106 protein-coding genes, 7 pseudogenes and 1 riboswitch (2 of these 114 only partly in view) are annotated in these 112298 nt (G+C 61.2%); of the genes and pseudogenes, 51 read left to right on the forward strand and 62 right to left on the reverse strand.

The features are described 5' to 3' along the window. Positions 1-590: the 3' portion of an FAD binding domain-containing protein gene (locus tag ACNJYB_RS27355; RefSeq protein WP_439369619.1), read on the forward strand. It extends 235 nt beyond the left edge of the window; the window shows 590 of its 825 coding nt (coding positions 236-825); the start codon falls outside the window, past its left edge; it ends in the stop codon at positions 588-590. Next, entirely contained in the window at positions 587-3313 is a 2727-nt protein-coding gene (locus ACNJYB_RS27360) for a molybdopterin-dependent oxidoreductase (protein WP_439369620.1), read from the forward strand. The genes ACNJYB_RS27355 and ACNJYB_RS27360 overlap by 4 nt, the downstream gene beginning before the upstream one ends. A gap of 80 nt (positions 3314-3393) precedes the next feature. Here the strand turns inward: ACNJYB_RS27360 and uraD are convergent, their stop codons facing one another. The 4 genes from uraD to ACNJYB_RS27380 all read right to left on the reverse strand — a co-directional run bounded on the left by uraD (position 3394) and on the right by ACNJYB_RS27380 (position 6013). Then, on the reverse strand, positions 3394-4281 hold the full coding sequence (gene uraD, locus ACNJYB_RS27365; protein WP_439369621.1) for a 2-oxo-4-hydroxy-4-carboxy-5-ureidoimidazoline decarboxylase: 888 nt from the start codon (positions 4279-4281) through the stop codon (positions 3394-3396). A gap of 5 nt (positions 4282-4286) precedes the next feature. Further along, positions 4287-5222 carry an allantoinase PuuE gene (gene puuE / locus ACNJYB_RS27370; RefSeq protein WP_439369622.1) on the reverse strand — a complete coding sequence of 312 codons (936 nt, stop codon included), beginning with the start codon at positions 5220-5222 and terminating at the stop codon, positions 4287-4289. Next, positions 5223-5636 (reverse strand): DUF3830 family protein, encoded by a 414-nt coding sequence (locus ACNJYB_RS27375; protein WP_008134648.1) that lies wholly within the window; start codon positions 5634-5636, stop codon positions 5223-5225. An 89-nt stretch (positions 5637-5725) separates the two neighbouring features. Next, on the reverse strand, positions 5726-6013 hold the full coding sequence (locus tag ACNJYB_RS27380) for a hypothetical protein (protein ID WP_439369624.1): 288 nt from the start codon (positions 6011-6013) through the stop codon (positions 5726-5728). Between the two features lie 222 nt (positions 6014-6235). Here ACNJYB_RS27380 and ACNJYB_RS27385 point away from each other — a divergent pair, with 222 nt between their 5' ends. From ACNJYB_RS27385 to ACNJYB_RS27400, 4 genes are all read left to right on the forward strand, one after another. Further along, the gene (locus ACNJYB_RS27385) at positions 6236-6454 is read left to right on the forward strand and encodes a hypothetical protein (RefSeq protein ID WP_439369625.1); all 219 of its coding nucleotides are present in this window, start codon (positions 6236-6238) and stop codon (positions 6452-6454) included. Positions 6455-7224: 770 nt separating this feature from the next. After that, complete coding sequence (locus ACNJYB_RS27390; RefSeq protein ID WP_439369626.1) at positions 7225-8628, forward strand: tyrosine-type recombinase/integrase; 1404 nt, start codon at positions 7225-7227, stop codon at positions 8626-8628. A gap of 188 nt (positions 8629-8816) precedes the next feature. After that, positions 8817-9362: a hypothetical protein gene (locus ACNJYB_RS27395; protein WP_439369627.1), complete on the forward strand. Its 546-nt coding sequence runs from the start codon at positions 8817-8819 to the stop codon at positions 9360-9362. Between the two features lie 232 nt (positions 9363-9594). After that, positions 9595-9825, forward strand: coding sequence for a hypothetical protein (locus ACNJYB_RS27400; RefSeq protein ID WP_439369629.1), 231 nt, complete (start codon positions 9595-9597; stop codon positions 9823-9825). A gap of 470 nt (positions 9826-10295) precedes the next feature. On the opposite strand, the gene ACNJYB_RS27405 is transcribed toward ACNJYB_RS27400, so the two are convergent. From ACNJYB_RS27405 to ACNJYB_RS27415, 3 genes are all read right to left on the reverse strand, one after another. Beyond that, positions 10296-11501, reverse strand: coding sequence for an NAD(P)-binding domain-containing protein (locus tag ACNJYB_RS27405; protein WP_439369630.1), 1206 nt, complete (start codon positions 11499-11501; stop codon positions 10296-10298). A gap of 94 nt (positions 11502-11595) precedes the next feature. Further along, on the reverse strand, positions 11596-12156 hold the full coding sequence (locus tag ACNJYB_RS27410) for an OsmC family protein (RefSeq protein ID WP_439369631.1): 561 nt from the start codon (positions 12154-12156) through the stop codon (positions 11596-11598). 271 nt (positions 12157-12427) lie between these two features. Beyond that, positions 12428-15544: an AAA family ATPase gene (locus tag ACNJYB_RS27415; RefSeq protein ID WP_439369632.1), complete on the reverse strand. Its 3117-nt coding sequence runs from the start codon at positions 15542-15544 to the stop codon at positions 12428-12430. 944 nt (positions 15545-16488) lie between these two features. Between ACNJYB_RS27415 and ACNJYB_RS27420 the strand changes: the two genes are divergently transcribed. After that, complete coding sequence (locus ACNJYB_RS27420; RefSeq protein ID WP_439369633.1) at positions 16489-16752, forward strand: hypothetical protein; 264 nt, start codon at positions 16489-16491, stop codon at positions 16750-16752. An 8-nt stretch (positions 16753-16760) separates the two neighbouring features. Here ACNJYB_RS27420 and ACNJYB_RS27425 read toward each other — a convergent pair whose 3' ends face one another. The 3 genes from ACNJYB_RS27425 to ACNJYB_RS27435 form a co-directional block, all read right to left on the reverse strand. Further along, the gene (locus ACNJYB_RS27425) at positions 16761-16934 is read right to left on the reverse strand and encodes a hypothetical protein (protein ID WP_439369635.1); all 174 of its coding nucleotides are present in this window, start codon (positions 16932-16934) and stop codon (positions 16761-16763) included. Between the two features lie 199 nt (positions 16935-17133). Continuing rightward, positions 17134-17340 (reverse strand): hypothetical protein, encoded by a 207-nt coding sequence (locus tag ACNJYB_RS27430; protein WP_439369636.1) that lies wholly within the window; start codon positions 17338-17340, stop codon positions 17134-17136. Between the two features lie 2318 nt (positions 17341-19658). Beyond that, complete coding sequence (locus ACNJYB_RS27435) at positions 19659-19886, reverse strand: hypothetical protein (protein ID WP_439369637.1); 228 nt, start codon at positions 19884-19886, stop codon at positions 19659-19661. A 1435-nt stretch (positions 19887-21321) separates the two neighbouring features. Between ACNJYB_RS27435 and ACNJYB_RS27440 the strand changes: the two genes are divergently transcribed. Together ACNJYB_RS27440 and ACNJYB_RS27445 are read left to right on the forward strand one after the other, a co-directional pair. Next, positions 21322-21765, forward strand: coding sequence for a hypothetical protein (locus tag ACNJYB_RS27440; protein WP_439369638.1), 444 nt, complete (start codon positions 21322-21324; stop codon positions 21763-21765). A 119-nt stretch (positions 21766-21884) separates the two neighbouring features. After that, positions 21885-22205, forward strand: a complete 321-nt coding sequence (locus ACNJYB_RS27445; protein ID WP_439375659.1) for an ATP-dependent DNA ligase — start codon at positions 21885-21887, stop codon at positions 22203-22205. Here the strand turns inward: ACNJYB_RS27445 and ACNJYB_RS27450 are convergent. The 3 genes and pseudogenes from ACNJYB_RS27450 to ACNJYB_RS27460 form a co-directional block, all read right to left on the reverse strand. Beyond that, positions 22202-22948: a Crp/Fnr family transcriptional regulator gene (locus tag ACNJYB_RS27450; protein WP_439369639.1), complete on the reverse strand. Its 747-nt coding sequence runs from the start codon at positions 22946-22948 to the stop codon at positions 22202-22204. The two genes, ACNJYB_RS27445 and ACNJYB_RS27450, sit on opposite strands and share 4 nt — an antisense overlap. A gap of 389 nt (positions 22949-23337) precedes the next feature. Then, positions 23338-23448 (reverse strand): annotated as a pseudogene (locus tag ACNJYB_RS27455) (helix-turn-helix domain-containing protein); the annotation flags it as partial. Between the two features lie 191 nt (positions 23449-23639). Then, the gene (locus ACNJYB_RS27460; RefSeq protein ID WP_439369641.1) at positions 23640-23957 is read right to left on the reverse strand and encodes a hypothetical protein; all 318 of its coding nucleotides are present in this window, start codon (positions 23955-23957) and stop codon (positions 23640-23642) included. Positions 23958-24315: 358 nt separating this feature from the next. Between ACNJYB_RS27460 and ACNJYB_RS27465 the strand changes: the two genes are divergently transcribed. Continuing rightward, on the forward strand, positions 24316-24573 hold the full coding sequence (locus ACNJYB_RS27465) for a hypothetical protein (RefSeq protein WP_439369642.1): 258 nt from the start codon (positions 24316-24318) through the stop codon (positions 24571-24573). 665 nt (positions 24574-25238) lie between these two features. Here the strand turns inward: ACNJYB_RS27465 and ACNJYB_RS27470 are convergent. Next, positions 25239-25475: a DUF6894 family protein gene (locus ACNJYB_RS27470; protein WP_439369643.1), complete on the reverse strand. Its 237-nt coding sequence runs from the start codon at positions 25473-25475 to the stop codon at positions 25239-25241. A gap of 1904 nt (positions 25476-27379) precedes the next feature. Next, on the reverse strand, positions 27380-27577 hold the full coding sequence (locus ACNJYB_RS27475) for a hypothetical protein (protein WP_439369644.1): 198 nt from the start codon (positions 27575-27577) through the stop codon (positions 27380-27382). A gap of 188 nt (positions 27578-27765) precedes the next feature. On the opposite strand from ACNJYB_RS27475, the gene ACNJYB_RS27480 reads away from it, so the two are divergent. Beyond that, positions 27766-28943 (forward strand): IS3 family transposase gene (locus ACNJYB_RS27480; RefSeq protein WP_439368046.1). Its coding sequence is split into 2 segments (ribosomal slippage): positions 27766-28063 and positions 28063-28943, totalling 1179 coding nucleotides; the frame shifts between segments, so codons are not numbered across the junction. 291 nt (positions 28944-29234) lie between these two features. Here the strand turns inward: ACNJYB_RS27480 and ACNJYB_RS27485 are convergent. Then, on the reverse strand, positions 29235-30074 hold the full coding sequence (locus ACNJYB_RS27485) for a Crp/Fnr family transcriptional regulator (protein WP_439369645.1): 840 nt from the start codon (positions 30072-30074) through the stop codon (positions 29235-29237). Between the two features lie 647 nt (positions 30075-30721). Then, on the reverse strand, positions 30722-31015 hold the full coding sequence (locus ACNJYB_RS27490; RefSeq protein WP_439369647.1) for a DUF1127 domain-containing protein: 294 nt from the start codon (positions 31013-31015) through the stop codon (positions 30722-30724). Positions 31016-31159: 144 nt separating this feature from the next. Between ACNJYB_RS27490 and ACNJYB_RS27495 the strand changes: the two genes are divergently transcribed. Then, positions 31160-31714 carry a winged helix-turn-helix domain-containing protein gene (locus ACNJYB_RS27495; RefSeq protein WP_439369648.1) on the forward strand — a complete coding sequence of 185 codons (555 nt, stop codon included), beginning with the start codon at positions 31160-31162 and terminating at the stop codon, positions 31712-31714. Beyond that, on the forward strand, positions 31623-32696 hold the full coding sequence (locus tag ACNJYB_RS27500) for a tetratricopeptide repeat protein (protein ID WP_439369649.1): 1074 nt from the start codon (positions 31623-31625) through the stop codon (positions 32694-32696). The genes ACNJYB_RS27495 and ACNJYB_RS27500 overlap by 92 nt, the downstream gene beginning before the upstream one ends. Before the next feature lie 385 nt (positions 32697-33081). On the opposite strand, the pseudogene ACNJYB_RS27505 reads toward ACNJYB_RS27500, so the two are convergent. Beyond that, a pseudogene (locus ACNJYB_RS27505) lies at positions 33082-33309 on the reverse strand (acyl dehydratase); the annotation flags it as partial. 392 nt (positions 33310-33701) lie between these two features. Between ACNJYB_RS27505 and ACNJYB_RS27510 the strand changes: the two are divergent. Continuing rightward, on the forward strand, positions 33702-34394 hold the full coding sequence (locus ACNJYB_RS27510) for an MgtC/SapB family protein (protein ID WP_439369650.1): 693 nt from the start codon (positions 33702-33704) through the stop codon (positions 34392-34394). A gap of 243 nt (positions 34395-34637) precedes the next feature. Here ACNJYB_RS27510 and ACNJYB_RS27515 read toward each other — a convergent pair whose 3' ends face one another. The 3 genes from ACNJYB_RS27515 to ACNJYB_RS27525 all read right to left on the reverse strand — a co-directional run bounded on the left by ACNJYB_RS27515 (position 34638) and on the right by ACNJYB_RS27525 (position 37487). Beyond that, on the reverse strand, positions 34638-35015 hold the full coding sequence (locus tag ACNJYB_RS27515) for an NUDIX hydrolase (RefSeq protein WP_439369651.1): 378 nt from the start codon (positions 35013-35015) through the stop codon (positions 34638-34640). A gap of 1412 nt (positions 35016-36427) precedes the next feature. Next, positions 36428-37132 carry a Crp/Fnr family transcriptional regulator gene (locus ACNJYB_RS27520; protein ID WP_439369653.1) on the reverse strand — a complete coding sequence of 235 codons (705 nt, stop codon included), beginning with the start codon at positions 37130-37132 and terminating at the stop codon, positions 36428-36430. 175 nt (positions 37133-37307) lie between these two features. Further along, positions 37308-37487: a hypothetical protein gene (locus ACNJYB_RS27525; protein ID WP_439369654.1), complete on the reverse strand. Its 180-nt coding sequence runs from the start codon at positions 37485-37487 to the stop codon at positions 37308-37310. Positions 37488-38377: 890 nt separating this feature from the next. Further along, positions 38378-38476, forward strand: a riboswitch (SAM-I-IV-variant riboswitch). 131 nt (positions 38477-38607) lie between these two features. On the opposite strand from ACNJYB_RS27525, the pseudogene ACNJYB_RS27530 reads away from it, so the two are divergent. Continuing rightward, positions 38608-39071: pseudogene (locus ACNJYB_RS27530) on the forward strand (IS66 family transposase); the annotation flags it as partial. A 505-nt stretch (positions 39072-39576) separates the two neighbouring features. Here ACNJYB_RS27530 and ACNJYB_RS27535 read toward each other — a convergent pair. Together ACNJYB_RS27535 and ACNJYB_RS27540 are read right to left on the reverse strand one after the other, a co-directional pair. Next, on the reverse strand, positions 39577-39810 hold the full coding sequence (locus ACNJYB_RS27535) for a DUF6894 family protein (protein ID WP_439369655.1): 234 nt from the start codon (positions 39808-39810) through the stop codon (positions 39577-39579). Continuing rightward, complete coding sequence (locus ACNJYB_RS27540) at positions 39807-40055, reverse strand: hypothetical protein (RefSeq protein ID WP_439369656.1); 249 nt, start codon at positions 40053-40055, stop codon at positions 39807-39809. The genes ACNJYB_RS27535 and ACNJYB_RS27540 overlap by 4 nt, the downstream gene beginning before the upstream one ends. Before the next feature lie 459 nt (positions 40056-40514). On the opposite strand from ACNJYB_RS27540, the gene ACNJYB_RS27545 reads away from it, so the two are divergent. After that, positions 40515-41463 (forward strand): IS630 family transposase gene (locus ACNJYB_RS27545; RefSeq protein ID WP_439368321.1). Its coding sequence is split into 2 segments (ribosomal slippage): positions 40515-40850 and positions 40852-41463, totalling 948 coding nucleotides; the frame shifts between segments, so codons are not numbered across the junction. Between the two features lie 100 nt (positions 41464-41563). Here the strand turns inward: ACNJYB_RS27545 and ACNJYB_RS27550 are convergent. The 9 genes from ACNJYB_RS27550 to ACNJYB_RS27590 form a co-directional block, all read right to left on the reverse strand. Then, entirely contained in the window at positions 41564-41842 is a 279-nt protein-coding gene (locus ACNJYB_RS27550; RefSeq protein ID WP_439369657.1) for a hypothetical protein, read from the reverse strand. Between the two features lie 374 nt (positions 41843-42216). Further along, a complete protein-coding gene (cydB, locus tag ACNJYB_RS27555) occupies positions 42217-43200 on the reverse strand; it encodes a cytochrome d ubiquinol oxidase subunit II (RefSeq protein WP_439369658.1) in 984 nt (327 codons plus the stop codon). Next, positions 43197-44600, reverse strand: coding sequence for a cytochrome ubiquinol oxidase subunit I (locus tag ACNJYB_RS27560; protein WP_439369659.1), 1404 nt, complete (start codon positions 44598-44600; stop codon positions 43197-43199). The genes cydB and ACNJYB_RS27560 overlap by 4 nt, the downstream gene beginning before the upstream one ends. Before the next feature lie 23 nt (positions 44601-44623). Then, a complete protein-coding gene (gene poxB / locus ACNJYB_RS27565; protein WP_439369660.1) occupies positions 44624-46345 on the reverse strand; it encodes a ubiquinone-dependent pyruvate dehydrogenase in 1722 nt (573 codons plus the stop codon). A 61-nt stretch (positions 46346-46406) separates the two neighbouring features. Continuing rightward, on the reverse strand, positions 46407-47744 hold the full coding sequence (locus tag ACNJYB_RS27570; RefSeq protein ID WP_439369662.1) for an NAD(P)/FAD-dependent oxidoreductase: 1338 nt from the start codon (positions 47742-47744) through the stop codon (positions 46407-46409). 2 nt (positions 47745-47746) lie between these two features. Beyond that, positions 47747-49174 carry a threonine/serine ThrE exporter family protein gene (locus ACNJYB_RS27575; protein ID WP_439369663.1) on the reverse strand — a complete coding sequence of 476 codons (1428 nt, stop codon included), beginning with the start codon at positions 49172-49174 and terminating at the stop codon, positions 47747-47749. A gap of 27 nt (positions 49175-49201) precedes the next feature. Further along, complete coding sequence (locus tag ACNJYB_RS27580) at positions 49202-49750, reverse strand: FUSC family protein (RefSeq protein ID WP_439369664.1); 549 nt, start codon at positions 49748-49750, stop codon at positions 49202-49204. Positions 49751-49764: 14 nt separating this feature from the next. Then, positions 49765-51201 (reverse strand): class II fumarate hydratase, encoded by a 1437-nt coding sequence (gene fumC, locus ACNJYB_RS27585; RefSeq protein WP_439369666.1) that lies wholly within the window; start codon positions 51199-51201, stop codon positions 49765-49767. A gap of 90 nt (positions 51202-51291) precedes the next feature. After that, the gene (locus ACNJYB_RS27590) at positions 51292-52959 is read right to left on the reverse strand and encodes an NAD-dependent malic enzyme (RefSeq protein WP_439375660.1); all 1668 of its coding nucleotides are present in this window, start codon (positions 52957-52959) and stop codon (positions 51292-51294) included. Between ACNJYB_RS27590 and ACNJYB_RS27595 the strand changes: the two genes are divergently transcribed. The 7 genes and pseudogenes from ACNJYB_RS27595 to ACNJYB_RS27625 form a co-directional block, all read left to right on the forward strand. Continuing rightward, entirely contained in the window at positions 52939-55707 is a 2769-nt protein-coding gene (locus ACNJYB_RS27595) for an ATP-binding protein (RefSeq protein WP_439369667.1), read from the forward strand. The two genes, ACNJYB_RS27590 and ACNJYB_RS27595, sit on opposite strands and share 21 nt — an antisense overlap. A gap of 307 nt (positions 55708-56014) precedes the next feature. Then, positions 56015-56455 (forward strand): Ohr family peroxiredoxin, encoded by a 441-nt coding sequence (locus tag ACNJYB_RS27600; protein ID WP_439369668.1) that lies wholly within the window; start codon positions 56015-56017, stop codon positions 56453-56455. Positions 56456-56710: 255 nt separating this feature from the next. Then, positions 56711-56944: a winged helix-turn-helix domain-containing protein gene (locus ACNJYB_RS27605; protein ID WP_439369669.1), complete on the forward strand. Its 234-nt coding sequence runs from the start codon at positions 56711-56713 to the stop codon at positions 56942-56944. Positions 56945-57024: 80 nt separating this feature from the next. Beyond that, positions 57025-58920 carry an FUSC family protein gene (locus ACNJYB_RS27610; RefSeq protein WP_439375661.1) on the forward strand — a complete coding sequence of 632 codons (1896 nt, stop codon included), beginning with the start codon at positions 57025-57027 and terminating at the stop codon, positions 58918-58920. Continuing rightward, positions 58920-59123 (forward strand): DUF1656 domain-containing protein, encoded by a 204-nt coding sequence (locus ACNJYB_RS27615; RefSeq protein ID WP_439369670.1) that lies wholly within the window; start codon positions 58920-58922, stop codon positions 59121-59123. Before ACNJYB_RS27610 ends, ACNJYB_RS27615 begins: the two co-directional genes overlap by 1 nt. Before the next feature lie 11 nt (positions 59124-59134). Then, positions 59135-60316 carry an HlyD family secretion protein gene (locus ACNJYB_RS27620; RefSeq protein ID WP_439369671.1) on the forward strand — a complete coding sequence of 394 codons (1182 nt, stop codon included), beginning with the start codon at positions 59135-59137 and terminating at the stop codon, positions 60314-60316. A gap of 127 nt (positions 60317-60443) precedes the next feature. Continuing rightward, positions 60444-61094 (forward strand): annotated as a pseudogene (locus tag ACNJYB_RS27625) (alpha/beta hydrolase); the annotation flags it as partial. 619 nt (positions 61095-61713) lie between these two features. On the opposite strand, the gene ACNJYB_RS27630 reads toward ACNJYB_RS27625, so the two are convergent. The 4 genes from ACNJYB_RS27630 to ACNJYB_RS27645 all read right to left on the reverse strand — a co-directional run bounded on the left by ACNJYB_RS27630 (position 61714) and on the right by ACNJYB_RS27645 (position 67020). Continuing rightward, complete coding sequence (locus ACNJYB_RS27630) at positions 61714-62241, reverse strand: hypothetical protein (RefSeq protein WP_439369672.1); 528 nt, start codon at positions 62239-62241, stop codon at positions 61714-61716. 423 nt (positions 62242-62664) lie between these two features. Next, the gene (locus ACNJYB_RS27635; RefSeq protein ID WP_439369673.1) at positions 62665-65865 is read right to left on the reverse strand and encodes a hypothetical protein; all 3201 of its coding nucleotides are present in this window, start codon (positions 65863-65865) and stop codon (positions 62665-62667) included. 13 nt (positions 65866-65878) lie between these two features. Next, positions 65879-66172, reverse strand: coding sequence for a hypothetical protein (locus ACNJYB_RS27640; RefSeq protein WP_439369675.1), 294 nt, complete (start codon positions 66170-66172; stop codon positions 65879-65881). A 194-nt stretch (positions 66173-66366) separates the two neighbouring features. Next, positions 66367-67020 (reverse strand): hypothetical protein, encoded by a 654-nt coding sequence (locus ACNJYB_RS27645; protein ID WP_439369676.1) that lies wholly within the window; start codon positions 67018-67020, stop codon positions 66367-66369. A gap of 307 nt (positions 67021-67327) precedes the next feature. On the opposite strand from ACNJYB_RS27645, the gene ACNJYB_RS27650 reads away from it, so the two are divergent. From ACNJYB_RS27650 to ACNJYB_RS27665, 4 genes are all read left to right on the forward strand, one after another. Next, complete coding sequence (locus ACNJYB_RS27650; RefSeq protein ID WP_439369677.1) at positions 67328-67546, forward strand: helix-turn-helix transcriptional regulator; 219 nt, start codon at positions 67328-67330, stop codon at positions 67544-67546. Positions 67547-67832: 286 nt separating this feature from the next. Next, the gene (locus tag ACNJYB_RS27655; RefSeq protein WP_439369678.1) at positions 67833-68018 is read left to right on the forward strand and encodes a hypothetical protein; all 186 of its coding nucleotides are present in this window, start codon (positions 67833-67835) and stop codon (positions 68016-68018) included. Between the two features lie 381 nt (positions 68019-68399). Continuing rightward, entirely contained in the window at positions 68400-69596 is a 1197-nt protein-coding gene (locus tag ACNJYB_RS27660; RefSeq protein WP_439369679.1) for an ImmA/IrrE family metallo-endopeptidase, read from the forward strand. Between the two features lie 29 nt (positions 69597-69625). Beyond that, positions 69626-70126, forward strand: coding sequence for a DUF4411 family protein (locus ACNJYB_RS27665; protein ID WP_439369680.1), 501 nt, complete (start codon positions 69626-69628; stop codon positions 70124-70126). 214 nt (positions 70127-70340) lie between these two features. Here the strand turns inward: ACNJYB_RS27665 and ACNJYB_RS27670 are convergent. Continuing rightward, positions 70341-70522, reverse strand: a pseudogene (locus tag ACNJYB_RS27670) (PRC-barrel domain-containing protein). Between the two features lie 177 nt (positions 70523-70699). On the opposite strand from ACNJYB_RS27670, the gene ACNJYB_RS27675 reads away from it, so the two are divergent. Further along, on the forward strand, positions 70700-70894 hold the full coding sequence (locus tag ACNJYB_RS27675) for a hypothetical protein (protein WP_439369681.1): 195 nt from the start codon (positions 70700-70702) through the stop codon (positions 70892-70894). A gap of 175 nt (positions 70895-71069) precedes the next feature. On the opposite strand, the gene ACNJYB_RS27680 is transcribed toward ACNJYB_RS27675, so the two are convergent. Then, a complete protein-coding gene (locus ACNJYB_RS27680; RefSeq protein ID WP_439369682.1) occupies positions 71070-71261 on the reverse strand; it encodes a CsbD family protein in 192 nt (63 codons plus the stop codon). A 270-nt stretch (positions 71262-71531) separates the two neighbouring features. Then, entirely contained in the window at positions 71532-71789 is a 258-nt protein-coding gene (locus ACNJYB_RS27685; RefSeq protein ID WP_439369684.1) for a hypothetical protein, read from the reverse strand. Between the two features lie 991 nt (positions 71790-72780). Between ACNJYB_RS27685 and ACNJYB_RS27690 the strand changes: the two genes are divergently transcribed. Next, positions 72781-73056: a hypothetical protein gene (locus tag ACNJYB_RS27690; protein WP_439369685.1), complete on the forward strand. Its 276-nt coding sequence runs from the start codon at positions 72781-72783 to the stop codon at positions 73054-73056. Between the two features lie 1361 nt (positions 73057-74417). Here the strand turns inward: ACNJYB_RS27690 and ACNJYB_RS27695 are convergent. Next, positions 74418-74627: a PRC-barrel domain-containing protein gene (locus ACNJYB_RS27695; protein ID WP_439369687.1), complete on the reverse strand. Its 210-nt coding sequence runs from the start codon at positions 74625-74627 to the stop codon at positions 74418-74420. A 323-nt stretch (positions 74628-74950) separates the two neighbouring features. Here ACNJYB_RS27695 and ACNJYB_RS27700 point away from each other — a divergent pair, with 323 nt between their 5' ends. Further along, positions 74951-75112: a hypothetical protein gene (locus ACNJYB_RS27700; protein WP_439369688.1), complete on the forward strand. Its 162-nt coding sequence runs from the start codon at positions 74951-74953 to the stop codon at positions 75110-75112. A gap of 262 nt (positions 75113-75374) precedes the next feature. Here ACNJYB_RS27700 and ACNJYB_RS27705 read toward each other — a convergent pair whose 3' ends face one another. The 4 genes and pseudogenes from ACNJYB_RS27705 to ACNJYB_RS27720 all read right to left on the reverse strand — a co-directional run. Further along, on the reverse strand, positions 75375-76187 hold the full coding sequence (locus tag ACNJYB_RS27705; RefSeq protein WP_439369689.1) for an alpha/beta fold hydrolase: 813 nt from the start codon (positions 76185-76187) through the stop codon (positions 75375-75377). A 714-nt stretch (positions 76188-76901) separates the two neighbouring features. Beyond that, complete coding sequence (locus ACNJYB_RS27710; protein WP_439369690.1) at positions 76902-78689, reverse strand: chloride channel protein; 1788 nt, start codon at positions 78687-78689, stop codon at positions 76902-76904. 12 nt (positions 78690-78701) lie between these two features. Then, positions 78702-79355, reverse strand: a complete 654-nt coding sequence (locus ACNJYB_RS27715; RefSeq protein ID WP_439369691.1) for an L-fuculose-phosphate aldolase — start codon at positions 79353-79355, stop codon at positions 78702-78704. 123 nt (positions 79356-79478) lie between these two features. Beyond that, a pseudogene (locus ACNJYB_RS27720) lies at positions 79479-79819 on the reverse strand (MarC family protein); the annotation flags it as partial. A gap of 80 nt (positions 79820-79899) precedes the next feature. Here ACNJYB_RS27720 and ACNJYB_RS27725 point away from each other — a divergent pair. From ACNJYB_RS27725 to ACNJYB_RS27745, 5 genes are all read left to right on the forward strand, one after another. Continuing rightward, entirely contained in the window at positions 79900-80106 is a 207-nt protein-coding gene (locus ACNJYB_RS27725) for a hypothetical protein (RefSeq protein WP_439369692.1), read from the forward strand. A 113-nt stretch (positions 80107-80219) separates the two neighbouring features. After that, positions 80220-80786: a YciE/YciF ferroxidase family protein gene (locus tag ACNJYB_RS27730; RefSeq protein ID WP_439369693.1), complete on the forward strand. Its 567-nt coding sequence runs from the start codon at positions 80220-80222 to the stop codon at positions 80784-80786. 151 nt (positions 80787-80937) lie between these two features. Next, the gene (locus ACNJYB_RS27735) at positions 80938-81321 is read left to right on the forward strand and encodes an Hsp20/alpha crystallin family protein (protein WP_439369694.1); all 384 of its coding nucleotides are present in this window, start codon (positions 80938-80940) and stop codon (positions 81319-81321) included. A gap of 8 nt (positions 81322-81329) precedes the next feature. Beyond that, the gene (gene lon / locus ACNJYB_RS27740; protein ID WP_439369695.1) at positions 81330-83735 is read left to right on the forward strand and encodes an endopeptidase La; all 2406 of its coding nucleotides are present in this window, start codon (positions 81330-81332) and stop codon (positions 83733-83735) included. Positions 83736-83739: 4 nt separating this feature from the next. Further along, a complete protein-coding gene (locus ACNJYB_RS27745) occupies positions 83740-83895 on the forward strand; it encodes a hypothetical protein (RefSeq protein ID WP_439369697.1) in 156 nt (51 codons plus the stop codon). Between the two features lie 71 nt (positions 83896-83966). Here ACNJYB_RS27745 and ACNJYB_RS27750 read toward each other — a convergent pair whose 3' ends face one another. The 10 genes from ACNJYB_RS27750 to ACNJYB_RS27795 all read right to left on the reverse strand — a co-directional run bounded on the left by ACNJYB_RS27750 (position 83967) and on the right by ACNJYB_RS27795 (position 93675). Beyond that, positions 83967-84269, reverse strand: coding sequence for an HU family DNA-binding protein (locus ACNJYB_RS27750; protein ID WP_008139488.1), 303 nt, complete (start codon positions 84267-84269; stop codon positions 83967-83969). A 443-nt stretch (positions 84270-84712) separates the two neighbouring features. Further along, the gene (locus ACNJYB_RS27755) at positions 84713-85945 is read right to left on the reverse strand and encodes an acetyl-CoA C-acetyltransferase (protein ID WP_439369698.1); all 1233 of its coding nucleotides are present in this window, start codon (positions 85943-85945) and stop codon (positions 84713-84715) included. A 231-nt stretch (positions 85946-86176) separates the two neighbouring features. Further along, on the reverse strand, positions 86177-87640 hold the full coding sequence (locus ACNJYB_RS27760) for a GH1 family beta-glucosidase (protein WP_439369700.1): 1464 nt from the start codon (positions 87638-87640) through the stop codon (positions 86177-86179). Between the two features lie 150 nt (positions 87641-87790). Next, positions 87791-88204, reverse strand: a complete 414-nt coding sequence (locus ACNJYB_RS27765) for a hypothetical protein (protein WP_439369701.1) — start codon at positions 88202-88204, stop codon at positions 87791-87793. A 61-nt stretch (positions 88205-88265) separates the two neighbouring features. Then, positions 88266-88433, reverse strand: coding sequence for a hypothetical protein (locus tag ACNJYB_RS27770; RefSeq protein ID WP_439369702.1), 168 nt, complete (start codon positions 88431-88433; stop codon positions 88266-88268). 129 nt (positions 88434-88562) lie between these two features. Next, positions 88563-88796, reverse strand: a complete 234-nt coding sequence (locus ACNJYB_RS27775) for a hypothetical protein (RefSeq protein ID WP_283025008.1) — start codon at positions 88794-88796, stop codon at positions 88563-88565. Further along, complete coding sequence (locus ACNJYB_RS27780) at positions 88793-89086, reverse strand: hypothetical protein (protein ID WP_439369704.1); 294 nt, start codon at positions 89084-89086, stop codon at positions 88793-88795. The genes ACNJYB_RS27775 and ACNJYB_RS27780 overlap by 4 nt, the downstream gene beginning before the upstream one ends. A gap of 131 nt (positions 89087-89217) precedes the next feature. Beyond that, entirely contained in the window at positions 89218-89577 is a 360-nt protein-coding gene (locus tag ACNJYB_RS27785; RefSeq protein ID WP_439369705.1) for a hypothetical protein, read from the reverse strand. Between the two features lie 109 nt (positions 89578-89686). Further along, positions 89687-92149, reverse strand: coding sequence for a TonB-dependent receptor (locus ACNJYB_RS27790; RefSeq protein WP_439369706.1), 2463 nt, complete (start codon positions 92147-92149; stop codon positions 89687-89689). A gap of 167 nt (positions 92150-92316) precedes the next feature. Continuing rightward, a complete protein-coding gene (locus ACNJYB_RS27795) occupies positions 92317-93675 on the reverse strand; it encodes a histidine kinase (RefSeq protein ID WP_439369707.1) in 1359 nt (452 codons plus the stop codon). A gap of 194 nt (positions 93676-93869) precedes the next feature. Between ACNJYB_RS27795 and ACNJYB_RS27800 the strand changes: the two genes are divergently transcribed. Then, complete coding sequence (locus ACNJYB_RS27800; RefSeq protein WP_439369708.1) at positions 93870-94490, forward strand: response regulator; 621 nt, start codon at positions 93870-93872, stop codon at positions 94488-94490. 76 nt (positions 94491-94566) lie between these two features. Continuing rightward, complete coding sequence (gene fghA / locus ACNJYB_RS27805; RefSeq protein WP_439369709.1) at positions 94567-95412, forward strand: S-formylglutathione hydrolase; 846 nt, start codon at positions 94567-94569, stop codon at positions 95410-95412. Between the two features lie 25 nt (positions 95413-95437). On the opposite strand, the gene ACNJYB_RS27810 is transcribed toward fghA, so the two are convergent. After that, positions 95438-96007 carry a DUF3280 domain-containing protein gene (locus ACNJYB_RS27810; RefSeq protein WP_439369710.1) on the reverse strand — a complete coding sequence of 190 codons (570 nt, stop codon included), beginning with the start codon at positions 96005-96007 and terminating at the stop codon, positions 95438-95440. Positions 96008-96067: 60 nt separating this feature from the next. Here ACNJYB_RS27810 and ACNJYB_RS27815 point away from each other — a divergent pair, with 60 nt between their 5' ends. The 6 genes from ACNJYB_RS27815 (at position 96068) to ACNJYB_RS27840 (ending at position 101106) form a co-directional block, all read left to right on the forward strand. Continuing rightward, a complete protein-coding gene (locus tag ACNJYB_RS27815; RefSeq protein WP_439369711.1) occupies positions 96068-97249 on the forward strand; it encodes an ABC transporter substrate-binding protein in 1182 nt (393 codons plus the stop codon). A 193-nt stretch (positions 97250-97442) separates the two neighbouring features. Then, positions 97443-98411: a YVTN family beta-propeller repeat protein gene (locus ACNJYB_RS27820; RefSeq protein ID WP_439369713.1), complete on the forward strand. Its 969-nt coding sequence runs from the start codon at positions 97443-97445 to the stop codon at positions 98409-98411. Continuing rightward, positions 98408-99214 carry an ABC transporter ATP-binding protein gene (locus ACNJYB_RS27825; RefSeq protein WP_439369714.1) on the forward strand — a complete coding sequence of 269 codons (807 nt, stop codon included), beginning with the start codon at positions 98408-98410 and terminating at the stop codon, positions 99212-99214. Before ACNJYB_RS27820 ends, ACNJYB_RS27825 begins: the two co-directional genes overlap by 4 nt. Then, a complete protein-coding gene (locus ACNJYB_RS27830) occupies positions 99211-100059 on the forward strand; it encodes an ABC transporter permease (RefSeq protein ID WP_439369715.1) in 849 nt (282 codons plus the stop codon). The genes ACNJYB_RS27825 and ACNJYB_RS27830 overlap by 4 nt, the downstream gene beginning before the upstream one ends. Next, entirely contained in the window at positions 100056-100670 is a 615-nt protein-coding gene (locus tag ACNJYB_RS27835) for a hypothetical protein (protein WP_439369716.1), read from the forward strand. The genes ACNJYB_RS27830 and ACNJYB_RS27835 overlap by 4 nt, the downstream gene beginning before the upstream one ends. Positions 100671-100806: 136 nt before the next feature. Beyond that, positions 100807-101106 carry a copper-binding protein gene (locus tag ACNJYB_RS27840; protein WP_439369718.1) on the forward strand — a complete coding sequence of 100 codons (300 nt, stop codon included), beginning with the start codon at positions 100807-100809 and terminating at the stop codon, positions 101104-101106. 247 nt (positions 101107-101353) lie between these two features. Here the strand turns inward: ACNJYB_RS27840 and ACNJYB_RS27845 are convergent, their stop codons facing one another. Then, positions 101354-101908, reverse strand: coding sequence for a PQQ-dependent catabolism-associated CXXCW motif protein (locus ACNJYB_RS27845; RefSeq protein WP_439369720.1), 555 nt, complete (start codon positions 101906-101908; stop codon positions 101354-101356). Next, positions 101905-102789: a substrate-binding domain-containing protein gene (locus ACNJYB_RS27850; protein ID WP_439369721.1), complete on the reverse strand. Its 885-nt coding sequence runs from the start codon at positions 102787-102789 to the stop codon at positions 101905-101907. The genes ACNJYB_RS27845 and ACNJYB_RS27850 overlap by 4 nt, the downstream gene beginning before the upstream one ends. 129 nt (positions 102790-102918) lie before the next feature. On the opposite strand from ACNJYB_RS27850, the gene ACNJYB_RS27855 reads away from it, so the two are divergent. After that, the gene (locus tag ACNJYB_RS27855; protein ID WP_439369722.1) at positions 102919-103842 is read left to right on the forward strand and encodes a quinoprotein relay system zinc metallohydrolase 2; all 924 of its coding nucleotides are present in this window, start codon (positions 102919-102921) and stop codon (positions 103840-103842) included. A 51-nt stretch (positions 103843-103893) separates the two neighbouring features. Beyond that, complete coding sequence (locus tag ACNJYB_RS27860) at positions 103894-104712, forward strand: quinoprotein dehydrogenase-associated SoxYZ-like carrier (protein ID WP_439369723.1); 819 nt, start codon at positions 103894-103896, stop codon at positions 104710-104712. A gap of 216 nt (positions 104713-104928) precedes the next feature. Here the strand turns inward: ACNJYB_RS27860 and ACNJYB_RS27865 are convergent, their stop codons facing one another. Next, positions 104929-105288, reverse strand: coding sequence for a hypothetical protein (locus ACNJYB_RS27865; RefSeq protein ID WP_439369724.1), 360 nt, complete (start codon positions 105286-105288; stop codon positions 104929-104931). A gap of 84 nt (positions 105289-105372) precedes the next feature. Here ACNJYB_RS27865 and ACNJYB_RS27870 point away from each other — a divergent pair, with 84 nt between their 5' ends. From ACNJYB_RS27870 to ACNJYB_RS27890, 5 genes are read left to right on the forward strand one after another with little or no spacing between them, the layout of a single operon-like run. After that, the gene (locus tag ACNJYB_RS27870) at positions 105373-106356 is read left to right on the forward strand and encodes an ABC transporter substrate-binding protein (RefSeq protein ID WP_439369725.1); all 984 of its coding nucleotides are present in this window, start codon (positions 105373-105375) and stop codon (positions 106354-106356) included. A gap of 1 nt (position 106357) precedes the next feature. Beyond that, complete coding sequence (locus tag ACNJYB_RS27875) at positions 106358-107095, forward strand: ABC transporter permease (protein WP_439369726.1); 738 nt, start codon at positions 106358-106360, stop codon at positions 107093-107095. Then, complete coding sequence (locus ACNJYB_RS27880) at positions 107085-107813, forward strand: ABC transporter ATP-binding protein (RefSeq protein WP_439369727.1); 729 nt, start codon at positions 107085-107087, stop codon at positions 107811-107813. Before ACNJYB_RS27875 ends, ACNJYB_RS27880 begins: the two co-directional genes overlap by 11 nt. Positions 107814-107860: 47 nt before the next feature. Beyond that, positions 107861-108670: a pentapeptide repeat-containing protein gene (locus ACNJYB_RS27885; protein ID WP_439369729.1), complete on the forward strand. Its 810-nt coding sequence runs from the start codon at positions 107861-107863 to the stop codon at positions 108668-108670. 26 nt (positions 108671-108696) lie between these two features. Then, the gene (locus ACNJYB_RS27890; RefSeq protein ID WP_439369730.1) at positions 108697-109044 is read left to right on the forward strand and encodes a hypothetical protein; all 348 of its coding nucleotides are present in this window, start codon (positions 108697-108699) and stop codon (positions 109042-109044) included. 136 nt (positions 109045-109180) lie between these two features. Here ACNJYB_RS27890 and ACNJYB_RS27895 read toward each other — a convergent pair whose 3' ends face one another. The 4 genes and pseudogenes from ACNJYB_RS27895 to ACNJYB_RS27910 all read right to left on the reverse strand — a co-directional run bounded on the left by ACNJYB_RS27895 (position 109181) and on the right by ACNJYB_RS27910 (position 111416). Continuing rightward, positions 109181-109390, reverse strand: a complete 210-nt coding sequence (locus ACNJYB_RS27895) for a hypothetical protein (protein ID WP_439369732.1) — start codon at positions 109388-109390, stop codon at positions 109181-109183. 464 nt (positions 109391-109854) lie between these two features. Continuing rightward, positions 109855-110762: pseudogene (locus ACNJYB_RS27900) on the reverse strand (hypothetical protein). A gap of 25 nt (positions 110763-110787) precedes the next feature. Further along, positions 110788-110868, reverse strand: a complete 81-nt coding sequence (gene pqqA / locus ACNJYB_RS27905; RefSeq protein WP_012029362.1) for a pyrroloquinoline quinone precursor peptide PqqA — start codon at positions 110866-110868, stop codon at positions 110788-110790. Between the two features lie 161 nt (positions 110869-111029). Further along, positions 111030-111416 carry an EF-hand domain-containing protein gene (locus ACNJYB_RS27910; protein ID WP_439369733.1) on the reverse strand — a complete coding sequence of 129 codons (387 nt, stop codon included), beginning with the start codon at positions 111414-111416 and terminating at the stop codon, positions 111030-111032. Positions 111417-111748: 332 nt separating this feature from the next. On the opposite strand from ACNJYB_RS27910, the gene ACNJYB_RS27915 reads away from it, so the two are divergent. Next, positions 111749-112298 carry the 5' portion of a methanol/ethanol family PQQ-dependent dehydrogenase gene (locus ACNJYB_RS27915; RefSeq protein ID WP_439369734.1) on the forward strand. 1115 nt of this gene lie beyond the right edge of the window, so only the first 550 of its 1665 coding nucleotides appear in the window; it begins with the start codon at positions 111749-111751; the stop codon falls past the right edge of the window.

Below are 112298 nucleotides of genomic sequence, written 5' to 3' on the forward strand. Positions count from 1 at the left end.
GCCCGCCCGACTGGCTCGCAGCACCGCTGATCGGCCAGTGCTGCCGTGCCTTCCTTGCGTCGTTCAAGATCTGGAAGACCGCGACCGTCGGGGGCAATCTCTGTATGTCGCTGCCGGCCGGGCCTATGATCTCGCTCACCGCGGCGCTCGACGGTGTCTGCACCATCTGGAAGGCCGGCGGTGGCGAGCAGCGGATCGCCGTCGTCGACTTCGTCACCGGCAATCAGCGCAACCGCCTGACGCCAGGCGACCTGGTCCGGCAGATCGACATCCCGATCGCGGCCTTGAGGCGCCGCACGGCGTTTCGCCAGATCTCGCTCGCGCCGGTCGGCCGCTCGGCGGTGCTGCTGATCGGCAGCCTCGATGTCGATGGCACGCTGATGCTTACGGTCACCGCATCGACCGTGCGGCCGATCCGGTTGGCGTTTCCCGAGCCGCCCGATGCGAGTGCGCTTCGCGATGCGATCTTGCAGCAGATCACCGATGATCTCTACCACACCGACATCCACGGCAAGCCGCTATGGCGCAGGCACATGACGCGGCGGCTCGCAGAGGAGATCCGCGGCGAGCTCCTGGGGGCAACATCATGAGCTTCGAGGTCAATGGAACGACGTTCGCGCAGGAGCCGCGCGCCGGGCAGTGCCTGCGCACCTTCCTGCGCGAGCTCGGCCATTTCGGCGTGAAAAAGGGCTGCGACGCCGGCGATTGCGGCGCCTGCACCGTACTGCTCGACGGCGAGCCGGTGCACAGCTGCCTGATCCCGGCGTTCCGCGCCGAGGGCCGCGCCGTGACCACGATCGAAGGCCTTGGCAGCGACCATGGCGCGCATCCGATGCAGCAGGCCTTCCTCGACGCGCAGGGATTTCAATGCGGCTTCTGCACCGCCGGCATGATCCTGACCTGCGCGTCGCTGAACCAGGCGCAACGCACCGATCTTGGCGCGGCGCTGAAGGGCAATATCTGCCGCTGCACCGGCTATCGCGCGGTCGAGGACGCACTGCTTGGCAAGTCCAATGTCGAGGAGAGTGTCGAGGCAGGCGCCGCATTCGGCCGCAGCCTGCCGGCGCCCGCAGGTCCCGACGTCGTGCGCGGCAAGGCGCGCTATACCTTCGACATCGCAATCGAGGGCCTGCTGCATATCAAGCTGCTGCGCTCGCCTCATGCCCATGCGAGGATCGTCGCGATCGACACGTCGGAGGCCGTTCGCGTTCCAGGCGTGCAGGCGGTGCTGACGCATGAGGATGCGCCGACCGTCCTGATCTCGACCGCGCGTCACGAGAAGGACTGGATGGACCCCGAGGACACCCGCGTCCTCGACGATGTCGTCCGCTTCGTCGGCCAGAGGGTCGCCGCCGTCGTCGCCGAGAGCGAGGGCGCGGCCGAGGAGGCCTGCCGGCGGATCAAGGTGGAGTACGAGATCCTGCCGGCGCTGATCGATCCCGAGCAGGCGATGGCACCGGGCGCGCCCGTCCTTCATCCTGACCGCACCATCGCGAACCGCATCGCCGATCCCCAGCGCAACCTCGCGGCGGAGACGCATGGCGAGTTCGGTGACGTAGCCGCCGCGCTCTCCACCTCCGCCGTCACCTATGAGGCCACCTTCCACAGTCACCGCGTCCAGCATGCCGCGCTGGAGACTCACGGCGGTCTCGCCTGGCTCGATGAAGCGGGCGCGCTGAACGTCCGCACTTCGACGCAGGTGCCGTACCTGACCCGGCGCGCGCTGTCGGACATCTTCCAGCTTCCGATGGACAAGGTCCGCGTATTCTGCGAGCGCGTCGGCGGTGGGTTTGGCGGCAAGCAGGAGATGTTCGTCGAGGACATCCTTGCACTCGCCGCGCTCAGGACCGGGCGACCGGTAAAGCTGGAGCTGACGCGCGAGGAGCAGTTCATCGCAACCTCGACGCGGCATCCGATGCGGGTCCACATCAAGGCCGGCGCGGATGCCAACGGCAAGCTCACCGCGCTCCAGCTCGACGTGCTCTCCAACACCGGCGCCTACGGCAATCACGCCGGGCCCGTGATGTTCCACTCCCTGTCCGAGTCCATCGCCGTTTACAATTGCCAGAACAAGCGGGTGGACGGCTACGCCGTCTACACCAACACGGTGCCATCTGGCGCGTTTCGCGGCTACGGCCTGCCGCAAACACTGATCGCGATCGAGGCCGCGATCGACGAGTTGGCGAAGCAGCTGGGCATCAGCCCTTACGAGATGCGCCGCCGCAACATCGTCAGGCTGGGCGATCCCATGCTGTCGCCGCCGCCGTCCGAATTTCACGACGTGCTCTATGGCTCCTACGGGCTCGACCAGTGCCTCGACCTCGTCGAGCGCGCGATGCAGGCAGACGGCCTGCAACCTGAGCTGTCGTCGGAATGGCTGATCGGCGACGGCGTCGCGTTGACCATGATCGACACCGTGCCGCCGGCAGGCCACATCGCGGATGCCATGATCGCGCTCAACGACGACGGCGGCTTCGACTTGACCGTCGGCACTGCCGAGTTCGGCAACGGCACCAGCACCGTCCATCGCCAGATCGCGGCGACGATCCTGGCAACCACGGTCGACAGGATTTCCCTGCGTCAGTCCGACACCGCCCATGGCGGCCACGACACCGGCGCCTATGGCAGCGCCGGCACTTTCGTGGCCGGCAAGGCGACGCAGGCCGCCGCCACGCACCTTGCGGCCGAGCTGAGGGCTGCGGCCGCAGACGCCTGGCTGTGCGACGTGGAGAGCTGCGTGCTCGAGGGCGAGACCGTGGTCAGCGGCGTGCGACGCATGTCCTTTGTTGAACTGGCCAAGCTTGCCCGCGAACGCGGCCAGCCGTTCGGAGCCAGCGGCAATTCCGGCGGCACGCCGCGCTCGGTCGGGTTCAACGTGCAGGGCTTTCGCGTGGCGGTGAACAAGGGCACCGGCGAGCTCAAGATTCTCAGGAGCGTACAGGCTGCGGATGCCGGCGTCGTCGCCAACCCCATGCAGTGCCGTGGCCAGGTCGAGGGCGGCGTCGCGCAGGCCCTTGGTGCTGCGCTCTATGAGGAGATGGTGATCGATGCGACCGGCCGAGTCACCAACCCGAAGTTCCGCGACTACCACCTGCCCTCCTTCGCCGACGTGCCGCGCACCGAAGTGTTGTTCGCGGAGACGTCGGACACCATCGGGCCGCTTGGCGCGAAGTCGATGAGCGAGAGTCCTTACAATCCGGTCGCAGCGGCGCTCGGCAACGCGATCGCGGACGCCACCGGCATCCGCTTCACCGCGCCGCCCTTCAAGCCGGACCGGCTGTTTCCGGCGCTGCTCGAGAAGTTTGGTGGCTAGAGCGGGATGGTTCACCTCTCCCGCAGGGGCCCCCTTCGAGGAGAGGTGAACCACGGACAGCGGAGCCAAACCTACATGCTCTAGCTGCCGCGATAAGTCGCGTAGCTCCAGGGCGTGACGAGCAGCGGTACGTGGTAGTGATTTTCCGGCTCGCTGATGGCGAAGCGCAACGGGATCTCGTCGAGGAACGGCGGGTCTGACAACGGCACATTGCGCTCGGCGTAATGTTTGGCGACGCTGAAGCGGAGCTCGTAGCGGCCGATCGGCAATGGACGCCCGCCGATCAGCGGCTGGTCGGTGCGACCGTCCGCATTGGTGACGGTGCGCGCAATCACGCGGCTCTCGCCGAGCGCGGCGAGCTCGACGAGTTCCACCGGAATGCCGGGCGCCGGCTTGCCGGCGTGGTTGTCCAGCACATGGGTCGAGAGCCGGCCATGTACCTTGAGCTTGTCGTCGGCGACGACGAGCTGATCAAGCCGCAACGCCGAGATACGGCCGATCTCCTCGATCGCGCGCCGCGTCTCGGTCTTGGCGATGTTGAGCAGCCGCGTCTCGAAGTCGCGCAGCACGGAATCCTTGGTGTGACGGCGCACGCAGACGATATAGGGGAAACCGAACTTGTCACGGTACGCGTTGTTGACGCGCTCGAACGCTGCGTATTCGCCGTCCGACAACCGGTCGAGCCCGGCGCTGTTCTGCTCGTCGGTCGATTCCGGCGTGAGGCCCGCAGCGCGCTGGGTCTTGTTGGCGAGATCGGGATGCGCCCGTATCAGCGCCAGCTGCACGTCGGGCTCGGCAGCCTGGATCGCGGCCATCAGCGCCGTGTGCAACTGGTTGATGCCGGTGAATGGCCGCTGCTCGGCAAGCTTCTCCGCAATCCACGGCGAGTATTCGACCACGTTGGCGAGCGTCGCGACAAAATCGGCCTTGCTTGCAGCATTGAGAGCGGCGAGTGAAATTTGCGGCATCGTCCTCACTCGATCTCGAACGCATCGGCGGCGAGATGCGCATGCTTGTCGTGCCAATGCTGCGCGATCTGGAGACGGGTCGGCACCCAGACGCGCTCGTGCTTGCCGATGTAATCCAGGAAGCGGATCAGCCCCGCGGCGCGGCCGGGCCGGCCCGCAAGACGGCAGTGCAGTCCCACCGACATCATCTTCGGCGCAGTCTCGCCTTCCGCATAGAGCACGTCGAAGGCGTCCTTCAGATAGGTGTAGAACTGCTCACCTTCGGCAAAGCCCTGCGGGTTGATGAACCGCATGTCGTTGGCATCTAACGTATAGGGAATGATGAGCTGCTTGCCCCTGGGGCCCTTGACCCAATAGGGCAGGTCGTCGGCATAGGAGTCGCAGAGATAGAGAAAGCCGCCCTCCTCCATCAGCAGACGATTGGTGTTGATCGAGGAGCGCCCCGTGTACCAGCCGAGCGGCCGCGCGCCGGTCGCCTCGGTATGGATGCGAATGGACTCGGCGATCTCGGCGCGCTCCTGCGCCTCGGTCATGTCCCTGTGCTCGATCCATTTCAGGCTGTGACTGGCCATGTCCCAGCCCGCCTCCTTCATCGCAGCTACGATTTCCGGATTGCGCTTGAGCGCGGTGGCGACGCCGAACACGGTAGCCGGCCATTTGCGCTCATTGAATATCCGCCACAGCCGCCAGAAGCCGGCGCGCGAGCCATACTCGAACATGGATTCGACGTTGGCGTGGCGCTGGCCCGGCCAGGGCTGCGCGCCGAGCACGTCCGACAGGAACGCTTCCGAAGCGCGATCACCGTGCAAAATGTTGTTCTCGCCGCCTTCCTCGAAATTGACGACGAACTGCACCGCGACCCGCGCGTCACCAGGCCACCGCGGATGCGGCGGGTTGCGGCCGTAGCCGCGGAGATCGCGCGGGTAGCGGGGATCAGCCACTCAGACTTCCTCGAAGCGGATCGGCAGGGCGCCCTTCCAGAGCACGCTCTTGCCCAGCGTCGCCAGGTTCTCCAGCCCCGAGGTCACGGTAATGAAGTGGTTGCCGGCGAGCTGGCCCATCTTGCTGGCGAAGCTCACGCCGCCATAGGCCATCAGGATCTCGGTCTCGCTGATGCCGCCGGGATAGAGGATGATCTGGCCCGGCGCGGGATAACTGGTGTGGTTCTCATAGCCGACGCCGAAATCGAGGTCGCCAAGCGGCATCCAGACGGCCTCTCCGCTCCAGCGCACATGGATGATGTGGCTTTCGAACGGCATGGCTTTGCGGAACGCGGCCACGGTCTTGGGTGCCGCCTGCTCCTCGAAGCGTGCATCGAAGGTGTAGTCGCCGGCGCGGATAACGAGTTTGCTCATCTCATCTCTCTGGGTCGGGGGCGATGCGCCCCACGGGGAACTTTCAGCAAAAAGCACTCCATCGAGCTTCGCGCAAGGGGCGCGGTCCGTCACCTGCGGTCGTAGGACCAGCCGAAAATGCCGCTCCGGCGCACCTCGGGCTCGGGCTCGGCGGCGGGCGCGGCCGAAGGTGGCGCCTCCTTCAGTTCCGCCTGCGGCGGAGGCGGAGGCGGCGCCGGCAGGTTCTCGCATTTCATGGAATAGACCAGCTTGCCGTCCGCGGTCCGCCCGATCGGCGCGCAGGGGTCGGGATGCGCCGCCGAACTCTTCGGCGGGGGCTTGACCTGCGCCGTGGCCGGTGCGGCGATCAAGAGAAGGACCAGCAGATATTTCGACATCGTTGTCGCCTGGAAAGCCAATTCACCCCATTGAACCGGATTGCGCCGGGCAAGTCCATCGGCGCCGTGGGGCGGTTGCCGAAAATTTAGCCGGGACCAAAAAATTTGCTCGCTCCAACGTGAAGACGGCACCCGCTGATATTTGGAAAGGCGCATCGCCAAGTCAGCCCAGACGACGACAACATTTCTCAGAGCCGGAACGTCGTCACGGGAGAAACAACGATGCAAAAGACTATCGCCCTTCTCGGCGCCGTGCTGATTGCCGCCGCCACCGTCCAAACCGCCGCCGCAAGCGACCGCCACCACGCCCGCAAGGCGCAACGCGCTCCCATCACTCAATCGGTCCGCGACTCCAATGCCGCGCTCTGGCCCTCGCAGCCGACCGCACCCGACTGGTCGCGCTATGCCAACGGCGCGTTGTCGGCGCCGGCGGGACGGTGATGTTGGAAGCGTAGAGCGACCGAGCACAACTGCGTCCGAACCATCATTGCGAGGAGCTCTTGCCACGAAGCAATTCAGACTGCCGCCACCGAAAGACTCTGGATTGCTTCGCTGCGCTCGCAAGGACGGAGCATGCGGCAGCAGCGCCGCTCGTTCGGCTCGCATTTCGAATCGCAGACATACCTTCGCATCCTCGCGGCGCATTTCGCCAGAGCTTTGCTTGATCGTTCCGCCCTCTCGATCCAAGAGCAACTGTGCTGAAAGTAGCCCGTTCGCGCATTCTGACAGATTTGCTGGACACAAGGGCGCAGGGAAGGCCGGGTGCTGACCTCGCACCTGCGGTCCGCTGCGCGGAAGCACACGCAGGAAACTGCACAGCGGCATACAGGTGTAGCCAATCACGCGGCCTTCCCTGCGCGACGGCTGGACGGCTTATGCCGCGCTCTCCCGGGAGCCGAATTCCTTCTGGCCTCCCTCACTCTCACGAAATTCACCAGCACCGCGCCGGTTGACGCGATCACCGCCTCCGCAAGAGCTTGACCGTAGCAACGACGGCCAGGACCACACGTCTATATTTTGACATTCGGTGAAACACGCCGAAACTACAAAAACCCTATGAAATAAAGGCTTTTGCGCTACCCTGATGCGGGCTGTTTCAGCGGACTTCACCAAAACAAGGGCCCGGCCCTAAATCTTTCAGCGTCCGCACGACAAAACTGAAAGCCCCAAAGCCGAGCCCTTTGGTCCCAAGCCTTAGGAGCCGAAACCACATGGATACTACCACTGTCCCCTCCCCCGCGGGCAAGCGGCGCCGCAACAGCAGCGTCATTCTGACCGACCGGCTGTGCGAGAAGGGCGTCGCTCAGCGCACGAAGTTCTATGACCGCAAGTGTCCTGGCCTCTACGTCAGCATCACCACGGCAGGCGTCGCGACCTTCTCGTTCAAGTACACCGACCGGCAGACCGGCAAGCAGCGCACCGGCTGGCTCGGCCTCTACAATCCGGAGACCTTCACGGTCGAGGACGCCCGCAGCAAGGTCTACGGCCTCAAGGCCAAGGGCGGCGACGCGCTTCTCGAGACCTTCCGCGACCAGAAGACCGCGAAGGTGAAACGCGGCAAGACCGTCGCCGAGGTCATCGACGAGCGCATCAAGTGGATGAAGACGCCGGTCAAGAAGCCGGACGGCGAGATGCGCCCTCGGCTGGAGAGCTGGGAAAACACCGCCAGCCACCTCGACCGCTTCATCCGGCCCCGCCTGGGCAAGAAGCTGGCGATGGAGGTCACCAAGCACGACATCGCCACGCTTTCCAACGATATCGTCGCAGGCAAGTTCGGCAAGCCTTCGGTCAGCAATGCTCGCCATATGCGCAAGGCGGCCTCGGGCCTGTTCAACTGGGCGGCTGAGGCAGGCCGTGACTACGTGACCGCCAGCCCCTGCGTCAACCTGCCGAAGCTCGACCCCGAGCATCCCCGCACCCGCGTCCTCTCCGAAGACGAGATCAGGATCTTTTGGCATGGTCTGGACCGCGACGACCTCCCCTATGATCGCCGGACGCGGCTGGCGCTGAAGTTCGAGCTGGTCACCATGCTGCGCTCACGTGAACTGCTCGGGGCGCACAGGGATGAGCTGTTCGACCTCGACGGCGAGCATCCCCGCTTCGACGTCCCGCTCAAGCGGGTCAAGAAGCGGCGCGTAATCCAGCAGCCGTTGTCGGATCTGGCCGTCGAGATCATCAAGGAGGCCCTCGCCTCAGATGATCAGCAGTTTGTGTTCGAAAGCCCGATGTACAAGGGCCAGCCGATCCACCGCAAGGCGATGGCGGATGCCCTGCGCCGCACCAAGCACGAGAAGAACAAGGACAAGTCGAAGACTGCCGGCCTTTGTGAACTGCTCGGCCTCAAGCCGTTCACGCCGCACGATCTCCGCCGAACGGCAGCGACCCTGGCCGGCGACTTGGGCTTTGATGATGCTGTGATCGCGAAATGCCTCGACCACGCCGCCAGCAAGAAGGCCGATGTCGTCGTGCCGACCGTCACCGGCAAAGTCTACAACCACAGCAAGCGGATAAAAGAGAAGCGCGCAGTGTTGGAAGGGGTCGCGGCCGAATTGCGGCGGATCATCGCGCGGCCCGTGAAGGCCGTCGAGCGGGCCGGGTTGCAGCTCGCAGCGTGATCATGCCAAACCCGGTCAGCACGCTGGCCGGGTTTTCCGTCCCCCTCGTGGAAAGAATGAGGTTCTATCTACCCCGTTGAACTACCGAAAGAAACCGCAAACTGCTTCCGTCCTACGCCCCGTGGAGCGTGTTCCGGCGAGCTTGAGAACGAATCATCTATCATCGCACCATCACAACCGTCGGGCTGATGGCGGAAGAAGACCCGTACTTCACTGGAGCGAAGCAGCCTCACGCGAGCGATCCGGGCACGTTTCTGCTCGATCTCTACCGGCTCGTTTGCATGGTTTCGGCGTCTTGCGATGTAGCACGGCTTGGCCTCACTTGCCCCGCCATTGCGGCGATGCAGGAGGCCTACTTCAGGTCCGAAGTCACTCGCATCTTGATCTCTTGTGCGACGGGCGTGCGAATCCAGCTTGATCAGTCGCACGGAACACCAGACGATACGGGGCCGAATTGCGGAAGGCTATTTCCAGACTGGGCAGCCGATAAGAGCAAGGTCGAGGTGCTCACCTTGCGCGAGGCCTGCAACAAGATCATTCACGCAACCGACATCCGGTTTGACGTCGAGGTTCCTGATGGTGCCAACAACCCTGATGAGGAGGGTGCTTACTACCAACCACGCCTCTACCTCTACGGAAGCAAGGGGCGGAACGATTGGCGCGCCGAACTGTCGTTGCTCAACTTCGCACGATGGAGCGCGGTGGCGTTCAAATGGTTTGCCTTCTTGAGATGACACATGGGCTATAGGTCCGCAGGATGGGTGACAGCAAGGAATTTAGAACGTCGACAGACAAGCCCCTAAAGACGATGCGCCGATCACTCAGCGGAAAGCAAGTCCATGCGATTGTTGCCCGACGACTTCGTAAAATCGAAAGACTTAGCTTTCTGGAAAGCTTCGCCATGTTCATGGGCAAAGCTCAACTTGCTGTGACGAAGAAAGGATCAAACGCTGGACCCTCGGGCGCGTGGTAAAAGAGTTGGGCGAGCGCGGGTTACGACAAGACTTCATCCACTTAATGGAGGAATTGAAGGGGTCTCGCAACCACATTGCGCACGAAATGCTGGCCGACGACGCGCTTATGCGAAGATTGGCAGGAACTGGCGCACATCGGATTGCTTGGAAATCGCTGCGCCGTGGCTTGTATCTGGTAGAACAGGCGATTGTGGTACACGATTTTCTTTTTGGTGGTGAATGACCACACTCTAATCATCTCAATGCTGTGAGGCCGTTTCTGGTTTCGGCAAGCGCAACTGAGATTGGAAATACATCGCGCGCGAAGGGTTGAGCAAGCAGGTCAGCAACTGAAATCGGTTCCCGAGCGGCCAATCCGCCGTGCGGGAGCGCAATGGGTCTCTCAGTCACCGGCGCGTACCGGCAGAGCCGTTGCCGATGATGTTTCAACTATGCGCCTTTCTGGCTATGGTTGCTTGGGAATTCGAACACCCCACATTGTTTGGGTACTTGGATTACACGCGCCGGAAATGTCCGTTGAGGGTGTCGGCTGTGTGAAAACGCCAGTACGCTTGACGGCGATAGAAGGAGTTATTCGCTGAAGACCGTCTTAGCGCTCAACCTCGCAAGCATAAGCGGAACTCCGCTGCTCGTGATCTGGCTCCGCTGCTCGTGATCTGGCTCAGTCTTGCCCATTTTGGGTAATCGTGAGCATTAAGCTCTTGTCAGCGCGACGCAGCTATCGAGATAAGACGCTAAATGGGCGCTTAGATCGCGGGCGTCGTCACCAGCACCATCGATCAAGGCGGATTTTCGACGGCGCATGAACTGAGCCCCCATAAGATACATCCCGGGCGATGAAACGACCCCTCCGTCGTGTTGGAGCCTGCCCTTGCGATCGAGAACAGGCACTTCAAGCCAGGAGTAATCTGGTCGGTAGCCCGTGGCCCAAATAATTGCTTTGATCTCACCAGAGGCCAGATCCATTCCGAGTCGAGGCGCCGGTTCCACACGGGTTGGCGGCAGGCGATGTGGCGGGTTCGATCTCGCGTCGAAGCCGTTTCTTTGCGCCCATTCGTCGAGACGATCTAACAATCTTCCCATCTTGAGATCGGAAAGCGCGCACATGTTGCGCAATGATCCAGAAAATTGCGCCTTACCATTTTCGGTGATACCGCCAATGCGGCCAACAAGCTTCACGCCTATTCCAGTGAGGGCGTTGATGTCGAGAGTAGATCGATCGGGCGTTCCTGCAAGTTGCAGTGAAGCAACCCGTCGTGCTCTCGCAATATCGTCGACCTCATCGTATCGCTCGTCGAGCACACCGGCGGCATCCATCCACCATTCCAAGTCTTTGCCACGGTAAACGCGCGGCGCTCGAATGTGCTCGCCTACCGACAAGATAACCGGGCGGCCCGAGCGGTGTATCTCATTCGCGATCTGAGTACCGCTCGAAGATGCACCGACAACCAAGACGCCACCGTCGGCGAGTTGACTGGGATTTCGGTAATCCTGGGCAGTCAATTGCATGACTGACCGCGGCACCCTGTCGGCAAAGCTGGGAACGTTAGCGAGGTTGCATGCCCCGGAAGCGACCACGACCGCCCGGCATAGCCAATCGCCTTGATCAGTGCGCACAAGGTATCCCGTCTCCGTGCTGCGCACCGATGTGACTGTTGTGTGGATTAGTACCGGGGCCGAGACCGCCTTTGCGTAACTCGCGATGAATTCGATTACTTCGGCTACGGTTCTGTAGCCATCCGGATCGTCACCATCGTAGCTAAACCCCGGCAGTCGGCTCTGCCAATTAGGCGTCAATAGTCGCAGCGAGTCCCAGCGTTCAGTACGCCACGTATGAGCGACTTCACCCCGCTCCAAGATCACATGATCAATGGAGCGGTCGCAGAGGCAGCGGCTCATTGCCAGCCCTGCGTGTCCAGCACCGATAACGACTGTGGTGACAGTGCGAATGGTGATCGTTCTCAATCTGACGCGGTAATGGGTCTCAGGCGGTTCAATCCACTACGACAGTGACATTCGTCGGGTTGGTCACGATGTCATAGACTGCCGACCGCTTCTGCGACTGCGCGACGAGAGCCTCGATGTCTTCGCGTTTTGCATCGGCGTCGATCTTGTAGGTCACCTTTATGCCGCCGAAGCCATTTCGCACGTCGTCGTCTATGCCGAGAATGCCTTGGAGGTCCATGTCCCCTTCTAGCGTCGCGGTGACCGAGCGCAGCTGAATGTTGCGGTATTGAGCAACTGCGGCAATGCCGGCAGTCAGACAACTTGCTAACCCGACTAACACGTACTCGACAGGCGTGGCACCTTTGTCCTCAGAGGCAAAAAGTTCCGGGTGGTCAGCATCAAAGGTGAAAGTTCTCTTGTGATGTTGTTCCTGCCCGAGGCCGTAAAACCCTTCGACCGTAGAGTGACTATGAGTGCCGTCCTTCCACTCGCAAGCGGCGCGCCATTTAAACTGGGCCGCAGCTGGAGCTTTTGTAAGCTCGTCGCGGGCGGCAACTAAAGCGGCGACGTTCACGCCGTTATTAACAATGCTACTAGCATCGGCCATGGTACCCTCCCGTACATTCGATGATGAGTAGACGCTATTATATTTCGATCATCTTCATTATAGCATCGAGGAAGCATCCAAATCAGTGAACTATATCTCAATCCTAACCTCCCGCCTTCCAAACCTGCGCGGAAAATTTCTCCTATTTTCAGTATCTTGCGAATTTGGCCCCGTCGAGCAGCGCCCCAAGTACGGCCGCAGGCGGTGCCAAAACAATTACTCGCAGTATTGACCATCCGTGCGTTCGGGACGTATTGCGACCACGCCGCGCTCATTTTTCCAATTCGTCGAGCAACGCCTTTGCCTCTTTCAGATCGAGCATGTCGAAGCCTTCGGTGAACCAGCCGTAGACCGAGGCCAGTAGTTCGTGAGCTTGATGCGGCTTCCCTTGATCGCGCCAGAGCCGCGCCATGCTCATCGCCGCGCGCAGCTCCCAAGACGTTGCTTGCTGCTGACGCGCAACCGCGAGTGCGCGACCAAAATACCGTTCTGCTTTTTCCGTATCCGGCGCGAGCGACTTGAGTACGATTTCCCCAGCAACGCGGTGCAGCTCGGCCTCGCACCATTTCTCCTTCGACCTCTCTACTTTGTCCATCGCTTCGTCGATGCAACGCAGCGCATTGTCGGACTGGCCAAGTTCGGCGTACGCAATTGCCAAATGCCACAGATACATAGGTTCATAGAGAGTTGCTCCAATTGACCGAAGTGAGGTGATCCCGGAGGTGATCGCCCGAACTGCATCTGAGGCTTTTCCGGTTACTGCACAAAGCATGCCTCGAACGGCGATTTCGGTCGCCTTCCAGAACGAGGTAGCGTCTTTTTCATTCGCCAGAGCGGCAAGTTCATCAAGGAGCAGCAGTGCTTCAGTATAAGCCCCCGAGTACAAATGTAGCCACGATGTAAGCCACAGCGCATACATCAATGTGGCGGCGTGGCCAATCTTGCGCGCCTCGCTGAGCGCGCGCTCGCCGTCATTCCGCGAAGTCGTGCGATAACCGAGTACCGAGATATTGTGCGAACGAACCAATAGCAGAGCCACCCCGACATCCCGGCCAGAGCGCGTCGTCGTAAGCGAGCCGTGCTCGGCAGGAGTGTAAATTGCGAGCGCGCGGTCGTAACTCTCTTTTCCACCTACAAAGTCGCCCGTGAGCGAAAGTGCATTCCCGAAGGCGACTTGAAGCTTGATCTCTTCGCGACGCAAAGTCGGTGTCTCCGGCAAAGTCGCAATCTGGTCAAGCGCCCTCCTGACCTGCTCTGTGCCTTCAAGAAGTGCAGATTGCGCCAGCGATCTTTGTCCGGCATTGCCCCACCATTCAATAGCAGCTTCGGTCAACCCTGCCTGCGTAAAGTGATGCGCTAGCAACTCCGGCTCGGTTGCCGCGGTGGCGGCGAACTGATCGCGCAAAATCTCACCAGTGCGGCGATGCAAGGCCTGGCGACGGCTCTTGAGCAAGTTCTCATAGGCCGCATCCTGAATGAGCGCATGCTTGAAGCGGTATTCAGATTCCGGCGGAAGACCTTGCACCAAGAGGATGTCGGCCTCAGCCAACCGTTCCAGCGCCGTCTGCAAAGCTTCGTCATCCATTTTGGCGACGGCGCGGACGAGCTGATAGGAGAAGCCGCGCCCGATTACGGCAGCGACCTGTGCCACCTCACGCGCCGGTCCGAGCCGGTCCAGCCGCGCGGTCAATGATTGCTGCAGCGTCGGCGGGATTGCCTGAATGCCGCCTTGCTCGCCGCGCTCCAGAAGAAGCCGGGTCACTTCTTCTACGAAGAGCGGTACGCCGCCGGTTCGCTCGGTCAGGCCTTCGATCACCTCCTTCGCCAGCGCATGACGGGTGGCAAGCTCTCCCACCATGTGCCGCACTTGCTGGCGATCGAGCGGCACCAGCGAAATCACGCCGTGATGAGAACGAGCGCCCCAGGGTGGCCGAAACTCCGGCCGGGCAGTCAGTAGAACGAACAACGGCGCCATCGCGCCGCGTTCAGCGATGCCACGGAATACATCGAGCGTTGTCGGATCTGCCCAATGTAGGTCTTCTAAGGTCAGCACGATTGGCTGCGCCCGGGCGCCAGCCATTAGCCAACTGGTGATCGCCGCCAATTGCCGGCGCCGCAATTCCTCGGGCGCCAAAACTGGCGTGCGTTCCGGGGGAACTGGGATGTCGAGAAGCGGAGCGAGCAAGGGAATGTTCTCGGCCGGATCGAGCTTGATGAGCGCCAGAGTGTTCTCCAAGTCCGAGAGCCGCCGCTCTGCTGGTACATCGGCGCTCCCAAAGCGCTGGCGTCCCCATTCGGCAATCGGATGCAGCGGCGTGTTCTGCAAAAGCTGCGAACAGCTCCATTCGGTCCAGGTATGCGGAGTGTCGCGCAGCCGCGCATGGAATTCTTCGATGAGGCGCGACTTGCCGATCCCAGGCTCGCCAACAATCAGCACCAGTTGGCCGTCGCCCTGCTTTGCCCGCTCCCAGCGCCGCATCAGCATGGCGATTTCTTCGTCACGACCCACCAGCGGCGTGAGATGGCGCTGTCCCGCGCGGCGCCCGCCACCGCTCGCCCGTACGAGCCGGTACAGCATCACCGACTCGGCTAGGCCTTTGAGTTGGTGCTTGCCGCGCTCCTCGGCGACAAACAAGCCGGCAATCTGACGCTGGACCCTCGCTGTGACAACGACCGTACCTGGCTCCGCCAGAGCCTGTACGCGCGCCGCAACGTTGGGAGCATCGCCATAGATCTCACCTGCCGCATCGACTACAACCTGTCCGGTTTCAATCCCGATACGCGCGTTAAGCGCTGGCTTACCGGTCTCAGTACCCTTGCGGCTCAGCGCGGCGAGCGTCCGCTGAATTGAGAGCGCGGCCCGTGCTGCTCGTTCGGCGTCGTTCTCCTGCGCCACAGGATAGCCGAACAGCGCCATCAACCCGTCGCCCAACTTCTTGGCGACATGGCCGCCCATCTCGGTCACGGCGGCGCTGGCAGCATCGAGATAAGCGCTGACGAGGTCGCGCCACTCCTCGGCATCTAGCTGCGCGGAAATGCTGGTCGAGCCCACGAGATCGCAGAACATCACCGTGACATGTCGGCGTTCGCCACTGTGCTCAGCCGCGGTGCAGATCTGCGGTGGTGTTGCGGTCGAGATTGGCTCTGACGTTACGGGTGTGCGACGCTGCGCTGCAGTTGCGGGAGCAGTTGCTGCGCCCTTCTCGATGCCGTCGATATCGGCTATGGCGCGCAACATTTTGCGGCGATCGCCGAGGACGACGCCAAGCTCTTTCAGGTCCTGATCGGTCAGTTCGCGAAGGACCGAGAAATCAATCCGGTTTTCAGCAAAACGCGGGGCATACTCGGACATGCCGAGCTTTTCGAGCCAGTCGACAATTTGCTGCATCGCGGCCCCCTACGGGGAGACTTAAGGCTATCCGGTTTGGGCTGACACGACAATTACGCAGGCATGTCCGTTGGATCAATCCGGACTTCGGGTCAGGCCGCGGCCAAGTCCGCTCCGGGGGCTTCTGACGCAGAGGCGACAGCCGGCTGCTCGTCCTCCTCTCCACGGCGCTGGGGGCAGCCAAGAGGCAGAGGGCCTTAGCTATCGAAAGTCGATAAACCGGGGGAAGCGCGAGGTCTCATTGAGCAGTACGCCGCAGACCTCCAGGAGCCTATTCAGAAGCTACGCCGCAGATGACCTGGGTTAAAACTAGGTGCGGGCAATTCTCCGTAGTTCTCCGTCCGGAGAACAAAACCCCGCTCCCTGTAGTTCTCCGGGGAGAACATCGCTCCACACGTGGCAAGGCCGCCTCAGTTCGCGGGCTTACTTCAGGTCCGGGTTTTTACGCCCAATCCTGCGCCGCATCGATCTCCAATGCGTCGGCCCGGCCGCTTGCGCCCGACCTTTGGCGAGATGCCCAAAAAGGCGAGCGGCCCAGGCGCACCTTTTAGGTGTTATCAGGGCCGCCGACGATCCGCCGCACATGCCGACGCTGAAAAGCATGACAAGGCAAGGGATCGCAACTGACACTTAAAGAACAATCGAAGGGCCAGTCTTGTGATTGCGTGCCGACAATTTGTTTCTTACACCATCTACGCGCCGCGCAGGCATTCAACTATGTTGCGTTTTGAATGAGGTGCTAGAACGGCGGGCCCACTGTCCATCAAACCGGCAGCAGCTCATTTCGCTTAACAAGCAACGGCGCAACCCCCTTTTCCGGGTTGAATGCCTGGCGGGTTCGGCCGGCCGCAGGCCAACCCCTAGCGGCTTCCCCGAGCATGCGATCGGAGCGATCATTGGCGGCATGTCCAGGTCAGCCCAACGCGACACGCCCTCGCACCCCCATGGCCGACCGCGCAAGATCACGTTTTGCCGAAATGCGCGAGATGGGTGTACGCGGCATCATCGTATTTTGCGCCGATTATCGCTGTGGCCACCGCATTGCCTTGAGCGCCGATCGATGGGCTGATGATGTACGCCTATCGGATATTGAGTCGCGGTTCATCTGCCAGTCTTGCGGCAGACGCGGTGCCGATGTCAGACCTGATTTCGAGAGCGGCAAGCCGCCGCAATTCGCGAATTCGTCAGCGAAAGATGTCGCCAACTGAAGGCGGCCTTATTTTTCTCCCAGCAGCTTGCCGGTCTTACGATTGATAAAGTGCACCCTGGTGCAGGCCGGGCAAGCGATGGATACGTAGCGACCACCTAGGGAATCGTCATCGCCGTCGTCATCCAACCACTGCTGGACCTTGAACGCCGTCGTCGGGCAGGTGAAGACGATCTGAGCCATAGCGGCGACAATGGCGAGATCGAGCGCAAGCGGGGCTGATCTGGCTCAAAGTTTCCGCGACGCAAAAACGAATTAGGCTGGGCGTCGACGAACATCGTGGAAGTTGCCGAACGCGCCGAGCGACGAGGCGCCAACGCTGGCGTATGCACCATGACTGATCCTCACTTACCCAGCAAGGAAAGGGCCGCCAGCTGATGCCTTACCTTGGGTCGAGCTGCTTACTGGCCATCTCAGCGAGTGCCAGGGCATTGGTCACGCCGCGTGAACCGATCTCGATTATCTTGCGGGCCACGAGGCTGCGGTCCACCAAGTCGAGTTTGCGTAGGGCTGCGTTGAACGCCAGTTCGTACACGTGACGTTGCTCTGGCGTGAGATCGCTACCTTCGAGCAGGCGGTTGATGGGCATGACCAGCTCCCTGGCTAGGCGGGAGCGCGATTGGTCTCTCTGTCACCGATACAAGCCACGGATCGAGCGGTGATGCTGGAACAATTCACCCATTAACGTTTGATTGCTAGCAAATTAGGACACTGCGGAATTCTACTTAGGACACTAGGGGTCAAATACGGAGGCCGCCAACTGAGCCGGCCTCATGCGAGCCCCCACGCCAGGGTATGTATCATCACGGCCGCATTACGGTCGCCCCGCTGCCATGTGGGCGAGCCTAGCCCGGACGGCCTTGGAACCCTTTTGACGCGAATCAAAGGTTAAATACGACGAGGGCCAAGGCAGTGATAGTAACGGCGCTTCCGGTCAGTATCAGCGCTAGCAACAGCCTATCGCTCATTTCAGAACGCCTTTGGTTGCAAAAGTGAACTTAGAAAACCCCGGGCCAAATACGGACAGAAGACGCTCCCCAACAGGAACATTCCGAGACACGCGAACAAGGGCCCGCCGGGCGTGACCGCTGATGTCAGACCGGATTTTGAGAGCGGTAAGCCGCCAATGGCAATGGCCCCACCTCCTGACCGGTAGTTTCCCGGGCTGTCTCGTTACGTTGGTTTTAGTAATTCCGACGAACGATAGTCCTCATGAACTCGCCCCCCGACCATCAAGCAGAAGCTCTCGCTGCAATGAGAAAAGCTCTGGCAGCGACGTGCCCCCTGGAGCGCGAACAGTGGCTGCGCATCGCATCGGCGTGGAACAACCTAGCGAACCTCCTCGATCGTAAGGGCGCGGCGTGACTAGGCGCGCCCCGAGCCGGCCTTTTGCCGATCCAGAGGCCGCCGCGCGCAAGCTGATCCAGCTCTGAAGGCCCCAGCAGCGGCCCCACCAACGCATCCGCAGCCTGGCGGGGCCGCCTCATCCTTCGGGCTTTGAAGCAGGGCGGCTGAGCCCGAAGGGAGGCGGCATTTTACGTCCGGCTGCACGGACTAACGATTGCTCGAAAGAGGCACTCCCTCTGAGTGTCTGCGGGCGCTGGATGCTGCAAGTCACATGGCCCGATCGTGTCGTGGCGGAGCGCGAAGCACCCCTCGGGAGTGTTTACCGCGCTTTTCAGTCGTGTTGGGGGAAGCGATGAAAACGAGCGCTTGCGGCGATATGATCGACGAGAAATTAGCTCGCCAGCGCGCGCACGAAACAACATCGCGCGATATCGCCGTTTGCTCCAAACACCACTCTCGGATGTCGAGCGCCACTTCATCGAGCAACGCCTTGCCGAAGAGCTGACTTCCCTATCAATTCTTATTCCGGTCTTCGGGCCGGCTTCGACAGGCGCCACTGGCACCCCCTAACTGAAATTGCAATTGCCGCGGGCATTTTCAATTTTATCATTTCGATAGTCGTGCGGATTGGCCGACGCCTCACTGGAAGCAGGGTGCAATCGGATCACGTGCGTTACTTGCGATAGATCAATGAACAATCAGGTCGCCAGCCAGCCCGCAATTAATCGGAAGGCTTCTGGTTCAGCGCACTCACGGTCGCGTGTACGAAGCCATTTTAGACGGCCGACGAAGCGAAACTGAAACAATGCAATCCGATGCTTTGATGGTAACGCCCATTGAGGGAGGGTGGAATGCGTAGCCTGATTTTCGGTGCGGCTCTCCTGGCGCTGGCAAGCATCGGATGTTCCACGTTCATTTCGGCCGCCCTTTCCGCAGCACGGGATGGAAAGGCCGCAACGTTCTCAGAACGGTTCGCGCCGGTAGTGACGGTTCTCCCGACCGGCTAGGCCCGCCATTCAAGGCGTCGAGATTCGCGAAAATTAGCGAGTCGCTTGGGGTGATGCCGCGGCGAGAAGTTCATCGCAGCTGGCGAAGTCCGGCATCCAGTTTAGCCGATCGTCGATCTGCTGATGCGCGGAGTCGCGGTTCATTTGCCGGGCCTGCGGCAGACGCGGCGCCGATGTCAGAACCCGATTTCGAGAGCGGCAAGCCGCCTTTGGCTATGGGATGATCGATGAACCTGCATGAACCTTGGCATGAGTTGTGCCGACTAATCATTACCGGGGAATTGCTGATTCCCACCCGGGGCTGGAAACCCGCCGCCCGCGCTCAATTTAAGCGGGCGGCGTTTTTGCTTTCAAAAATGCCCGAATTTGACCCTCAGTATCCTAAATAGACGTACCCAGTGTCCTAATTTCCTGGAACTATGCGTGCGAGATGACGCGGGTAGCAGCCTCACGCCTCGACAACGTGACGCTGACACAGAAGGCCTCAGCTCGCGCCAGCCCCAGCTGAGGCCTTTCTATCGCTTGTGCACCGGCACCACTGGTGGTCGGAGCACTACGGGCAGCCGTCCCCAGTTGGGAAGGGCTCTTGGGTCTTCCGGACTAACGGGTGGCCTTCCTTCTTGAATGCCAACTTCTCTTCATTGTCAGCCAGGCTCTCGAACGATTCAGCGATTTTCTCGTATTGGTTGCGCGCGGTTTCGTCCCTCATCAGTTCCGACTTGGCTCGGAACTCTTCAGCTTGATCACGGTATCGCTTTGCGACTGCTTCGTGGTCGATCACTCGCACTGCGCCTGCTCCGTTGGTCGGCGGTCAGCTCACTACAAAAGTATACATTCGTTCCGCACGTCAGCAACTTTTAGGAGGTCGTAATTCGCTTGTGCAAAAAAGGGCCCGGCGCACGTGAGTACCGGGGCCGAACTGGGCAATCATCAAAAGCCCCGCCGAGGCAGGGTCAGATTACTTTTCCAGGGATTCAGAGACATTGGCCCGTAAAAAGGGCCCCAGCTCGCGGGGTTACGGGGGGCATAGAGCTGGGGCCACTCTGGGTGCCCTTGGGGAAGGGCTGCGGGACAACTTGGTAATTGCGCGAACGTTCCTGTCCTAATTCAAAATCGCGCGCGACTCCTTCGGCTCATCACCAACCATGCCCATGAGCAACTGCGTAACGCCTCAGTCTGGCTGCCTCATGGCCAATAGGGCCGGCCGGCAATTGCAAGCACGAGACGACGAAGGAAACCCCGCGAGGACCCCGTAAATTTCCCAGTCCAATTGCCACTTTTGCCGGTTCCGAAGAGCCTTCCCCAACGGGCGACCTCACCCCCTAGTTCTCCGACGAATTACGCGCCATCGCGTCGGCGGAATGGCCGCCTCCCGGTGCCGGCTAACATTTGATATGTTAGCAGTCTTATGCCCTGCTAAAAAAGGCTCCTAATCGGGGGCTAGACATGGACCGGCTAAGAAGAGCGGTTGGGGGCCTCGAGGCTCCAGACTGCCCAAATTGCCACATCGGCATGAGATGGTTTCGCTCGGAGTTGGTGCGAGACGAGGAAGAAGCGATAGTCGCGCACCTTTTCGTTTGCCCCAACTGCAAACGCGCTCGGCGGATCGATACAGAGTTCACCCCCGTTCGCGTCGTCCCTGAAAAACTGGCGGGACCCCGCTTCCGCGTCGTGAGGGGAGGACGATCGTAGGTCGCCTCGACTGCGGATGCTCCAATTGCGTGGGCCTGCCCACTGCCGGATCGGTTTGACCCTGAGTGTCCTAAGTTGAACTCTGTCCTAAATTCGTTAGCAACCAACCGGGACCAGGAACATTGTTCTGACATCACCGGCCTATGCCCGTGAGGCGTTCGGTGACTGAGAGAGACGCGCGCTCCCGCCTTCCAAGGGAGTGCGCCGTGAGTGCGCCGCGACAGCCTCTGCCACCGCAAGAGCCGCCGAGCCATTGCCCGCTCTGCGATGGCGTCCCTCGGCTTTATCTAGCGCTTCCGGACACAACCAAAGGGACCCTGGTGAATGTCTATCGCTGCCGAGACTGCCACAACCTGATCATCTGGGAAGAAAGGCCGCCTGAATGATCTATCTCAACAGTCTCGCCGGCCCCGGACGACCGTTTCGCCGTGCCTCAAAACAAAAGCCCAGCCCGTCGGGGGGGCGAGCTGGAGCGTAGTCGCGGAACCAAGTCTTGCCAAAGGATTGCACGCAAGACTTGGTCGATGAACGGACAGCAGGGGCTCTCGTTCCTAGGAATTCGCAGCTTCCGATTCGCCTTCGGCCGGACCGTTGCCTATCTTGGACTCCGGTCACTGGAGTTCTCGCGTATGGCCTCGCCGTCCATCATTCCGAACGATCGCCTCGACAAGGACTTTTACCTGGTCCTGGAGGAGTTCCGCGACGGCGCGGCCTTCCGCGAGACCGACGAAGGCATCAACTATTCCACCCTTATAGGCGACCTGCTGACCGGGCAATATGACCGGGTGCTTCGCGTAGTCGCGTTCAACCCGGTCGAAGGCTGGTCGCGCGACGCATCGGAGGATGTAGCCCGCGAGCTGGAGCGACATATCAGATCCGAGGGCCGCGAGGTTTCGGGGGCCCTGACTGACTTTATCGAGGCCCAGCTCGGCCGCCGCGTGGGAGTTCAGATCCCGTTGCCGCTCTGATGACTCGCATTTTCGCCTTCCGCGCATAGATGCCGATTATGCGCAGCTCCTTTGAATTGTGCTTGCCTACGGCAGCTAAAGCCGTGCCAGACGGCGCCGAGCGGCTCCACGAAGTGAAGATGGACGGATACCGCGTCAGGATTGATCGTGACGGCGATCGCGTCCGGCTTTTCTCGCGCAATGGTTACGATTGGACCGCCCGCTTTCCATGGATCATTGAGGCGGCCCGCAAGATCCACCAGAAGCGCTTTGTCCTGGACGGTGAAGCCGTCGTGCTTGGCGTGGATGGCGTCCCCGATTTCAACGCCCTGCATAGCCGTCAGCATGACGAGGAGGTTCAGCTCTGCGCATTCGACCTCCTGGTCGAGAGCGGTGACGATCTCCGCAAGCTACCACTCCACCTTCGGAAGAATGCTAGGACACTGCCTGATTCAACTTAGTTTTGCGGATGCGAAACATTCGGCGAGCGCATTGTCAGCTCCTCGTCATACATCCGTTTGATCCTCTGGCGCATTACGCCGTAACACTCACAAGCAACATCCTCGAGCCGCGCTCGGTGGACCTCCAACACGCCCCGTCGCTCCGATATGATGCAGCCGATTTCCCGAAGTTTACGCATTGTTAGAGTAACGGTCGTTCGCCGCACCCCGATAAGTTGTGCGAGCGCCTCTTGCGTCAATCGAATCTCCCCGTTTGCGACACGATCATGAATCTCGAGCAACCATCGAGCCATACGGCACTCCGCCGAGTGCACAGCGTTGCAGGCGGCCACGTTCTGAAGCTGTAGCAATTGAGTGCGGAGATGGAGGCGCAGCACACGCTTAATGGCGCCGCTTTGCTCAAAAGCTTGTTGTAATCGTAAAACCGGAACCTGGAGCGCAGCTCCGGCCACATAGGCAGTTGCTGTGACGGGCGAGTGCGAGGGACTAAGAACAGAGAAAGCACCGACCGCGCCTTCCGAGCCCATGAGAGTGGACGCCACAATGTGTCCGTCCGACATCTCAACCAAGAACGCTAAGATCCCGCTGATAGGAAAATAGACTTGTTTGAGCTCATCACCGGTTCGCACCAACACAGCGTGAGACTCGAACGATATCTTCTGAACGTGAGGCTCAAGGAGGTTGAGATCCGCTGGGGGCAAAGCCGCTAAAAGTCCATTCCCGAGGCTAGTCTGCAGCGCCATCGCGGAAGTTCCTAAATCAGAAAGCCTCAAACCTGCATTCGAGGGGATGTTCCAAATTTTCTCAGCACCCCACGGCGCGCGACGCAGTCGGCCACCGCTTCCGCCGTGCAGCGGTGCCTTTGGTGTTAGTCCTCCTGAATTGGCCAACTCGGACGAGCCTTCCAGGGCGTGCACTTAAATCCGGGATGTCCGCTTACTTCCAACAGCGGCGCCCAAGCAGAAATTGCACGAAGTCTGAGAGCGGGAAGGCGAAACCGGAGAAAATCCCGTGCTGCTTGATGATACTCAAAAACTCTTCGTCGGAGAGCTTTGCTGGAGGCAATTAAACACCCCCTGGTCCAAGTCCTCTTGGCTATGTCCGATAAAGTTGGCTCGGATGACTACGGCGTCTCGATCTTCGCAACCGCGCTAATGATCGTGGAGTGGTCACGACCGCCGAAATGGCGGCCGATCACCGGATAGGAAAACTCGGTCATTTGCTTGGTCAGGTACAAGGCGACCCCAACCGTTGACGATTATCTTAAATCCGGTGGCGGAGGTTTTTCCCCAACGTCCAAAAAGTCCTGCTTCTGGTCGCCGCGGTGATCGCGACGGCCATGGTCTCGGTCGGAATAGGAGCATCTCGGTGAACAACGTGTCCGGGCTCAATGGGCCGAGGCTGAAGCAAACGCCGTTAAACAGCCGAATATGGTTAGCCACCGGCCATTAGTAGCAAGTGTTGTATAGAGGTAGGAATGTTCTCCCCTTCGTCTCTGCGCTGCTTCAGCTCAGCAGCGATCTCGGTTGTGATATTGCGCGACCATCCCTCGGCGGTGTTGAAGGCAACGATGCGCACTGGGCGGCTGTAAACTTCGTGCAAGAGGTCGCGGATCAGCATCTCGCGATACGTACCCTCATCATCATCCGTCTCGCGCCAGGCGCGGCCCACCCATATCCCGTAGGCGTCCAGAAGTACGAGGTACATGTCATGGTCCGCATCTTGCGGCACCATCGATGGCGAGCGATGCATGATCTTTCTCCGAGTCATTTACGGATGCATCGGAACCGGCTGACATTTCCTGAGTGTCTGCTCGCATCTGTTCCCAAGACCAGATGCCCCAACAAGGCCCAATCTGGGCGCCCCCTACATACGGACGCGGCAATATGCTGATCGTTCCAAAGTTGCCTCAGTTGAACTCGTTGACCGATGGGGCGCGATGAGAGACATGCTCGAACATCTCGCGACCTTGCGCGAGCAGATCGGGAAGTGCGAGCGTGAGAGATGAGGCCAGGCCGCCAACAAAACTCGCCTACAATAGGAAGTCTCCTTTCTGGATGCTTATCCGGGAGATGGGGCTGTCGGAGCTCGCGAAGCTGGAGGCGCGGCCATGAAGCGCCGCGCCATGAGCAAGTCGTTCGGTAATGGCGCCGGGCGCACGTTCTGCGCCAGCACAACAGCGCCGTCCTGCTGTTCAGCTGGCGCGGCAAGCCCGACGGATCGGCCCGCAACGAGACGCGCTGATATGCAGCTGGCGCAGTTGTTCCAAGCCATCTTCGATCAATCGGAGATCATGCTGAACGTACTTGGCTGCCGGGCTGGACATGGATTGGAGCAACTCGCGCCGAAGATCTCTCATATCTTCTAAGGCCTGCTGGTTCCTCAAGCGGACGTAAACCGAGACGATTGCTTTACACGACATGGCATTTCCACTGCGCCAAGATGGATAGTTGAACTGACCGAAGAAGCCCTGCTTCCTAACAAACGAGGGTCATCTCTGCCTCGTTCCTAATGATGCTCGCGAAGCTGCCGCTCCAACTCGATGGTTTGATCTGCGTTATAGGCTCGCTTTAGCAAGGAGGTTCGCTGATCACCGGGGGTATTCGCTCCGCGCGTTCCCGATGTCTTCAGCGAACTGCGTCAGCCGTGTTTCGAGTGAATCTGTGTGCTTAAATCGCCTCCGGTTCTTTCCCATCGCGTGTTCCTTCTGCTGATGGGAGCAATTCTAAGTTCCTATGCAGAAGGTGGCAGACACATAGGTTAAAATCTGGAGATAGAGCTTTGAACGAGAATCGCGTGAGGGACAGTGCAATCGTGCTTCGCGTCGTCGCGTTCAATCCAGTCGTAGGGCTGGTCGCGCGACGCGTCCGAGGACATCGCGGCGCGCGAGCTCGAGCGCAGGATTGCTGCTGAAGGTCACGAGATCTCGGACGGCTTGGAGGATTTCGTCGAGAGCCAACTTGGCCGCTCGATCGGCGTGCAGCTAGCGCTGCCATTCCGGATGGCCGGTCGTGGCTGAAATAGGAAAGCTCCTTACTGCCTCAACACGGTCACAAGCTCAAAGATGAATCTGACCTGCATCACCGGCCCGGCATCGTTTCGAACGTCTATAGCCAAGTCGCGCCGCCCTCTCACAAGAGGATCGCTGTGCACTGCTTCTCGGACGATATCGGCTAACGACTTAGCGGCCTCAGCGTGCACAGCGAGCAGGCCCGGAAGTTCCAAGCCCTCCTCGTCTGGCACTACCTCGTCGCTGTCTCTCAGCGGCATCGCAGATCAAAATTTAGACCGCCTCAAGTGCGTTCCCTCAAGGAATGGCCTAATTCATCTTGCGGCGCAGCTTCAGAAGCAGATCGCGAAGGTGGCGTGCTCCTCTATGATGCACCGCGCCTCCTCCCGCCGCCGGGCTTCAACTGCTTCACCTTTCAATTTTTCCGGCGAAGCGAAAGGGGAAATGGCCGCAGGACCTACTCGCCAAGTTTACCGAACGGGAAAAAGTTTGCGAGCTCCGGCCCTGCGGCCTGTCCGGGAAAATTGACTGTTTATTGAATGGGCACTTTCAGCCCGGTTGATCGGATTGATTCCAGAATTCGCTGCGCGGTTTGAGTCGAGAAATGGTGTTCCAGAAAGGAACACCGTTACTGTTGCGGGGGCGCCACGTTAAGGTCAGGAAGGCGAACCCAAGTCAAGCCGCAGCGCGCAAGCCGGAAAGCTTCCATGGAAGAGTTTACGGCCTACTTATTTGGGCGGACGGGCGCATCGTGCAAACGATAAGGCTGATTTGCGCCAACGAGGAAGCCGCTAAACAGCGTGCGCTGCAATTTGCGGAGGCCTCGCTGTTGAGCTTTGGCAGCTCACACGCAAGATCGCGAGCTTTCCGTCACGCGCGAACTGAGGCGTTACGCAGTTGCTTGGGTATTTTTCGGCTGCGGCAAGTAAGCCCGCCTCGACTGCGGACGCTCCCAATAGCGGCGACCCCGCCAACTGGCGGGTTGGCGGGGCCGCCCTCCGGGCGAAGGGCTGGATGTTGAGCCCGGAGCGGCAGCAAACCTTACGACGCTGGACCGGAAAGAGCGATCGCTCAGAAGAGGCACTCATTCCGATTCACTATTGCCGCCCTTTTGCTTTTGGGTCGTTCACCGTTGCGCCGGGATTTGCCGATCTCGGACTGCTTGACGCACCCTGGCCGGTCGTAGCTGCCGGGGAATCTCCGCCGCCCCCGCCCCCGGCACTGCTTCCACTGGCTCCGCCAGCTCCGCCGTCTCCGCTACCGCCTGCGCCGGCACCTGCGCCAGCACCCGCGCCGCCCGCACCACCTGCCCCGCCCCCAGCTCCTCCGCCTTGCGCCGACGCTGCGGCAATCGATCCGAACACCAACGCGGCAGCTAAGGCAATCTTTGCGATTTTCATGTTGTCATCTCCTTGCTGAAGTTTTCAGAAACTGAACTTCGCAACGATCGTTCCTAAGGGCAGCGCCTGACGTTCCAGAGTTCGAGCGCCACTCGCGAGCAACCCTCAATGATCGGATGAGTTACAGCACCAACAAATCCTGAGGTCGCCATGAACAAAGATCCCCACTGACATCAGACGATTTTCCAATCGAAGTGCACAGGGAAAAGCTCAAGAACCAAAGAGGCGAGCCGCTCGCCTCTGCCGAGACGGAAGAGCTTGCGGCGGAGATCGCTGAGCGGCTTAACGAGCGGGCCTATGCAAGATCGTTGGTCGGCTTAGAAAGCTGACTGCGACGAAGTGATGCAGCAACATCGCCGCCCTAAATCACGGTCGCTGGTTGGTGTGGTCTCTGAAGATGGGCTGGTACTGATGGAACGGCTTGCGCCGGCGTAGACCATCGGCCTCAGCCTGGCGGTTGAAACGAGCTGGGACCGAGGCGTCTGCCGCTGTCTGATCGGCAAACGCGGCTTCATCCCAAAGAGTTGTCCCATCGCATTCAAATTTGTGAATCGCCGACGCAAAGCGAACGCTCCAGCCCGAGGGAGAGCGGGCTGGAGCTAGTCTCGGCATAGGTCTCGCGGAAGGAGGGCGCGCAAGACTCGTCATTGAACTGGACGCAGGGTCACTCGTTCCTAACACAAGCAACGGCGTACATTCCCTCCTTATCGCCCCAGCCGCCCTGGCACTAGGGGGCGCCCTCGGAGCGGCCTTTTAGAGCGTGCTCAATCGCCGGCAAAAACAAAGGTCATGTCTTGGAACTTCTGCACCGGCAGATTCGTGATGCTTCGGTGCATCTGTTGGATATCGAGGCTAGTTCTTGAGGGGACTGCCTCGGCCGGCTGAGCGCCGAAGAAAGCGACCTTTGCAGCGACACCGATCAGGAGAATTGCGACGAGGGTCATAATGGAACGTGCACGCATGATCGCTCCTTCGTTGCAAATGTAGGGGGCTCGATTGCCTCGATTGAGGAGCGTAAACGGCCTCCGTTTCAGGCTCTTTTCCTTCCTCCCTGAAACGGTTTCATGGACCAGGATTTTCGGCTTCGTGGTTGAACCTCCTCCGAATTGATGGACACCCGTAGTAGGCTCGAAGAGCCAGGAGGTGTCGGATGGAAGGACGTCAACGTCGCTCGTTTACCGATGACTACAAGCGGCAAGCGGTTGATCTCGTAGCGTCTAGCGGTCGCTCGATCGGCTCGGTTGCCAAGGAACTTGGCTTGCGTGATTCCGTGCTACGGCGGTGGGTGGAGCAGCGAGGGGCCCGGCTGGAGCCGACGGCGGCGGCGCGGCGCCCCGCAACGCAGGCGACGCTGCCGTCGGCGGACCACGCGGCGGAGATCGCTCGTCTGCAGCGCGAGAACGACCGGCTGCGCATGGAGCGCGATATTTTAAAAAAGTCCATTGCGATCTTTGCTGGAGTTCAGAAATGAGATTTCGCTTCATCGAAGATCGCCGCGCCGACTATCCAGTGACGATCATGTGCGACGTGCTTGGCGTCTCGCCTGCTGGATATTACGCCTGGCGAGCGCGCCCTGAGAGCCAGCAGGCCATTGCCAACCGTGAGCTCGTCGACGACATCAAGCGGGTTCATCGCGACACAAACGGCCGCTACGGCAGCCCGCGCATCCATGCCGAGCTGAGAGCCCAAGGCCGTGGAGCGAGCCGTGGTCGCATCGAGCGGTTGATGCGTCGTCACGGTATCAGAGCCATCATGGCGAGGCCGCGACGGGTGCGCACCACCGACAGCCGTCACGATTTCCCGATCGCGGCGAACTTGCTCGAGCGCAACTTCGTCGCCGCCGCGCCGAACCGCATCTGGCTCGCCGACATCACCTATGTCCAGACTGATCAGGGCTGGCTCTATCTGGCCACGGTCATGGACCTCTACAGCCGCAAGATCGTCGGCTGGGCGATGGCGGATCATTTGCGCGCCGAGCTGCCTCTGGCGGCGTTGCGGATGGCAATCGCGGCGCAGCGGCCAAATGCCGGCCTGATCCACCATTCCGATCGCGGCGTTCAATATGCCTCGGCGGATTATCGCAAGCTGATGCAAGCCACCGGCCTCAGAGCCTCGATGAGCCGCAAGGGCGACTGCTATGACAATGCCCCGATGGAGAGCTTCTTTCACACGCTCAAGACGGAGCTCGTTCACCACCGGCACTATGAAACGCGGGCAGAAGCCACACGGGATCTCTTTGCCTATATCGAGGGCTTCTACAATCGAGTTCGCCGTCACTCCGCCATCGGCTTTATCAGCCCGATCGAGATGGAGCTAAAAGCAGCTTAACCCTGTCCATTTTTTCGGTGGAGGATCAGGTCGCTAGGCTACGGCCCTCGATTCCCGATCAGGTGAACGCTTACCTTCCGTCCCATGCATGGCGTACGAGCTCTGCGTGGCCGGCCAGACGGCATGTTCGTCGCGCCATTCGAGGGTGTGTACTCATACGGCTTACAAACGAGCCCAGAAGTCTCGCAGCTTAACGTTGATCGGCGGCTTTTGACCCTAGGCGGACATCGTTGCGTCGCGAGAGCCGCACTGTGCGGCGACAGTAGTGCCACCCATGGCAGTCAATGCCATTCAAGCTGTGCCTCGCGCAGCTGCCATCAATCGCGCCGCTTTCTCTTGTGCGAGAGCTGCTTCCAGCTTCGAGAGGCTTTCCTGGAGGCGCTGGTTGTTTTCGAGGAGACGCTGGCCGGTGAGGAGGAGGATATAGTCGCCGAATTGCTGATCACTCTGAAAATAGATTTCAAGCAGCCTTTCATAAGTTATCGTCAGGACTTGGCCGTCTTCTCTGCACTCGACCGTCGCGGTTCGCCGGTTATTGGGTGTGAGGAAGCCAAGTTCTCCCATGAAGCGCCCTGGCGGAAGCTCGACACCGATTTCTATGACGAGAAACTTCCCGGTGACGATGAGGAACATTTCCGCAGCGGCATCACCCTTCCTGAAGAGTATGTCGCCTCGGCGATATCTACGCTCGGTCATGAATGGTTTTAACAATTCCATCGACCTATCGCCCTGCGTCGCGCTACGTGCCTTCTTAACGAGCTTGAGCAGTTGACGGAGGCGAAAAGCGTTGACTGGCAACAGCAGCAGATAAAGCAGAAAGGTGGCGACGCTCCCGGAAAGCGCACAAGAAATTGCGAAGAATGTACAGCCGACCATATTTGCGACCCGCAGCGGCACCATTCTCTGCATCAGCAACGTAGCGACAAAGAAGAAGGCGCCAACTAAGGCGAACATGTTGGCGAGCGTGATATTGGCCAACACAATTTCAAACAGCCGATTAAACAGTGCGTCGTAGGTGATGTTGTTGGGATCAAGTCCCATTTGAACGAGGATCTTTGCGATCCTGAAATTGTCGGCCGCTGTATCAAGCATGCGATCTAGAATTGTCGAAAGATCTGCATTGGAATTCATCGGATCACCCGTATGCAAACATTCGGTTATGCGGGAATTCGCGGATACGTGACAGTCGAAGTCGGACAGCACAAGCGGTATTGATCCACGTTTAATATTTTCTGCCGCGGTCGTTTTTGGTGGTCACAGGCGCGTGGCCGGTAGCGTGTCAACGCTGAGACGGGGGGGGCTCCGGGGGCTTTGACCCGCGATGTATAAAGCCGTTCCTACCCGTAGCCGAATTGCCTTTGAGCCGCCGAAAAGACCATTCTCAGGGAAGAGCCGGACCTGACGAACTGAGCGGCCGGACCGCCGCTTCTGAGCCAGAGCAGTGACCTCCACAGAAATCAATTATCGAACCAACACCTAATCGGCTCCCTTCCTACAATTAGCTCGGACAGAGCGGATGGAAAGGAGCGTTGAAATGCAAGCTCGGTTTGGCACTTGCGTTCAAGCAAGTACGCAAAGGACATCGCTAAGATGATCGATGCAACGCCGGCAAAGTACGGCCACCGTTCGCCACTCATTGAGCACCCGTAGCAGGAGGGTTGGCAATCATTCGCCGCGGCCTGGTTCTGATAATGTACCGCTTTCATACTGCCGCCGGGCGGCCTCGTCAGATGTGAATTGGTTCACATCCCGGCAATGTTCTTGCTCGCCTTCTTCGCTCAACCTAAGCGGTTATGTGACGCCTTCTGGTTGTGAATAATCCGACCTTGCATCGTTCGACCGGATAGAATGCCTCGCGGATCGCAATCTCGGTGCGAGGCGACGTAGTCGATTTCGCCGCGCGTAATACCGATATCCATAAGCTCCCTATGACTTAAGTCGCACAAGCTGGCCAGTAATCTCCGGCGTTTGCGCCACTCCTGAAATGCATTCCAATATGCTTCGAGAGGACTGTAGACCTGCCGCCTTGCCGTTGCCGGTCCCAGCTCGGTGGTCCCGTGGATCATGCTCATTGAGGGTGTCCTGTCTGGACTGCTCACTAGGCGGAAGTTGCCGCAAGAGGTGCCGGCGCGCTTAACTGGTGGCTTACATTTCTCTTACCGGCGGCTTATTCTTCATGCGCTAATACAGAGGCGGCCCCGAGAAGGAATGGCAGCTTGCGCTATCTTTTCGAGGAATACGCATTCGACACCGACCGGCGCGAGCTGCAGCGGGGCACTGATGCGGTGTCGATCACACCGCAGGTTTTTGACCTGCTCGATTACCTTATCCGCAACAGAGAGCGAGTTGTCAGCAAGGACGACCTCATCAAGGCCATTTGGAATGGGCGCAGTGTATCTGACGCGGCGCTGACAACCCGCCTGAATGCTGCTCGGACCGCCATCGGCGATACCGGCGAGGAGCAGCGGCTTATCAAGACGCTTCCGCGCAAGGGCTTCCGTTTTGTCGGACAGGTGCAGGAGACGCGAGAAGTTGCGGGCCCTCCACTCCCGGAGAAGCCTCCCATCGCCATCGCCGTACTTCCGTTTGAGAACATGACCGCCGATCCCGAGCAGGAGTATTTTTCGGACGGAATGGTTGAGGAGATCACTACGGCGCTTTCCCGGTTTAAGGTTGTTCGTGATCGCCCGCAATTCCAGCTTCACCTACAAGGCCAAGGCGGTGAACGTGAAGCAGGTCGGGCAAGAGCTTGGCGTGCGCTATGTCCTTGAGGGGTCCGTGCGCAAGGCGTCGGGCAAAGTCCGCATCACGGGACAGTTGATCGACGCGGTGACAGGCGCACACATCTGGGCGGACAGGTTCGAGCGCGACCTGACCGACGTTTTTGCTCTGCAGGACGAGGTGACGGTCGCCGTCATCTCGGCCATTCAGCCGAAATTGCTGCAAACAGAAATCGCGATGGCGGCACGGCGGCGACCGGAGAACCTTACCGCCTATGATTATTACCTCCGTGCTCTGCCGCAGTTTTACCTGGCGACCCGCGAAGGGTTCGCCGAGGCGATAAGGCTGGCTCATCGCGCGTTAGAGCTAGACCCTCGGTTCGGCTTTGTTGCTGCTCTGGCGGGTGCCTGTCACATGAACAACGTCGTCTTAGGCTATTCGACCAATCGTCAATTCGAGCGCAAGGAAGCGGTTCGGCTCGTTCGCTTGGCATTGAGTGTCGACAATGGAGATCCAGAAACGCTAGCATTGGCTTGCGTAACCTTGGCGTTCGTTGCAGGCGATTACGAAAGTGCGATCGAAATGGCAGACCGGGCGGTCGCGCTCAACCAAAATTCATTTGAGGCATGGCACGCTAGAGGCTGGGTCTATTTTCTTGCTGGGTTGCCGGAGGAAGCGGTCCGGAGCTTTGAACGTGGCATTCGGATGAGCCCAATAGACCCGCGGCTACACGTGTCGCTTACTGGGATGGGGATGGCCTTTATTGAGCTTCGTCGCTTTGACGAGGCCATCGTGGCCGGGAAGAAAGCGCAACGCCAGAACCCGTCCTATTCGTCCGCATACGTGTGCCTCGCGTCCGCTTTGGCCCATCTCGGACGTGACGCTGACGCGCGGGAGGCGGTGGCTCGTCTGCTTGAGGTCGATCCCACCTACGGTATATCCGTGAGGATCGGTCGGGCGGGGCAAACAAACGCGAAGCTGATAATTGAGGGTCTTCGGAAAGCGGGGTTGTCTCCAACTGCTCCGAGGTGATCGAATGACAGCTATGGCCCGTCGGGAAGTTGCGCCTCGGCGGCCGGTAGTCCGCTCGTCGAGTCAGAGCTGACCAGATTTGCTCGACGTGAGTTCTTCGTGTTTTGACCCACAAGAGACAGAAACCAACCGGCGGCACGTTGTACAACAGCTTACGCGGATGCTTTCGCGTCTGGTCGCCTTGCAACGAGGATGATGCCGATGCATTGCAGGGCGACCTCGTTTCTTTGGTTGCATAATCGGATTTGATTGCGCACGATGCCGCGATCAGATTTCGATTTTGACTCCAGCTTCTCCAAAATAGTCGCTTCGAGATTAAGTTCATCTCTCCTGGGCGTACCGGGTTCGGCAACCTCAGCTCATCCCAGCCCATTCCGGCGAGGACATGGAGAGGCCGAGGCTGGAGCTTGGGCGTGAGCGAGATGAAGACTGCAAACGTGTGGGCGCTCGATGCGGTTAATCCACCAAAAATTGAACGTGCTGCCGCCTCCTCATCGATGTGGCGCGGTATCGGTTCGTATTGCTTGGCAAACTGTATAATCTCTTCCTTCGAGACCAAATAAGGACCTGCGTTTCTGGTGGTACCAATTTCGGCATCCTCGAAATAATACATGGGTCATTGGTCAATCCTTTGCGAGCGGACTAACTATAGGGATAGCAAACGCCACTTGTGCGGCTCAAGGTCAGCACGTCCTGTTCTAGCCCGTCTGCGAAGTCGTGGCGCGTCTGACGAAGATTCGCTCATCACGGCAGAGCGGACCAGATTTGCTCAACTTAGGTTCTTCGCAGTTTGACCCGAAGCAGGCCTTGTGCCCAGAGTGTTAGCGCTGCGTGTGTGATGCGAAACGACGTTCGCTGTAGCTCGCATATCGCTTCGGCTGTCAGGTTTATGCTTGGCGTTTTCGGTCCCTGTGTTAGCTTTTTCGAGGCGAGGTTAACCACACCTCCCTGTGGCTCTGATTTACGCCTGGCCCTTTTGATTTCCCCGGACGCATAGGAGGCACCATGGGGCACGACGAGCTGGTGATTATCGTCAGAGTTGCTGGTGCTCTCGCCATTGGCGCTATGATCGGGTTCGAGCGCACATTTCATGGACGCCCGGCAGGTTTTAGAACGCATTCCCTCGTCTGTATCGCGTCAGCCATTCTCATGATCGTTACGGTTTATCAGCACCAGTGGATGACATTACTTGAACATGACGCCATCCGCACTGACCCGACCCGTATGGCGCAGGGCATCATGACCGGCATTGGATTTTTGGGAGCTGGCGTCATTTTCAAGGAGGGACTTACTGTCCGCGGATTAACAACGGCTGCATCCATTTGGGTGACGGCAGCTATTGGTATTCTGGTTGGAATCGGGTTCTGGTTTGCGGCGTTTGTTGGCGCCGTCGCAACCCTCATGGTACTCGCGCTGTTCAGGGTCATCGAGGCTCGATTGCCGAGCGAGTTCTATGCCCATCACATGTTACGCTTTGCTCGGGATAAGGTGATGGGCGAAAGCGAAGTCCATAAGATGATTGGCGATCACGGCTTTACGATTGCCAACCTGTCATCGCGACTAAGCGAGGGCGGGCAGCAGTTCGAGTACCGGATGACCATTAAGAGCCGCGACAGGCTCAATGCCGAACGACTTGCCAAACATTTGCGCGGCTTGCCCGAGGTTGTTGAGTTTCGCATTACTCCCACCGGCGATTAGGATCGTGGGCCCGAGCGCGAAGCGCCCGCCGATTTTTGGCGGTCAAACTGCCTATGATGCGCCCCCTTCCTATGGTAGCGTTGGCATGGGGGTACGCGCTGGCCAGCGAGTACCTCCCTCTAACTTAAACCCTGCCTCTTCTTGGGAGGCGGGGTTTTTCCGCGAGCAGATCGGACGCCACGAAAGCCGCCGCGCCGAGACGATTAAGGCGGCTTACCGGCCGGTCAAGCGGTCAAGCACGCTTCACTTCGGAAACAACTTGTCTCGGATGTATCGCGAAGTCGGCGTCAGCCTGATTCCTCGTGGCTTGCACCAGACCGCCTTATCAATCTCCTTCTTGTCGCCAATCTTCAGGGCGCCCCCCGCGTCCTTAGCTAAGAAGATTGCGTCACTCATCTTGCGACCGGACCGCCGGTTCTTTGCCTTCACTTCCTTCCAGAGCTTCACCGGGCCCAGCTTGAGCTTCGGCAGTTCTTCCCTGATCTCTCGGCGGAGGCACTTCCTTTCACTCTCACCTGCACGCTTGCGACCGCCCGGAAACATCCAGAGCTTGTCGCGTCGTCGTCTGACCAGGAGGACGCGGCCCTTCTTTGCGACGACAAGTTTTGAAGACTTCGCCATTTCTCTTTTGTATCGATTTGGCAGATCGGCATCAGTCTAGACCGTCTGGTTCGACCAGCAATGATCGGCGTCACCCCGCGCCCGTATTATCACGGAGCAACCCAACACTGACCGCGCGTTTAGGTGGCGCTATGCCTACGCATGCTCGGAATCCTCTACATCCTCCAAGAGCCCATGTTCTGGGTGGCATTGGCTTTTGGGCTGGCTCCGATCGTCATTGGCGTCATCATCCTGTGGCTAAGCGGCCGAGGTCGCCAGTGACACGTTTCCGTTTCGCCGAACGTGGTTTTTCTCGCAGCCCGGGAACAAATGTGCACTTTTGCACTTAACCCGCTAGCTTCCACTTAGGGAGGTGGAACCTATGGGGAAACGAAGTGCCCACCGCCGAATACTATTTGAAGCAAGCTGAGATCGCATCACGGTTGGCATTAGCAGAATCGGACCCGGAGAAAGCCCGGGCGATGCACATTATGACGCTAGACCTCTTCGATAAAGCGCAAAGGGCTCTGGTCAAAAACACCCCCACTCTGCCAGGGAGTCGCGCGCAGCCCCCTACCATCGAACGGCAGTAAGGCCACGTTCAGCACTCACGCCTTTGCAATCCAGCCGAAGACAAAAAGGAACGCTCCAGCCCACTCGAGCTGGAGCTTAGTTTTGGTATTCAACTGGCCACAGTGGCGCTAGTTCCCTAACGAGCAACCGCTCCTAATCTCTGTCCGCCCGACCCGCTTGCGGCCGCGGCGGCACGCTTCAGTTCTTCAATCTTGGGACCGTGACAATGCAAAATTCCGATTCGCCTTCGGCTCCGGTCGCCGTCTAACCAGTTCAACAAGTGCTATGCAACACACCGGCGACAAACGGCCTCAGCTGCGCCTGGCGCCGGTGTCGCTCGGGTCATGATCGCAGACTGGCAACTGACCCAATATCTCCGATCCACCTCAAGAGCTGACGACCGGAATTGCGCTCCGGGCGAGTCAACATTCGCAAAATGAAAAGAGGCCCTGACGCGCCCGGCATCAATTTCTAGTCCGGCACTGCTAATCGCAGCGGCGGATTCTGCGGACCGAACCGTCGTCGCGCTCGATCGTGACGGTGCGGCAACCACCGCGATATCCGCGATCATACCCGTGAGCGCGATAAGCGGGTCGATCGTACTCTCGGTAGTACCGCCGCTCCGGGCCCACTCTCACGCCGCCGAGTGGAGTATCAACCTCAACTTGAGCTGACGCGGGTGCAATGGAGATCGGCGTGGCGAGAGCGAAGCCAGCGACCGCCAGTACACCGGTCAATAGCAGAGTTCTCATACGAGTTCCTCCTAAGTAGTTGCACTTGCTCTCCAACACCGCAAGCAGGGGCAAGGTTCCTGCACGAAATCAATCCAAACGGCGAGCGGCGGTTGACCTAGGCAGCCTTTAATCATCGCTCGATGCGGCAATCGCTTCATACTGATCTTTCACCGCTCGGTAGCATTCGCAAACAGCCTCGTGCAGAAGATCTACATTCAGAAGGTGTATTTTGCCTCGCTTATATTCGATCAAACCGGCCTCGTGGAGCGTTTGAGCGGACAACGTGACACTCGTCCGTTGCACACCAAGCATCTCGGCCAGGAATTCTTGGGTAAAGTCGAGAGTGTCGCTACCGGCTAAATCCCTTGCCCGCAGCAGCCATCGGCAGAGCCGAGCCTCGACTGTGTGCGACGACATGCAGGCCGCTGATTGTTGTGCCTGCATGAACAGAGCTTGTTCATGGCGGATGAGTGTCGAAAGCATACTCACGCTTTGCAAGGCAATCGAAGCAAGATCACCGATGTCGCATACCAAGCTGCTGCCAGCCAATTGCACGATCGCTTGGTTCAGTGATTTTCTCCCGTCCAGCGCCGCCGATGCGCCAAGCACACCGTCAAGCCCGACCATCGCCGCCTCGACAGACGCCCCGGAACTAAGGTCAACCACCAGTGAGATGACGGCACCCGTCGGAAAATAAACTAGGGTGATGGGCTGACCGGTTTCATAAAGAATTTGCTTCTGTCGAAGCTGCACGCTTTTCAGATGAGGCTGGAGCGCCGCCGCGTCAGAGGACGACAAAGCATTGAGCAAACGATTGGCGAAATCGGCCATGGACCGCACTCCCACAGGCGGGAGCGCAATTGGTCTCTCAGCCACTGACGCCTGCGGCTCTGGGCCCGTGTCAGTGATAGAAGGCAATTCGTCAGAATGGTCGTCGTTCCTATGGTCAGGGAACCTCTGTTGGGTAGCCGACTTAGCAGCTAACGACACCGATAACTGCGGCGGCTTACTCTTGGGGTCGATAGGTCACTACCCAGCGCGTCTCTTGCCATAGCTCTATGGCGTGTCCATCCACCAACTGCTCAATACTGCGCTTGGCTTCCTCGTCATTGTCGCAGACAAGGTCGATGCGTTCCTTAATATGCCCGTCGTGACCGATGATGTAGGCGTAGTATCCGCTGGTCATGGCGTTATTTCGGACGCTGCAAGCCCGGGGACTTAAGCCAATCGCTTATGCGTGAAGCAGTTTCGGCTTGCCGAGCTCGCCGCATGAGCAACTCGCGGGCCGTGCTGCCTACCGCTTCCTTTTCGGCTGCTGCCTTAAATCGCTGAGCTTCTTCCGCAAGCCGCTCTTCGAAGGTTAAATCATGCTTTATGCGCCGCCGGGTTGCTCCCATGGCCAGTCCTCGCAAATGCTGATTGAGGGCCGGCCATTTAAGATGCAGCTCTGATCTTTGTCTGTATGGTACCCGACACTCCCTATCCGGCCACTGCATACGTTCGCGCGTAGCGCTCCACGCATGCTATAATCCGGTGTGTTTAATTCGAATTTTTCAATTCGCAAAGTATGCAAAGTATGCGGTCCCGATGCTCTATGTGCTGGACCTGGCTCGCATAGAAGTTGGCGAGGAGTCTCCGCGCTTCCGTCACGTCCGCTCCAAGACGCGTGAGCTCCGCAACACGCGCCTCCTGCTCCGCAACATGGCGCTCACCTTGGGCAACGTGCCGCTCGGCTTCCCTTAGGTGTCTCTGAAGCATGTCCCGGTCCATAAGACAGTCTACAGCAAATCGCGAAACGGTGGGTGGCTAATCGGTTGGAAGTCGGCTTCGGGTCATTCGCGCGCGCCGAGTGATTAGCACGTCCGGCGGAATCCGACAGGTCGCCGCTTGCCACTGCGCTCGAAGATATGCCTGGGTAACTGGTACCGGTACCTGGTCGCTCTCAATCCCGGCTATCGGCCCCGGGGGGCACCCCCACCCCTCAGTAACAGCTGCCAGCACCATCTACGGGTCTCGATCCGGCCTATGCCGGCGGCAATCTGGAATTTGACTTGGTTTGCAAATGGGCTATCTGTGAGGGTGCATCCTGAGAGGGCCTGACGGCCCCGCCAACCAGCCTTGACCGGCAACGGTGGCACGACGATGTGGCCCACATGGGCAACAGTAGGTCGCCAGTCCTCCAGATGCATGTGCCATCTTGGAGGATTTTTTATGTTGCAGTCTCGACGAGGATTTTTGATCGGTGCCGGCGCCCTGCTGAGTATCCCTCCATTGCGGGCCGCCTTGTTTGACGAACGCGATCGCGCGGCCGCACCGCCGACGAGCGGCGTGCCGTGCGCCAGGAGAGAAGCAAGCCGCTGCTCGACGACATGCACGCCTGGCTGCTACGCGAGCGAGAAACCCTCTCGCGCTCCTCCGAGGTCCTGAAACCCATGAATTACATGCTCAGGCGCTGGGCCGACTTTGCCCGCTTCCTCGACGATGGCAGGATCTGCCTCAGCAACAACGCCGCCGAAAGAGCGTTGCGCGGCATCGCCTTGGGAAGGCGCAATTGGACCTTCGCCGGCAGCCCGCGCGGCTCCGACCGCGCCGCCATCATGCTAACGACGATCACGACCTGTCGTCTTAACGATGTCGACGCCAAAGCCTGGCTCGCCGACGTCCTCGCCCAATCGCCGATCTTCCCGCTTCGCGTTTGCACGAACTGCTGCCTTGGGAATGGAAGCTCCTGCGTCAAGCCGACAAGCCCACCGATCAGCAAGCTGCCTAACCTTCACGCAGGGCTATCATAGCGCTACCCGGCCCCCGCGCGCATGCGTCAATCAGGCGGTCTCCGTCGTATGCGTACCGTGGAGGCGAGGCAGCGCCGCTGAAAAGAAGTGTTCATAGGCCATCACCAGAGATCTCCGCCTAGTTTTGCTCAACGACCAGGACTTCGCCTGTTTGAAGATTCGCCGAGCCAATCCGATCCACCAGAGCCCTTCAGGACCTTGAACGGGCGGCCGGCCCTCGGGAGGGAAAGGACCGGCGGCGGGGGAGCCCGGCGAGGTAGAATGGCCAGACGTATGCCGAGCCCAAGCTTCCTTTCAGGAAATCGTGACAGATGCGGATGCACGATGTTTGACGAACCACTTAGGACCTCCCCAACGCATGTAATGACGCTCGGGCCGATACGGATCGCAGGCGTCGCAATGAGCCTTCTCACGCTGCTCGCGACGTCGCTCGCCCGTCGCCGCAGCGGTGCCATCGGAGATCGAATTACGATCATGATGACCTCAATGGGGCCTACCGAGCACGAAAGCGAACGGGACGACAAACAGCTCTTCACCAAGGTCGTCTATGACGTGCAAAACCCAACTACGCCAATCTTCGATGCTTCGCCCCATGGTGAGTGATCTCACGACAGAGGCCGCGCGATCTCGCGCCTCAGCAAGATCTTCCACCACGGTGCCGCAGCTATCAACCAACTCCTCTTTGCTGTTGGAGCAGTGGAAATACACCTGGGTCATGTCCAGCCTCCTTCTAGCATCACTTCGTTTTCAAGCACCGCCTCGCTTTGGGCGTCAGCAGCAGCGCGAGCCAGCGCTTTCTCAGTATCAACGCGCGAAGCCTTCTCCGCCCGCCGCTCGTAGTTCTCGGCAAGCACCTTAAGTTGATATGCAATCGCCTGGTCAGTCATGGTCTTGGCCACGCGGAGCAAACTATGTGCAGTTTTCAGGCATTCCGTGGCTCGCCGTGAGATATCTATGGTCATGGTGCCCTCACGCGGTTCGCGGCGTTCTGGGCCAAGGCTGAAGCCGGGGCAGCCAGTCATAATCGCATGCCCGGCGAGCCTTGAAACGATCGACGCACTTCGTGGAACAAAGCGGAGTTTGCCAAGAGTAGTGCCGGACGAGACCAAATCTGCCGGCGCATACTGCGCAACGCGTGGCGTTACCGTGTCTTGGATTTTCGGAGTGCTTCACCATGGGTGTCTCCTCTTTCATTGGGCCATAATGCGCTCAGAGGGAGGGAATTGCTCGTTATGTTCTGTAAGCCAGCGTTAGTCGTTGCGAGACGTTGTGATTTCGCTATATGGGAATCGGGTTTGCGCGACAGTCGGCGGGTGGAACGCAACCGCTAGAGCGGTTCACGGATTTATTGAATCGGAAGGGATTCCGGGTCTGGGACGAATATGATTCAAGATGCTGGCTGGGCTGGAGGCCAGCATCCGATGGTCCGACCAATTTCCAACGATTTGCGTAAGCGTGCGGTATCCGCTGTTGCCAAAGGTGAGAGCTGCCGATCTGTGGCGGAACGGTTTGGCGTTGCTGTCTCGTCAGTTGTGAAGTGGTCACAGCGTTATCGAACGACCGGCTCGGTAGCGCCCGGCAAGATGGGTGGTCACCGCAAGCCTGTGCTTGATCCGCACCGCGCCTTCATCGTCGAGCGGATCACTCAGACGCCGCACCTGACGCTGCATGGTCTGAAGGCGGAACTGGCAGCCCGTGGGGTCAAGGTCTCACACAATGCGGTCTGGCTGTTCCTGCGCCGGGAAGGGCTGCGGTTCAAAAAAAACACTGTTCGCCCTCGAACAGGCTCGCGCCGACGTCTCTCGTAGGCGCTTGCGTTGGCGAGCCTGGCAGGCCGGGCTCGATCCGGGCCGGCTCGTCTTCATCGATGAGACCTGGATCAAGACCAACATGGCCCCTTTGCGAGGCTGGGGACCCAAAGGGGCGCGCCTGCGCGGCTTCGCTCCGCACGGTCACTGGCGTACCCTCACATTCCTCGGCGCGCTCCGCCATGACCAACTCACGGCACCCTGCGTCTTCGATGGCCCGATCAACGGTGAATGCTTCCGTGGTTACGTAAAGCACATTCTCCTGCCAACCCTGCGTGAAGGCGACATCGTCATTCTCGACAATCTCGGAAGCCATAAGTCGAAAGCCGTCAGGCAAATGATCAAGGCTGCTGGCGCCAGACTCTGGTACCTGCCGCCATACTCGCCCGACCTCAACCCAATCGAACAGGCCTTCTCCAAGATCAAACACTGGATGCGGCAAGCTCAGAAGCGCTCAATCGAGGAGACTTGGCGCCATATCGGTCACCTCGTCCAAGACATCCAGCCTCGCGAATGCGCCAACTACTTCGCCAGCGCCGGTTATGCTTCAATCAAAATGTGAAACGCTCTAGCAGGAATAGCTCGTGCGCGACGGACACAGCACCTATCCGTTTAGGCAGCGAGTCATGAAGCTGCGCGGTCAGGCCTGCTTCAACGATGCCTCATCCTGCTGAGCTGTTCCGCTCGCGTAGTCGGAGCAACGAAGCAATATCCTCGCCCGGGCTTAGATCGGTCGCCGTTCTGGCCATTCTTGAGAGAGCACCCTTTTCCGGAAAATCCTGCTCGATCCGGCAAGCCTGGCTGAAGTCATGGAGCAAGTCGATAGTGTGATCGTTGATCATGGCCCGCAGTTCGACGAAGCTCTTGTCGGGTTCGGAATAGGTATCGAGGATTTTCTGCGCGACTTGCTCGGCCTTTTCCAGGACCGCGTATGAGGACAAGACGCGCATCCGCGAGATGTGGAATAGAGACGAACCACACCCACAACGTCCGGTCGGTCGTGCTGGAGTGCGTGCATATAGCATTTGGCAGCGACTTCGATGAAATCGCGGTAGAGATCCTGGCGGCGCAAAGCCTGACTGGAGACCCATTGGGCCTGTACGACACTGCGCTGTGTAAACCAAGCCGCTGTCGCCGAGGTCAACCCTCCGATGGCAGCTCCGGCCAGTGCAGCGAGGCCTGGAATAACCGACGCATCCATCGTTCAGCGCCTCTTCTCGGCATCTGGCGGCGTGACTCGCACCGCACAGATCGTTCACCAACGAGGAGAGCGATGCCGCATCTTTGCCGCTCGCCGCGAAAAACAAGGTAATTCCTATTCGTTGCCCGCTTCCGCCACTCTTCCGTGGAACATACGGTAGACGACGAACGTGTAGACGAGCGTGAGGGGCATTACGAAGAGGCCGGCGCCCCAGAACATGAACGTTAGGCTCTCGTTCGGCGAGGCCGCTTGTCCGACGGTAAGCGCGAACGGAATCATGTAGGGCCAGAAGGAGCAGGCCAACGTGCCGAACGCCGCCGCAAAGATCAGCGCTGCGCATCTAAACGGAGCGAGATCGTTTCGTCGTCGCACGCCTCTCAGCAATCCGAACGCTGATACCACCCCGATCAGAGGAAATATCAATAGGTATGGGCGCTCAAACCAGCGGTTCATCAGACTCAGATGCATAGCGATCGCCAGAACAAACGCGGTGGCCAGAAAGGCAAGGACGCCAACTGTCAGTAGGGGGAGCAATTGGTAGGCGCGCCCCCGTACCTGTCCTTCGCACTTCCTCACCAGCCAGCTTGCGCCGAGCAGGCTGTAGCCAAGCACGAGCCCAAGGCCGCAGAGAGCGGCGAAGGGGCTGAACCAGCCAAAGATCCCGCCGATATAGTGACCCTCCTTCATGGGCAGACCCTCGACCAGCGCGCCAACCGTCATCCCTTGAATGAAGGTCGCGACCAGCGATCCGCCTGCAAAGCTGAGATCCCAGATCCAGCGAGAGCCGACCAGTGCTCTGGAGCGAAACTCGAAGGCGACGCCGCGCAGGATCAGTGCGCACAGCATAAGCACCAGCGGCAGATAGAACGCCGACAGGAGCGCAGCATAGACCGTTGGAAAAGCACCAAACAGGACAGTGCCTGTGATCACCAGCCAGGTCTCGTTGCCGTCCCAGACCGGCGAGATGGCGGCCAGCATCTTGCGCCGGCTGGATTCGTCCGCAAAGGGAAACAAGATGCCCACACCAAGGTCGAAACCGTCCAGCAGCACATAAAGCAAGATCGTCGTTGCAATCAGGCCTGCCCAAAACAGGATCATGTTGCACTCCCTTGCGCGGTTTCCGGAACAGGTTTGTTGCCCACAACAGCGAAGGAATACTTCGGATTGAGCGGAAGGATGGGCTTGGAACGGACGGGGCCTGCCCTCAAGAGGCGATTGACATAAAGCATTCCGAAACCGAAGATGACGAGATAGACAACGGCGAAAATGATCAAAGAGACTGTCACTGCCTGGACCGTGAGCGTGGGCGTGACGGCATCTGCCGTTCGAAGCACACCGTAGACGCTCCAGGGCTGACGGCCCACTTCGGCGGTAAACCATCCTGTCAGCGTCGCAATGAACGGCAGCGGAAAGCTCAGGAATGTCGCCCACAGCAACAGGCGCTCGCCTTTCCTTCGATCGAGCAGAAGATAAAGTGAGCCAAGCCACGCCAGCGCCATCATCAGAAGACCGCAGCCGACCATCACCCGGAAGGCAAAGAATGGGATCAAGACGGGCGGTCGGTTTTCCTTGGCAAAGCTGGTGAGCCCAACCTCCTTCGAGACGAGCCGCATCGAGGCAATGAGGCTGCCGAGATAGGGGATCTTCAGTTCGAAACGATTTTCCTCCCTCGCCTCGTCGGGAATGGCAATCAAGACCTCGCTGGCGGGCTGCTCGTCATGCCAACGGCCCTCAATTGCCGCAAATTTGGCGGGCTGCCGCTCGTGGACGTAGTCGCCGTTCAGGTGCCCAAAGAACAATTGAATGGGCACCAGGAGAGCTGCAAGAAAGAGCCCCATGCGCAACATCAGCATGCCTTCCACCGCGAATTTGCTGTTCAAGCGGTACCAAGCGCCGGTCGCCGCGACACAAAACGCGCCTGTCAGATAGGCGGCGATCAGCATGTGGGGAAAACGGACCCAAACGACCGGACTGAAAATGATCGCCTGCCACTCGGTCGGGACAAACACACCCTTCTCGATCGCGTAACCGACGGGAGCCTGCATCCAGCTATTATTGACCATGATCCAGAAGGCACTGAACGTCGTACCGAGTGCCACCATCATGGTTGAGAACAGGTAGATCGGCGGCGACACCCGGCTTCGTCCAAAGATCAATACGCCGAAGAATGATGCTTCCAGCGCAAAGGCGGTGAAGCTCTCATAGGTGAGCAACGGCCCCTGAATCGGCCCCGTCACCTGTGACAGCCGGCTCCAGTTCATGCCGAATTCGAATGCCAGCACGATCCCCGAGACGACACCGAGGCCAAACGTCACGCCGAATATCTTCAGCCAAAATTCGAACAGGCGACGGTAGACCGGTTTGCCGGTGACCAAGTGACAGGCCTCAAGCACCGTGAGCCACGCAGCAAGGCCAATCGTAAACGAAGGAAAAATGATGTGGAACGAGACCGTGAAGGCAAACTGCACCCGAGACAATAGAAGAGCGGTCCACTCCATCGCTTCAGTCCTTTTTCCAGCTTTCAGCGCCTCAGGTTGACATTTGCGAGATCGATAAGTTGGCTCGCTCGGCCGTCGAGCACCGCCTTCATCATAAACATACCGAAGTGATAGGCCTCGCCGAGCGTCGTCTCGGGCGGCATCGCCAGTTCCTGCCTAGCGCTCACCACGTCGACCAGAACCGGTCCTTTGTGCGCCAGCGCAGTTTCCAGCGCAGCTCTCAGGTCCTGCGGCTTCTCGACCCGGATGCCACGAACGCCCATCGCATCGGCCATGGACGCGAAGTTGGGATTCTTGAGATCGCAACCGGTGTCCAGGAAGCCGCTTGCCTTCATTTCCATTTCGACGAAGCCGAGCGTCCCGTTGTTCAGCACGACAACCTTGACCGGCAGGCCCGTCTGGATCAGCGTGATGAAATCTCCCATCATCATGCTGAAACCGCCGTCGCCCGACATCGAGATCACCTGGCGTTGCGGATATGCTGCTTGAGCACCGATTGCTTGCAGCATGCCATTAGCCATCGATCCATGGTTGAACGAGCCGATGATCCGCCGCCTCCCGTTGACCTTGAGATAGCGCGCCGTCCAGATGATCGGCGTTCCCACATCGCAGGTGAATACGGCATCGTCAGCCGCCAGCTCGTTCACCAGTCGCATGACATACTGGGGATGAATGATCGTACTATTCGGCCCACTCTCCGCCAGCGCATCGAGGTCCTTGCGCGCCTTTTTGTAGTCGGCCAAGGCGTCGTCGAGATGGCTTGAGTCCGCTTTCTCCCTGATCGCCGGCAGCACAGCTTCCAGGGTGTCCTTGACCGTGCCCAGCAGGCCAAGATGAAGTGAGCATCGATTTCCGAGCGCTTCGGGCCGCACGTCGACCTGCGCTATTTTTGCACGTTCTGGATAAAATGCCCGGTAAGGAAAGTCCGTCCCTAGCAACAGCAGCGCATCGCAGTACTTCATGGCAGCGTAGCCTGACGCAAACCCCACGAGTCCAGTCATGCCGACGTCATAGGGATTGTCGTATTCGATGAATTCCTTGCCCCTAAAAGCGTGCACGATCGGGGCTTTCAGTTTGCGGGCCAGCTCGACGACCTGGGAATGCGCGCCCGCGCAACCAGCACCACAGAAAAGCGTCACCCGGGATGACTGGTTGAGAAAGCTCGCAAGATGTCCGACATTCTCCGTGCTTGGACGCAGAACGGGTGGCGTTGGCACAATCCATTCCGGAACCTCGGCGTCCAGCTTCATCAACGCGACGTCGCCCGGCAGGACCACCACGGCAACACCACGTCTTGCGACGGCGACCCGGATGGCACGCTTGAGAATCTGTGGAAGTTGCTTTGGATTTGAGACGAGTTCGACGTAGTGGCTGCAATCCTTGAACAGGCTTTCGGGATGGGTAGCCTGGAAATAGTCGATTCCGATCTCGCTGCTCGGGATATGCGCGGCAATCGCCAGAACCGGCACGCCGTTCCGCTGGCAGTCAAACAACCCGTTGATCAGATGCAGGTTGCCCGGACCACAGCTTCCGGCGCAGACCGCCAGCCCCCCCGTGAGATGAGCTTCGGCGCCCGCCGCAAAGGCGGCGGCTTCTTCGTGACGCATATGGACCCAGTCAATCGACTTCCTCCGTCGCATCACGTCGGTGAGGCCGTTGAGAGAGTCTCCCACGACCCCGTAAATCCGCGTGACACCGGCCTTCTCGAGCACCTCGACAAGAAATTCAGCGGCTGTCCTGCTCATGTTCTAAAGCCCTTCGGTTGGAGTTCGCCGCACCCTGCAGGTGTAAATGGCTTATCGGATCTCAGCCATTCGGCTTCCGCGGTGGCTCGGGAATCAGGCGCGAGCTGCGCTGGCCGGTGAAATAAGACCAGAGCCATTGGCGCTGTACGCGAAGGCGGTTCTGCAATTGCGGCAAGGAGAGGATGTGGACCATCGCCCACACAAGAAATGTTAGGAAGCCGCTTGTGCGCAGCCTGCCACGCTCCAGCACTGCGAAGTTCTTGCCGACGACGGCCATATTGCCCTTGTCGAAATAGCGAAACGGCCGCCTGACCTTTCGCCCCCTCAGCTCCTTTGCGATCAGCCGCCCGACGTAGCGCCCTTCCTGAATCGCGGCCTGCGCCACGCCCGGCACCAGATGCTCGTCTTGGATGACCGACGCTGCATCGCCGGCGACAAACACTCCAGGGACGTCCGCTACCTTGAGGAACGCATCAACGAGGGCCCGACCGGCGTGGTCAGTTTTGGTACCCAGCACCTTTGCGAGCGGTGATGCAGCGACCCCCGCCGTCCATAGGACAGTGGCGCTCGGGATCCTGTTTCCACCAGCTATTACGCCCTGCTCGTCGACCGTCTCGACCTTGACACCCGTCAAGACCTTCACGCCCAACTTTTCCAGATGCCTCGTTACCCTGCGCGACAGCCGCTCGGCGAAAGTTGGCAGCACCCGTTTGCCCGCATCGAGCAGAATGATGCTCGCCTTTGCCGGATCAACGCGACGGAAGTTGCCGCGCAGCGTAACCTTGGCCATTTGAGCCAGAGACGCAGCGAGTTCGACGCCGGTTGGGCCTGCGCCAACCAGCACAAACGTCATCTGTCGCGCGCGTTCATTCCCGTCCTCGGTCGCCGCAGCCAGTTCAAACGCACCCAGGATTTTGGTCCGGATGGTCTCGGCGTCGCTCAGGGTCTTGAGGCCCGGGGCGAATTGCGCAAACTCGTCGTGCCCGAAGTAGCTGGGGCGCATGCCGGTCGCGACCACCAGATAATCGAACGCAATCTTGCGGATGCCTACGCCGGGGGCGGACGAAGCCTCGATCGTGCGGGAAGCAACGTCAACGCCGGTAACTTCCGCCAGGATCACACTGAGGTTTCGCTGCTTTACCTCGAGCTGGCGGATCGGTGCTGCGATCTCCGCGGGCGAGAGGACTGCCGTCGCCACCTGGTAAAGCAGCGGCTGGAATATGTGGTGGTTGCGTCGATCGATCAGCACGACATCGGCATCGGCGTGCCGTAGCGCGCGTGCCGCCGCTAGTCCCGCGAAGCCAGCGCCGACGATTACGACGCGCTTGCGCTCCGACGCCAGCGCTTCGTCGACCACTGCTGCTTGGTCGGGCTGATTATCCAACAGGATCGCACTCATGATCACCTCTTGTATGCGTTTGTCATTGACGGCTTTCGCCGATGTTCGGCTGCATTTCGACCAGATGGCCGCATCTTCAGCCCCCCTCGAGCTTGCCGGTGCCAATCGCCGAAGTGATCGATTGCCATCTTTGGCACCACCAGGCCGACACTCATCGCCAATATGATGGCGAGCGCGATTACGCCATCTCCGATGGTCGTGCCAACCAGTTGTGACGTTTGCTGTGTCGCAGCCGCGATCTGCCACAGTCCGCTCATCGTTCTGAAGACGTAGACGCCCGGTATCATTGACACCACCGACGCAAAGCCGATCGCGGCAAACGGCAGATGCCAGCGACGTGAAACCGGAGTGAGCAGAACGCCGACGACAACGCAGGCCACGAGGGCACCTGCGACCAAGCCAAGGCCGAGCTCTGTGATTGCAATCCAGCGTAAGGCATGGGCCAACATGCCGACAGCGATCGGCCATCCGAGCATCTTCAGTGGAGTCGAAAAGAACACGCTGTAGCAAGCCACCGCAACGCCAGCCGCAACGACATCGAACCCCATCGGCACGGCCAGGCCCGGCGGATCGATCGGCAGCGACGCTCGGAACGGCACGAGCCCGAGCAGCAGTCCGGCGGAGATCGCGGCGAGAACGAGACCGGCATAGATCAAGCGGGCCGCACCGAGATGAATGCGACCGCCGATCAGGTCAAGCGTCCCGTTTAGAATGTGCGGACCTGGAACCAACACCATGCAAGGGCAGACGACGACGAGCCGCAGTGCGGTGCTCAATTGACAACGCACCGCCAGTCCCCCGATGAGGCCCGCGAGAAGCGCGGCGCAGAACGGCTGAATGAAGATGTTCGTGCTCACGCGGGCGATAGCGCGGCGGACCAAAGCGCCCATTGCCGCGCTCGCAAAGATCACGAGTGCGGCCATCTGGTGCTGAGCGCCGAAGATAATTGCCAACGCGATTGCTCCTGCCCCCGCAGCCAGGGCGAACAGCCAGGTCGGTGCCGGCGGCTGGTTGTTGATAGCGTCGATGCGATTGCGTGCTTCGTCGAGGGAAAGCCGATCAGCCTCGATGTCTGCAATCGCCTGCATTGCGGAATCGACGCGGCCCATGTCCACGCCGGTGGGAAAGGCTGCGACCTCCCAGACCCCTGGGACCCCGCCACTTTCTCTCCGCAGTACCAGTTCACCCCAGCGCGGCAACAGTTCGGCGCGGACCCCAGCTCTGTCGCCGATCCGCCGGACTGCGCCGCCGACCTGTTCCGTTGACTGGCCGTTAATATAAAGCACTTTTGCGAACCTAAGGATCAAGTCACAGCGATCGTCGCTGATTTCGGTGTATTCCAGCCGCGAGGAACGAAGCGACTTCGGTTCTCCGCCTCGTGAGTTTTCACCGGGGGTACCGGCGACTGTCTCGTCAACCAGATCAGTCATATCGCGTACCTTTTGGGTGCATCGAGGCTAAGCTGGATCCGATGCCTGCCGCGCGCGGATGAATCTCTGGAGCAAATGAAAGCCGATCCGCTGGCAAACAACGCCAATCGCGATGCCGACCACGGTATCGAGGAGGCGCAGCAGTGGTTGTCGCCAGCTATCGTGTGGGTCCATAATGGCAACAACCATCACGACGACAGTTGTGATTCCGGTCGTGATGATGTCGCCTCGCCGGCGCAGGAAAACCATGACGACGGTGCCGATCGCTAACAGAATTGCGATACCCAGCGGTGTGGCTGGGAAGAACCAGAGATAGGGGAGGCACAATGCGAAGCTGACACATGTCGCGATCAGCCTCGCGAGCCCTGCGGAAGCGCTATCAAGCTCCCTTTCCCTGAACACGAAAACGGCGGCAACGGCGGCCCACATCCCGCCGAGAAGATCAGTCGGCGTGTCGACAAGTCGCGTCAGGCCCGCCGTCATCGCCCCGTATGACAGGAGGGCGGCAACGGCCATTTCCAAGGCGTATGCGAAATCCACGAGGGTGATGTTCGCCCGTTCTTCAATTTCGGACATAGCTTCGCGTTCCCTCAACCCACGGGGCTATCTGCCTTGGCCGGCTCGCCCGCCTTGGCCACATACGGCGTCACCATCTTGGCGGGGTCGACGACCCGGTCAAACTCCTCCTCGCTGACGAACCCGAGCTTGAGCGCGGCGGCCTTCAGCGTGAGATCGTTGTCCATCGCGTAATGCGCGATCTTCGACGCCTTGTCGTAGCCGATCACAGGCGCAAGCGCGGTCACCAGCATCAGCGAACGCTCGAGATACTCGTTGATCTTCCTCAGGTTGGGCTTCGTCCCTTCCACCAGGAACTTGCGAAAATTGAAGCAGCCGTCGCTCAGGATCGTGATCGAGTGCGCGATGTTGAAGATCATCAGCGGCTTGTAGACGTTCATCTCCAGGTAACCGCCGGCGCCGCCAAAGCCGACCGCGACGTCGTTACCCATGACCTGCACCGCGATCATGGTCAGCGCCTCGCACTGCGTGGGGTTGACCTTGCCCGGCATGATGGAAGAACCTGGCTCGTTCTCCGGGATATTCAGCTCGGCAAATCCGGCGCGAGGTCCGCACGACAACAGGCGGATGTCGTTGGCGATCTTGTAGAGCGAAACCGCAAGGGTGCGCAGCGTTCCCGACAATTGCACCAGCGCGTCGTGGGCGCCTTGCACCGTGAACTTGTTCGGCGCGGTTACGAACGGGAGACCCGTGAGTTTGGCGATTTCGGCCGCTGCCGACTCGGCAAAGCCGGGGGCGGAATTGATGCCGGTGCCGACCGCCGTGCCGCCGAGCGCGAGTTGATACACAGCCGGCAACGACGCTTCGATCCGAACGAGATCATCCGTCAGCATGCCAGCATAGCCCGACCATTCCTGGCCCAACGTCAGCGGCGTCGCATCCTGCATGTGCGTGCGGCCGATCTTGACGACCTTGTCCCATTCCTTCGCCTTGGCAGCAACGGCATCGCGCAATGCGGTGACCGCGGGGACCAGGCGCTGCTTAACGTTCACGGCGGCCGCGATGTTCATAGTCGAGGGAAAGGAATCGTTCGACGATTGCGCCATATTGACGTGATCGTTGGGATGAACAGGCGCGTGGCTGCCGAGCGCCGTGCCGGCAAGCTGGCAGCAGCGATTCGAGATCACTTCGTTGACATTCATGTTGAACTGCGTGCCACTACCGGTCATCCAGACGTGTAGAAGGAACATGTCGTGATGCTTGCCGGCGAGGATTTCGTCGCAGGTCTGGACGATCAGCTTGTATCTGGCTTGATCCAGCCGTCCGCTGGCATGGTTGGCGGTTGCGGCCGCCCTCTTCAGGGTCGCGTAACCCGTGATCATCTCGCGGGGGATCAAGTCCTTGCCGATGCTGAAATGCTCCAGCGATCGCTGCGTCTGGGCGCCCCACAGCTTGTCGGCGGGCACTTGCACAACACCGAGGCTATCGGTTTCTTTCCTGAACTGGGTCATTGGTGTTTCCTTGCTCGTGGCTGTATTTCCGCACGCCGTCCGGGACCACGGGGTTGGAGCTTTGACCTCCACCCTGTCTTCTTCTCTTGATCAACCCGCGGCAGCGGCGCTCGAGTAGCGTCGGACGGAAGGATTGCGTCCATAGGCCGGGACGTACACTTTCTCCGCTATCAGACGGGAGAGATCGTCCGGTCGCGGCACGCGAGCGAGCCCGCGTTCGAAGATGTGCTCGGCGATCCGGGTGGCGACGTGCAGCGACGTTTTCAGGATCTTGCTTTGCGGTGGATAGATCAGACCGACATCGAGACTGTCCTGGCCGACCTGTTCGGCAACGGCCTTTGCGGCGACGATGAACATTTGATCTGTGACCCGCTTCGCCTCGGTCGCGTAGACCGCCATGCCCATCGGCGGGAAGATGTAGACGTTGTTACCTTGACCAGGAACGAAGGATTTGCCGTCGACGCTCAATGGCGGAAACGGACTGCCGCTTGCGAAGATCGCGCGGCCGTTCGACCACGTGTAAGCCTCCTCGGCGGTGCACTCCGAGCGAGATGTCGGATTGGAGTAGGGAAAAATGATCGGCCTGTCGTTGATCTCAGAGATGGCCTCGATCACTCTCTGATTGAACAGCTTTGGTACCGTGCTCACGCCAATGATGCCGGTCGGCCTCATAGCCCTGATTGCCACCGCGAAATCACTGATCGGCTCGTGTTCGACAGCGAAGGGTTTCTGAAACTCCATCATCTTGCTTGACGAGGTCAGCAGACCATTGATGTCGAAAAGGTTGTTCCGGCTTCTGGCCTGATCGATCGTAAGCCCCTCCATGACCATGGCCTGCGAGATCAATTCGGCAATCCCGGTCGCAGCTGAGCCTGCGCCCAGAAACAGGAACCTCTGATCGGCGAGCTTCTGACCACTGATCCGGAGGGCCCCATAGATGCCGGCCAGCGCCACCGACGCCGTACCCTGGATATCGTCATTGTAGGTACAGACGCGGTCGCGGTATTTGGCCAGAATGGGAACGGCGTTGAAGTTGGCGAAGTCTTCCCACTGAATGCAGCTCTTCGGGTAGAGCTCCTCCACGGCCGTAACGAACTCGTCGATGAAGTCATCGTACTGTTCGCCGCGAACGCGCTGATGGCGCAAACCGAGATAAAGCGGATCGTCCAGCAGCGCCGCATTGTTCGTCCCGACATCGATCGTGACCGGAAGGCAAAGCTCAGGCGGCACACCCGCACAGGCGGTATAAAGCGCAAGCTTTCCGATGGGGATGCCCATACCGCCGGCGCCAAGATCTCCGAGGCCGAGAATCCGCTCGCCGTCGGTAACGACGATGAAGCGCACATTCTTCTCAGGCCAGTGGGACAGCCATCGCTTGACTTGTCCCTTGGCCGAAATCGGCAGGTACACGCCTCTGGCGGCATGGAAGATATGGTCGAACTTTTGGCACGCCTCACCGACCGTCGGCGTGTAGACCAGCGGCATGAACCCGGCCGGGTCTGACATCAGGACCGCATAATAGAGGGTTTCGTTTCGGGCCTGCAAATCGGACAGCAGCAGGTATTTCTGTAGATCGTTGTCCAGGGTCGCGAGTTGCGCGTGAATGCGGGAGACCTGGTGATCTAGCGTCGAAGGCACGGGAGGCAGTAGGCCCTCAAGCCCGAGAGCGCGTCGTTCCTCCGCGGAAAAGGCGGAGCCCTTATTTAGATGCGGGTTTGAGAAAACGCTATCGTCGAGGTGGGCGCGCGCGCCCTCGATATCCTGATTGCTCTGGTCTCAAGGCCCAACGAAACCATTGGCAAGAAGGAGTTGTTGTCGCTTGTCTGGCCCGACATCGCGGTCGAAGAATACAGCCTGCGCTTTCACATGACGAACCTACGCAGGGCCCTCGGCGACGGAAAAGACGGCGCTCGCTACATCGCAACGCTCGCCGGACGTGGCTACTGTTTCGTGGCCCCGGTTACGCGCTTGTGCTATGAAGTTGACTCGCCATCTGTCGCGACGGATTCTTCGCATGCCAACCTGCCCAGCCGCCTGGCACATATGGTCGGACGTGATGAGGACATCCAGCGCATATCGGACCATTTGATCACCGACCGATTTGTGAGCATCGTCGGCATTGGTGGCGTGGGGAAGACCACCGTGGCGATAGCGGTCGGCCACCACCTGATCGAAGCGTTCAAGGGCGCGGTCCTCATCGTCGACCTGAGCGTATTGAGCGATCCCGGGCTGGTCGCTACGGCGATCGCTTCGATGCTGGGATTGTCGGTTCAGTCAGAGAATGCAACACCGGCCTTGATCGCCTATCTGCGCAGCAAGCGGATGCTCCTCATTCTCGACACCTGCGAGCATCTCGTCGATGCGATTGCAGGACTAACATCGCAAATTTACGCGGAGGCGCCTTCCGTTTACATTCTAGCAACAAGCCGCGAAGTTCTTCAGGTTGAGGGCGAGCACGTCTATCGACTGGATACGCTCTCCTATCCGCCGGAGGAGGCCGAGATAGAGAGCACTGCGGCTCAAGATTATCCCGCACCGCGTCTGTTTATTGAACGCGCGGCGGCGAGTGGCGCTCAAATGAACCTCAACGACGCTGAAATCGCCGTTGTCGTGCGCATCTGCCGCAAGCTCGATGGTGTGGCGCTTGCAATTGAGTTGGCAGCCAGGCGCGTTGAGGCCTACGGCCTCCATCAAACCGAGAACCTTCTCGACCGACACCTTACTCTGCCGTTGCTTGGACACCGCAGCACGACGCCGCGCCAGAGGACACTTCAGGCGACGCTCGACTGGAGCTATCAACTCCTGTCCGAATTGGAACGCACTGTGCTACGCCGGCTTGCCGTATTCGTCGGCCATTTTACTCTCAACGCCGCTTTGTCGGTTGTCACCGACATCGACATCGATCAGTCGCAGGCCCTCGGCGCTATCGACAGTCTGGTCGCTAAATCGATGGTCGCAACACGTCCTCTGGGCGCCATGATGCGTTATCGGCTTCTTGACACGACGCGAGCTTATGCTCTCAACCTCGCAACTACCGGCGCCGAGGCGACCGAACTGGCCGCCCGCCACGCGAAGTATTATCAGCGATGGCTCGAACAGTCCGGCAGCGATTGGCCGACATTATCTACCGGCCCAGAAAAGTCGCCCTATTTTGCCGCGCTAAACAATACCCGCAGTGCGCTGGAATGGTGTTTTGGTGACCAAGGCTCCGTGCGGCTTGGGACTAAGCTTGCCGCGACGGCTGCACCCGTTTTCCTGACAATGTCGCTCTTACCTGAATGTCGTCGGTGGTCTGAACGGGCGATCGCAGAATTGGACGACACGAGCCGCGGCGGAGCGGAAGAGATGCAACTGCAGGCAAGCTTGGGAGTTGCATCGATGCACATTGACGGGCCTAGCGAAGCGGCGCTCGCGGCCTTGAGCAGGAGTTTAGTGATCGCCGAGGCATGCGGCAATGTTCTCGGCCAGGTCATGATGCTGTGGATGCTTTCGCTATTTTTTGTGCGTCAGGCTGAATTCAGAACCGCGCTGGACTACGCAAAACGCGCCCGCGCGATTGCCGGAACCATCGACGAGCCGGACGCCACTGCCCTTGCTCAATCGGCGTTAGGAAGAGCACTTCACTTCGTCGGCGACTATACCGACGCCCGTCCGGAGCTTGAGGCTGCGCTAAATCATTGGTCGAGTACCCATCGAATATTTCTCGGGATCGATGAACGGATATTGACCGGTGTCGTTCTGATGCGGACTCTATGGGCGCAAGGTTTTGCCGCACAGGCGGTCGAACGGGCACGTCAAACAATCAGTGACGCCAAGCTAAGCAGTAATCCTGCAACGCTTGCCGTCGCTTTGAGTTGGGTTTCGGGCGTACTTATTTGGGCCGGCGACTTACAAAGCGCTGAAGAGCACGTGGATTGGTTGATCCCACACGCCGAATCTCATTCCTTGGGTCCCAATGTGCACGTCGGACGATCCTATAAGGGCACTCTCGCAATCAACAGCGGAGATCCAAAGGCCGGGGTTCAAACTCTTCAGGAGTGTCTGAAACACCTCCACACGCACGATAAGAAGCTCAACATGGCTCTTGGACAGCGCAAGGTGGAATTTAACATTTCTCTTGCGCAAGGTCTTATTGCTATAGGCCGGGCCGACGAAGGTCTCGCTATAATCGACGAAACGATAAGCCGCATCGATGAGAACGGAGAACTCTACCTGTTGCCGGAAGCGCTGCGAATGAGGGGCTGTGCCCTTCTCGCCTTGCCAGAACGCGGAGTTAACCAAGCGGAAGCCTGCTTCATGCAATCCCTCGCGTTGAGCCGCCGCCAAGGCGCACGAGCGTGGGAGTTGCGCACTGCTATCGACCTGGCCAGGCTCCTGGTCAACTGCGGCAGGCGGGCGGACGGTCGAAAACTGCTACAGCCGATCCTTGGTCAGTTCACCCAATCGCGAGAGACCGCAGATCAGCGGACTGCCGCACAATTGTTAGCGGAGTTGGACCAGGACTAAAGGAAATAGCAGCTCGCCAGCGCGTTTGGCACCGCTCCGGAACCCCGCCATATATTCCGCTCCGGTACGGCGGCTAATCACAGCGTGACGCGGCGGTTAACTCATGGCGCACCGCGCCGGTGGCCCCTCAATCATGCAGCGCGTCCCGACACGTCCAAAAGCGCGGCCACCCTCACAACTCCATTCAACATCTCACAACGCATAACGAGCCATCGGTGACGGACGGGCGTAGGTCTGTTGTCGTGCAGAAAGCTCGACGTTGCCAGCGCCGAACTTACTGCGATGGCGAACGAGCGAGAAGCGGCCTATGGCAACCAAGGGCGAACCCGGAGAGGTAAGAGTTATTTACACCGCCAGGACCCGGACCACTGGCGGACGCGACCATGGCTTCGCCCGCAGCCATGACGGCAATCTTGACGTCAAGCTAGCGAAGCCCGGTTCGATCCGCATGGGCACCAATCCGGAACAGCTCTTCGGCGCCGGCTGGTCCGCCTGCTTTTCTAGCGCAATCGTTCAGGCTGCACGCCTGAGCAAGGTCAGCGTGGGCGACGTTGCGATCGAGGCTGAAATCAATCTGCATCTTGCAGACAGCACTGACTATTTCTTGAGCGCACGCTTCAACATCAGCATTTCTGGGGTCAGCCGCGTCGTCGCACAAGATCTCATAAGACAGGCGGAGCTGCTTTGCCCCTACTCCAAGGCGACGCGCGGCAACATCGAAATCACGGTCAACTTGACCACGATATGAGTAATCCGACTGCGGAGACCCACGAAGATGACTACCGCGAACGAGTCAACAATGCGAACCTTACGATCGACCGCGGCTTTCGACCGCTTGATGCTGTGTCGTTCTGACCCAGCCCTTCTTCCAAGGCGTGCTGTCGAGGGCCCGGATACAGCCGGCGTCCCACCAGCACAATTTTCATTTGGCCCGTTTCGCCTGTTCCCAACCCAGTTCCTTCTGCTGGACGGCGATGAACCGGTTTCTCTCGGGAGCCGTGCCTTGGAGATCCTGATCGTTTTGCTTGAACGTCGCGGTGAGTTGGTCAGCAAGCAAGAACTAATCGCTCGAGTTTGGCCGAATGTCTTCGTCGCTCCTAACAATCTTACGGTCCACATGTCGGCGCTGCGTCGTGCAATTCGAGACGGGCACGAGACGAATCGCTTCATCATCAACATTCGCGGTCGTGGCTACTCATTCGTTGCGCCGATCAGAGCATCTGAGCGCGAGTACTGAATGCGCGTGGCGCAACATCACGGAATCGGCGGGCATTTCTCATGGTGACAGCAATAGCACCGCGGTCGTCTAACGTGGCGATGACCCCTATCGGCTCGTTGGCTTTCGCCGTTCGCGTTTGGCTGGCTACAATTCTCGCGCTGTTCGTGGCCTTCTGGTTGGAACTCGAAGCACCGTCCACCGCGGCCGTAACCGTGGCCATTCTTGCCGAGCCAACCCGCGGTCAGGCACTGGATAAGGCTGTCTTTCGATCGGTAGCCACGATCCTGGGGGTGATCGCCTCGATCGTAGTCACCGGGCTTTTTCCGCAGTCGAGAGACCTGATGCTCGCGGCGACGTCGGTGTGGCTTGGTCTTTGTGTCTTCGCGGCGAAGCTGTTGGACGGCTATCGCGCCTATGCGGCCGTGCTATCCGGCTACACACTTGCAATCATAGCAACAGAGCAAATCGATAACCCGCAGCACGTGTTTGACGCTGGCATGGCGCGCGGTGCAGCGATTGCGGTGGGTATTATGTCAATAGCGGTCGTAAATGCACTGATGTCCGCACCAGACCGTCATCCCTGGCTCGCGGCGCAGCTGACGGCAATTCATCGCCGTGTGCGCGACTATGCAAGCGCTCGCTTGCGGGACGACAGGAGGAACACGGAGACCTTCCTAGCCCTTGTACGGGAAATCATGGCGCTTCGTCCTCAGATTGACAGCATTGCACTCGAATCGAGCAGCGGCATTGTGAGAAGCGGCGCCGCCCGGAGCGCCGCTGTCAGATTGGTCGCTGAATTGCAGATGGCTCGAATATTGAGCACCCCTCCCACACATTCCGATGTTTCTGCTTGCGAGCAGACAAGCACACGGGACAATTGGATTGACCGCGGCAAGTTGCACATACAACTGCCGGCGTGGCTCGTCGACCCACGAAGTCCCGCAAATAAAGCCGCGACTCGCACCACGGCTTGGCATGTTCGAGAGCTAACTCGGCGAGACGAACTCGCTCGCGAGGACATCCTAGCTCTGAGATCAATTAGATTACCGTCACAATTGTGGCGCGCGCCCCTCTACCGTTCCTATCAAACTGCAGCCGAAAGTGGTTTGCGTGCCGCCATATGGTTTGCCCTGGCCGCCACGTTCTATGTCGGGGCCGGTTGGCCTGCAGCAAGCGTTTCGCTGGCACTTGTCGCGGTGATCGCCGGATTGGGCGCCACAACACCGAATTCAAAACAATTCACCACGGCGGCCCTTGTCGCTGCACCGATCGTAGTTATCCTGACCGGCATACTCGAGTTCATTGTGCTCGATGGGGCCGATGACTTTCCCAGACTCGCGATCGCATTAGCTCCCTTTTCCATCGGCGCGGCTCTTCTCACCACATCACAAAATTCTGTTTGGGTGGCACTCGGTCGCATCAATCTTGTTGCTATCCCAATCGTCCTGGCGCCCACCAATCCCCAGAGCTACGACCCGCAGGCTTTCCTTTTCACGTCTCTATTCCTTACCTCGGCTGCAACAGTCCTGCTGTTAGCGCAAATGTTGATCCCCCCTGAAGCGGACAGCAAGCAAAGAATGCGCCTGCTTGCAGAGGCTCGCGACGACCTGCGCGAACTGACTTTCGAGACTGCAGAGCCTTTGGAGGAGGCGACATTTCGTGAGGCATCGCGCATCGGACAGTTTCTTTCTGCCGGTGGAGAACAGGATAGTCGCTCTCTCGCAGAACTGCTTTCGTGCTTCGATCAATCCGCGATGGTCCGACTTTGCCATGCGAAACTAACGCAACTCTGCGACGGGCCGCCCGCTTTGCTTGCCAATCAAGCACGCGACGCGCTCGAGGCCGGTAATACGGCCGATCTTCGCGCGATTGCGCACCGGCTGTACGAATATGCCTCACACCAGAAATCGATCGAGGCCGCAGTCTATCTCGCCCAAACGAGCGACATCATGGACCACTTTAGCGATGCCCGCCTCTCCCAGGGAGCAACCTGATGGCACGCACCTTTCCGGAGTTGATCGTCGGCGGTGTCCTTGTCGCGCCGTTTGTAACTTATCTCATTGCAGCTCTTGTCGTCATCATCGTGCTTCGACCGGTTCTGCATGCCGTCGGCTTTTCCAGGATGTTTAGTAACGCTGCGATTGCAGACCTCAGCCTTTATGTGGCGACTCTGGGCCTGTTGATGTTGTTGTTCTAGGGGAGGGCGCCATGGATACGATCGTTCGTGACGAAACTGCTCGGCATGACGAGGAGAAGCCAAACGCTCCGTGCTCCTCTACATTTTGGGGGTCAGGACCCAGAGCAGTCGAGTTTGGCGACGTCGAGGGGCGAATGGCAGAAGCAACTCCCGAGCCGAAGCACGCCGCTCCTGCCTCGAGCAAAACAACTTGGACGCGCAGGAGCGATTCAAAACGACGCCTCCAATTTCTCGTGCGCAAGTTGGCCACTATCGGCATCGCTGTTGTTGCGGTGCTGACCGGTGTCGTTAGCTGGGATCTGTATAACGCGACGCCCTGGACTCGCAACGGGACCGTGCGAGTTCAAGTCGCAAACGTTGCGCCGCAGATTTCCGGTCAGATCAGAGAGCTACGAGTCGTCGACAATCAATTCGTCCACAAGGGGGACATCTTGTATGTCATCGATCCCTTCGACTTTGAGATCGCACTACGTTCCAAGAAGGCGTCCCTGTTGCAGAAGATGGCGGATCATGACGTAAAGGAATCGCAGGCCGAACGGCGGCGTAAGCTGACCGACCTGGCGGAGAGCGTCGAGGACAGGCAAGCCTATGAGGGAGCCGCCGTTCAGGCCAAGGCCATTGTTGACGAGGGTCAAGAGCAAGTGAACCAGGCTGAAATGAACCTGCAGCGCACGGAGGTGCGCAGCCCGGTTAATGGATACGTTACCAATCTCTTGCTTCGAGTGGGTGACTACGCACAACTTGGGACGAGCAACATCTCGATCATCGACACGGATAGCTTCTGGATTGACGGCTATTTCGAGGAAACGAAGCTGGCCCGACTATGCGAGGGTGACCGCGTCGAGGCAAAGCTGATGGGCTACTCGGGACCAATTATTGGTCACGTCGCGACATTAACGCGAGGGGTCAGCGTATCCAACGCTGCTGCCGCTACGCAGGGGTTACCTAGTGTCAACCCGGTCTACACTTGGGTGCGTTTGGCGCAGCGCGTGCCGGTTCGCATTGCGATCGACAAGGTGCCCACGGGAGTGCCGCTGGTGTCCGGCTTGACTGCGACGGTAACGGTCCGAGACGACAAGGTTGGTGAGAGCCAAACGTTGTTTCAGAAAGCGCGCGCAAATCTTGAGAAGAGCTTTTCCGAATTGTTCAATGGAGATTCGGCACGACCCGGCTGCGTACCCAACCCGTCATAACCCTTTTCAAATGACGCTGTCAGTCCCGCGACATCGTTAGGAGACTTATCATGACCCAGGTGTATTTCCACTGCTCCACCACGAGGAAGGTCTTTGTTGATCGACGCGGAGCGATGGTAAACGACACCTGTTCGCCGACGGCTCGTGCTGGCTGGAGGTGATTGCCCGCCTTCAGGCAGCAGGGCTCAACGTGACTTCCGTGCAAAATCCGCTGACGACGTTGCCCGAAGCAGTAGCTTCGGCGGAGCGGGTGCTGGCGCGGCAGGATGGCCCGACGGTCCTGGTCGGTCATTCTTTCTCGGGGATGATTGTCACCGAGGCCGGCGTGCATCCAAGCGTTTCAGCGCTGGTCTACGTGGCGGCGCGCGCGCCGGACGCCGGTGAGGACTACACCGCGCTCGCCAACACCTATCCGACACCGCCAGCGACGGCCGGCATCGTGTTTGACGGTGATGAAGCTCGCCTCGGCGAAGAGACTTTCTTGCGGGATTTCGCGGGCGACCTGCCGGCGGCAAGAGCGAAGGCGCTCTATGCGGTCCAGCAGCCGTTCCAGAAGGCACTGCTCACCTGCAAGACCACGCAGGCGGCGTGGCGAACGAAACCAAGTTTCTATGCGGTTTCGACCGAAGACCGGACGATCAATCCGGATCTCGAACGCTTCATGGCGAAGCGAATGGGCGCTAAGACGATCGAGGTGAAGGCCAGCCACCTGTCACTGATTTCGCGCCCAGAGGAAATCACGGGCCTGATCCTCGAAGCCGCGGGACAACAAGTTTGAGATTGCAAGATTGAGCCGATCCGCGGCCCTGATGGCGTCGGCGCCCACGGGAGCTTGCCCCTCACTCCCGTAGTGCGGCAGAATACCGGCTACCCTTGGGGGCTACACCCAGGGGCCACACTAGAAGCTCCTGGGGTGCAGAAAGGCCTTATTTTACGGGACTTTCTCGAAGCCGTTTTATTATGGCGGAGAGTTGTTGGGCGGTCCAGCGACACCTGCGAAAACGTCATCGATCATTACGAACTTTCGCGAAGTCCATCCGATGCCGGCGAGCTGCTCCGTGATCTGCGGGCAGCGGGCCACGATGTGCACCCCGAGGTCGGGGAGAACGTTAGGAAGCCGCTGATTGCATGGGACGACCCTGCGGCACCCGCCTGATAGCCGACTCTTCAGTTTGGCTGCGTTCGAACAGGGCTGGCGCGCACGGGCAACCGCAACCGGACAATCGGCGCATCACCTTATTGACCGCGAAGTGAGCGGTTGAACACCTCAGGATTATCAGTGCAGTGTCTGCCCCAACAGCCGCCAGACAGCACGCCGCATCCCCTCACGCATAGCGCGCAAGATCAGCGCTAGGGTTTCAGCCTCGGTCAGCACTTCCACTCGTCGGCTTCGGTCATCACAGCACCTCCTCGTCATCGGCATGAGGCCAAATGACCTCGTACATCCTTTCAAAGAAGCCCTCCTCGCGCGGCCACTCGGCCGCCGCGCTGACCTCGTCCATCATTTCGCTCCAGATCAAATCGCTCCGGACGGTGAGCACGTCATCATCGGCGATATGCAGCGACCGGGCAATTCCGAGATATGCCGCTTGGTATTGTTCGAGCAGCGGTGCGAGCGCGAGCGCCATGTCGCGGCGCTTGTCGAGCGACGGCTCGGCGCCGATGAGCGCTAAGCCTTTCTCGTATTCAAGGCGCATGCGGTCGAGCTTCGTCGAGCGGAGGCTGTACCGATCACGAAATTTGCCGGTTTCGCGCCTCGCTTGAGGCTTCATCGCAAGGGCATTGCGGATCGTCTGCATGCTCCAGCGCGGGTGACCATGCTTGGTGTAGCCTTCGGGCGGCAGATGCCGCAGCGCGCGCACCAGCGTCGCCCTGTCCTTTTCAAGGAGATCGGCCGCGCGGTTGATAGAAAATAGATTGTTCATCCCTTTCCCGCCTGCTGTGGTGGTCCTTATGGAATTTTATGCTGTTGTTGTGGCCTCTTGTAAAATTCTATCCCTGGGGCGACCGGGGGCGCAAGTGCGACCCGCATGTGCCGGGGTCTGGGAAGGACCCAGACCGACGTCTCGGTCAACATCTGAATATTGCTCATGGGACCTGCTTGACCGGACATGTCGCGTTCCATCGCCTTGCCAAACACAGCGGGGAATCCGCCGTACTGGTTCGCTAATCGCTTCTCAGCTGGGAAAGGGGGAATGTGGGGAATGTTAGAACCCGCGGCTCCGATAATTTCTCGAAATCAGGGAGAACTCACTCCCAAAATTCGCGCATTTCCTGCGACGAGGCTGTAAACTTTCCCCTCTTTCCCCTCTTTCCCCTTCGTCAGATCTCGAAGGCGGCATCACTCGTCATTTCGGATCCGAAAAAGGATCATCGTCACAATCGCCGGACATCGCAGGCGACCGCCGATCGTCAGCCGCCCCACGGATCTCAATCCGGTACAGATTCTGCTGATGACCAGGCACGCGGCGCAGGAACGCGACGCGGCCTTCGATCCACGTTGGCCGGCCGGTCAAATGCTTCTGGAAGAGCTTGCCAATACCCTGCGCGGTCGCCTTATCGACCGCTTTCTGCGCCAACTCCGCCAATCCGTCCGCAAGCTCCGCGGCATCCTCGTCGGTAGCGAGGTTGTAGTCCGAGAGCAGCGACGCCACTGACCGCGCAGTGAACTGCTCCTCACCAAACCGCATCCAAAGGGCGGTCAGGACGCGCGACGTCGTGCTCGCTTCCTCGTCCTGGGCCTCGCCGGCCAGGAGGAGTTTGCCGCAATCGAAGTCAATGCCGACCAAGGCTGCCGCGTATTCAACCGGCCATCCGGCCAGGTTCCACCAGCTCTTGAACCGGGTTTTCGCCTGTTGATCACTCGGTCGGTTCTGAATGCCGGCAACCAGAATCAAATAGAGCGCACGAAGAACGCGCGTGCGGTTCGCCTGCGTCCAGCCCACGGGATCGCTGTGCTTGAAATCACGATTCTCGGGATCGGGCCGATCGACGTTCAGCGACAGAATGAACGACCGGCTCGCCATGTCGCCACGAGGCGCGATTGAATTGCCGGTGAAGACCTGGATGGTCGACGCCGGAACGATCTCGAACTCGGAAACGCCCAGCACGCGATCCGAGATCTCGGGCGCAGTGAGCGCCGCCTCGATATGGGGACAGCTGATCGTGGATCCGCGACTGATGTTATCCCAGATCAACACACCGACAGCTTGACGCAAATACGAGAACAACGACTTTTTTCTCTCCTCCGCATTATCCGACCACGCCGCCGCCGCAGCAGGTCGGCCGAGAATTGCTGCGACAATCATCTGAATCAAGGTCGTCTTGCCGCCACCGCGCTGGCCCGCAGTGACGAAGAACGCCGGACGCTCGGGAAGCAGCGCGCGCTGCAACAGGGTGATCGCGAGAACAATGACGATGCATTTGCCAACATCGTCGAGAGCCACATCAACGAGCCATTCACGCATCAGAAATTCCAGCGCCACGCGCGCCTCGTTGTCCGTCGGCTTGCCGGCAGGCAAGCACGCACGCAGGGCGGGATCGATGCGATGCACGACACCGAGAGTCCGATCGAGTCCCTCGCCGTCGATCACTCGTCCCGTTGCAGTTACGAGCGGCGCCTGATTGATCCCGCGAACAACGGGCATCTCGCTGTCTGCATAGTCAAAGAACGCTTTGATGAACGGCAATGGCGTTGCCGCGAAATAGTTAGGTCCATTTTCGCAGACCTTCTCCCAGCGGAGATACTTCTCGATCAGCATCTGCAGGCTGCTCGCCGTCAACTCGGTGATCACCGGCTGGGTCGGCGCCTTCGTCAGCTCATCGGGGCGAGCGGTCGCGTTTGCCGAACCGGACGTCAAAAGATGGAGAGCCCATGGCTCCTTTTCGTCGATCCGAACAGGAACACCGTTTGCGTTGCGCATCGGGGGCTCGGGGCTGTCGTCTTTTGCGAGAACATCGTCGATGAAGGTGACCGTCGGCAGCAATTCCTCATTTGCGTACGGAAGCGGACGAACGATACGGGCATCGGTCGTCGCCTCCGCAAAAAACCTTTCTCGCGCCTGGCTCTTTCGTTCAGCGAGTTCGCTCTTCATTCTTGCCTTGATTGTACGCACGCTCGCGCCAGCGGCCTTTGCTACCGACTTAGCAAAGTCGTCGAGCTCGTCCAGCTCGAGGCTGGCTTGAGCAAGAATCGCCATCGCGTGATCTACCATGCCGGCGGCGGGTCCGGCGGTGACGATCGCCTTTGCTGATGCCAGGTCGTAGCGCAGGAAATAAAACGAACGACCATGCGCAAATGAGTGAATCACGAGATCGCCCTCGCGTCCTCGCATGACCATGGCTTTGCCGCGGCCGTACGACACGCCCTCCAGCGGATCGGCAAGCGTTTCATTCACGTAATGCTCCGGCGTTGCCAACACGGCGCCGACGGTGACGCTACCAAGGCGATCGAACTCCAACTCAATGTCCGGATAGAGCACACCCTGGTGCCGCGCTTTGATCAAACGCAACGCGGTCGCGATCGGCGTGCCTGACCGAGCTGCGACTGCCTTGGCGAGATCTTGGTCGTGCTTGTTCGCGATCTCGGCGGCGGCTTTGCTCAAAGCTCGCTTGCTGTCAGCCTTGGCCAGGCTGATGCGGTGCCGATCGTACTCGGTCAGCGGCGGCACGACGCGGCTGGTATCAATCGTCTGGCCGTCAAAGACGCGAGGCTCTCGCTTCGAAGCGCTCTGGACGAGCGGCGGGACGATCAAGGGAGCACCCTCGAAGCACAAGCGCTCGCCAAAGCCCACCATGCGATCCACGATGCTCCGCTCGAGCAAGGTGCCCGCGCGACTGATCATGTGCCAGCCGAATCCATTCAACCAGCATTTATCGTGCAAATCGCGCAGGAAGCGCTCGATGTCGCCGCCGTCAGCGACGAGCAAGTAGTGATGTTCGCCGTCCGACCCGGGGATCAGGTCACCGGTGTCGCCACGAGACAATCCAGCGCTCGTGCTGGAGCGGCTGACGCGCGCGGCGCGCGCGAGACCAGGAGCGACTTTGAGCAGACACTCCCACATGCCGCCGCTGGATTCGATCTTCGCTTTGATTTGCGCAGGCATGCCCTTGGAATCGAAATCAATCAGGAGCCAGGACGGCACGCCCGACCGATAGTCGATGAAGTCGCGGGTCCGGGCAATGCTACCGGGGCTCTGGTCGATGCGGTCTTTCGTGACGATGTGAACGGGAGTGGAGATGTTCTCCGCGATCGAGCCGAGCGCGATCGCTTGGTTGGGACGACAAGCGACGATGATGCGAGCGAGCATAGCCGCCGTAGCAGCGAATGCGCGCGCAGCAATGCCCTTGCTCATCCAGCATTTCGAGCCGTCGCTGTTCAGCGAGCCGTCGTCGTTCAACGACAGCCGCTTCGACATCAGCGACGGCTCGTCCAGTTTCGTGATCAAGGTCAGTTGTGCGCCTGTCAGGTCGACCTGACCGGCGACGTCGTCATCGCTCTGCGTGATGTCTTCGTCAGCTGACTTCGAAACAGAGTCGGGAGTGCTCATTGTCGCCCCGCGACTACTTGTGCAAACGCGCGTCGGTTTCGCGTTCGCGGATCGCGGCGAGCTTCTCCTGGTGAGCCGCGCGATCTTCGGCAATGCGCAGCTCGAGAGCACGCTCCAACTCATCGGCCGCATTGCGCATCGCCCGGATGAGATTGGTGAGGAAGTACTGCGACCAGCAATCGGTCGGCGGACAGGTCAGCGCGGTCAGCGTGAATTGCTCGATGTGCCGGATCGCGGGGTACACGCACCGATGCAGGGGGATCGGCGGCTTCGGCTTGCGGCCGCGCTGGACGACAGTGAAACCCATGGCTTGAGACTCTCCGCTCTTGCGGGGTCGCGCCAGTCATGGCATCATCCTCGTGCAACCGAGACCGAGCCAAGACTGGGATGCGATCCCAGTTTTGAAAAACCCCGCCGCATTATTGCGGTGGGGTTTTTTCATTCTCAGGCTGAGTCGCGCTAAAGCACACGAAAAGCGGCGGTCGATTTTTTGTCCGCCGACTATCGCGGGTGGGCCTTCGCCAATCTCTTGGCAATCGCGGCGATTGCGGCGGGGGTAAGTCGATACGATTGTTCGACGCCGAGCCAGTCGAATAGCGCTTCAACCAGGTGCGCGAGCTGTGAACGCGGCAGTGGCGTGCTGCTTGAAATCGTGCCCCGTTCAATAAGCAGGCGCACAAACGGTTCCACCGCCAGTTTCGTCACAACTCGTTTCCGGTAGGTGGCGCTGCCGACCTTGAGCCAATGGTCGACGTCCCGGCGGCGCTCCGTCAGCACGGTGACCACTTCATCCCGCTTGTCGCCATGCTCCTCCACTAACATGAGCAGCGTCATGTCATCCGCGTGCGGGTTCCGCCGAGCCCATCCCGCCTTTTCGATTTCGCCAGTAAAGAATTCTGGTCCGATTTTGTTTGAAAGGTTCAGCACCTTTGTGATCGCCTCGCGATATTGTTTCACGAGCTTGCGATCCGGCGGGCTCATTGCCAGCTGGCGCGAATAATGACGCTCGATTTCCTCAAGATTTCGAGTGGTTGCGTATCGATCGAAGTGGTCCAGGTGGTCCGCGGAATCGCCGATGCCCATCGCCTCCAACAGCTTCTCGAGGTGCTGCTGCTGAGGTCCTGCCTTACTCCGGGGCGGCCTGTGCTTGGTCATTCGGGCTAACCGATTGGAACGCTAGTCTGCAGCACGAAAATGCTCCGCCGGTTTTCGTTGGCAGCAAATGCGCCATTCTATACGCAGAACGAGCTCGCGCTTCGCATTTGCTAACAGACTTTCCAGTTAAAGGGGAAATATCGTTAACAGCGTTACTCGCCTCGGGAGGGATCCACGAAACCTTCGGTGCGGCAGGTACAGCGGGCGCGACAACCGGCGGAACCACCTTGAGATTGCGATGATAGCAACCGATCAACGCGAAGCCGAGACGGAGGACGTAGCAGCGGCCAATTCTCGTCCTCGCCGCATGCTCAACGAGACTCAGGTGCTGGCGATCGTCCCCGTCAGCCGCACCACGCTCTACCGCATGGAGAAAGCGGGCAAGTTTCCGAAGTCCACCTACATCAGCCCGAACCGGCGCGTCTGGTACGAGGACCAGATCGTTGCGTGGCAGAACGCGGTCGATGAATTCGACGCGCACCGGGCGCGGGGCAAGGGGCGTCGGCGGCAAGGCATCAAATCGTGAGCTGAATGTCCGAACGCAAGCAGAGTGCTGTGCCCTCACGGCCCTAGATCGTGGCGACCTTTGGAGACACTAACGCGATTGACACCCACGAAGTGTTCCAGGCGGACATTACCAAGCTGCCCGCAGATTTGTGCCAATCTCGCATTGCGTAAGTTTGCATCGACCGTTCACGCCGTCCCACATGACATGCTTGCCGGGCTCGGACACAGCGACAACCTACCCTACTCTGCCTACTAGCTACTGCTGCATTGCTGGGGCGATGAATTGCCCGGTTACGCGGACGCCAATGCTCACGACGCCGAGCGCGGCGAAACGGCAAAAAAGTGAGATCGGGCGCGACCGGCTGCGCATCGAGCGGGAGGAAGCTGCGCTCATCTGGCACCCACAGGCGCAAGGCGACGCCATCGAGCAACGGCCCGACGCAACTCCGCTCGCGGTGCTCGGCATCGAACTACGGACCTTTGCTCGATGAGAGGTTCTCTGCACCGGAATGCGGCGAAACCGGAGGCTTCCGTCGCGGCGGCTTCCGGGGCTCAGGCTTTGCGTCAGCAAGCCGCCCAGGAGACGGGACCGGAGCGATGCTCCTAAGCTGCCGCTTCGCTCTCTTCGGCGGGACCTTCCCGTATACCGGCTCACCGTGGAAAAGGTGGCGGTTTCCGCCGGGTTTTCGGATCGGCGGTTACGCGAACCCGCCAGTCCTCGCCCACTCCCGTGAGCCAAGCTCAGGCCGCCATGGCTTGCCCTTTGGTCGGGGCCCAATTGCACATGCCCGTTAGCCAATCCTTGGTCTTTTCAAGTACGAAACGGTTACGGCAGGGGCTGACCTGCGCCAATTTTCGGCTATATCTTAGTAATGCCAAGCGTAAACCCGGACATTCTGAAATGGGCGCGCGAGACCGCAGGTCTCTCTATCGAGGATGCGGCTGCCAAGCTCGATATCGGCGACGCGCGTGGTGCGACCGCAGCTGACCGGCTCGCCGCTTATGAAGCGGGAGAACGCGAGCCGTCGCGTCCACTCTTGGTCCGTATGACCAAACAATATCGCCGTCCGTTGCTCACTTTCTATATGTCCGAGCGCCCCAAGTTGGGGGAACGAGGGGAGGATTACCGGACCCTGCCTCCCGAGCACTCTACAACGCAGGATGCCTTGGTCGATGCCTTGATCCGTGACGTTCGCGCGCGTCAACAAATCGTTCGTGCAGCACTGGAAGATGAGGACGAAGCTGTCCGACTTCCATTCGTCGCATCCATGACAATGCGACAGGGTGTTGAGGCCGTCCTAAGGTCGATCAAGGAGACGTTAGACCTAGATTTGGAGCGGTATCGCGGGACGAATAGACAATCTGGCGGCTTCGCCTACCTGCGCGAGAGAGCCGAAAGGGCTGGCATCTACGTTTTGCTGATCGGCAATCTTGGCAGCCACCATACAAATCTGGACGTCGAGACATTTCGCGGCTTCGCGCTCGCTGATGATGTCGCCCCGTTCATCATTATCAACGATCAGGATGCCGTAACAGCATGGGCATTCACATTGCTTCACGAGCTCTGCCATATCTGGCTCGGCGCGACAGGTATTAGTGGCGCAAATGCTGAAATCGTTGTCGAGCAATTTTGCAACGATGTGGCTGGTCGATTTTTTCTGCCGTCGTCGGAATTGAGCGCACTGGCTGATCTTCGGGGCGCGAGCTTCGATACCGTTGTCGCGCGCATAAATGACTTTGCAGAACGACGAAACATCAGTCGTTCGATGGTCGCCTATAAGCTTCTGAGGGAAGGAATTATCGAGCGCGACTTGTGGAGTAGGCTGACCGCAGTTTACCGCAGTCAATGGAAAGCTGCTCGCGCCGCCGACCGTGAGAGAAATCGAGATCGCGAAGGTGGTCCAAATTATTACGTCGTAAGGCGTCATCGTCTCGGCGAGGCGCTCGTTACTCTTGCCGGTCGAATGCTGGCAGAAAGAACCATGTCGCCCTCTAAGGCTGGCAAAGTTCTCGGTGTCAAACCTTCAAATGTCTTCGGCGTTGTCGGCGCTGAAAGACCCGCAAATTAACGTCGGTGCAGGGCTAACAATTGTTACATTTGCTCGACGCCAACATCCTCATAACGGCCAATCGGCTCTACTATCCGTTGGACCGGGTGCCTGAGTTTTGGGAGTGGCTTCTCTATCAAGGGTCCGAAGGCAAACTGAAAATGCCTTTGGAAATGGTGGAGGAAATTCGGGAAGGTACTGACGATCTGGCCGACTGGCTCTCAGATCGCGACAATCTCGAAGCGCTATGCCTCGATGAGGAGGTGGACATTGATCTCGTTCGGAGAGCTATCAACGAGGGATATGCACCCGATTTGACTGATCAAGAGGTTGAGATCATTGGTCGTGATCCGTTCCTGATCGCCTATGGATTAAGAGCGCCAAATGACCGATGCATAGTAACAAATGAAATCTCCAAGCCGGGCAAGCAAAGGGCCAACAGGAAGGTCCCGGACGTCTGTAACCAAATGCAAGTCGTCTGGATGGACAGTTTCCGCCTAATAAGGGCCTTGGATTTCTCGACAGCTTGGCGAGCGGCTGCCGGAGTTTGAGGGCAAGGCCTCGAAAAAATTGATCCTTACGCGCCTGAGGAGAACGGACAAAGGGGCTACGCGGCAGCCTTATCCTCCTTGTCGGCGCCGCGTATTACGATCTTCAGCGCGTCATCCGATATCGGCCGCTGCAACGCCTTGGCCTCGTCCCACGGGCGCGCACCCACACGTCAGGCTCCTCAGGATCATCTGGCATGGCTTCAGGAAAATGTGGTCAATCCTTCTGTGCGAACTTGATTGTTGATACCGGCCACTTGCCCTCGTGACCTTTGATGGAAATTCGCAGTCCGTGGAGTTCATCAAGCCAAACTTCCTCTACAGTCCCGGCCTTTCCGTCGGTCAAGATGACGGCCTTCCGTTAAGGTCACTTTGGGCCTTGTTGAATTCGGTGAGGATATTTGCAGTTTTTGATTTCGGGCTTTCGTTTTGCTCCAATTCGCACAGAAAGGCGGCGCGCGAGGGGCTCACGGAAGCCGCGACCTTCACGGTTGGAACGCGGGGACCGACATTAGGTTTACTTTTTGCGCATCATCGCGCTGCGCTGACGGACGCGCGCTGCATTGGAGGCGCCGCATGAAAGTCATCGTTGATGAAACCGGCGAGGTCATCGCCATAGCAACGGAAGATCATATTCTGCTCGGGGGCCACCATCGCCTGGCGGTGGCAGGCAGCATGGGCAAAAGATTGTTCTGGCGACATACCGGCGAACCTGTGAAGCTTGATCTCTTCTTCAAGCATCATCCGCAGGGAAATTCCCGTTCAGCCTGAGCCGTTCGCCCTAGTAGCCTTGGAGTGGGTGAAGAACGCGAAGCATCCGCCACATCGACGCGTGCAGGATCAGTTCTGATCTAGCACTACCTTCGCAATTACGGACTGTTCGCTTTCATGACAAAAAAGAAAAGGCCGCCCCGAGGCGGCTAGTTCCAGACTTTTCTTCTTCTTCTTATTTCTTGAGGGCGTCAGCGGCGTCCCGCCCTGCGTCCTTCACATCTCCTGCAGCCTTGTGGGCTGATCCCTTAGCCTTATCCATCTTGCCTTCGGCTTCGAGGTCCTTGTCTCCAGTAAGCTTGCCAGCACCCTCTTTGATCGCGCCTTTTGCCTTGTCGGCGGCGCCCTTTACATGTTCCCGGTCCATGATCGTATTCCTTTGCCGTTCTTAAGACGGCACAACGAAAGCGTAGCAGAGAGGTTCCTAGAGAACGTGCGCCTGCGAGGCTAGTCGTCACGTCGCCACAAGAGAACCCACTTGGATACGACCGCCCGGCCCGGCTCACCCGGAGTAATCGCCTCCAAGCTAACATGCCGACCGACGATTGCTGCCGCCAACCGAAGATGATCCCTACAAGGACGATGCCTACCGGCTGTGGGCCATCAAGCAGCAGAGCAAGTAAGCCCTGCCGAAGGATCAGCGCGATTTTCGCTTGCGGCGTGTTTGTTTGCGGCTGAGCCGTTTGGCGTTGGCCGCCACCTTCTTCCGATACTGCGCAACAATCTTGTCTGCGGATGCGCCAGCCATCAGGCTTGTACCGGCGTTCGCCGCCGCAAGGATTTTTTCACTCACCATCAGTTGGGCTTCACGTTGAGCGGCTTTGCCGCCGCGCATCAGCTTCGCGATCCGCCGATCACGCGGTTGCTTTCCAGCCCGAGCATCATCCAGTTCCACATGTGGCGATATTCCTAGTCAACGCAATAACCTCGGATCACATGAACGACCCGCCGTGCGCGGTGTTCACAGCCGCGCGGCTTATCACGACTGCATTGCTGCGGACTACTCTGCCGGTTACTAAGGGTTCCTTCACCTTGCTCTAGGGAACACCCGAACTGGTAATAGCTCGTCCCCATTTCGAGCTGAATATCAGACCGCTGCTGCTGGGGCCAAACGGAGACGTCCGATGGGTGTGACAGGCTTGCGTCGCGCAGCTGAAAACGATCGTCCCGTGTCCAAGTGGCCGTTGTCGGCCTGCTCCAAGAGTTGCCGTTTGTCTGCCCGGTGTGTGTTGGAGCGGCCTAATTCTGACTTCAGCGGCTGTAGGCCGGGCGAAAGCAGCGACCCCTCAGGTGAGAAGCGGTCCTAGCTCGCCGAGCTTGGCTTGATAAGCCGCTGCGTGCCGGGCGACATGTCTTGGGGTTCACGGCGGCGCGTGTCCTCAACGAGCAGTTCTTCCAAAGTGGTATTCTTGAACCGAAGTCTTCTCAGCATGGCGTTGCTCCCTATGCAGGTGGACGCGCGATCGCTCTCTCAGCCACCGGCGCCTACGGAAAGTCCGTTTTGCCGGTGATGCTGGGCAACGCCTCCACACAGGCGAAGGTTGCTTGCCAGGGCGTTCGCCCGATTAGGAGCGCCTACGCAAATTCACCTAAACTCCGGTTCATCTCCAAAAGCTTGTCAATCGAGTAGCCGAACTGGAAGGCGCCGCGCCTCCAATCATGCTCAACTGTGAGGGCGAAGTATCGGCCCGGGAGCGCTCGAAGCGCTGGCGAGCGTTTCGGTGGTTACACGGGGTTGCATAACTCGGCGCGGGATCGCCGTCGTGGGCGTCGGTTCTCTGATCTGGTATTCTCGTTTCCGGGAATGGAGCAGCTCCCCGTTCGTGCAGGCGGGAGCGCAACCGGTCTCTCAGCACCGACGCCTCCGGCAGAGCCTCAGCCGGTGATTGGCAACTCATAAACCTTTTGTTGAAGGGTTCCCAATTGAAACAGAAGCCAACGGCGTCACGTACGCAGCGGCTGCTTTGCGCGATCAGCTCTCTACGCTCGCGCATGCCCTCAAGGCTTTGGACAAAAGCGAGCAACGCACGCTCAGCAATGATGGTGTCCCGTCCCGCCACGCGGAGTTTGTCGATCTCGACGATCTGCAGCATGACAGCCATTTCTGCCCGAGCGATACGACTGTTCGCCTCTCGCAGGTCCATGCGCAGCAACCCTTGTGACCTAGGGCTCCAACGATCTGGCAACTGCGACGTTCCCCATAGACGGCGTTCGGGCCTGTGTCTGGGGCGTGGAAGAGATCAGCGACGGCACGGGCCGATCAACCCTCCAGATTTTGCGATCTCTCCGGCAGGCAAGTTCAAGCCGGCGCCCAACACATTCTTGGGCCGCCCAAACAGCGGTTCCGTCCTGTTTCCGCACGAGCAGTCCTACGGCACCCATCTCGCAGCTCGGCTGGGATCGGCAGCGCGTGCTCTCCTATGTCGAGCGAAACTGATGGTGCGGCGTGGGTCGACTGACCCGCGCGAGGCCCGCCAAGGCCCATCGATTGCAAAGGTACTTTGGGAAAGCCGAGGCGGCGCGGGACGGACGCCCCGTTTGGCTGCATTTGGCCCCGCTAATTCTCGCTCTTTTTGCGACCGGAGTTCCTATGAACGGCGGCTGAATGCTCTGTTCAGGGGCGGAACATCACGGTTACCGTATGTTCGTGGCGCGCCGAAAATGTTCCGGCGGAGGAATCGCGGGTCCTCAGATGGAAATACTCAGGCGGTCGATCGATCAACTCAGCGCCCCGATTTGCTCGGAGTGTAATGTTGCGATGTCATGGTCGCGGTCGATGCTTCGCGCGGCAGAAAAGACAATCGAGCACGTATTCACTTGTGACCATTGTGGCCGCGTCGGCGAAGTCATTACTCCCATGAAATCAGAAGCGAAGTAGTGCGACCGCCTGTTGGATTACCCTCCTGTACGCTTCCCGGAGTGCGAGGGCGGGTCTTTGCTAGCTGAGTTCACGCCCATATCGACCCAGTCGGTTCGCTTGGCCTATGGCCTCATAGGCTCGCACCAGTTCCTCCGCACTCTGCTGCGCCTAAAAGCCTCCCACGCCATCTTGAAACGGCCCTTGGCCTCATCGAGGCTGTGCGCGTCTCCGTATGGCGGGCCAGGCAGCGGCATGGCAACTTGCCAGAGCCAAATCGCGGGCGCCCGCTCGTGGGCCAGCCTGATGCGGCCACTCGGCGAGGAGCCACCATGGATCGGTCCCGCCAACTGCATCATCTGGAACAAGCCGAACGTCACGTGTTGCGCGGCGAACAGAACGTCTTCGAGCAAGAGCAGCGTATCGAGGAACTTGAAGATCACAGGCCTGACGCGAGCTTGGCCCCGCGCAGTCTTGGAGACGCGCCTCAGCACTCAGGCGCAATTTGTCGCGCACCGCGATCTGATCCTTCTGGAACTAAATCAGACCTGAACGAATGGCTATAAGCCCGGGGCATTCTGGCCTCACCATTGGCAGCGATCTTGATGATTGCCCTTATGGACGCCAGCAGCGGCGGAGGTCCATGAGGCCCCATCGGTAGGCCCGTCACTTCTCCGCCAGCTTGATTGTCGAGACAGGCCATTTGCCGGGATGGCCAGTTATGGAAAGACGCAAACCATGCGCCTCGTCCAAGTGTAATTCCTCGACGGTCCCCGCCTTGCCGTCCGTGAGCACGACTGCCTTGCCGATCAATTCCGCCTCGGCTTTGTGATATTCCCGCAGGATGGCGGCGGCATGCGCTTTAGCTCGGGGCATTGCCTGAGGCCTCGTCCTACAACAACGGTGCAGATTGCAAACTGGTCAGATTGGGCCGCGTTCCGAACGAACAACTGAGCCAGTCAATGCGTTGCATGAGAATGATTTCCGCGAAACCTCCTACCAGAAGCTGCACTAGTCTGACACTTCGGCTCGGTCTTCCCTGATGGAGATAGCGGGACTTTTCCTCAGGCCGCACAGATTTGAATCGCATTGCTGCTATCAAGCTTAACCTCGACTTAAGGGCTGCAACCGATTGCGTAGGTGTACGGAAAGCAGGATCATTCCGAACGCTTATGGACTGTTGCGAGGAGGAACTGCCAATGACCCTGCAGGACGCTTTGGCGGTCTACCTGTATATTTGGATGAGCGACAAATCTCTCAACGACAACCACGAGCGGGTCGTCGACGCAGCGGTGAAAGTTATCGAACAAGAGGCGCGGAAGGCACTCGCCGCTCACTCGCAAAGCGACGAAACTCCATAGCGCAGCGCGGATGGTCGCCACGCTCTCGGGATGCTGAATGCGCGGGACGGCCGGCGGAGCGGAGGCGGCCCCGACGCACATGCCTAGCCAGCGCAGCGGCGGAGCCGTTCCGTTCTTGGTGCGTCCGCGCCCCGGCCGCGCATCGCCCCTGGCGAGCGTTTCCGCAAGCGCGCGCCATCGTCACCGCGACATCGCGTCAAGCGCCGGCGCCCGACGACCGATAGGCACGAGAAAAGCCCCAGCGGGCTAGTGTTAGCGACGCTTAGCGCATCGTCTCGACCGTCGCGACGTGCGCACGGATGAGCCTCGCGACATCCGACGCATGGGTCGCGGGCATGAAATGACTGGCCCCTGGAACGGTCACCAGCGACGATCTGGAGACTACGTTAGTCAGCACCTCGGCGACGCGCTTAACGACTGGGTGGCCGCGCTCGCCTCGCACGAAGAGGCTTGGCGCAGTGATGCCCGCATAGGCGGCAAGCGGCGCATCGAAATCCCACGCCGACGACCAGTCGAGAAGGTTCGTCGGCGTAGTGGCAACAATGTAGTCCTGGGTCCGGGCCGGGAAACTATCAAAGCTGCCGTCGCCGCCGTAGAAGTCGATGATGCTCCGCGCAGCCAGCAGCTTTCCGTCGTCACACGCGCGGACATAAGCGTCGGCCACCGCGTGCACTTGCTCGTACAGCTCAAGATCGCCGGAGTGGCGAAGCAGATTGAACGGGGTCGCCTCGATCAAGGTCATGCTTGCGACCTTGGTCCGGTCACGGAGGACGGTCGCCAAGCATACCGTGGCACCCCACGAATGACCCACAAGGTGGACGGCGCTGTTGGTGCGCTGGATGACCGCCTCGATGACGTCGATCTCCCGTTCAATCGAAAGGTCGTCCGGCGTCCGGCTCTCATCGGTGTCGCCATAGCCGAGCAGGCTCGTTGTCACCGCCCGAAAGCGATCTCCCAACGGGGCGATCACGCTACGCCACAGTGCTCCCGTACTCCATGAGCCGGGCACGAAAAGAATTGTCGGCCCCGATCCTTGCTCCCGGTAGTCGATCCGCCTCGCAGGATATTCGGCCATGGCTGCCCCGGCTCGTGGGCGTGATCCGTATCCATAACATACCACGAGCCGCGCGTGATGGGAGGACTGTCGCGAGGCGGCAGGAAGGCCGCACAGCGCGCCGTTTAGTGGGATGTCTAAAACGTTCGACGACGGCCAGTCGGCGGATGCTTCCGGCATCAACGTCTGCGCCGATAAGACGCTCAACCTGACCCACTGACACAGGCGCTCTTCTCGCGCTCCGCATCAGCAACAGCACGACCTGGCAGACGGCAGGCGCAAGGCCACAGGAAGCCCGCACAGCGCAACCGGACGACAGGTGACGGGATCGGGCCGCGCCAGCGCCATGTGAAACTAGGGCCTATTAGGGCCCGGCAGGTTCGGCCGGGCTCTCACCCTGTCCGGCAGCAACAAGAATATGCTTTTATCCTCAAGCGCTTCCGGCGACTTCAACAAGCCGAAAAAATCGCTGGCGGAAAGGACCACACGGTTTTGCCGTACGCACGGCCCGCCATTTCGTCGCAGTATTCCCAGCCCCGTCGACAGAGCCGGAAACTTACAGACGAGACGAACCTGTCAGCGCCGTTCGTCCGCACGAGGCCTCGGGCTCACGGAGAGCAATCCCCCCTGTCCTCAAGCTTTCGCGCCCGACGCTGCCGCGTCCACCGCAAGCCCGGCTCGCGAAAATGACGACCACATGATCGCCGGCGCACGCACGCCGTCCCCCTCAACGTCTTACGACAGCGCGCCCAGCACGCCGCGCGTGGCCTTGTCGATCTCCTCGACATAGCGGCGGCGGGCGAAGGTCTCGGTGAGGAAGCCGACCACCTTGCGGCTGTCGGTGGAATCGACCACCGCCAGCATCTCCGCTTCGGCCTCGTCGAACACCGCCATCGCCGACTTCACGTTCATTTCCGGGATCAGCACGATGTCGATCAGGCGGGCGAGCTCGATCACCTGGATGTCGTCTGCGATGGTGTCAAGATCGCTGGAATACAAGTCGGGCAGCAGGACGAGGCCGACATATTCGTCCGCGTTGTTGACGATGACTATGCCAGGCCGCGACCCCAGCGCGAATTCCCGGCGTACAGCCGCGATCGTCGTGGTCGACGGTACCTTGCCGACGTCGGACCGCATCAGGCGCTCGACGGTGAGGTTGCGCAGCCAGCCGACGTCGTTGGCGCTGCGGATGGTCTCGCCGCGCAGATGCAGGCGCCAGGTCGAGAAGGAGTGGCCGAACATGAAGCGCACGCAGATCGAGGTGACGATGCAGCCGGCCAGCACCACGGCGGTGACGTCGACATTGCGGGTCATCTCGAGCACGAGGAACGACATCGTCAGGGGGCCGCCGACGATGGCAACACCCAGTGTCGCCATGCCCGTCAGCATCGCCACCAGCGGATCGATCACGAAGTTCGGGCTGATCAGTTCCAACAACTCGGCGAAGAACTTCCCGATCAGACTGCCGACGAACAGCGAGGCGAAGAACAGGCCGCCGCGGAAGCCCGAGGCGAGCGAGATCAGGCAGGCCGTTACCTTCAGGGCGATGATCAGCGCGATCAGGCCGATCGTCATGTCGTGAAACAGATCGAGCACCATGGCGCCGTGGCCGGCCGCCAGCACCTGCGGCGTGACGATCGCAAAGCCGCCGACGATGAGGCCGCCCAGCACCGGACGGAGCCAGACCGGCAGCCAGGCGAACAGGCGCTCGAACACCGGCGAGGAACGCATCACGGCGATCCCGACGCCGCTGGTGATGAGCGCAAGCCCGATCAACGCCAGATATTGCTCGACGCCGACGGCGCTGACCTTGGGTATCTCCAATGAATACGGTGCGCCGCCGAGCCATTGCGCGGTCAGTGCGCCGGCGAGCGAGGCCGCCAGGATCGGGGCAGCGCTGCCGACGGAATAGACGCCGACGATCAGCTCGCAGGCGTAGAAGGCGCCGGTGATCGGCGCCCCGAACGCGGCCGCGATCGCAGCGGCCGCACCGCAGCCGACCATCAGCCGCAGATCGTTGCGGCGCAGATTGAAGAACTTGCCGAGCAGGGAGGCGATGCCGGAGCCAATCTGGGTATAACCGGCCTCGAGGCCGACCGACGCGCCGCAGCCATTGGAGATCAGCGTCTGGCTCGACACCACCACGCTGTCGCGCATCGAGAGATTGCCGCCGCGCAGCGCATTCGCCTCGATCGGGTCGACCGCGTTGGAGATCTTCATGCGCCGCCGCGACCATTCCATGATTCCGAGCGCAAGTCCGCCGAGCGCAGGCGCGAGCAGCGCGGCCCAGGGGCTCACGCGCGCATTGGCCGACAGGCGAACGTCGACGGGGATGCCGTAGATCACCACATGGGCGATCTGCGCGATCTCGGCCATCAGCGTCACGATGGCGCCGGCAAGCGTGCCGATCACGAGCGCCAGCGGGATCAGGTAGAACTCGTTGCTGCGCAACAGAGCGCGCAGCCGAACCATGGTGCGGTTCGTTCCCTTGCGATCGACGAGATGCCTGATCCGTACGAACACCGTCTGCCCGCCCTACCCTTCCGACAGGCCGTAGCCGGCCATGCGCTGGCGGACCCGTTCGATCTCGTCACTGGAAAGCAGCGGCGGTTGTCCGATCTGAAGACAGCCGTGATATTGCCGCGCCAGCGTCTCGACTTCGACAGCGAGCCACATCGCCTTGTCCAGCGTCTTGCCGATCGCGATCATGCCGTGATGGTCGAGCAGGCAGGCAAGCCGCCCCTCCAGCGCCCGCACCGCGTGGTCGGACAGTTCCTCCGTTCCGAAGGTCGCATAGGGAGCGCAGCGGATGCTGTCGCCGCCAGCAGCCGCGATCATGTAGTGTACGGGCGGGATCTCCATGCCCATGATCGCCAGGATGGTGCAATAGGTCGGATGGGCGTGGACGACGGCGTTGACGTCGGGCCGCGACATCAGGATGTCGCGATGGAAGCGCCATTCGCTGGACGCCTTCTGATGGCGCGCATGCGAGCCGTCCATTGCCATGAACACGATCTGGTCCGGCGTCATGGCGTCATAGGGCACGCTGGTCGGCGTGACCAGAAGCCCGTCCGCATGCCGGACACTGATATTGCCTGACGTGCCCTGGTTGATGCCGAGCGCGTTCATGCGGCGGCAGGCGTCGATGATGGCCTGTCTCTTGGCGAGCTCGTCCGCTGGCATCGACATCCGATTTTCCTGGTGCTGGTAGGAGGGGAAGTACGTCAAAGCAACATGGCAGCGCAAGCGAAAGCGGCCGGCCCGTCGGCATCCGGACGGCGCGCCCGCTCCTTCGCGAAATAGACCATAAAATCAACAAATTAACAGATTGTCGCAGGCCTGGGCGAGGTTCGTCCGGACGGCCGCGATGCCGTTGATCATGAACTGCACCGAATAGGCCGCGAGCAGCACGCCGAGCACACGCGAGAGCAGCGCGTTTTCCGGTGCGCCCGAGGGTACGGGCGATCAGGCTTGCGGAGAGAAAAAGCAGGGCATGCAGAGCAGGCAAACCGCGAGCACGATCGCGATGATGATCGCAAATCGCGTGCCGTAGCCGGCGTCGCCCGACAGCAGCAGCGTGGTCGCGATCGCGCCGGGACCGGCCTCATCGGGATGGCCAGGGGAAACACGGCGACGTCGCAGGCATGCTCCGGCCCGGTCCTCGACGCTGGAACGATGGCTGCCGGGCTGACTTAGCCCAGCGCAAACAGTCTGGAAATCACCGGAGACGACAATGAGCGACAGTGGAATCGGAATGCTCCTTGGCCAGCTCTCGGCCAATCTGCTTTGGCTCTGGTTCATCGGAGCCTTCCTGCTCGGTGCGGTTCTCGTCTATGGCGTGATGAAGGCCGGACGCCTGCGGCGCGGCGAACGCGCGCGGCTCGACCGCGACACCGAGGCACGACAACGGCAGGAAGATCCCTACAAGCGGCCGACCTGAGCGATCGCCGCCAGTGCCGGTTGCAGTTTGGAACTTTCGATCTCCCAAAGTCTTTGACCGCCTGAGGATCAAGGAAGGAGACGCCTTCCCGTGTCACCTCAAGAGGAGGACGTATGGCTAAACGAGCGAAGAAACGAACAAGCAAGAAGACCGCGGCGCGCCGGCCGCGTCAGGCGCCGAAGATGCTCAGCGATCTGTTTCTGGAAACGCTGAAGGACATCTATTTCGCCGAGAACAAGATCATCAAGACCTTGCCGAAGATGGCCAAGGCCGCGCAGTCCAAGGACCTCGCGGCTGCCTTCAACAAGCATCTGCGCGAGACCCAGGGTCAGGTCAAGCGCCTCGACCAGATCTTCCGGATGCTGGGCAAACCCGCGCGCGGCAAGCCCTGCGAGGCCATCAACGGCATCGCGGACGAGGGCGCCGAGATCATGAAGGAATTCAAGGGAGCCCCCGCCCTCGACGCCGGACTGCTCGCGTCCGCCCAGTCGGTCGAGCATTACGAAATCTCCCGCTACGGCACGCTGCGCACCTGGGCCGAGGAGCTCGGCATGCAGGACGCAGCAAGGCTGCTCCAGGAGACGCTGGACGAGGAAGAGGCGACCGATCGCACGCTGACCGAGCTCGCCACCTCCGTCATCAACCTCGAAGCGGAAGACGAGTATCGCGCCGCGGCCTGATGCTGTCCGCTCTCATGACAGAACGCCGCGGCCTTGCCGCGGCGTTTGCTTGTGGGATCGCACGATGGCGCATGGCACGTCAGCAGCACTGCACTGGACTTCCCCGGAACCGGCCCCATATGCAGGCTTTCCCAGCCCCCAGGTCCGCATCATGCAACCCAAAAATCCCCTCGACTGGATGCTGTCCGAAGCCCTGGACTCGCTGACGCGTGCCGAGCGGCTGCGGCACCAGTTCGGCCGCCAGGAAGCCTGCTGGGAGCCGCCGATCGACGTGCTCGAGACCGAGCATGAGCTTTTGATCCTGGTCGCGCTTCCCGGCGTCACTCCGGACAATGTCGAGACGGTCATCCATGACGGCGTGCTCGTGATTTCCGGCCAGCGCACGCTGCCGCCGGAGCTTCGCAAGGCCCGCATCCACCGGCTCGAGCTGCCGCAGGGGCGTTTTGAGCGCCGCATTGCATTGCCCCTCGGCCGCTACGCCATCAGCCGCTTCGTGATGGACGGCTGCGTCGCACTGCGCCTCGCCAAATCCTGAGGTCGATCATGGCCACCGAACCGATGAATAACGCACAGACCAATTCCCAAAACGGCTCCGACGTGAAGATCCCCGAGGACGCACTGATCATCATCCCCGTGCGCGAGATGGTGCTGTTTCCCGGCGCCATCGCGCCGATCGCGATCGGCCGGGCGAAGTCGATCGCCGCCGCGCAGCAGGCGCTGCGCGAGCAGCGGCCGGTCGGCATCGTCCTGCAGCGCAGCCCGCAGATCGAGGACCCCGGGCCGGACGACCTCTACCGGGTTGCCACTATCGCCAACATCGTGCGCTACATCACCGCGCCCGACGGCACGCATCACATCGTCTGCCAGGGCGTGCAGCGCGCCCGCATCCTCGACTTCCTGCCGGGGACGCCGTTCCCGGCCGCGCGCATCCAGCAGATTCCGGAGCCGACCACGAACTCGCCCGAGATCGAGGCGCGCGCGCTGAACCTGCAGCGCCAGGCGATCGAGGCGATCGAGCTGCTGCCGCAGGCGCCGCCCGAGCTGGTCGCGATGTTCCAGGGCACCACCGCGCCCGGCGCGCTGGCCGACCTGGCGACCTCGTTCATGGATATCAAGCCTCAGGACAAGCAGGAGGTCTTGGAGACCATCGACCTCGCCTTGCGCGTCGAGAAGGTGTCGAAGCACCTGGCCGAGCGGCTGGAGGTGCTGCGCATCAGCAACGAGATCGGCCAGAAGACCAAGGCCACGTTCGACGAGCGACAGCGCGAGGCGATCCTGCGCGAGCAGTTGGCGACCATCCAGCGCCAGCTCGGCGAAGGCGACGGCAAGGCCGCCGAGGTCACCGAGCTGACGGCTGCCATCGCCAAGGCGAACATGCCTCCGGAAGCGGAGGCGCATGCCAAGAAGGAGCTGCGCCGCTACGAGCGTATGCCCGAGGCGGCCGCCGAAGCCGGCATGGTCCGCACCTACCTCGACTGGCTGATCGAGCTGCCTTGGGCGCTGCCGGCGGAGAAGCCGATCGACATCAAGGAGGCGCGTCGCATCCTGGATGCCGATCATTTCGGCCTGGAGAAGATCAAGAGCCGGATCATCGAATATCTGGCGGTGCGCAAGCTCGCCCCGCAGGGCAAGGCCCCGATCCTGTGCTTCGTCGGCCCGCCCGGCGTCGGCAAGACCTCGCTCGGCCAGTCCATCGCCCGCGCGATGGATCGCCCCTTCGTGCGCGTCAGCTTAGGGGGCGTGCATGACGAGGCCGAGATCCGCGGTCACCGGCGCACCTATATCGGTGCCCTGCCCGGCAACATCATCCAAGGCATCAAGAAGGCGGGCAGCCGCAACTGCGTCATGATGCTGGATGAGATCGACAAGATGGGCCGCGGCGTGCAGGGCGATCCCTCCGCAGCCATGCTGGAGGTGCTCGACCCCGAGCAGAACGGGACGTTCCGGGACAATTACCTGGGCGTGCCCTTCGACCTGTCGCGCGTGGTGTTCATCGCGACCGCCAACATGCTGGACCAGATTCCGGGTCCGCTGCTGGACCGCATGGAGCTGATCAGCCTCGCCGGTTACACCGAGGACGAGAAGCTGGAGATCGCGCGGCGCTACCTGGTGCGGCGGCAGCTCGAGGCCAACGGTCTCTCGGCCGAGCAGGCCGAGATCGAGCCGGAGGCGCTGAAGCTGATCATCAAGGGCTACACCCGCGAAGCCGGCGTCCGTAACCTGGAGCGCGAGATCGGCAAGGTGTTCCGCCATGCCGCGGTGCAGGTCGCCGAAGGCACGGCTGCCAAGGTCGCGGTGACGACGAAGGACATCGCCACCGTGCTCGGCCAGCCGCGCTTCGAGGGCGAGATCGCGCAGCGCACCAGCATTCCGGGCGTGGCCACCGGCCTTGCCTGGACGCCGGTCGGCGGCGACATCCTGTTCATCGAGGCTTCGCGCGTGCCCGGCCGCGGCGGCATGATCCTGACCGGCCAACTCGGCGAGGTCATGCGCGAGAGCGTGCAGGCGGCGCTGACGCTGGTGAAGAGCCGGGCCTCGCAGCTCGGCATCGATCCGTCCGTGTTCGAGAAGAGCGACATCCACGTTCACGTCCCCGCGGGGGCGACCCCGAAGGACGGACCGAGCGCGGGTGTGGCGATGTTCACGGCGCTGACGTCGCTGCTCACCAATCGCACGGTGCGCAGCGACACCGCGATGACGGGCGAGATCTCGCTGCGCGGTCTGGTGCTGCCGGTCGGCGGCATCAAGGAGAAGGTGGTGGCTGCGGCCGCCGCCGGGCTGAAGCGGGTGATGCTGCCGGCGCGCAACAAGCGGGATTATGACGACATCCCGAAGAGCGCGCGGGACACCCTCGAATTCATCTGGCTGGAGCGCGTCGACGAGGCCATCGCCGCAGCGCTCGAGCCGGCGGCGGCCCAAGTCGATGCGAACGTCGAAGCGGCGGAGTGATGCGATGAAGAAACTGCTGGAAAAAGCGAAGAGATCGCGCAGGACGCAGCGGCTGCGCCAGCTGCTCGATCGCGCCATCGACCGGGTTCGCGATGCGCTTGCAGGGCCCGAGCCGCGGCTTGAGCCGGTCCCGGTCCGGGTGAAGCGCCGCAAGGGTTGAGCCCCTCCGTCTCAGGCCCCCGCGCTGCCCCAAACAAAAGGCCCCCTCGGTGCGAGGGGGCCTTTGCGGTATCAGGCCACGGCGTCCTTGGCAGCCTTGACCGGGCGGGCGCGGACGATCTTCCGGGCCGGCTTGGCCTTGAACATCATCTCCTCACCCGTGAACGGGTTGGTGCCCTTGCGCGCCTTGGTCGCGGGCTTCTTGATGACCACGAACTTGGCGAAACCCGGCACCAGGAACAGGCCGTTCTTCTTGAGCTCCTTGTGGCCGACGTCGGTCAGCGTCTCCATGACACTCTTGACGTCGCGCTTGGAAAGCTCGGTGGCGGTCGCAATCTTTTCGATCAACTGCGATTTCGACATTTGGGCTGGCATCGTGTCTCCTCTGATTCGTTGCCGGTTGCATATTAGACCAAGCGGCGAAGGCCTATAGCCCTCTGCACAGTTTTGTCGCGATTTTACGGGCTTTTTTGGCCCCCTGTGGCAAAAAACCCTGCTTTTTAGCTATTTCCGGAGCGGAAGAAGCCTCTGACAGCGGGTTTTACCTTGTTTCAAAGGCCCGCACGCAACCTTGCTAAAGCTGATTCGCGCCTTTCGACAAGCTACGAGCGAACGAGGGCGCGCGATTCACCCTGAAAAATAAGGGTTGGATCGCACTGCAGCCGCTTTTGCAGGTGCTCTCCTTCTCCCCGTTCTTGCGGGGAGAGGGTCGGCGTGAGGGGCTGCTTCAGCAAAGACGGTGAGAGTTCAGTGCGCGGAGAGTCCCCCTCGCCCGCATGAATCCGACCTCCCCACGCAAGCGGGGCGAGGTGAACAGGCTAAACGCGCTCGATGATGATGGCGGGCGCCATGCCGCCGGCGGCACACATCGTGACGAGACCGCGCTTCATGTCGCGCCGCTCGAGCTCGTCGAGCACGGTGCCGATCAGGATCGAGCCGGTCGCGCCGATGGGATGGCCGAGCGCGATCGAGCCGCCATTGACGTTGACCTTGGCGCGGTCGAGCTTGAGGTCGCGGATGTATTTTTCCGCGACCACCGCAAAGGCCTCGTTGATCTCGAACAGGTCGATGTCGTCGATGGTGAGCCCCGCCTTCGCCAGCACCTTGCGCGTCGCCGGCACCGGTGCGTTCAGCATCAGGGTCGGCGAGTCCCCCATGTTCGCCATGGCGACGACACGGGCGCGGGCTTTAAGGCCATGCGCCTTGGCATAGGCGGGCGAAGCCAGGAGGATCGCGGCGGCGCCGTCGACGACGCCGGACGAGTTTCCGGCGTGATGCACGAAGTCGATCTTCAGGTCCGGATATTTCTGCAGGATGAGGCCGCGATAGGTCGTGCCCTTGTCGTCGAGCGCGTAATCGGCGATGGCGGGGAAGGCCGGCTTCAGGCTGCTGAGACCCTCCATCGTGGTCTGCGGCCGCGGATATTCTTCGTGGTCGAGCGCGAGGCTCCCGTCCTCGCGATGCACGGGTACGAGGCTCTTCTTGAAATGGCCGTTCGCCATGGCATGCGCGGCGCGCTTCTGGCTCTCGAGCCCGAGGGCGTCGACATCCTGGCGCGTGATCCTTTCGAGAGTCGCGATCGCATCGGCGCAGACGCCCTGATGCGACTGCGGATGCCGTGCCCGCAGGCGCAGATTGCCGGAGTCCATCATCATCGGCCCGCCGCCGCGCCGCCCTTCCATCGACATCATCTCGCAGCCGCCGGCGATGACGAGGTCTTCGGCGCCCGCCATGATCGAGCTCGCCGCCATGTTGACGCTGGTGATGCCGCTGCCGCAGAAGCGGTCCAGCGTCACCGCGCTGGCGCGCACGTCATAGCCGGCATCGAGCGCCGACATGCGGCCGAGATCGCCGCTTTGGGTCGCAACCTGCGCGCTGCAGCCCCAGACGATGTCGTCGACGTCGGCGGTATTGATGCCGGTGCGATCGGCGAGCGCACGCAGCACGGTTGCTCCCAGCTGCTGCGGATGAATGCCCGACAGAGCTCCCTTGCCGGCCTTGCCGACGCCTCGCGGGGTGCGGCAGGCATCGATGATCAGCGCGTCAGCCATTGGCGTTGTCCTCTTGTTGTTGGTGTTGAGAGGCGTTGTGAATCAGGCGCCGAATGGAGTCAATGCGCGCTGCTGCACTCCTCTCCCTGTTCTTAGGGGGAGAGGGTTGGGGTGAGGAGCTGCCTCGGCAAAAAACGGTAACAGACGGACTCGCGGAGGCTCCCCCTCACCCGGATTTTCCGCTGCGCGTAAAATCCGGCCTCTGCCCGCGCGCGGGGAGAGGCGAAGTGATCAAACCCCCGCGGCGTTCTTCGCGATGACGTTGCGGTAGAAACTCGCGCTGAGCTTTGCGGTTCGCACCTGGGTGTCGAAGTTGACGTGATAGAGGCCGAAGCGCTTGCTGAGGCCGAACACCCATTCGAAATTGTCCATCAGGCTCCAGAGGAAATAGCCGCGCACCGGCACGCCCTCGGCGGTGGCGCGCTGCAGCTGGGCGAGATAGTTGCGCAGATACATGATGCGGTCGGTGTCGTAGATCTTGCCGTCGGGCGAAACCACATCGTCGCCGGAGGTGCCATTCTCGGTGATGTAGATCGCATCCGTCTTCCAGATCTTTGCCGCAAGCTTCGGCACCCAGTAGATCGTCTCCGGCGCGACGCGGAGCCAGTTCGAACTCATGTGCGGGAACGATTTCGGGATCGGCAGCGGCATGAAGCCCGCGCCCTCCTCTGACGGAACCACATAGTTCTGGGGCGCGTAGATGTTGAGACCGAGGAAATCGACCGGCGAGGAGATGATCTTCAGCTCGGCCTCGGTATACTTCGGCGCATCGGCGCCGGCATATTTCAGGAACGCGTCGGTATAGCGGCCTTCCATGATGACGTTGAGATAGCCGGCATTCATCTCGCGCAGGGCGATCTCGGCGGCCTGGACATGCTCGGGCGTGTCGATCGCGGGAACGCAGACGTCGATGTTCTCGGCAGGACCCACCCTGGTGCCGTGGCGGCCATGGGCCCGCACCGCCTGAACCGCAAGCCCGTGCGCGAGCGCGCTGTTGTGCCTGATCTGGTTGACCTCTCTTTGCGGCAGCGTCATGCCGGGCGCGTCGATGCCGAGGCCGTAGCCGAACTGCACGAAGCGGCCGCTCTCGTTCAGCGTGAACACGTTCTTGACGCGGTCGGTCAGGCGCTCGGCGACATAGGCCGCATAGTCGCCAAATATCTTGCAGGTCTCGGTCGAGCGCCAGCCGCCGAAGCGGTCCTGCAGCGATTGCGGCAGATCCCAATGATAGAGCGTCGCCCACGGCTCGATGCCGTTCCTGAGCAGCTCGTCGATGAGCCGATTGTAGAAGTCGAGCCCGCCAGCGTTCGGCTTGCCGTCCCCATCAGGGAACACCCGCGGCCAGGCGACCGAGAAGCGATAGGCCTTGCAGCCGAGTTCCTTGATGAGCGCGATATCCTCCTTGTAGCGATGGTAGTGCTCGTTGGCGCGGTCGCCGGTCGAGCCGTCCTCGATCTTGCCGGGAATGCGCACGAACTTGTCCCAGATCGAGATCCCTCGCCCGCCCTCGTCGACCGCGCCCTCGATCTGATAGGACGAGGTCGCCGTGCCCCAGAGAAAGCCTGCCGGAAAGCCGCTGTCGCGCGAGGCTGCTGCCGCCGGCTTCGCATCGGCGCCTTCCAGAGGATTTGCGATGGCTGCCGCGGACAATCCCGCCAGCGCGGCAAACTGGCGACGCGAGACCTTGTCCGACATGCGATGCTGCTCCGGGGTGATGCTTTAGCAGTGGCACAATGGCGGGTCGCGGGCCGTTTGAGAAGCGGCAGTACGGGTGCTGAATCTGCAGAATTGCGCAGCTCGGGGGCGCGGCAGGTGGATGCGAGGCGCCGGAAATGGCTCCCGCCGTCAGCGCGGGCGCCTGGGCAGCTTCGGAAGCTTTGGAAGCTTGTCGGGGTTGAACGCCGGCACCCGCTCGGCTTGCGCGGACGCCGCCGGCGGCTCGGTCAAAATGAGCGTACCATGGAGAACCATTCCTGGCACTTGTTGTGCCGTCGCCGTGTAGGTCGCGATCTTGCCGGGGCAGCTTCCCTCGATGTCCAGCGTCAGCTCGTCCTCAATACCGAAGACCGTCGCGCGTCCGTCGGTATGACGCTTCGTCGACAGTGTGGCGGTGAAACGGTCTCCATCGACCTTGCAGGAGCCGTGATAGGTCATCAGGCTGTCGCGGCCCCAGATCTGGCCGTCTGCAACATGGACGATTCCGGTGCCTTGATCGATTGGCGTCTTGTACCAAGCCGCGTAGGTACCGTCCTTCAGCATGGGAGCAGTCTCCCCTCGTAGTCCCCCACGAATAATCCGCATGAGCAGCGCTAAGAAAGCGTTAATCACGCGGCCCGTGACAATCCGGGACGTCCCTGTGCAGCTCCTCTTCAAGCTCCTCAATGATGCTGTGAAGCAGACACGCGGCAAGCGGGTCGGTCACTTCCCGCTCCAGGCGACGGTAACGCGCGATCTGGAATTGCCGCTCTTTCAACTGGTGCTCTGTCATCGGACGGACCCTCCGCCGAACTGACGCGGAGGCAGCCGAACAGTTTCGTTAAAGTTTTCGGATCATTTGACATGGTTTCCGATCAGTAAAAGCTGCAGCGCCGGCATTCGGCGCAGGACGCCTCCCATCCTACGGCACCTCGCCGCTCCTGCGCCTCTCGCCGATGCTGTGCGGCTTGTTGAGGAAGAACTCCCGATTGCCGAGAGCTGCTTCAGCGTATTGATCGATCGCGACCTGGATCGCCTCGATGTGCATGCGGCACCAGCCTTCGAGGCAGGACAGGCGCCGCGCATGCTCGAGAGCTTTCAGGAACTCCGGGGGCTCCTGCATATCGGAGAAGTAGGTCGGCCTCTCACCTTTCATGCCCGCGCGACCTCTCTTGGCGGTACAAGGCTCGGCGGAACAAGGCGCCGTGGCGCCGGCCGCCGGCGGGGAACGAAGAGGCTGGCGACGACGATCGGGTCGGTGTCCCCGAGAGCAGCCCGCTCCTGGACGAGCCCGCTCATCACGGCGCGCATCTTCATGACCTCCTCGGCCACGAAGGTGCAGTCTTCGTTCCGGTTGATTTGCTCATGCATGATGGCCTCGGCCTCACGCATGCTCACACGTAACGCCCTGATGATTTTACGGATTTCATTGATGCGGTTGTCCATGGCTCGCTCCTTGGCTGGACGCGCAGCATAAGAACAAATCATGAACATTGAGTCAATCGGCCTGAAGTAGAACATGGCCGATCCCATCCCTCACGACGGGAGATGCGGCAGCGAAACGACGTGCCGCTTCTCTAGGACGACAGCCGAAGCCAGACGTCCTTGCTCACCAACGTACCGCTCGGCGTGGCGATCTCCATGTCCACGACATGGAGGGAGCCGGGCTCGTCGGCATAGATGTACCTTAGGTGCCACATGCGGCCGAGGTCCGGTGAAATGACGAAGTCGTCCAGTCCGTCGGTGATGGCCCTGATCGCCTCGCGGTGCGTCAGGGGTGCGGAAAACATCGTATCGATCAGGTTGGCGAGGCTCATGCCCTCGACGAGCATGAGGCGCGCAACCTCGTCACCGTAAACGTGTCGGAGCGCTGCAACGATAGCGGCGACGGCGTCCGGATTTTTCAATGACACGACAAAGCAAGCCTCCGGATCCATGATGCCGGAGGCGGGATATTTGAAGCAAGCTGTCTGCGCAAGGAGCGGACCAATGTCTGCTCTAACCCCCCACTTCGCCCGTGACGCGGACGGCCGGACCTCGGCGCGCCTAGAATGTCACCCGCAACCCCGCGTAGAACGCGCGCGGCCGGGCCGGGCTCAGCGAGCGCGGGTCCGTGAACTCGGCGCCGCCATTGGCGAAGTCGGGCAAGGCTTCACGGTCGAAGAACCGCCCGTAGGTGGCGTAGCGCTTGTCGAAGATGTTGTCGAGCTTGCCATAGAGCTGGATGTTCTTCGTCACCTGATACGAGGTGTGGAGGTTGAACACGGTATAGGACGGCAGCTTCGAATACTGATTGGACTCGTCGCCGACGAAATACTGGCTGGAAACGAACAGCGCGTTGCCGCCGACTTTCCAGACGTCGGTGACGTTGTAGTCGATACCGATCTTGACCCGGTGGCGGGGAATCGCGGGGATCTGGTCGCCGGGCAGGACCTGAATGGTCTCGGTCACGGGATCCCTGAACGGGCTTTCGGAGCCGAGCTCGAAAGCGTCGAGATAGCGTGCGTCGACGAAGGCGTAGCTCGCCTGGAACTGGAGCGTGGGCGATTTGATATTGACCTCGGCCTCGAGCCCCTGGCGCCTGGTACGGCCGACATTGGTGAAATAGCCGAAGCCGGTGCGTCCGACCGCGGGAACGGCGGCAATGTCGTCATAGTTGGTGGCGCGGAACGCACCGATCTTCCATCCAAGAGAGCCGATGTTCAGCTCCTTGGTGCCGCGAAAGCCGGCCTCCACGTTCTTGGACACGACCTGCTTCAGCGGCGGGTCCGAAACCAGAAACGCCGCCAGCAGGCAGGGCCGGACCGGGTCGGCGCAGCCGAGCTCGAGCGGCGTCGGCACGCGGTTGGTCTCGGAATAGCCGGCATAGGCCGTCAGCTCGGGCGTGATCTTATAGGTGCCGCCGATCACCGGATTGAAGCGGGTGAAGGTGTGGTCGCCGTTGAGGCTGGTGCCGAGCTGATCCTCCAGCGTGATGCGCGCCACGTTGAAGCGGCCGCCGCCGGTGACGGCGAAGGCATCCGTGACGTTGAACGTGTCCATCGCGTAGAGGCCGTTATATTGATTGACGGTCCGCAGCGAGACCGGACCTGCGACGGTGTCAGGCACGCCGGTCGGCCCGAGAAACAGGCCGCTGCCGCTGACGACGTAGTTTTCTGCGATCGTGCCGATCTCGGCGGTCGCGTTGTAGCGCGTCACACTGGCGTCGTAGCTTGCGCCCATCACGAACCGGTTGTCGTGCCCGAACAGTTGGTCGGTGTTGGTGGCCTGCCCCGACACGCCGAAGGTGGTCGACCGTATCGAGCTGCGGTCGATCTCGCCCAGGATCGTTCCCGGCGCAAAAGGATTGGCGAGCTGCACGCCGCCCGGGCCATTCGCGGGCGTGGTGTCATTGCCGAAGCAGAGCAGCGTCGGATCAGCACCGCATTCCTGCACGTCGGTCGGATTGCCATCGACCAGCTTCTGCTCGTATCTGCGCAGATGCGCGGTGCCTTCCAGCGTCCAGGTCGGCGTCGCATCGACCTTGCCGGTGAAATTGAGATAGCCGACGCGGTTGCTCGTGGTCTGCGGCGTCGTGTAGGTCGCGCCCCAATATTTGTCGAGCAGCTCGGCCGGAACGGTGGCGCTGGCGCCGAAATCGTTCTTGGCAACGCCCATGTTGACGTGGAATTCGCTGTCGCCTTCCTTGTAGCCGACGTCACCGTAGAAGCGCCGCACGGTCGATTGCGAGAAGTTGCGGAAACCGTTGTCGCGCAGGCCTTCGAGCGCGGCATAGACGCCGTAGTTCTTGTCGACCTGCTTGCCCCATTGCGCCGAACCCTGGACGCGACCGAACGAGCCGCCCATCAGATCGAGCTCGGCACCCTGATAGGTGAAGCCGTCCTTCATCTGCAGGTTGACCGCGCCGCCGAGCGCATTGAGCCCGAAAGCCGGGTTGTTGGTAACGAGCGTCACGGACCTGATCGCAGCGGTCGGGATCAGGTCCCAGTTGACGGCATCCGAAAAGGCTTCGTTGATGCGCACGCCGTTCTGGTACACGGCAAGTCCCTGTGGCGTGCCCGTCACGGGCGAGGCGACGAAGCCACGGAACTCGACATCCGGCTGAAACGGATTGCCGGTGACCTCGGTGATGTTGACGCCGGCGATGTTGTCGCGCAGCGCGTCGGTGACGTTGAGCGAGCCGGTGCGCCTGATCTGGTTGGCATCGACCGCGTTAATTGCCGAGGCGACCTTGTCGACGTCGAGACCCCTGCCGGTGCCTGGCGAGGTCGGGTAGACATAGATGCGTGGCTTGGGGCGGTTCGACGACGAGGCTCCCGTGCGCGCGACCGGCCGGGATGGCGTCGTGCGCCTCGCAGTCGAGGGCGACGGCGCCGTCACCTCGACCGGCGGCAGGTTCTGGACGTTGGTTTCCTCCTCCGGCGCGGCCCCGGCAGGGCTGGCAAAGACCAGCCCCGTCGACACCGAGACCATCAACAAACGACGCTTACCCCTAAGACGCTTGCCCATTCCCGCCTTCCCACCCCACCGGTGACCACCGGCTGTTCTGACTTTTCGCCGGTTGGTGCCGACGAGTGTAATCGGCAGGAACTCACGCGCCAGCCACAAAAGGTCGGATAATATCCGCACACGTTTTCCCGACCTAATCGGGAATTTTTCCCGATCGTGTCGCGCCATCAGGCCGCCGCCGTCGGCACCAGCGCCTCGATGGTCAGGCCGCCGTCGCCGGAGACAACGTCGAGCGTGCCGCCGAGCGCCAGAATCCGCTCGCGCATGCCGACGAGGCCGAAGCCGAGCTTCTGGCCCGGCTGCATGCCGCGGCCGTTGTCGCTGACCCGCACGCGGGCGCAGAGGCGGCCACCGCGCGTCAGTTGCTCCGCCGGCTCGATGACGACCTTGACCGCGGTGGCGCCGGCATGGCGGAACACGTTGGTGAGCGCCTCCTGCACCACGCGGTAGATGGTGAGGTCCGCGGTCTCGCCGGTCGTCCCCAGCCGCGGCGAGATCGTGGTCTCGATGGTGACGTCGGGATGCGACTCCCGCCACAGCCGGGACAGTGATTCCAGCGCCTGGCCGAGGCCGAGTTCGGCAAGGCCGACGGGCCGCAGGCGCTCCAGCACGCGGCGGGTGAATTGCTGGAGCGCGTTGATCTGCTCCAGGAGGGCGCTGCCATGCTTGCGCACCGCCTCTGCACTCGGCGCCTTGCCGTCCGCGAGCTTTGCCAGCGCGCTGGCATGGGCGCGCAGCGAGAACAGATACGGCCCGAATTCGTCATGCAATTCGCGCGCGATCTCCTTGCGCTCGACGTCCTGCAGCGACACCGCGCGCTCGGCGAGGCGCCGCTTGTCCTCGACCGCCTCGCCGAGCGTCGCGGCAAGATGGTTGAGCCGGGTGCAGATCGCGGCGAGCTCCGGCGCGCCGCCCGGCGCGACACGCGCCTCGTAGTCCCCACCTTCGAGCTTCCCCATCACCTGCGTCAGCGACTGGAGCGGTGCCAGCGCCCGGCCGACCACATTCATCATCAGGAAAAACAGCGCGAGCGCGACCACCGAGCCGACCTCGAGCTGGGTCACGATGCCGTCCCAAATCTCGGCGATCTCGTCATCGGGATGCGAGGTGATCCGCAGCGAGCCCGGGCTGCCGCGGATCGACACCGGCACGTTCACCGCGGTCTGCTCGGGATGAACCAGGTTGACGAACCACGCCGGTGGGGCGCGCGTGTCGTCCTCGGCGTCAGGCCGCGGCGGCGTCAACGGGTTCCCGTCGGAGTCGTGAAGCGCGATGCTGACATGGCGCAGGCGGCTGAGATCGCGGGCGATCTGGTTCAGCCGCGCATCCGGATCGGGCGCCTCGTTGAGATCGGCCACGATCATCTCGATGAATTCACGCGCGAGGCGGATCACGCTCTGGTCCTCGGCCTGCACGCGCGGCCCCGCCTCCGCGACCTGGCGGCCGATATTCACGGCGAGGCCCAGCGCCAGCAGCAGCGCCAGCAACAGGTTGATGCGCCCGCGCAAGGATAGATTCTGCCACATTGATGCCGCCCGTGCCTCGCGAAAGGTTCGCCCGCGCCTGTCTGACGACGTTGACAGGGACGAAGCGCCCGATATCTAATCGAAAGCGTACAGCAATCCCGGCCGGGTTGCATGAGGCGACATGAGGGCGCGCGGCGCTCCTGTTCGAATCATGCGGCGCGACAACAGGCCGTCGCTGTTACGGGGAAACGCCTATGCGCATTCTGATCGTCGACGATCATCCCATTGTCGCCTCCGGCTGCCGTGCCGTGCTGGCCGACGAGGGCGAGATCGAGATCCTGGAGGCCGCCGACGCCGAAGACGGCGAGAGCGTCTTCATCGTCGAGCGCCCCGACCTCTGCATCATCGACATCAACCTGCCGACGGTGTCCGGCTTCGAGTTCGCACGCCGCATCCTCGAGCGCGCGCCCGAGGCCCGCATCATCATGTTCAGCATGAACGACGACCCGGCTTTCGCCGCGCGCGCGATCGAATGCGGCGCCAAGGGCTACGTCTCCAAGACCGGCGACCCCGACGATCTGGTCGAGGCGATCCGTGCGGTCGGCGGCGGCGGCACCTATCTGCCCACCGCGATAGCGCGCAGCATCGCCTTCGCAGGGCCGACGCTGGCGCAAAGCCCGCTGTCGAAGCTGAACGCACGCGAGATGGAAATCTTGCGGCTGCTCAGCGCCGGCAAGAGCCTGTCCGAGATCGCCTGGCTGGTGCAGTCGTCCTACAAGACGGTGGCCAACACCTCCTCGATCATGCGACAGAAGCTCGGCGTGAAGACCTCGGTCGAGCTGGTCCGGCTGGCGATCGACAGCGGCGTCGCCTGACGACACGCGCCGCCGCAACTTCGGTCACACAAGCGTTGCAATGTTGATGTGGTTGGATGCCACTGGAGCTTAGGGCATGACGATTCAGACCGTCTCGACCAACAAGTCCTACGGCGGCGTGCAGGGCGTCTATCGCCATGCCAGCCAGGCGACCGGAACCGACATGGTGTTCTCGGTTTATGTTCCGCCGCATGCCGCCGGCGCCAAGCTGCCCGTGGTCTGGTACCTCTCCGGCCTCACTTGCACGCATGCCAACGTCACCGAGAAGGGCGAATTCCGCAAGGCCTGCGCCGAGCTCGGCCTGATCTTCGTCGCGCCCGACACCTCGCCGCGCGGGCCCGACGTGCCCGGTGATGCCAACAATGCCTATGATTTCGGTCTCGGCGCCGGCTTCTATGTCGACGCGACGCAGGAACCGTTCGCGCGCAACTATCGCATGTGGAGCTATGTCACGGACGAGTTGCCCAAGCTCGTGGCGGGAAATTTTCCCGTCGATGCCAAGCGGCAGTCGGTGATGGGACACTCGATGGGCGGCCACGGCGCGCTGACGGTGGCGCTGCGCAACCCGCACCGCTACCGCGCAGCCAGCGCATTCGCGCCGATCGTCGCACCATCGCAGGTGCCCTGGGGCATCAAGGCCCTGACCGGCTATCTCGGACCGAACAAGGACACCTGGCGCAACCACGACGCGGTGGCGTTGATCGAGGACGGTGCGAAATTTTCCGGCTTCCTGGTCGACTACGGCGATGCCGACAATTTCCTGAAGGAGCAGCTCAAGCCCGAGCTGCTCGACGCGGCCTGCAGCGAGGCCAACATCCCGCTGACGCTGCGGCGCCAGCCAGGTTATGACCACAGCTATTATTTCATCTCGACCTTCATGAGCGATCATCTGCACTGGCACGCGGCGAGATTGACGGCGTGATCTTCCTTCCCTTCTCCCGCCCTACTCACGGCTTGCCGTAATTCGGCGCCAGCAGGCGGTTGCGGATCAGGTAGCTCATCGTGCGCGTCCAGGATTCGTCGGTGTTGCCGCGCATGTCGGCGCTTGCGGCGGTGATCATGTTGCCGGTCTTCACGTCGCGCAGATAGATGTTCAAATTGATGATCAGGTTCGAGACCTTCTGCACCATGCCGGTGATCTCGAGCTCGGCGCCCAGCTGCCCGGCGAGCTTGAGGTCGCAGCCGCCACAGGCCTGCAGGTTCGCGCGACGGGCGGCATCCCTGACCGGCGCGATGTCGAGCACCTGGAACTTGCCCGACTCTGCCAATTCCTTGCGCAGTTGCTCGCTGATGCGCTGGAGCCGCGCCTCCTCGGGCTTGGAGCCGTAGAACTCGCCGGGCAGGCTGGTGTCGATCAGCTCGAAATCAAACACGGCGAGCTTCGGCGGATCGGCCAACGCGGTCGATCCCGTCAACGCCAAAGCTGCGATCGTCAATAATGCTCGCATGATCGTGATTCCCGCCCTCAGGCGCGCAAGGACGAAATGCGGGGTTGCATGCCCTGACAAATCGGTCATGTTTGAAGCAGAAACAATTCTCCACCGGCGGTCAAGCCGGGGAGAATGCCTGGAGGAAATATGATCCGATGGTTGGTCGGCCTGATCGGCTGGAGTCTTGCCGCGACGAGCGCGCTCGCGGCCGACCCTGTCACGATCGGCGTCGGCTATCTCGGCGTCGCCGGCACCAGATCGACGCTGTCGCTGGTCGAGCAGCCCGCCGAGAACGACGGCGTCGCCGGCGCCCGCCTCGCCATCGAAGACAACAACACCACCGGAAAATTCACGGGCCAGCGGTTTACGCTGGAGGAGCGCCGCATCAAGGAAGGCGAAGACGCGGTGCAGGCCGCAACCGCGCTCGCCGAGAAGAACGGTTTCATCATCGCCGATCTGCCGGCCGATGCGCTCTTGAAGGTTGCCGACGCCCTGCGCGACCGCGGCACGTTGCTGTTCAATGCCGGCGCGATCGACGAGCGGCTGCGCGAGGCCGATTGCCGCGCAAATGTGATCCACACCGCGCCGACTCGAGCGATGCTGGCCGATGCGCTGGGGCAATATCTGGTGTGGAAGAAGTGGTCGCGCTGGCTGCTGGTGGTCGGCTCGCATGAGGACGACAAGCTGTTCGCCGATGCGCTCCGGCGCACCGCGACGCGGTTCGGCGCCAAGATCGTGCAGGAGCGCACCTTCGAGGACAAAGGCGGCGCGCGGCGCACCGACTCCGGCGTCACGCAGATCCAGCGGCAGATGCCGGTATTCACGCAGCAGGCGCCCGCCCACGACGTGCTGGTCGCCGCCGACGAGAGCGAGGTGTTCGGCGCCTACCTGCCCTATCGCACCTGGGACCCGCGGCCCGTCGCGGGCTCGGCCGGCCTCGTGCCCCGCAGCTGGGACGCGTCGCAGGACCAGTGGGGCGCGATCCAGATGCAGAACCGCTTCATCAAGCTGAATTCGCGGCGCATGACCGCGCTCGACATGCAGGCCTGGACCGCGGTGCGCATGATCGGCGAAGCCACCTCGCGCACCAATTCCGGCGACGTCAGCAAGGTCACCGGCTTCATCAAGGGCCCGGACTTCTCGGTGGCCGCCTTCAAGGGCACGCGGCTCACCTTGCGCGACTGGAACCTGCAGCTGCGCCAGCCGATCCTGCTGGTCGACGGCCGCATGGTGGTGTCGGTGTCGCCGCAGGAAGGCTTCCTGCACCAGGTCTCCGAACTCGACACGCTCGGCTACGACCGCCCGGAGAGCAAATGCAAGCTGAAGTGAGCATTGTGCGATGAGTTCAAGCTGGTACCGCGACGACACTGGGCCCCCTCCCCCGCTCGCGGGGGAGGGTTGGGGAGAGGGTGTCTCCACGACGAAGACTCCCCACGAGGAAAGAGCCCTCTCCCGCATCGCATCTTACGATGCGATGCGACCTCCCCCGCAGGCGCGGGAGGTGAAACGAGCTCGCGGACAGATGTCGCGTAAGCTGGGAGCAGCGTTGCTGGCGGGTCTAGCGTTTGCGACAGCGCCCGCGCATGCGTTCATCGCTTATGTCTCGAACGAGAAGAGCAACACGGTCTCGGTGATCGATACCGACAGCTGGACCGTGACCAAGACCATCAAGGTCGGCCAGCGCCCGCGCGGCATCGAGTTCACGCGCGACGGCAAGTTCGTCATGGTCGCGGTCGGCGACGACGACACCATCCAGCTGATCGACGCCAAGACGCAAAGCGTGGTCGACAGCCTGCCCTCCGGCCCCGACCCCGAGCTGTTTGCCCAAGATGCGGCGGGAAAAATTCTCTATGTCGCCAACGAGAACGACAACACGGTGACGGTGATCGACCTTGAGAAGCGCGCCCGCCTCGGCGACATCCAGGTCGGCGTCGAGCCAGAAGGCATGACCATCAGCCCCGACGGCAAGATGCTGATCAACACGTCCGAGACCACCAACATGGCGCACTTCATCGACACCAGTTCGCGCCAGATCGTCGCCAATGTGCTGGTCGATGCGCGCCCGCGCTTTGCCGAATTCAAGCATGACTCTTCCGAAGTCTGGGTGTCCTCGGAGATCGGCGGCACCGTATCGGTGATCGACCCCGGCAAGCACGAGGTGATCGGCAAGGTCACGTTCGAGATTCCGGGCTTGCGGAAGGAGGCGATCCAGCCGGTCGGCATCGGCATGACCAAAGACGACAAGACCGCCTTCGTCGCGCTCGGCCCCGCCAACCGCGTCGCCGTGGTCGATGTCGCCTCGCGCAAGGTGACGAAATACCTGCTGGTCGGACAGCGCGTCTGGCACATGGCATTCACGCCGGACGAAAAATACCTGCTCACCACCAACGGCGTGTCGAACGACGTGTCCGTCATCGATGTTGCCGCGCAAAAGGTGATCAAGACCATCCAGGTGGGCGAACTGCCCTGGGGCATCACGATCACGCCATGACCAGCCCCGCTCCCATCACCGAACCGCGCGACACGCCGAAGCCCGATCCGGCCGCGGTGCCGGCGCTCGCGATCGATGGTGTCAGTCATTCCTACGGCCCGCGCCGCGCGCTGATGGACGTCTCCTTCAACGTGCAGCCCGCGAGCTTCACTGCGCTGCTCGGGCTCAACGGCGCAGGCAAAAGCACGCTGTTCTCGCTGATCACGCGGCTGTTCGGCATCCAGTCCGGCCAAGTCGGCATTTTCGGGCATGACGTCAGCAAGAGTCCTGGCGAGGCGCTGCGGCTGCTTGGCGTCGTGTTCCAGCCGCGCACGCTCGATCTCGACCTGTCGCTGACGCAGAACCTGCTCTATCACGCCGCGCTGCACGGCATCAGCCGCCGCGAAGCCGCCGCGCGCAGTGCCGATCTGCTCGGCCGCATCGGGCTTTCCGAGCGCGCCGGCAGCAAGGTCCGCGACCTCTCCGGCGGCCAGATGCGCCGGCTGGAGATCGCCCGCGCGCTGCTGCACCGGCCGCGTCTGTTGCTGCTGGACGAGCCGACCGTCGGCCTGGATGTCAAGGCGCGCGCCGACATCATCAGCCATGTCCGTCAGCTCGTGACCGAGCAAGGCATCGGCGTGCTCTGGGCCACGCACCTATTCGACGAGATCCTGCCCGGCGACGATCTCGTGGTGCTGCACCAGGGCAAGGTGCTGGCGCGGGGACCGATGAGCCGCGTGATTACGGAGGCCGGCGCGCAGGACGTCAACACCGCCTTCATGCGCCTGACCGGCGCGCAAACCATGCCGGGAGGCGGCTCATGAGCAGCATCACCACGCGCGATGCGCCGCGCGGTTTCTCGACCGCGGAGTACATGACCTGCCTCACCGGCATCGTCTGGCGCGAGGGCCTGCGCTTCCTGCATCAGCGCGAGCGCTTCGTCTCGGCGCTGGTGCGGCCTTTGGTGTGGCTGTTCATCTTCGCCGCCGGCTTCCGCCAGGTGCTCGGCATCTCCATCATCCCGCCCTACGAGACCTACATTCTCTACGAGGTCTATATCGCGCCCGGGCTGATGGCGATGATCCAGCTCTTCAACGGCATGCAGTCCTCGCTGTCGATGGTCTATGACCGCGAGATGGGCAACATGCGCACGCTGCTGGTGAGCCCGCTGCCGCGCGGCTTCCTGCTCTTCTGCAAGCTGCTCGCGGGCACCGCAGTGTCGCTGCTCCAGGTCTATGCTTTCCTGCTGATCGCCTGGTTCTGGGACATCACCCCGCCGCCATCGGGCTATCTCACGGTGCTGCCGGCGCTGATCCTGTCCGGGCTGATGCTGGGCTCGCTCGGCATGCTGATCTCCTCGGGCATCAAGCAGTTGGAAAACTTCGCCGGCGTCATGAACTTCGTGATCTTCCCCATGTTCTTCGCCTCTTCCGCGCTCTATCCGCTCTGGCGGGTGCAGGAGGGCAGCCCCTATCTCTATTATCTCTGCGCGGCCAATCCGTTCACCCATGCGGTCGAGCTGATCCGCTTCGCGCTATACGGACAGATCAACTGGGTCTCGCTGGCAGTGGTCGCGGCCTGCACAATCGTCTTCATGACCGGCGCAATTCTGGCCTATGATCCCTCGCGCGGGCTGGCGCGACGGGCGCCTGCGGGAGGCGAAGGATGAAGGTTCGGGTTCTGGCGACGGCTGTCCTAGTGCTCGCTGCTGCGAGCACGGCCGCGCGCGCGGCCGATCCGCGCTTCCCGGACTGGCCCTGCACACAGGCAAAAGTGCCGGAGATCTCGCTTGCCGCCGTCTGGGCCGGTCCTGCGCTCGGTGACGCCGAGACGAAGTGGAAGGACGACGCCAAGGTCAGCACCCTGGTCTCAAAGCTGGCCGCGCGCAAGACGCCGCTGGACGAGGCGGAAAAGATGGTGAAGGAGTTTCTCGCAGGTTCCGCCGCCGATAAGACTGCAAACGCCAAGCTGCTGTTCGCCGGCCTGTTCGACACGCTCAACGTCCAGCGCTCCCAGGTCATGCTCGGGCTCGAGCGCGTCAGCCGCAAGCAGCGCGACGCCGCCGACAAGATCCGCGAGGAAACGCTTCAGCTCCAGGCCCTGCAGAGCGCGTCTCCGCGCGACGAGGCCAAGATCGAGTCGCTCAGCAACGAGCTGATCTGGAAGACCCGCATCTTCGAGGACCGTCACAAGGTGGTGCGCTTCGTCTGCGAGGTTCCAACCTCGATCGACCAGCGCCTGTTTGCGCTCGGCCGTGTGATTCAGCAGGAAATGGAATAGCGTCAGCTACGCTGACGGCTCACGAAAAGTTCCCGCGATGGCCTCGGAAGCGTTAACCTTTTGCCGCGCTATCTACCGGAACCAAATCGATTTATGATGGCTTGTCGAAGTCAACTCCAGACGTCAGGAGACCTCGATGGGAACAACAAAATTCATTTTCGCGGGCGCTGCGGTCATCAGCGTGCTCGCCTCCAGCGCTCTCGCTGACGACATGACCGGAATGGTCACGCGGATCGATCGGCTCAACGGCACGATTTCGATCCAGCAGACCCAGAAAGGCACGGTCGGCGGCAGTGCCGGCGGCGCTGGCGCGCTCCAGGAGTACAAGACCAAGGACGCCGCGATGCTGGACGCGGTCCATGCCGGCGACAGGGTGACGTACTCCGCCACGGAGACCAACGGTACGGGGACGCTGACGAAGCTGCAGAAGCAGTAGCGCTGGTATTTTCGCCTCCCCCGCTCGCGGGGAGAGGCCGGATTGCATCGAAGATGCAATCCGGGTGAGGGGGAGTCTCGGCGAGTTCGTCCGATCGATTTAGCGACACTCCATCCACACCGTCATTGCGAGCGCAGCGAAGCAATCCAGAATCTTTCCGGAGGGACTCTGGATCGCTGCGGTCGCAATGACGAGGAGAGAATTGCGTCCCTCTCCAGCACCGTCATTGCGGAGCCAATTCAGACGCCTACTGCTCCGGGCGCGGCTCCGGCCGTGCATCTTCCGTGGGGAGGTTCGCGCGCTCCCAGCCGTCGGTGCCTTCAGGGTACCAGGCGATGTTGGAGTAGCCGTAGGCCTGCGCGCGCTTGGCCGCATTCCACGACATCCAGCAGTCGGCGAGGCAATAGATCACCAGCAGCGCGGCCTTGTCGCCGCGCGAGGCACGCGCGAGGCCGCGCTGGAGATAATCGTCCATCGCCGGCGGCAAATTGCCGTAGCCGGTATCGGGCAGCCAGATGCTGCCCGGGATGTTCTTGCGCGGGGCGTCTCGCCACACCGTGCCTTCGGGCAGGTTCTTCGGCTTCGGCGGACGCGGCATCACGTCGACAAACGCGCCGCTCCTGGCGCGCCAGATCGCTTCGGCTTCCGCCGTCGCGAGGACGCGCGCGTTCGCCAGCGTCGCCGGCACCGGCGCGCGGTAATTGTCGGTGCGGTAGTCCTCGGGCTCGAACGGCTCCTGCTGGGCCAAAGCCGGCGCCGCCAGAATGGCGGCAACCAGCACAGTGGCGACAGACCGTCTCATGGCATCTTCTTGGCGGTCTCCGCGCCGAGCGGCCGGTCGCTCTCGTCCAGCAGCGGCACGCCGAAATCGAGCAGGATCTTGTTGATCTCGCCCTGGTTCTCCTGGATCAGCCTGTTGAGCTGCCGCTTCCAGTTCTGGTCGGCGGGCCGCACGCCCATGCCGATGCGATAGACCAGCTTCGGCCCCGTCGTTTCCTTCACCAGCGGCGTGACATGGAGCGAAGAGCCGGCCTTCTTGGCGTAATAGCCGGCCATCGGCCCCCACAGCACGCCGGCATCGATCTTGCCGGCGGCGAGGTCGTCGATCATCGCCTGCGCCGAATTGTCGAACCGCGTATCGATCATCAGCGGATAGGGCTTTGCGTCCCCCATCAGGCCTGCAAGCGCCATGTTGGTTGCAGGCGGTGTTCCGGCGACGATACCGACATGCTTGCCCTTGAGGCGCGCGTCCTCGAGCGTGTCGACGTCCTCGAGACCGCTTCCGGTCTTGGCGACCAGCGCATAGGTCGTGCGGTAATAGGGATTGGTGCCCTGCACGAGGTCGTCGCCTTGCGGGAAGCCCATGATGACGTCGCAGCGATGCGCGCCCAGCGTCATCCGCACGAAGCCGGTAGCCTGCGGGAAGAACACGTAGTCGAGCTTCTTCTGCAGCTTGTCCGCCAGGAATTCGGCGAGCTTGTTCTCGAAGCCCTCGCCCTTCTCGTTCGAGAACGGCAGATTGCGCGGGTCGGCGCAGACGCGCAGCACCTTTGGATCGACCAGTTCGAACGAGAGATCGCCGGTCTCACTCGTCTGCGCAACGGCGACATCGCCGAGTGCGCGGCATGCAACCAGGACCCATAGTGAAAACAACCAGCGACGATGTCGTCCGGCCTTCGTCATCGCGCTTCCTCCTCGTTTTGTTTGAATGTTATCCATGCAACGCATGACGCACCATGTCTTGCCAAGCTTTGTGCTGGCCTTGCTTTGTTGCAGCGCAATGCGGAAAACCCTTGGAACTGAGGCGGAAAAGTGTCTCGCATTGCCCTCGTGATCGCAGCCTTGTCCCTCGGAACAGCGACGCTAGCACGCGCCGGCGCGGCCGAATTGCCTGTGAGCGAAGTGGCGCCGGGAATCTTCGTACACTCCGGGACCATCGCCCTGATGAGCCGCGAGAACGCTGGCGACATCGCCAATGTCGGCTTTATCGTCGGCGAAGATGCGGTGGCCGTGGTCGACACCGGCGGCAGTTTTCGCGAGGGCGAGGCGCTGCTGGCGGCGGTGAAGGCACGCACCACCAAGCCAATCCGCTACGTCGTCAACACCCACGGCCATCCCGATCATGTCTTCGGCAACGCCGCCTTCGTGGCGGAGGGAACCAGCTTCGCCGGGCACAGCAAGCTGCCGCAGGCGCTGGCGAGCCGCGGGCCGTTCTATCTCGACAATTTCAGACGCATCATGGGCGGCGAGCTGATCGATTCCGTGAAGATCGTGCCGCCCACCCTGCTCGTGACGGACACATTGACGCTCGACCTCGGCTCGCGCCGCCTGACCTTGCGCGCATGGCCAGTCGGGCACAGCGACAATGATCTGACCGTGTTCGACGAGAGCACAAAGACCCTGTTCGCCGGCGATCTCGTCTTTCTCCGCCACATCCCGGTGATGGACGGCAGCATCCGCGGCTGGCTGACGTCGCTGAAGGATTTGGAGGCCATCCCCGCGCTGCGCGTCGTTCCCGGTCACGGCCCTGTGAGCGCTTGGCCTGCCGCGCTGACTGAAGAGCGGCGTTACTTGTCAACGCTGCTGTCTGACGTCCGCGCCCTGAACAAGAAGGGCCAGCCGATCCGCGTCGCCGCGGACGAGGCGGCCGCCGGGGGGCGGCCGCACTGGCAATTGTTCGACGACTACAACGCCCGCAACGCAACTGCAGCATTTTCGGAAATTGAATGGGAGTAGCGGGCGCGCTACGCTCAGGCCGAATTCTGCTTCGCGCGCAGGATCATGACCATGACGGGATGCACACGCCGCCTGCCCCTGATCGCCCTGCTCCTCGGCATCGCCTTCGCCGTGCCGGCGCAGGCGGAAGAGGCCTACGATCCCTGGCCGAGCCTGGTGCAGGACATCTTCAGCAACCGTCCGATGAACGACGGTGCCGACATCATCGGCATCGAGATGCCGTATCGCGCCGAGGACGCGGCGATCGTGCCGGTGACTCTGCGCAGCAAGCTGTCGCCGGCTGATAGCCGCCGCATCCGCTTCATCACGCTGGTGATCGACCGCAATCCCGCGCCGATGGCGGCGAAGTTCGAGCTCGGGGCAGATGCCAATGTCACGGAAATCTCGACCCGCGTGCGCGTCAACAACTACACCGATGTCCATGCGGTGGCCGAGCTGAGCGACGGCCAGCTCTACGTCTCGAAAGTCTATGTGAAGGCCTCCGGCGGTTGCTCCGCACCGGCGGGAAAGAACATCGAGGAAGCAAGGAACCGGCTCGGCCAGATGCGCTACCGGCAATTCGCCCGTGAGGACGGTCCTGCGAGCCGCGTCCGCGAGGCTCAGATCATGATCGGCCATCCCAACAATTCCGGGCTGCAGATGGACCAGGTCACGCAGCTCTATATTCCCGCCTTCTTCATCAACCAGCTGAAGCTGACGCAGGACGACAGCCCCGTGCTGTCCATGGAAGCCGGCATCTCGATCTCGGAAGATCCCAATCTGCGCTTCACCTACGTCTCCAACGGCGCCAAGCGTTTTCGCGCGGAGGCAAAGGATACGGACGGGCACGTGTTCCGGAATGAATGGGACGTGGAGAAGCCGGGGACGTAGTTTCTCCAGGCTACCACTGACTCCCCTCTCCCCTTGCGGGAGAGGGTGGATCGCCGCGTAGCGGCGAGACGGGTGAGGGGTATTTCTCCGCAGTTGATACTGTTAGACGCCTGAGTATCTGAGTATGAGGAGACATACCCCTCATCCGGCGCTTCGCGCCACGTTCTCCCACAAGACAAGGGGAGAAGGAAGAGGGCGCCGTCTGTGCCGCAATAGCTAGAAACACCTCACCTCGGCTTCCGCCTGCGCCCGGCGCAGATCATTCACCGCCGAATTCGCCTGCTCCGAGGTCCGGAACTGCACGCCGAGATTACCGCGGACCTGGGACATGCTGAGCGCGGTCTCCGCGGTCACATAGCGCTCGTAGGGCACGATCGAGGCGACCACGTCGATCGAGCAGGAACATTGCTCGATCGCCGACCGTGTCTCGCCATTGGCCTTCATGCAGCCATAGACATATTCCGCGCGTGCTGCGGTCGGATAGTCATTGGCCTCCCCGGCCCGCGCCACGCATGCGGTCGCCGCCAATACCGCCCATGCGGCGACAATCGGTCGTAGCTGCCCGGCCAGTTTCATGCGCGTCCTCTCGCAGGTTGCGACCAAAGCTATGCTATGCCTATTGTCCTGAAAAGCACTCTGTCAGAGGAAGCGGCTCACAAGGTGACGAGAGTTTTGGGACGAATATCGGCGCTTGCGGTGACGCTGGCACTGACGCTGGGTGCACCGGCTCACGCGGCGGATACCATCCGCATTGCGGTGCAGAAGACCGGAACATTCTCTTGGGAGCTGGCCGCGATCCGCGGCACCGGCCTCGACAAGGAGGCCGATCTGTCACTGGAGGTCACAGAGCTCGCGAGCACCGAAGCCGGCAAGATCGCGATGCGTGCAGGCAGCGCGGACATCATACTGTCGGACTGGCTGTGGGTGTCGCGCGAACGCGCGATGGGCGCCAAGCTCACCTTCTATCCCTATTCCAGCGCGCTCGGCGCCGTGATGGTGCCTGCGTCCTCGCCACTTCAGACGCTCGCCGACCTCAAGGGCCGCAAACTTGCGGTCGCCGGCGGGGCGATCGACAAGAGCTGGCTGCTGTTGCAGGCGCGGATGAAGCACGACGGCATCGACCTGAAGTCGGACGCGACCATCGTCTACGGCGCCCCGCCGCTGATCGCGGCCAAGGCGCTCGACGGCGAAATGGATGCGAGCCTCAACTTCTGGAATTTCTGTGCCCAGCTCGAGGCCAAGGGTTTTCGGCGCCTCGCCAGCATCGAGGAGATTTTGCCGAACCTCGGCGCCAAGGGAGCTGTTTCCGCGGTCGGCTACGTCTTCGACGAGAGCTGGGCGGCGAGCCATAAGGATGCCGTCGCCCGCTTCATCGCGATGACCCGCAAGGCCAAGCAGCTGCTGGTCACATCCGATACCGCCTGGGACAAGGTCGCGCCGCTCACCGGCACGTCCGATCCGGCCCTGCTCAAGACCTACCGCGACCGCTACCGCGACGGCATTCCGCGCCGGAGCATCGACGACGAGGAGAAGGACGCGCGCGTGCTCTACCGCGTGCTGGCCGAGACCGGCGGCCGGGATCTCGTCGGCCCCGCGGCCGAGCTCGATCCCGGCACCTTCTATCACGCGATCCCCGGAGACTGAGGTGCTGCGCCTTCTGTCGTTCGCCCTGTTTCTCGTGACCTGGTGGATTACCGCACTCCTCGTCGGCGGCGCGAAGCTGCCCTCCCCCCCGGCCGTGCTTCAGGTGATGGTCGCGGAAGCATCGAGCGGCGCGCTGTTCCTGCATCTCGGGGCGACGCTGGCCCGCGTCGCGCTCGCCTTTATCTTGGCGATGTCGCTCGGCAGCGCCATCGGCTATTTGATGGGCCGAGTGAAGCTTGCCGACCGGCTCGGCGATCCCTGGCTGATCCTGCTGCTCAATCTACCGGCGCTGGTCGTGATCGTGCTCGCCTATATCTGGGCCGGGCTCACCGAAGCCGCGGCCATTGCCGCGATTGCCATCAACAAGCTGCCGACGGCCATCGTCACCCTGCGCGAGGGTACGCGCGCGCTCGACCGTTCGCTAGACGAGATGGCGAGCGTGTTCGCGATGCCGCGCTGGCGCGCGTTCCGCCACGTCGTGCTGCCGCAGCTGGCCCCCTATATCGCGGCCTCGGCCCGCTCCGGCCTGTCGCTGGTGTGGAAGATCGTGCTGGTCGCCGAACTGCTGGGACGGCCGAACGGCGTCGGCTTCGAGATCGGCGTTGCCTTCCAGCTGTTCGACACGCCGCGGCTGCTGGCCTATTCGCTGACATTCGCCGCCGTCGTGCTCGTCATCGAGACCTTGCTGGTGCAGCCGTTCGAAGCCCGCGCAAACGTGTGGCGGCCCCGTGCGGCTTGAGGTCGATATCACCGGCAAGACCTTCAGGAGTGCCGCGGGCGGAACGCACGAGGTGCTGGCGCCGGTCAAGTTCGCGCTCCAATCCGGCGAGGTCGGCGTGCTGATCGGCCCGTCGGGCTGCGGCAAGAGCACGATGCTGCGCATCATCCTGGGATTGGACCACGACTTTGCAGGCCGCATCGCGCGGCCGCCGGAGGCGCGCATCGGCATGGTGTTCCAGGAGCCGCGGCTGCTGCCGTGGCGCTCCGTCGAGCAGAATGTGCGGCTCGCCGCGCCTGAAGTTACCGAGGCCAAGCTGTCCGAGCTGTTCAGGATTTTGGAATTGGAAGCCCATCGCAGCCATTTCCCTGGCGAATTGTCGCTGGGGCTTGCCCGCCGCGTTGCGCTCGCCCGTGCCTTCGCTGTCGAGCCCGATCTCCTGGTGCTCGACGAGCCTCTGGCCTCGCTCGACGACGCCCTCGCAGGCCGCCTCCGTGAGGAGATCGCGACGCTGGTGGCGAGCCGCCCGGTGATGACGCTTTTGGTGACACACAGCCTGGATGATGCAGTGCGCCTGGGCGACCGGCTGTTCTTCCTGTCGCCGCGGCCGGCGCGGATCGTGGCCGAGGTGCCTATCGGCATTCCCCGCGGCACGCGCGGCGAAGCCGAGATCGCGGCGATCAAGACCGGCCTCGCCCAACGAATTCACGGCGACCGCACCGAGCGGGATGTCTCATAGCCGGTCGCCTGGCGGGCGTGCTAGACAGGCAGGCGGCGGAGTTGACGATGACGCGAACGGTCACCCTCGCAACGCATGGTCTTGCGGCGCTTGGCCTCGCACTTTTTGCGATGACGGCGGGCGCGCAGGACATGATGCGTGGCGTCGACCTTACCTCCCCGGCGATGGTCTCGGCCGAAATGACGAGGCCGGAGATCGAGGCCGTGCTGGCCAAAGCGAGCCCAGCGCAACCTGCCGATTTCACTGGCAAACGCCTGTCGGGTCTCGATCTCTCGGGGCTGGACCTATCCAGCGCGGTTCTCCGCGCCGCGCGGCTCAACAAGACAATACTCCGAGACGCCAGGCTTGACCGCGCAATCCTCGATCAGGCGTGGTTGCTGGATGCCGATCTGACCGGCGCAAGCCTGAAGGGCGCCAATCTGTTCGCCTCGCAAATGGCCCGCGCGCGTCTCGATGGCGCGAACCTGTCGGAAGCGCGCATCGCTGCCGACCTCACCGGCGCCAGCCTGGTCGGTGCCTCGATCGCGGACGCGCATCTTGGCGCCGATATGCGCAACCAGTCGATGGGGCTGATGCGCGCGGTGCTGAGATCCGCCAACCTGGAACGGCTGAACGCGCGCAACGCCGATTTGTCGCGCGTCGATCTCGAATTCGCAGTCCTCAGGGGCGCCGACCTGAGCGGCGCATCACTGAAGAACGCCCAGCTCGGCGGAGCAGATCTGACCGGCGCCACCGTCATCGACACCGATTTCAATGGCGCCGATCTCGTCTCGGCGAAGCTGATCGCCCTGAACGGCCTTGACCGCGCCAAGAATTTCGACAAGGCAAAGAACCGCGAGCGCCTGATCAGGGAATGACGGCGCGCCTATGGGAGGATCGGCTGATGCGTTGGATTCTGGCTTTGATCGCGTTGTTGACGCTTGCCGGCGAGGCGGCCGCGCAGGCCAAGGGCAAGGGCATCCGGCTCTGGAATCTGACGACGGAGACGATCTCCGGATTCCAGCTCTCGCCGGCCGGCAAGACCGACTGGGGACCGAACCAATGCCTGAACGACAAGGACAAGGAGGTCGACCACGACGAGCGGCTGCGCATCACCGGCGTCGAGCCCGGCCGCTACGACGCCAAGGTCAGCTACCCCAATGCACGGCAGTGCATCGTCCGCGGCATCGAGATCAGGGCGGACGCGGTGTTCTCGATCGCCGACAAGGATCTGAAGGACTGCACGAAGTAGCGCCCCACAAGCACCTCCCCCGAGGAGCCCGCGAAGCAGGCGTCTCGACGGATTGCTGCGAGCGAGAGCCGGGCCTGCATGGTTCGAGACGCGCTTCGCGCTGCTCGCCATGAGGATCTTTGAGTAGTGCGCCGGCTTACGCCTTGTCGTTCGGGTGCGGATATTCGCAGCGCCAGCGCACCACCTGCCATTTCGGATGATCACCGATCCATTGCGCGATGTAGGGCGGCGCGGCCATCACGCATTGGCGGGGCGAGCCCGCATAGTTGAACACCAGATGCTGCTCCTCGCAGGTCGCAGGCGAGAGCACCGCACACACGGTCACCACCAGGTCGATCGGGTTCATGCCGCAATCCCACGCAAGTCGCAATGGAGAATAGCACGATAGGTTACGTTCCAAGGAGCTGGTAGTTTCAAACGGATGTGAGGGATGAGGACCTGTTTCCCGTCCACGCTGGCGGGGAGAGGGTCAGGGTGCGGGAGTGTCTCCGCAGGGGCGGTGAAAGTGAGACTCGTGGAGAGTCCCCTCACCCAGAATTTGCTGCGCAAACTCCGGCCTCTCCCCGCGAGCGGCAGGGCTATCGCATATGACTCGTTGCGGCGGCCTGCGCGCACGCCTCGTCCTTCGAGACGGCGCTTATGCGCCTCCTCAGGATGAGGCTAATCAGCATCAGTGCCCGTGAAACTGCTGCCGCGCACTCCGTCCTCATCCTGAGGAGCCCGCCTGAAGCGGGCGTCTCGAAGGATGGCCGCGGGAAAAGTTTTCAAATGCGATTGCCCTGCCGCAAGCGCGGAGCGGCGAAAAGCGCCCTAAAAATTGACCCCGAAGACCAATCGCGCCTGATGGCGTTCGAAATTGACGAGGTCGAGATTGCCGCCTGAGCCGGCCGGGCGCCCCCAGGCCTGCATGCTCCAGCTCAGGGTCAGGCGCGACTTCTCCGATAGCTGGAAATAGGCCGTAGGCCCGACAAACAGGGCCTGGCCTGAGAACTCGCCGAGGCCGATGCCCTCATATTGCCGGAAATAGCGCATCTCGCCGCCGAGCAGCACGTTGGGCCGCACCCGCGCCAGGGCGGCAAACGCCGCGCCGATGGTCGAACTCTTCTCGGACGTCCCCGCCACCTCGAAGCGCGCCCATTCCGGCTGATAGATCAAATTGAGCGCGCCGATGACGAAGTTCGGAACGAGCTCGCGGTCGAAGGCGAGCGTGAAGTCGGTGCCGTACATCCGCCCCTTGGCGCCGCTGGTCTCGTCGATGCGGTCGCCATGGAGCTCGGCGGCGATGGTGAGACCGAACGGGGCACGCTCGCGATCAAGCAGGCGGTAGCGCAGGTCGAGCGAGGCGCCCTGGAAATTGAACTGGCGGCGGTCGTCGATGTCGGGGACGCCGGTGATGTCGTGCAGACTGGCCGTGCCGCCGAGCTCGATCCGGAAGTTCGGCAGCGGCACCACTTCGATCTCGACCTCCTGCGCGAGGCCACGATAGGTGCCGCCGCCCCTGCCGAAGCGACCCGTCGTCTGGGTCTGGAATTCGCGTTCACCGACGTTGCCGACGTCGGTGCCGATCATGAAGCCGAAGATGTGCTCGGTATCAAAACCCTCTTCGGCGCCTGCGCAAGCCGGCGCGACAGTGACGGTGCACGCGACCGCCATCCAAATTGTGTGGGCTCCAATGCGCATCCGGCGAACACTACCACGGCTCCGACGGCATTCGCCACCGAAGCCGCGGCAGGTTCGTCAGTCTTACTTGCGCGCAGCGCAGGCGTACATGTTGATTTCCATGCCGACCGGCACTTCCACGATCTTCGGAGCTTTCCAGGCCATTCGGGGTCTCCCAAGGTATTGAGCGCGACATCGCGCGGGGCAAAACCTAGGGCTGCGTCATGCACAGCGCAAGCTGGAATCGAACCGCCGATACAGCGAACTGTCGAATATTGCTTGCGAATTTCGCTCTCGTGCAAATCGCCTTCGCTCCCAGTCAAGCGCTACCGCAGCAATCGCAGCAGCGCCCGGCCGGCGCGCGAGTTGAGCTCCTTTGCATCGAGCGTTCCGTCCTTGTCTGGATCGGCCGCGTTGAAGCGCTGCTCCACCACGGACAGATATTCGTCGAGCGTGAGCGTGCCGTCACGATCGGGATCAGCGGCGGCGAGCTCCTTCGCCGTCAACCGTCCGCGCAATTCACGCGCGTCCAGCGTACCGTCGTGATCGGGATCGAGCTTGGCGAACAACGCGCTTGCGGCCTTCTTCACCTCGGCCAGATCGAGCGTGCCGTCATTGTCGGTATCGAACATCTTGACGGCGGATGCCGACCAGGCCGGTCCGGACAGAACTGCAAGCGTGAACGCAAGTGCAACAGAGCGACGCGATATCATCAAGACCTCCCAGACCAACAGCCCCGATTCGAGCGGGATCAAGCAGCATAAATCCGCAAGGCGAGCCCAGGTTCAAGCAGAATTGCAACCTGCGCGCCGCAACCTCAGGGAACCCAATGGCCCGCAACTGTGCCCAGGCAATGCATCATGTCGCGGAATTTTTCCAGCGCCTGCGCACAAGTAAGAGTCGGTTGTAAGGTTTCCGTCAGGCAACTGGCATCTGGCGCTCAACATATCGCCACCGCGATTAAGACTTTCGTATTGACGCGTTTTGCATTCGGGCGGAGTGTTGCCGTCGCGGCGTCAAAAGGCGCGCATATTGGGAGGAACGGATGAAACGCTTCGCGATGGCCGCGGGCCTCGTCATGCTTGCATCGAATTGTGCGTACGCACAGACCAACGAGCAGCTGGTCAAGGGCGCGACCGATACATCGAACGTTCTCAACTACGGGATGGGCTACAATCTGCAGCGCTTCTCGACCCTGAACCAGATCAACAAGGACACCGTCAAGAACCTCGTCCCGGTCTGGAACTACTCCTTCAACGACGATCGCAGCGAGGAATCGCAGCCGCTGGTCTACCAGGGCGTGATCTACGTGACCTCGCACAACGCGACCATGGCGGTCGATGCCAAGACCGGCAAGCAGATATGGAAATCCAAGGTCGAGTATCCCGCCGAGACGCCGCGCATCGTCTGCTGCGGCATCATCAACCGCGGCGCTGCGCTCTACGACGGCAAGGTATTCCGCACCACGTTGGATGCCAACGTGATCGCGCTCGACGCCAAGGACGGCAAGGAGCTGTGGCGGCAGAAGGCGGCCGACATCAAGGAAGGCTATTCGATGACGGTGGCCCCGCTGGTCGCCGACGGTGTCGTCATCA

The organism is Bradyrhizobium sp. SMVTL-02, from assembly GCF_051853005.1.
Lineage (GTDB): Bacteria > Pseudomonadota > Alphaproteobacteria > Rhizobiales > Xanthobacteraceae > Bradyrhizobium.

Excerpts from the sequence above, each read along its gene's own strand:
- ACNJYB_RS27535 (WP_439369655.1), bottom strand. The coding sequence starts at position 39,810 with ATGACCCAGGTGTATTTCCACTGCTCCAACAGCAAAGAGGAGTTGGTT.
- ACNJYB_RS27815 (WP_439369711.1), top strand. The coding sequence starts at position 96,068 with ATGATCCGATGGTTGGTCGGCCTGATCGGCTGGAGTCTTGCCGCGACG.
- ACNJYB_RS27830 (WP_439369715.1), top strand. The coding sequence starts at position 99,211 with ATGAGCAGCATCACCACGCGCGATGCGCCGCGCGGTTTCTCGACCGCG.
- ACNJYB_RS27465 (WP_439369642.1), top strand. The coding sequence starts at position 24,316 with ATGAAGCGCCGCGCCATGAGCAAGTCGTTCGGTAATGGCGCCGGGCGC.
- ACNJYB_RS27610 (WP_439375661.1), top strand. The coding sequence starts at position 57,025 with ATGACCCCTATCGGCTCGTTGGCTTTCGCCGTTCGCGTTTGGCTGGCT.
- ACNJYB_RS27405 (WP_439369630.1), bottom strand. The coding sequence starts at position 11,501 with ATGAGCCGCTGCCTCTGCGACCGCTCCATTGATCATGTGATCTTGGAG.
- ACNJYB_RS27780 (WP_439369704.1), bottom strand. The coding sequence starts at position 89,086 with ATGGACAACCGCATCAATGAAATCCGTAAAATCATCAGGGCGTTACGT.
- ACNJYB_RS27695 (WP_439369687.1), bottom strand. The coding sequence starts at position 74,627 with ATGCCCCGAGCTAAAGCGCATGCCGCCGCCATCCTGCGGGAATATCAC.
- ACNJYB_RS27645 (WP_439369676.1), bottom strand. The coding sequence starts at position 67,020 with ATGACCAAGCACAGGCCGCCCCGGAGTAAGGCAGGACCTCAGCAGCAG.
- lon (WP_439369695.1), top strand. The coding sequence starts at position 81,330 with ATGGCCACCGAACCGATGAATAACGCACAGACCAATTCCCAAAACGGC.
- ACNJYB_RS27575 (WP_439369663.1), bottom strand. The coding sequence starts at position 49,174 with ATGACTGATCTGGTTGACGAGACAGTCGCCGGTACCCCCGGTGAAAAC.
- ACNJYB_RS27440 (WP_439369638.1), top strand. The coding sequence starts at position 21,322 with ATGAACGGACAGCAGGGGCTCTCGTTCCTAGGAATTCGCAGCTTCCGA.
- ACNJYB_RS27910 (WP_439369733.1), bottom strand. The coding sequence starts at position 111,416 with ATGATATCGCGTCGCTCTGTTGCACTTGCGTTCACGCTTGCAGTTCTG.
- ACNJYB_RS27425 (WP_439369635.1), bottom strand. The coding sequence starts at position 16,934 with ATGGCTCAGATCGTCTTCACCTGCCCGACGACGGCGTTCAAGGTCCAG.
- ACNJYB_RS27750 (WP_008139488.1), bottom strand. The coding sequence starts at position 84,269 with ATGCCAGCCCAAATGTCGAAATCGCAGTTGATCGAAAAGATTGCGACC.
- ACNJYB_RS27515 (WP_439369651.1), bottom strand. The coding sequence starts at position 35,015 with ATGGCGAAGTCTTCAAAACTTGTCGTCGCAAAGAAGGGCCGCGTCCTC.
- ACNJYB_RS27640 (WP_439369675.1), bottom strand. The coding sequence starts at position 66,172 with ATGGGTTTCACTGTCGTCCAGCGCGGCCGCAAGCCGAAGCCGCCGATC.
- ACNJYB_RS27835 (WP_439369716.1), top strand. The coding sequence starts at position 100,056 with ATGAAGGTTCGGGTTCTGGCGACGGCTGTCCTAGTGCTCGCTGCTGCG.
- ACNJYB_RS27470 (WP_439369643.1), bottom strand. The coding sequence starts at position 25,475 with ATGCCGCTGAGAGACAGCGACGAGGTAGTGCCAGACGAGGAGGGCTTG.
- fumC (WP_439369666.1), bottom strand. The coding sequence starts at position 51,201 with ATGACCCAGTTCAGGAAAGAAACCGATAGCCTCGGTGTTGTGCAAGTG.
- ACNJYB_RS27775 (WP_283025008.1), bottom strand. The coding sequence starts at position 88,796 with ATGAAAGGTGAGAGGCCGACCTACTTCTCCGATATGCAGGAGCCCCCG.
- ACNJYB_RS27490 (WP_439369647.1), bottom strand. The coding sequence starts at position 31,015 with ATGAGCATGATCCACGGGACCACCGAGCTGGGACCGGCAACGGCAAGG.
- ACNJYB_RS27840 (WP_439369718.1), top strand. The coding sequence starts at position 100,807 with ATGGGAACAACAAAATTCATTTTCGCGGGCGCTGCGGTCATCAGCGTG.
- uraD (WP_439369621.1), bottom strand. The coding sequence starts at position 4,281 with ATGCCGCAAATTTCACTCGCCGCTCTCAATGCTGCAAGCAAGGCCGAT.
- ACNJYB_RS27820 (WP_439369713.1), top strand. The coding sequence starts at position 97,443 with ATGTCGCGTAAGCTGGGAGCAGCGTTGCTGGCGGGTCTAGCGTTTGCG.
- ACNJYB_RS27525 (WP_439369654.1), bottom strand. The coding sequence starts at position 37,487 with ATGACCAGCGGATACTACGCCTACATCATCGGTCACGACGGGCATATT.
- ACNJYB_RS27445 (WP_439375659.1), top strand. The coding sequence starts at position 21,885 with ATGGACGGATACCGCGTCAGGATTGATCGTGACGGCGATCGCGTCCGG.
- ACNJYB_RS27755 (WP_439369698.1), bottom strand. The coding sequence starts at position 85,945 with ATGGCTGACGCGCTGATCATCGATGCCTGCCGCACCCCGCGAGGCGTC.
- ACNJYB_RS27845 (WP_439369720.1), bottom strand. The coding sequence starts at position 101,908 with ATGAGACGGTCTGTCGCCACTGTGCTGGTTGCCGCCATTCTGGCGGCG.
- ACNJYB_RS27360 (WP_439369620.1), top strand. The coding sequence starts at position 587 with ATGAGCTTCGAGGTCAATGGAACGACGTTCGCGCAGGAGCCGCGCGCC.
- ACNJYB_RS27890 (WP_439369730.1), top strand. The coding sequence starts at position 108,697 with ATGCGTTGGATTCTGGCTTTGATCGCGTTGTTGACGCTTGCCGGCGAG.
- ACNJYB_RS27635 (WP_439369673.1), bottom strand. The coding sequence starts at position 65,865 with ATGAGCACTCCCGACTCTGTTTCGAAGTCAGCTGACGAAGACATCACG.
- ACNJYB_RS27375 (WP_008134648.1), bottom strand. The coding sequence starts at position 5,636 with ATGAGCAAACTCGTTATCCGCGCCGGCGACTACACCTTCGATGCACGC.
- ACNJYB_RS27460 (WP_439369641.1), bottom strand. The coding sequence starts at position 23,957 with ATGCATCGCTCGCCATCGATGGTGCCGCAAGATGCGGACCATGACATG.
- ACNJYB_RS27705 (WP_439369689.1), bottom strand. The coding sequence starts at position 76,187 with ATGGCCGAATATCCTGCGAGGCGGATCGACTACCGGGAGCAAGGATCG.
- cydB (WP_439369658.1), bottom strand. The coding sequence starts at position 43,200 with ATGATCCTGTTTTGGGCAGGCCTGATTGCAACGACGATCTTGCTTTAT.
- ACNJYB_RS27725 (WP_439369692.1), top strand. The coding sequence starts at position 79,900 with ATGAGCGACAGTGGAATCGGAATGCTCCTTGGCCAGCTCTCGGCCAAT.
- ACNJYB_RS27475 (WP_439369644.1), bottom strand. The coding sequence starts at position 27,577 with ATGCGTGCACGTTCCATTATGACCCTCGTCGCAATTCTCCTGATCGGT.
- ACNJYB_RS27745 (WP_439369697.1), top strand. The coding sequence starts at position 83,740 with ATGAAGAAACTGCTGGAAAAAGCGAAGAGATCGCGCAGGACGCAGCGG.
- ACNJYB_RS27810 (WP_439369710.1), bottom strand. The coding sequence starts at position 96,007 with ATGACCGATTTGTCAGGGCATGCAACCCCGCATTTCGTCCTTGCGCGC.
- ACNJYB_RS27730 (WP_439369693.1), top strand. The coding sequence starts at position 80,220 with ATGGCTAAACGAGCGAAGAAACGAACAAGCAAGAAGACCGCGGCGCGC.
- ACNJYB_RS27790 (WP_439369706.1), bottom strand. The coding sequence starts at position 92,149 with ATGGGCAAGCGTCTTAGGGGTAAGCGTCGTTTGTTGATGGTCTCGGTG.
- ACNJYB_RS27655 (WP_439369678.1), top strand. The coding sequence starts at position 67,833 with ATGCTCACGACGCCGAGCGCGGCGAAACGGCAAAAAAGTGAGATCGGG.
- ACNJYB_RS27510 (WP_439369650.1), top strand. The coding sequence starts at position 33,702 with ATGGGGCACGACGAGCTGGTGATTATCGTCAGAGTTGCTGGTGCTCTC.
- ACNJYB_RS27385 (WP_439369625.1), top strand. The coding sequence starts at position 6,236 with ATGCAAAAGACTATCGCCCTTCTCGGCGCCGTGCTGATTGCCGCCGCC.
- ACNJYB_RS27570 (WP_439369662.1), bottom strand. The coding sequence starts at position 47,744 with ATGAGTGCGATCCTGTTGGATAATCAGCCCGACCAAGCAGCAGTGGTC.
- ACNJYB_RS27410 (WP_439369631.1), bottom strand. The coding sequence starts at position 12,156 with ATGGCCGATGCTAGTAGCATTGTTAATAACGGCGTGAACGTCGCCGCT.
- ACNJYB_RS27760 (WP_439369700.1), bottom strand. The coding sequence starts at position 87,640 with ATGTCGGACAAGGTCTCGCGTCGCCAGTTTGCCGCGCTGGCGGGATTG.
- ACNJYB_RS27715 (WP_439369691.1), bottom strand. The coding sequence starts at position 79,355 with ATGTCGATGCCAGCGGACGAGCTCGCCAAGAGACAGGCCATCATCGAC.
- ACNJYB_RS27765 (WP_439369701.1), bottom strand. The coding sequence starts at position 88,204 with ATGCTGAAGGACGGTACCTACGCGGCTTGGTACAAGACGCCAATCGAT.
- ACNJYB_RS27380 (WP_439369624.1), bottom strand. The coding sequence starts at position 6,013 with ATGTCGAAATATCTGCTGGTCCTTCTCTTGATCGCCGCACCGGCCACG.
- ACNJYB_RS27600 (WP_439369668.1), top strand. The coding sequence starts at position 56,015 with ATGGCAACCAAGGGCGAACCCGGAGAGGTAAGAGTTATTTACACCGCC.
- ACNJYB_RS27895 (WP_439369732.1), bottom strand. The coding sequence starts at position 109,390 with ATGAACCCGATCGACCTGGTGGTGACCGTGTGTGCGGTGCTCTCGCCT.
- ACNJYB_RS27650 (WP_439369677.1), top strand. The coding sequence starts at position 67,328 with ATGCTCAACGAGACTCAGGTGCTGGCGATCGTCCCCGTCAGCCGCACC.
- ACNJYB_RS27485 (WP_439369645.1), bottom strand. The coding sequence starts at position 30,074 with ATGAATTCCAATGCAGATCTTTCGACAATTCTAGATCGCATGCTTGAT.
- ACNJYB_RS27735 (WP_439369694.1), top strand. The coding sequence starts at position 80,938 with ATGCAACCCAAAAATCCCCTCGACTGGATGCTGTCCGAAGCCCTGGAC.
- ACNJYB_RS27700 (WP_439369688.1), top strand. The coding sequence starts at position 74,951 with ATGACCCTGCAGGACGCTTTGGCGGTCTACCTGTATATTTGGATGAGC.
- ACNJYB_RS27615 (WP_439369670.1), top strand. The coding sequence starts at position 58,920 with ATGGCACGCACCTTTCCGGAGTTGATCGTCGGCGGTGTCCTTGTCGCG.
- ACNJYB_RS27620 (WP_439369671.1), top strand. The coding sequence starts at position 59,135 with ATGGATACGATCGTTCGTGACGAAACTGCTCGGCATGACGAGGAGAAG.
- ACNJYB_RS27795 (WP_439369707.1), bottom strand. The coding sequence starts at position 93,675 with ATGTGGCAGAATCTATCCTTGCGCGGGCGCATCAACCTGTTGCTGGCG.
- ACNJYB_RS27860 (WP_439369723.1), top strand. The coding sequence starts at position 103,894 with ATGACGGGATGCACACGCCGCCTGCCCCTGATCGCCCTGCTCCTCGGC.
- ACNJYB_RS27885 (WP_439369729.1), top strand. The coding sequence starts at position 107,861 with ATGACGCGAACGGTCACCCTCGCAACGCATGGTCTTGCGGCGCTTGGC.
- ACNJYB_RS27770 (WP_439369702.1), bottom strand. The coding sequence starts at position 88,433 with ATGACAGAGCACCAGTTGAAAGAGCGGCAATTCCAGATCGCGCGTTAC.
- ACNJYB_RS27420 (WP_439369633.1), top strand. The coding sequence starts at position 16,489 with ATGGCCGACCGCGCAAGATCACGTTTTGCCGAAATGCGCGAGATGGGT.
- ACNJYB_RS27560 (WP_439369659.1), bottom strand. The coding sequence starts at position 44,600 with ATGGAGTGGACCGCTCTTCTATTGTCTCGGGTGCAGTTTGCCTTCACG.
- ACNJYB_RS27450 (WP_439369639.1), bottom strand. The coding sequence starts at position 22,948 with ATGGCGCTGCAGACTAGCCTCGGGAATGGACTTTTAGCGGCTTTGCCC.
- pqqA (WP_012029362.1), bottom strand. The coding sequence starts at position 110,868 with ATGGCCTGGAAAGCTCCGAAGATCGTGGAAGTGCCGGTCGGCATGGAA.
- ACNJYB_RS27395 (WP_439369627.1), top strand. The coding sequence starts at position 8,817 with ATGGCGGAAGAAGACCCGTACTTCACTGGAGCGAAGCAGCCTCACGCG.
- ACNJYB_RS27430 (WP_439369636.1), bottom strand. The coding sequence starts at position 17,340 with ATGCCCATCAACCGCCTGCTCGAAGGTAGCGATCTCACGCCAGAGCAA.
- poxB (WP_439369660.1), bottom strand. The coding sequence starts at position 46,345 with ATGAGCAGGACAGCCGCTGAATTTCTTGTCGAGGTGCTCGAGAAGGCC.
- ACNJYB_RS27785 (WP_439369705.1), bottom strand. The coding sequence starts at position 89,577 with ATGGATCCGGAGGCTTGCTTTGTCGTGTCATTGAAAAATCCGGACGCC.
- ACNJYB_RS27865 (WP_439369724.1), bottom strand. The coding sequence starts at position 105,288 with ATGAAACTGGCCGGGCAGCTACGACCGATTGTCGCCGCATGGGCGGTA.
- ACNJYB_RS27630 (WP_439369672.1), bottom strand. The coding sequence starts at position 62,241 with ATGAACAATCTATTTTCTATCAACCGCGCGGCCGATCTCCTTGAAAAG.
- ACNJYB_RS27580 (WP_439369664.1), bottom strand. The coding sequence starts at position 49,750 with ATGTCCGAAATTGAAGAACGGGCGAACATCACCCTCGTGGATTTCGCA.
- ACNJYB_RS27660 (WP_439369679.1), top strand. The coding sequence starts at position 68,400 with ATGCCAAGCGTAAACCCGGACATTCTGAAATGGGCGCGCGAGACCGCA.
- ACNJYB_RS27825 (WP_439369714.1), top strand. The coding sequence starts at position 98,408 with ATGACCAGCCCCGCTCCCATCACCGAACCGCGCGACACGCCGAAGCCC.
- ACNJYB_RS27415 (WP_439369632.1), bottom strand. The coding sequence starts at position 15,544 with ATGCAGCAAATTGTCGACTGGCTCGAAAAGCTCGGCATGTCCGAGTAT.
- ACNJYB_RS27800 (WP_439369708.1), top strand. The coding sequence starts at position 93,870 with ATGCGCATTCTGATCGTCGACGATCATCCCATTGTCGCCTCCGGCTGC.
- ACNJYB_RS27675 (WP_439369681.1), top strand. The coding sequence starts at position 70,700 with ATGAAAGTCATCGTTGATGAAACCGGCGAGGTCATCGCCATAGCAACG.
- ACNJYB_RS27680 (WP_439369682.1), bottom strand. The coding sequence starts at position 71,261 with ATGGACCGGGAACATGTAAAGGGCGCCGCCGACAAGGCAAAAGGCGCG.
- ACNJYB_RS27540 (WP_439369656.1), bottom strand. The coding sequence starts at position 40,055 with ATGACCATAGATATCTCACGGCGAGCCACGGAATGCCTGAAAACTGCA.
- ACNJYB_RS27390 (WP_439369626.1), top strand. The coding sequence starts at position 7,225 with ATGGATACTACCACTGTCCCCTCCCCCGCGGGCAAGCGGCGCCGCAAC.
- fghA (WP_439369709.1), top strand. The coding sequence starts at position 94,567 with ATGACGATTCAGACCGTCTCGACCAACAAGTCCTACGGCGGCGTGCAG.
- ACNJYB_RS27520 (WP_439369653.1), bottom strand. The coding sequence starts at position 37,132 with ATGGCCGATTTCGCCAATCGTTTGCTCAATGCTTTGTCGTCCTCTGAC.
- ACNJYB_RS27850 (WP_439369721.1), bottom strand. The coding sequence starts at position 102,789 with ATGACGAAGGCCGGACGACATCGTCGCTGGTTGTTTTCACTATGGGTC.